This window comes from Microbacterium sp. 22215, assembly GCF_052045655.1.
Taxonomy (GTDB): domain Bacteria; phylum Actinomycetota; class Actinomycetes; order Actinomycetales; family Microbacteriaceae; genus Microbacterium; species Microbacterium phyllosphaerae.
In genome coordinates this window covers 166,709-277,269 of sequence record NZ_JBQEPC010000004.1, presented here as the reverse complement: position 1 = coordinate 277,269, position 110,561 = coordinate 166,709, and the positions used below count along the sequence as shown (strand labels likewise).

Below are 110,561 nucleotides of genomic sequence, written 5' to 3'. Positions count from 1 at the left end.
CGCACGGCGGTCTGCTCGGCACCGGCTGGGGTCAGGGTCGCCCCGAGGTCACTCCGCTCGCGCACAGCGACTACATCATCACCAGCCTCGGTGAGGAGATCGGCCTGATCGGGCTGTTCGCGATCCTCTGCCTGTACATGGTGTTCGTCAGTCGCGGTGTGCGCATCGGCCTCGCGGGGCAGGACGACTTCGGCAAGCTGCTCGCCACCGGCCTCTCGTTCACGATCGCACTGCAGGTGTTCATCATGGTCGGCGGTGTCACGCGGATCATCCCGCTCACCGGTCTGACCACCCCGTTCCTCGCCGCCGGCGGATCCTCGCTCGTCGCCAACTGGCTGATCGTCGCGATCCTGCTGCGCATCTCCGACGGCGTCCGCAGCCAACCCAGGGCGGTGATCGGCTGACATGACCAAAGAACTCCGTCGACTCAGCATCGTGATGCTGTTCATGTTCATCTCGCTGTTCGCGGCGACCAGCTGGATCCAGGTCGTCGAGGCGGATGCTCTCGGCCAGAACCCGAACAACCGACGCACCCTGCTCGACAGCTACGAGATCCAGCGCGGGTCGATCATCGTCGACGACGTCGCGATCGCCTCGTCCATCCCGTCGGACGACAAGTATCAGTTCCAGCGCGTCTACACGGATGCCGCGATGTGGGCGCCCGTGACCGGGTACTTCAACCCGGCTCTGCAGTCGGCGACCGGCATCGAGCAGGCGATGAACGCCGACCTCTCGGGCACGGGCTCGAACGCGTTCTTCGCCGAGATCGAACGCATCCTGTCGGGTAAGCCGCAGAGCGGATTCAGTGTCGAACTGTCGCTCGACACCGCAGCGCAGACCGCGGCGTACCAGGCGCTCGAGGGACTCAACGGCGCGGTCGTCGCGATCGAGCCGAAGACGGGGCGGATCCTGGCGATGGTCTCGACCCCGGGGTTCGACACGAACCAGCTCGCGACGCACGATGCGGATGCGGCGAACTCGGCGTACGACCAACTCGTCGCCGACGCGAACAAGCCGCTCTCGAACCGCGCGATCGCCGGCGACCTCAACCCTCCGGGGTCGACCTTCAAGCTCGTCGTCGCGGCGGCCGCGTACGCCTCCGGCGACTGGACTCCCGACTCCACGCTGCCCAACCCCGCGCGCTACACGCTGCCCGGCTCGAACAACACCGTGGCGAACGCCTGGGGTGGCAAGTGCGGCAACGCCGCGACCGTGACGATCTCCGAGGCGATCCGACTGAGCTGCAACATCCCCATGGCAGAGCTCGCCGTACAGCTCGGCGACGACGCGATCCGCGAGATGGCCGAGAAGTTCGGCTTCAACAAGAGCTTCTCGACGCCGCTGGAATCCACGCCGTCGAGCTACCCGAACGGGCTCGACGACGCGCAGACCGCACTCACCGGCTTCGGGCAGGGACAGGTCACCGCCACCCCGCTGCAGATCGCCATGGTCGCGGCCGGGATCGCCAACGACGGCGTCGTGATGAACCCGCGTCTGATCGACTCCGTGATCGGCGACGACCTCTCGGTGATCCGGGCTGACGGTGACACCGAGTTCGGCCGTGCGCTCGACGCCGATGTCGCCGATCAGGTGACGGCATCGATGGTCGCGAGCGTCTCAACCGGAGCTGCTCAGGGTGCAAGAATAGACGGGGTCGATGTCGCCGGGAAGACCGGTACGACCGAGAACGATAACAAGCCGTACACGTTGTGGTTCACCGGTTTCGCACCGGCGGACGACCCCGAGGTGGCAGTAGCGGTCCTCGTCGAAGACGGCGGTGGACAAGGGCAGTCAGGATCCGGCGACACCATCGCCGCTCCGATTGCGAAGAAGGTCATAGAGGCGGTGCTGGGCAGATGAGACCGACGCAGGGTGTGTCGTTCGGTGGTCGCTACGAGCTGCAGTCGCGTATTGCGATCGGCGGCATGGGCGAGGTGTGGGAGGCGACGGATCACGTCATCGGACGCACCGTGGCCATCAAGATCCTCAAGGACGAGTACATGGGGGACCCCGGGTTCCTCGAGCGGTTCCGCGCTGAAGCGCGCCATGCCGCACTCGTGAACCACGAGGGCATCGCGAGCGTCTTCGACTACGGCGAGGAGAACGGCAGCGCGTATCTCGTCATGGAGCTCGTGCCCGGCGAGGCTCTCTCGACCGTCCTCGAGCGCGACGGCGCGCTGAGTGCCGACAAGACCCTCGACATCGTCGCCCAGACGGCATCCGCTCTGCAGGCCGCCCACGCGGCCGGCCTCGTGCACCGCGACATCAAGCCGGGGAACCTGCTGATCACGCCTGACGGTCGCGTCAAGATCACCGACTTCGGCATCGCCCGCATCGCCGACCAGGTGCCGCTGACGGCCACCGGTCAGGTCATGGGCACGGTGCAGTACCTCTCCCCCGAGCAGGCCTCCGGTCACCCGGCATCCCCCGCGACCGACACCTACTCGCTGGGTATCGTCGCGTATGAGTGCCTCGCGGGCAAGCGCCCCTTCACCGGTGAGTCGCAGGTCGCGATCGCGATGGCTCAGATCAACGAGCAGCCTCCGCCGCTGCCGCCGACGGTGCCGATCCCGGTGCAGAACCTCGTCATGGCGATGATCGCCAAGAAGCCCGCCGATCGTCCGTCGTCGTCGGCCACGGTCGCTCGTGCAGCCCAGGCGCTGCGACGCGGAGACCTCAACTCCGCGGCGATCGCGGTGCCGGCGATCGCGACCGGTGGTGTCGCCTCCGATGACGCCACACGACTGCTCACGGCATCGGGCGACGACGGCGCGACCCGCATCCTCCCCACGACGGCTCAGCTCCCCACCGGAGAAGAGGTCGAGGAGGACGGCGAGAAGAAGAAGAAGCGCAGCCCGTGGACGTGGCCGCTCATCGCCCTCATCGCCCTGCTGGTGATCGTGCTCGGCGGAACCGTCTTCGCGCTGATGAACCAGGGCGACGGCGACCCGAAGCCGACCGAATCGACGACGACGAGCCAGTCGGCCAAGCCGACGCCGTCGGACACGCCGACCGAGGAGCCCGAGCAGGTCGACGTCGATGCCCTCGGCCTCGAGGGTATGCAGTGCGAGGCCGCGCGCGCCGCCGCGGTCAACGCGGGTCTGCAGGCCGAGTGCGTCGTCGGCAACACGGTCGCACCGAATGCGAATCAGGTCGGCACGGTCGAGTCCGTGCAGCCCGGTGGCAACGTGGAGCCGGGAACGCTCCTCACGCTCACGACGTTCAAGGAGCAGGTCCAGGTCGGCAAGCCGTCGGGAACCCCGACTCTCGCCGGCACGCCCACCGAGGGCGAGCCGGTCACGCTCAACTGGCCGAGCTTCGAATGCCCCTCGGGCACGCCCGCTCGCTCCGCCTTCGAGGTGACGCTCACCAACGCGACGTTCTCGGGCGGCAACGCCGGCGAATCGATCCGCAGCTTCGGGCCGAGCGTCCTGTCGACGCAGATCGTGCCCGGCACGGCGGGTCAGAGCATCACCGCGACGTTCCGCGTGTTCTGCGGGAGCGACATGCCGTCCGAGCAGTCGGATGCCATGCCTGGCGTGGTCATCCTTCCCGCCGCTCCCGTAGACGGAGGCGGCGGCGAGGACGGCACCGAAGGCTGATCCGCGGCTCGCATCGTAGGCTGGGACAATTCATCAGGTCGTATCAGGGGGTCAGTACGTGTCGACAGAGCAACGCGTTCTCGCGGGTCGCTACCGCGTCGACGAGCTCATCGGGCACGGCGGCATGGCGAAGGTGTACCGCGGGTACGATCTGACCCTCGGTCGCGCGGTCGCCATCAAGATCCTCGACCCCGATCTCGCTCGCGACAACGCCTTCCGCACCCGGTTCCGACTGGAGGCGCAGTCGGCCTCGCGCATGTCGCATCCCTCGATCGTCCGGGTCTACGACGCCGGGGATCCGTCGACCACCGACAGCAGCACGGATGAGCCTCCGTACATCGTGATGGAGCTCATCAGCGGAACACTGCTGAAGGACATCATCGCGAAGGGTCCGGTTCCCGTCGAGGACGCCGTGCGCTACGTCGACGGCATCCTCGAAGCCCTCGACTACTCGCACCGCGCAGGCGTCGTGCACCGCGACATCAAGCCGGGCAACGTCATGGTGACCGACAAGGGCCAGGTCAAGGTCATGGACTTCGGCATCGCCCGAGCCGTGTCGGACTCGTCGTCGACCGTCGCCGAGACCACCCAGATCATCGGCACCGCCGCCTACTTCTCGCCCGAGCAGGCCAAGGGCGAGCCCGTCGACCCCCGAGCCGACCTCTACTCGACCGGTGTCGTGCTCTACGAGCTGCTCACGGGACGCCAGCCGTTTCGGGGCGAGTCGCCGGTCGCCGTCGCCTACCAGCACGTGAGCGAGACGCCCGTGCCGCCGACCGAGGTGAACGAGGACTCCCCCGGAGCCCTCGACCCGATCGTGCTGCGTGCACTGGCGAAGGATCCGTACCAGCGGTATCCGGATGCTGCGCACTTCCGCGCCGCACTGGATTCGGCGGTCTCGGGTCACGCACCGAGCCGCAAGGAACTGGGCGCTCTCACGAGCGAGCTCTACGGACCGAGTCCTCGTGCCGCGCAGGAGACCGCCCGCTCGCTGCGACAGCTAAGCACCGACACGACGATGGCGCGCACCCAGTCGGGGCCGCCCGTGGCGTGGATCTGGGCCGGCGTCGCCCTTCTGGCGGTCCTGCTCGCCTCCGTGCTCTTCTGGGTGTGGACGATCAGCATGCGCCCCGACGACGTTCCGTCGAGCTCGCGGGTCGTACCGGACCTCGTCAACGTCTCATCGGAGCGCGCTCAATCCGACCTCGGCGAACTCGATCTCACGGCCAAGCTCGTACTCGAGTCCAGCAACGACATCGTTGAGGGCAATGTGATCCGCACAGACCCCGAGGGCGGCACAGCGGTCAGCGAAGGCGATTCCGTCACGGTCTACGTCTCGTCCGGCAAGGAGACCGTGGTGGTCCCCGTGCTGGAGGGCCTGTCACTGGATGCGGCGAAGGATGCGCTCAAGGCAGCAGGTCTCCAACTCGGCACGGTGATACAGCGCAACGACAAGGGCCTGGCCGCCGAGACCGTCATGGAGGCGAGCGAGACGGCCGAGAGCGAGGTCGCGCCGAAGACGGTCGTGAACCTCGTGGTCGCGAGCGGTCGGATGACCCTCACCGACGTCACCGGATGGACCATGGACGCCGCCACGGCCGAGCTCGAACGCATCGGCCTCACCGCGAGCCCGGTCGAGCTCAGCGACTGCCCGCCGACGGATCCGCCGACCGTGGTCTCGATGTCGGCCGCGCCCGGCGATGTCGCGATCGGCTCGACGGTCGAGCTGCGCTACTGCGTCGCTGCCGGCTGATCAGGACAGCGGCTGCAGATCGGCGGAGCGGGCCACGGCGTCTGCATCCCCGCACAGCTCGAGCCAGTTGGCGAGCAGACGGTAACCGCCCTCGGTGAGCACGCTCTCGGGGTGGAACTGCACGCCGAGGATCGGCAGCGTCGTGTGCGCCAGCGCCATCACCGTGCCGCTCTCGGTGCGGGCGGTGACCACCACGTCCTCCGGGAGCGCGGCCTCGTCGACGGCGAGCGAGTGATAGCGGCCCACGTCGAAGGGCGAAGGGATGCCGGCGAACAGTGCCGAACCGTCATGGGCGACGCGCGACACCATGCCGTGCATCAGCTCGGGCGCCTCGGTCACGGGTGACCCGAACGCCGCAGCGATCGCCTGGTGTCCGAGGCAGACCCCGAGCAGCGGTATCCGCAGACGTGCGGCGACGTGAACCACGTCGAGTGATGCGCCGGCATCCTCCGGTCGGCCGGGACCCGGAGAGAGCATGACGGCGTCGAATCCTGTGAGCAGCGCGTCGAGCTCGGCGGCGTCGCCCGCATCCGACTCGATCATCGACACCTCTGCGCCGAGCTCGCGCAGGTAGCCGACCAGGGTGTGCACGAAGCTGTCGTGGTTGTCCACCACGAGCACCCGGGTCATTCGAGGTCGACCTCGCCCGGTGTGATCAGCGGGCTCACCCAGGGGAACACGAACCAGAACAGCGCGTAGAGCACGGCGGCGATCAGGACGAGCAGGATGAAGAGCTTGAGAAACCACGGACCGGGCAGCAGGCGCCAGAGTGCGGCGTACATGTTCGTCTCGTTCCGTTCGGCTAGATCGACGGCGCAGCGGGCGGCGGGGGCGGGTCGGTGAGTGCGGGCGGCGGGCCCTCAGCCCTCGGCTGGAAGCTCTCGAAGATGCCGTAGGCGACGATGCGCTCGGCGAGCGAGTAGAGAGGCGAGCACGCGGTGAGCGTGATGTACTTCTCGCCGGTCTCGACTCCGGGCATCTGCGGCACGTCGAGCAGCACCTCGGTCTGAGTGGGCTTCACGTACTCGAGCGTGCGGAAGCGGTAGGTGAACCAGCCGTCGGGCGTCTCGACGACGATCGCATCGCCGACCTGCAGCTTGTCGAGCTGGTTGAACGGCTTGCCCCAGGTGGTGCGGTGACCCGCCATGGCGAAGTTTCCCACCTCACCCGGCATCTTCGAGTCGGTGTAGACGCCGATGCCGAGCTTGTCGAGCGTGCGGGCACGGCTGGTCCCGCCGTAGATCCCCACGTTGTAGTCGGCGCCGAAGCGCGGCACGTGCATCTGACCGAGCCGCTCCGTGTCGGCCGGCACGGCCGGGATCACCGGTTCGAACGTCGTGGTGCCGTCGTCGGCCTCGACGACCGGCGGCAGCTCCGGGGTGGGACCGCTCGCCCATTCCTGCGACACCGCCGCGCCCTCGTCGTTCTTCTGCGCACTGATGATGATGTCGCCGATCCACATCTGCCAGGCGACGAAGAGCAGCACGAGCACGCCGGCGGTGAGCAGAAGCTCACCCAGGACGCTCGTGAACGTGGCGCGAGATCGAGGGCGACGGGGCCGTGCACGTCGCTCCCCCGAGACGACGGATGCAGTCATGCCCCGACTTTATCGCTTCGACCTGAATCAGCGCCGGGAAGCCTGGATTTCCGCGCGATATGACACTCTTGGGTACACTGTGGGAATGGCACGCGACCGCAAGACCGAAGAACCCGAAGCTCCGCGCAGTGAAGGCGACGCCGCTCCCAATGCGGTGTGGTTCAAGCCGGTGATGGTCGGCTTCATGCTGCTGGGTCTGGCCTGGATCCTCGTGTTCTACATCTCGGGCATGCAGTTCCCGATTCCCGGACTCGACAACTGGAACCTCGCGATCGGCCTGGGCATCGCCCTGATCGGCTTCCTCATGACGACCCGCTGGCGCTGACGCCACCCTCTCCGCTTCACAGAAGGCCCCTCTCGTCTGACGAGAGGGGCCTTCTGCTTTGTCAGGGATCTGAAGACGAGTTATCCACAGGTTATCCCCAACATGGGGAGAATTACACAGATGTTATTCACACCCGTTAACAACCCTGTTAACAACCCTTGATCAGGAGTAAACCGTCGTGATCAGGAACGGCGGCAGGAAAGCGACGATCAGGACCAGTGCGACGGCGACCGCTGACAGCAGCACGATCTGAAGAGTCCGCTGCTCTCGGCGTCTCGTGCGGGTGAGGATGAACGCGACCAGCGCTCCGATCAGCACCCCTCCGAGGTGCGCCTGCCAGGCGATGTTCTGGCGGAACACGAATCCGACGACGAAGTTGATGCCCAGGATCACGAGGATCCCGGTGACGTTCGCACCGAGATGCCGACCGATGATGAGCAGGGCGGCCATCAGGCCGAAGATCGCACCCGAGGCGCCGACCGTGGCCGTCGTGGGGTCGATCACGGCGACGGCGACAGACCCGCCGAGTCCGCTGATCAGATACAGGGCGAGGAAACGCGCGCGGCCGAGCATGGGCTCGAGCGTCTGCCCCAGCATCCAGAGGGCCAGCATGTTGAGGGCGAGGTGGAGGAACCCGCCGTGCACGAAGACGGCGGTGAGCAGTCGCCACGGCTCGAACGGGTAGAGCGACAGCGAGGGGTACAGGTAGCCCGCGGCGAAGAGCAGCTGGCTCGTGATCGCATCACCCACACCGGGGATCAGCTGAAGCAGCCCGATGAAAGACGTCACAGCGAGGAGCGCGTAGGTGACGATCGGCTTGCCGCTTCGGACCATCGTGGTCGCGGTGTTGCGCCCGCCCCAGCGGCGTTCGGCCTTCTTCTGGGCAGGGGTGCGGTTCTTGCGCTCTGCGGCCATGCACTCGGGGCAGATGACCCCGACGGCTGCCTGGGTCTGGCACTCGGGGCAGATGGTGCGCAGGCACCGCTGGCAGAGCACGAAGCTCTGCCGATCCGGATGCCGGTAGCAGAAGTTGTCGCGGTTGTCCGCGAACTCAGGCGTCGTCATCCGGATCGGCCAGCGTCGGCGTCAGGCCGCGACGATGTCGATCGACTGCAGCACGACGGGCTCGATCGGGCGGTCGCCCGCTGCGGTCGGCACGGCGGCGATGGCGTCGACGACGGCCTTGGAGGCGTCATCGGCGACCTCGCCGAAGATCGTGTGCTTGCCCTGGAGCCAGGGGGTGGGGTCGGTCGTGATGAAGAACTGCGAGCCGTTGGTGCCCTCGGCCTTGCCGGTGATGGCGTTGCGACGGAGGCCGGCGTTGGCCATGGCGAGGATGTAGGGCTCGTTGAAGTTGAGCTCCATGTTGATCTCGTCGTCGAAGTTGTAGCCGGGGCCGCCGACGCCCTGTCCGAGCGGGTCGCCGCCCTGGATCATGAAGTTGGGGATGATGCGGTGGAAGATGACGTCCGAGTAGAGCGCGCCCTCGCCCGGCTTGCCTGTGGCGGGGTCGGTCCAGGACTGGGTGCCGTCGGCCAGGCCGACGAAGTTCTTGACCGTCTTCGGAGCGTGGTCGCCGAAGAGGTTGATGACGATGTCACCGTGGTTGGTGTGCAGGGTTGCGACATGAGAAGCGTGAGCCATGCTCTCATTCTCGCAGAGCTTCCCATGAGTTGGCCTGCCACTACCGCTGTTCCGCCCTCGGCGCAAGGGTTCGGCGATTCCCTCCCCCCATCCAGGGTCGCGTGGCAAGATGGGGTACTCGTACTCCAATCGACAGGAGAGCACCGTGAGCATCAGCCGCAAGCGTAAGAAGGAACTGCGTCGTCTTCAGGCAGACGCGAACCAGCTCTGGGAGAACCAGCAGGTCCTGGTCGGCCACGCCGCCGACGTCGCACGTGAAGCCGGACGCCAGCTCGGCCACTTCGGCCGCGAGCAGGTCGGTCCTGTCGTGCAGGACACGTACAACCGTCGCGTGGCACCGGTCGTCGACCGCGGGGTGCGCTTCGGCCACCACGTCGTCGATGACAAGGTCGTTCCGATCGTCGGCGGCGTCGTCGGCACCGCGCTCACCGCGTGGGACGTCGCGAACGCCAAGCGCGAGGGCGTCGTGAAGAAGGTCAAGAAGGCCACCCAGCCCGAGCCCAAGGGCCCGAGCGTGGGATCGGTCATCGCCCTGATCCTCGGAATCGCCGCAGCGGCGGGCGTTCTCTACGCCGCATGGCAGGCACTGCGCGCCGACGACGAGCTCTGGGTCGCCGACGACCCGCTCTCCGCTCCCGACGCGTGACCTCGACCTCGGATCACCCGGCCGCCGAGCCGGGTGATCTCCATGCCCGGGTGAAGGATGCCGCGGCTTCACGCGGCCTCGACATCGAGATCCGTGAGCGGCCCGCCGCTCGGAGTCTCTTCGAGGCCGCGGAGCTGCTCGGCATCCCTGCGTCCGGCATCGTGAAGACGCTCGTCGTCAAGCGATCGGACGACACCTACCTGTTCGCGCTCGTTCCCGGCGGCCGGTCGATCTCGTGGCCCAAGCTGCGTGCGGTCGTCGGCGTGAACAAGCTGCGTCTGCCCGAGCCCGATCTCGCCCTCGCGGCGACGGGCTACGAGCGCGGGACGATCGTCCCGATCGGCAGCACCACCGATTGGCCCGTCTTCGCCGATGAGACCATCGTCGGCCAACGCATCGCGATGGGTGCGGGTGCGCACGGCTACAGCCTGTTCGTCGACGCGGACGACCTGATCGCGGCCTACGGCGCGACCGTCGCCGACATCTCGGTGCCCGAAGAGCCCCGCGACTGAGCTCCGTCGCGCACTCGCGTCAGAGGATGCCGGCCATCCGCAGCGCGATGTCGACCAGCTTGACCCGCTGCAACTCCGACACCGACTTCAGAGTGAACCACTCGGCCATGTCTGTGGAGCCGTCCGTCTCGAACCTCAGCTTTCCGCCGCTGACCGTCGCGCGATAGACGATGCGAAGTGTGTGCAGCGGCTGATCGGACTTGTTGACCCGCTGGCTCGCCGGAATCACCCGGGAGTGGATGCCGAGCAGCTCGCCGACCTTGACGGTGTATCCCGTCTCCTCACGGAGCTCTCGACGGACTGCATCTTCGGGCGCTTCGCCCGGCTCCAGGCCGCCACCGGGCATGGTCCAGGCGACCCGACGCCCCTCGATCCAGCGCGCCAGGAGTATGCGCCCGTCGTCATCGGTGACGACCGCGTATGCCGCGACCCGCATGTCCATGCCCTCACCCTAACGTCAGCCGGATGCCGGAGCGTGCTCTGTGTCAGCAGCCCGCGATGGACATACCGATATCGATCAGGAATCGAGAAGCGCAGCGGTCCGCGGCGTCCGTAGTGTGAGATCCATCGCAGATCACCCCGTGAAAGGAGTCGGCCATGGCTGACAACGAGAAGAACTTCAGCGCCGAAGAACGGGAGGCCATGAAGGAGGCTGCCGCCGACAAGCGCAAGTCCCGCTCCCGTGCGAAGAAGACCCCCGAAGAGGTGCGCGCCGAGGGCGTCGCCGACCTCGAGGCGGCGATCGCCAAGCTACCCGACGACAAGGATCGCGAGCTGTCGCTGGCACTGCACGCGCTCGTGACCGAGGTCGCCCCCGAGCTCATGCCGCGCACCTACTACGGCATGCCGGCGTGGGGCAAGGACGGCAAGGTGCTCTGCTTCTTCCAGCCCGCCAGCAAGTTCAAGGTGCGCTACGGCACCTTCGGCTTCGAGCCGATCTCGAACCTCGACGACGGCACGATGTGGCCGACCGCATACGCGCTGCTCGACCTGACGGTGGCGAACCGCAAGGCGCTGACCGAGCGCATCCGCCTCGCGGTGAGCTGAGCAGCGGTTCCCGGGCGGCAACGCGCGCAGTAGCGTGGAGGCCGTGAGCACACTGCCGTTCCCCTCCTCCGTGTACGCCGCCCGACTCGAGCGCGCCGCAGCTCTCGCCGCCGCTGCCGGCCTGGACGCGATCATCGTGGGCCCTGGCCCCGACCTGCAGTATCTGGTCGGTGTCGAGGGCGACACGATCGAGCGGCTCACCGCCCTCGTTCTGGGCCCGGGACTCGCACCCACCGTCATCGTGCCGCGCATGGAGCTCGCCAAGGTGCGCAGCACCGCTGTGGGTGAGCTCGGCCTCGCGGTGTCCGATTGGGTCGACGGAGAGAACCCGTACGATCTCGTGGCCGCCGCCGTCGGCGCGGTCTCCCGCGTCGGCGTCTCCGACGCACTCCCCGCCCTGCACGTGATCCCGGTCGCCGAGCGGATCGGCGTGCGCATCGAGCTCGCGACTCCCGTGCTGCGCGAGGGACGCATGATCAAGGATGCGGACGAGATCGCCGAGCTGCGGCGCGCGGGCGCGGCCATCGACGCGGTGCACCGGCGTGTGCCTGAATGGCTGCGTGCGGGCCGCACGGAGCGCGAGGTGGCCGCCGACATCGCCGAGGCGATCGTCGCCGAGGGGCATCGCACGGTCGAGTTCGTGATCGTCGGCTCGGGTCCCAACGGCGCCGATCCGCACCATGAGGTCTCCGACCGCGTGATCGGCGACGGCGAGGTCGTGGTCGTCGACATCGGGGGAGCGGTGCCGAGCGGCTACAACTCCGACAGCACGCGGACGTATGTGGTGGGAACTCCGGCGCCCGACGCCGCCGACCGGATCGCGGTCCTGGTGCGCGCGCAACAGGCCGCGGTGGACGCCGCACGACCGGGTGCGACCGCAGAAGAGGTGGATGCCGCCGCGCGACGGGTTCTGACCGACGCCGGGCTCGGCGAGGCGTTCCTGCACCGCACCGGCCACGGCATCGGCGTCTCGGTGCACGAGGAGCCGTACATCGCCCCCGGCAACGACCTGGTGCTGCGGGAGGGCATGGCCTTCAGCATCGAGCCCGGCATCTACTTCGCCGGCGAGTGGGGAGCCCGTATCGAGGACATCGTCGTCGTGACGGCCGAGGGCTGCGAACGGCTGAATGTCGCGCCGCACCAGCTCACGGCAGTCGGCTGAGCCCTCACGGGTCGAGGAGGCATCCGCTCGGCCCGTCAAGACCCTGTGTCGGCCGGAGAGATCACGGCAGACTGCTCGCATGGCATCCGATAGCGACGCGCGATCCGGTGAGAAGGCCGGTGCCGTGCGCACAGCCGACGGTCACCACGTCGTCATCGACGGCCGGCGTTGGCGGGCCACCGACCCCTCGATCCCCGACGGATTCCGTCAGGAGCTGGTCGACGAGCTCATGGCGGCGCGACGAGCGGTGAAGTCGTCGGAGGTGGATGCGCGGCGTCGGGTGCACGACGCCAAGACCGCGCTCGGCGAGCGCGGCGCACCGTGGTGGGAGGAGCGCACGGGCGACGGGTTCGACGAGCGCATCGCGGCCGCCATCCGGGCGCTCGTCCGAAAGCGCGGCGAATCCTCGATCTGCCCGAGCGACGTCGCTCGGACGGTCGGCGGCGAGTCCTGGCGCGGTCTGATGCCCGACGTCCGTCGCGTGGCGGCCGACCTCGCCGACCGCGACGAGATCCGCGTCACCCAGAAGGGCGAGCCGGTGAGCATCCGCACTGTTCGCGGGCCCGTGCGGATCATCCGCGGCCCGGAGATCTGAAGGATCGCCGACGCGCGATCATCCGTCCGAACCGCTGTCAGTGCCGCACGACTGTCGCACGTCGATCGATCGACGACGGAACAGGACGCGTGACTTCCATCGGTCCGGCGGCGGCCATCGTCGTGGCAGGGTCCAGCGCCGCTCCCCGTCGGTGGACGATCCGCAGAAGCTCGGTGAACTGATCCGCGGCGACCGAGGGATGCTCGGGATGCCACTGGACACCGAGGAAGGGCAGCGACTCATGCTCGACCGCTTCGACCACTCCGTTGTGTGAACGGGCGATGGCACGAAGGCCGTGACCGAGCTCGTCGACGGCCTGATGATGGGTGCACAGGAGAGGGTGCCGCAGTCGCGGCGACACCGCATCGAGGTCCTTGAGATCGGTCGCGACGAAGGGATCGACCCCCGCGCCGCGGTGCCCGCCGACGTGCTGGTGGAGCGTCCCGCCCAGGGCGACGTTCAGCAGTTGCATGCCGCGGCAGACTCCGAGCAGCGGCCGCCTCGACCGCACCGCCTCCATGACGACCGCGATCTGCGTGCGGTCAGCACGACGCTGGTACGCGGTGCGCTGCGGACGCCGGTCGGACTGGCCGTAGAGCAGTGGCTCGATGTCGTCGCCGCCGAGGAGCACGATGACATCCGCCTCTCGAGAGGCGCGTTTCAGCTGCGGTTCGGGGGCCTCACCGGCGGCGTGCAGCGAGGTCGTCCACCCCACCCGTTCGATCGCTGCGACAGCGGAGGCGTTCAGGCCGTCCAGGAGCGTCTGGTATCCGACGGCGGCGGCCTGACGGCGGGTGCGCACGTGGAAGAGAGCGACGTGCACGCTCATTCTGCGACCCGGGGTGCGGTCATGGTGCTGGTCCCTCCATCACGTTCTGCTTCCAGATAAAGCCTCGTGACAACCCCAGGTCAAATACGTTTTCCCCTTCGCATTGATAGCGCTTTGCTCGCAATCCACGTGTAACGCGGCGGTAATACACGGCACGTATCGTTCCGAGATGGAACTCCGTCAACTGCGCTACTTCATGGCTGTCGCTGACGAGCTCCACTTCGGGCGTGCGGCACGGCGTCTGCACATGTCGCAACCCCCGCTGAGCGTGCAGGTCGGTCGACTCGAGCGAGAGGTCGGCGTGCCGCTGTTCGACCGCAGCACTCGGCGCGTGACGCTGACGCCCGCCGGCCTCCACCTGCAGGAGCGCGCGCGGAGGATCCTCGACGAGGTCGACGCCGTGCGCGGCGAGATGCGCGACTATGTCGACGGCCTGGCAGGTCAGCTCACCGCCGGGTTCGTGAGCTCGGCGAACTACACCGTGCTCCCCGAGGTGGTGCGCCTGTTCCGCTCCCGCCGTGACCGCGTCACGCTGTCCCTGGTGCCCCTGACATCGGGAGAGCAGATCGACCGCCTCCGTGACGGGACGCTCGACGTCGGGCTGGTGCGCGACGAGTCCGCGCTGTCGGATGCGAGAGCTCCCGAGCTGATCACCGAGGTCGTGTTCGAGGAGCGACTGGTGATGTGTGTACCGGTCGCACACGGCCTCGCGTCTCGCGCGGAGGTCACGGCGGCCGAGATCCTCGAGGTCCCGATGATCGCCTACCCTCGCTCACTCATGCCGGGGTATGTGGATCGGGTGCACGAAGTGCTCGGGATCGCCCCGGGCGCCATGCGCATCGCCGAGGAGGTCGTGCACCAGGAGACGGCGCTCGGGTTCGTCGCGGCCGGCGTCGGCGCGAGCATCCTGCCTGAGTCCGTGCGACAGCTGGTTCCGCCGTCGATCGCGGTGATCCCTCTCGCCGGGTCGCCGACGACGAGGCTCATGGCCGCCCGCCAGGCCCGCTCTGACGAGAGCGCGGTCTGCGCCGCATTCATCGAGTGCCTCCACGACGCGGCTGAGACACTCACCGCCGCTCGTCCCGCCTGACCCGCGAACGTCAGAGGACGTCGTAGTACCCGCTGTACGGGAAGTCGATATCGCCCGTGTCGCGCGGGTCATATGCCACCGTCGCCACGCTGATCGCGACTCGGCTCGTCGGCGTGATCAGCAGACTGACGGATCTGTTGCCGACCACGACGACATCGATGAAGGTCCCTCCGGTCTTCGCCGCAGCCTCGATGCGATGTCGGAGGTCTCCGACATCCTGATCCTGGGCGAGAAGGTAACTCGTCCCGTCGAAGACCACCTCTGTCTGAATCATCGTCTTCGCGTCGCTCATGCCCGGCACGCTACGCCGGGGGCCGCGACCTGAGAAGGGGGGTTGCGAACCGGCGGCCAGCATGGCAACGGGGTCGGCTCCTGACACTCGGAAAACGAGGAACCCCTCCGTTCTCTTCGGGCGTCCGAGTTGTTAACAGATCCATCCACACCTGTGGAATGGCGCTCCAGGGTTGTTAACAGGTTTGTTAACACCTGTGGACGAGATGCAGCGGATAGGCTCTGGACGCCGGAAGACGGAGGGGCGATGAAGCGAGACGTGCGTGTGGTTGTGGGGATCCTCCTCGCGGGTGCGATCGGCGCCCTGACCGGATGCTCGACGGGAGCCGGTACGCCGGCGCCTCCGCAGGCCGTCGGCGAGAACTACCCCGGAACCTGCATGCCGCCGGAGTTCACGTGGCCGACGGACTTCCTCGAGGGGCTGCCGTCGGAGTCGGCCGCTGTGGGCGGCAGCGTCGTCGGACTCCGACTCGAGTACCTGAACGAGCAGTGGGTGTGGCGCATCCGCAGCGTCTCCTCGAAGACCGACATGTGGGGCGAGCGCGTGGACGACCCGGGCTTCGGGATGGAGTCGATCGTCGACGTGCGGTCCTTCGAGGTCCTCTCGTCGGGCGATGTGGAACTCACCGAGGCGGAGCAGAGCCCCGGCAGCGGTGCGATCGTGGCGGCGATGGCATCAGGAGAGCAGTGGCCGAGTCCGCTGATCGTCGAGATGGCGCGAGAGATCGACGGCGGCTCCGCCGTGTGGCGCATCACGACCTGTGACACCGCCACCAACGAGCTCTCCGAGCAGACGATGCCGTGACACCCATACAAACGAGAAGGCCCCGCCGAAGCGGGGCCTTCTCGAACTGTCTCAACACAGTGTGGAGCCTAGGAGATTCGAACTCCTGACATCCTGCTTGCAAAGCAGGCGCTCTACCAACTGAGCTAAGGCCCCGTGAGGGAAATATTGAGTTGAGGAGTGGGCCCACCAGGACTTGAACCTGGGACCTCTTCATTATCAGTGAAGCGCTCTAACCGCCTGAGCTATGGGCCCGTCAACCTCCGAAACTTTACCGGAGATTTCCCGAATTACCCAATCGAGGGCGGGGACCCCCACGGATCCCCGCCCTCGAGGGGGATCAGCCGCCCGGACGGATCGTCACGCTGCCTGCGGAGAGCGAGACGTCGATCGTGCGCCGGGCGCCCGATGCCTGGTCGACTTTGGCGTCGAGCGAGCCCGCGCTGACGTCCTGGGTGATCGTGTACGACTCGTCGGGCACCGTGAGATCGAGGGATCCGGCGCTCACGTCGATCGTCGTCTGCGACGGTGCACGACCTGTGAGTTCGACGTTGAGATCGCCGGCGGAGACGCTGAGGTCGGCCGTGTCCACCCCGTCGAGCACGGCGTCGGCGCGACCGGCACTCATGTCGATGCTCAGCCCGGTCGCCGCGCCCTCCAGGTCGACCGCTCCCGCGTTGACCGTGATGTCGAGGGCGCCGAAGTCGCCGACCACGTCGAGGCTCCCGGCGTCGAGGGTCAGGTCGGCGTCCAGGGCACCGTCCCGCAGGCTCTCGGGGAGCGTGAGCACCGCCGACTGGTCGTCGCCGAACCAGCTGCCGAACCACCATCCGAATTCGAACTCGGGGCTGCGCACGACCAGGGAGTCGCCTTCTCGTTCGAGCGTCCACGCCGGACCACGGCTGTTGGTCACCGCGAGCTCCGCGTCGTCGACGTCACCGAACTCGATCCGCATGTTCCCTGCATCCACGTCGAGGTCGATCCGCTGGATGCCGGATGCATCCTCGGACAGCACCGAGTCCGTGCCCTCGGTCGACGCGGCGACCAGGCTGCCGGTCGCGGCGACCGCAGCGGTCGCTCCCGAGCCGATCAGAGCCATTCCGCCCACCACTGCGGTGAGGATCATGACCGCGGTCGCTCCCGAGGAGCGGCCCCCGTCTTCCGCGCGACTGGGTGCGGGCGTCGGTGCCGGGGCCTCCGGAGGGGCGGCCGCCGGGGGAGTGAGCGGGGTGTGCCCGCCCTGGAAGTCGTCGTTCGTGGTCATCGTCCCACTCCTGTCTGTCCGGTCGGCGTAGCGCCGCCCGTGTTCTCGATGTGTGCGAGGGCGGCGAGCACTCGTCGGTTGCCCGACTCTCCCTGCTCGAAGCCCAGCTTCTGGAAGATCGCGGTGATGTGCTTCTCGACGCTGGCCTCGGAGAGGAAGAGCAACCCGGCGATCGCCTGGTTCGACTTGCCCTCGGCGATGAGCGCCAGGACGGTGCGCTCGCGTTCGGTGAGCCGCTGCATCCGGTCGTCGCGGTTGCGCCGTGTCAGCAGCTGGGCCACGACCTCCGGGTCGAGCACGGTCGCGCCCTCGGAGATCCGCTGGACAGACCCGAGGAACTCCGAGACATCGGCCACGCGGTCCTTCAGAAGGTAGCCGAGCGGGCCACCCTGGGCCGCGATGAGGTCCGAGGCGTACCGCTCCTCGACGTACTGCGAGAGCACGAGCAGCGGAAGAGCCGGGTTCGTGGCGCGGAGGCCGAGTGCCGCACGGATGCCCTCGTCGGTGAACGTCGGAGGGAGGCGCACATCGAGGATGCAGAGCTCCGGGTCGGTCTCGGCCACCGCCTCGACCAGTCCCTCGGTGTCGGGGAGCGCCGCGACCACGGTGTGGCCGGCATCCTCGAGCAGGCGCACGAGTCCTTCGCGCAGCAGGACCGAGTCCTCGCAGATCAGGATGCGCATGGCACGTTCACCTCCAGGCTGGTCGGTCCGCCCACGGGGCTCTCGAGGCGGAAGGTTCCGCCGGCGGCGAGGATGCGGTTCGCGATGCCGTCGAGGCCACCACCGGGCTGCACCTGAGCGCCGCCCATACCGTTGTCCTCGACGCGGGCCCACAGCACCCCGCCCTCGCGCAGACGCACGGTGACCCTGGCCTCGCTGGCTCGGGAGTGCTTCGCGGCGTTCGTGAGCGATTCGGCGATCGAGAAGTACACGGCGGCCTCCGCTTCACGGCTGCAGCGTCCGTCCATCCGGACGTCGAGGCTCACCGGGATGTGCGACCGGCCGGCCAACGCAGACAGAGCCGCGTCGAGGCCACGATCGTCGAGCACCGAGGCATGGATGCCGCGGGCGAGCTGTCGCAGTTCGGTGATGGCCGCCTTGGTCGAGGTGTGCGCCTCGGCGATCAGCTCTTTCGCGGCATCCGGGTCGTCGTCGATCTTCTGCTGGGCGAGGCCCAGGGTCATGCCGACCGAGACGAGCCGCGGCTGGACGCCGTCGTGCAGGTCGCGTTCGATGCGAGTGCGCTCCACGTCGGCGGCGCGCACGGCGCCCTCCCGCTGGGCGGTGCTGGTGCGCACACGCTCCGTGAGTTCAGCCTCGCGGCTGCGGATCACGATCGACAGCGAGAGCACGCGGTGCAGCAGAGCGAGACCGATCATCCCGGCGAGCGAGGCGGCGAGACCGAGGATGCCGACGAGTGGCGCCCAGGAGGCGTCGATGCCGCCTCCGCCGAACGGCCCGATCACGGCATCCGTCCCCGTGAGCGGGGCGAAGCAGATCACGATCGACCACACGACGCCCCAGGCGAGGCGCAGCACGATCCAGCCGAGCACGGCCGTGATCGCGAAGTTCGCGAGCGCCCGCCACATGCGGCCGTCGATCGCCTGTCGTCCGAGCGAGCGCAGCCAGCCGGCGAAGCCGGGCCGATCACGCGGTCGCCAACGCAGCGGGGCGATCGGAGCCTTGTAGAGGGCACCGACGCGGGCGACCTCGAACCAGCCGACGCCGAACAGCGCGTAGACGAACCCGACGAGGAGCACGACGCCGATGCCGGCTGCGAAGAGCAGACCGAGGCCTGTGCCCAGGAGTCCGGAGAGGGTCGCGAAGATGAAGCCGCCGATGACCCCGATGCCCGCCAGATGGAGGATCGAGAGGAAGATGCGCAGCGGCGGCTTCGAGGCCGTCGCCGGTGGGGGCGTGGCAGTCTGTGTCGTCATGTCTCCAAGGTACGGCGGTGCGGATCGCCCCGACACCGAGGCAACCGGACTCCCGAGTTCGGGTTTTCCGTAGTGCTCGTCAGATCTGGCACGGCCCGAAGGGGGCGCGGTGCGTGCGACGATCTGCTTCACTGAGCCCATGAGCGCACACGAGGGCGAACCGCACGGAGCAGGGCTCGGACAGCGATTGAACTGGCTGCGCGCCGGCGTGCTCGGTGCGAACGACGGCATCGTCTCGGTCGCATCCCTCGTCGTCGGCGTCGCCGGCGCCACGACCGACAACGCGGCACTGCTCACCGCAGGCCTCGCGGGTCTGGTGGGCGGCGCGATCTCGATGGCCCTCGGCGAGTACGTGTCGGTCAGCAGCCAGCGCGACAGCGAGAGGGCACTGATCGCGAAGGAGCGTGAGGAGCTTCGGACCATGCCCGACGCCGAGCTCGCCGAACTCACCGCCCTGTACCGACACCGCGGACTCAGCGAGGAGACGGCACGCACCGTCGCCGAGGAGCTCACCGCGCACGACGCCCTCGCCGCGCACCTCGAGGTGGAACTGGGGATCGATCAGGACGACCTCGTGAACCCCTGGCACGCGGCGCTGTCGTCTGCGATCGCATTCACGCTCGGGGCCCTGCTCCCGCTTCTGGCCATCCTGCTGCCCCCACCCGAGTGGCGGGTTCCCGTCACCTTCATCGCCGTCCTCCTCGCCCTCGCCGTCACGGGGACGGTGTCTGCGAAGATCGGCGGGTCGCCACCCCTCCGAGCATCCGTCCGGCTCGTCGTCGGCGGGGCGCTCGCCCTGCTCATCACGTGGCTGATCGGCACGCTCCTCGGCACGACCGGGGTGGTCTAGACGCAAGAAGGGCGGATGCCGCAGCATCCGCCCTTCTTCGAATCCGTGGGATCAGTTCGACATGAACCCGACGAGCAGTCCGCCGGTCACCTTCACGGCGACGTTGTAGATGCCCGCGATCACCGCGCCGAGCACGGTGAACACGATGAGGTTCAGGATCGAGACGACGGCGGCGAAGGCCATCACCTGAGGAAGCCCGGCGACCTCGGAGATGCGCACCGAGTTGTCGGTGATCACGCCGACGAAGTCGTCGGCCTGCGTGAGGATGCCGGTCGCCTGAAGCACGAGGTAGATGAGGAAGAACGACACCATCGTGACGATGGCGAGCGCGACGGCTCCCAGGAACGAGAGCTTCACGGCCGACCAGAAATCGACGTAGACGAGGCGCAGGCGGACCTGCTTGCCTCCGGTCTTGCGCGTGGACTTCTTCGCCAGCTTGTCGGCTACTGTGCTCATGCGTCTGCTTCCTCAGGGTTCTCGTTCGTCTCGGGGGCGGTGGTCTCGGAGTCCACCTCCGCCTCTTCCGATTCGTCTTCCTCGGTGAGGCCCCGCTCACCGTTGCGGGCGATGGCGAGGATACGGTCGGCTTCCGTCGTCCGTGCGAACACCACTCCCATGGTGTCGCGGCCCTTGGCGGGCACCTCGGCCACGGCAGAGCGTACCACCTTGCCGCTGGACAGAACCACCAAGACCTCGTCGTCCTCAGCGACCATCAGACCACCCGCCAGGGTGCCCCGATCATCGTTGAGCTTGGCGACCTTGATGCCGAATCCGCCGCGTCCCTGGACGCGGTATTCCTCGATCGCGGTGCGCTTCGCGTAGCCGCCGTCGGTGACCACGAACACGTACTGGCCGAGTGCCGCGACGGACGCCGACAGCAGGCTGTCGCCCTCGCGGAACTTCATGCCCTTGACGCCGGCGGTCGCTCGACCCATCGGACGCAGCGCCTCGTCGGTGGCGCTGAACCGCACCGACATGCCACGGCGGCTGATGAGCAGGATGTCGTCCTCGGCGTTCACCATGAGAGCCGAGACCAGCTCGTCCTCGTCGTTCAGACGGATCGCGATGACGCCGCCCTGACGGTTGGTGTCGTAGGTCTCGAGTCGCGTCTTCTTGACGAGTCCGTCCCGCGTGGCGAGAACGAGGTAGTCAGCGACCGCGTAGTCGCGGATGTCGAGCACCTGCGCGATGTTCTCATCGGGCTGCAGAGCCAGGAGGTTCGCGACGTGCGTGCCCTTCGCATCGCGACCGGCTTCGGGAACCTCGTAGGTCTTCGAGCGGTAGACGCGACCCTTGTCGGTGAAGAACAGCAGCCAGTGGTGCGTGGTCGTCACGAAGAAGTGCTCGACGATGTCGTCGGCGCGCAGCTGCGCGCCCTTGATGCCCTTGCCACCGCGGTGCTGCGACCGGTAGTTGTCGCTGCGCGTGCGCTTGATGTATCCGGCACGGGTGATGGTGACGACCATCTCCTCTTCGGCGATGAGGTCTTCCATCGAGACGTCGCCGTCGAAGCCGTGCAGGATGTGGGTCCGACGGTCGTCGCCGAAGCGGTCGACGATGCCGGTCAGCTCGTCACGGATGATGTCGCGCTGCAGGGACTCGTCGGCGAGGATCGCCTGGTACTCGCCGATGAGGCGCTCGAGCTCCGAGGCTTCGTCGAGGATCTTCTGACGCTCGAGGGCCGCGAGTCGGCGCAGCTGCATGTCGAGGATCGCCTGCGCCTGGATGTCGTCGATGTCGAGGAGCTTCTGCAGGCCCTCGTTCGCATCCTGCGTGGTCTGCGATCGACGGATGAGAGCGATGACCTCGTCGAGCGCGTCCAGCGCCTTGAGGTAGGCACGCAGGATGTGCATGCGCGCCTCCGCCTTGGCGAGGCGGAAGCGCGTGCGACGGACGATGACCTCGAGCTGGTGCGTGATCCAGTTCGTCACGAAACCGTCGATCGCGAGCGTGCGCGGCACGCCGTCGACGATCGCGAGCATGTTGGCGCCGAAGTTCTCCTGCAGCTGCGTGTGCTTGTAGAGGTTGTTGAGCACGACCTTCGCGACCGCATCACGCTTGAGCACGACCACGAGACGCTGACCCGTGCGGTCGGACGACTCGTCGCGGATGTCCGCGATGCCCGTGATCTTGCCGTCACGCGCGAGGTCGCCGATCTTCACCGCGACGTTGTCGGGGTTCACCTGGTACGGCAGCTCGGTGATCACGAGGCACGTGCGGCCCTGGATCTCCTCGACGTTGACGACCGCGCGCATCGTGATCGATCCGCGTCCCGTGCGATAGGCCTCCTGCACACCCTTGGTGCCGAGGATCTGCGCGCCGGTCGGGAAGTCAGGACCGGGGATGCGCTGGATGAGTCCCTCGAGCAGCTCCTCGCGGGGGAGACCGGGGTTGTCGAGCGCCCAGAGCGCAGCGGCCGAGACCTCGCGCAGGTTGTGAGGGGGGATGTTGGTCGCCATGCCGACCGCGATGCCGACGGATCCGTTGACGAGCAGGTTCGGGAAGCGCGCCGGCAGGACCGTCGGCTCCTGGGTCTGACCGTCGTAGTTGTCGGTGAAGTCGACCGTGTCTTCCTCGATGTCGCGCACCATCTCGAGCGCGAGCGGGGCCATCTTGGTCTCGGTGTATCGGGGAGCAGCGGCGCCCATGTTGCCGGGCGAGCCGAAGTTGCCCTGGCCGAGAGCCAGCGGATACCGCAGCGACCACGGCTGCACGAGACGGACCAGGGCGTCGTAGATCGCCGAGTCACCGTGCGGGTGGTACTGACCCATGACCTCGCCGACGACACGGGCGCACTTCGAGAACGACTTGTCGGGGCGGAACCCGCCGTCGTACATGCCGTAGATCACGCGGCGGTGCACCGGCTTGAGCCCATCGCGGACGTCGGGCAGCGCGCGGCCGACGATGACCGCCATCGCGTAGTCGAGGTAGCTGCGCTGCATCTCCGACTGCAGGTCGACCTGGTCGATCTTGCCGTGGTCGTGTGCCGGCTCGGGGCGTACTTCGTCAGTCATGTGTGTTGTCGATTCCGGTCGTTGTCGAACGAATGCAGGCGCGGGGGACGCGTCAGATGTCGAGGAAGCGGACGTCCTTGGCGTTGCGCTGGATGAAGCTGCGTCGCGACTCGACGTCCTCACCCATCAGCACGCTGAAGATCTCGTCCGCTGCGGCGGCGTCCTCGATGGTCACCTGGCGCAGCGTTCGCGTCGTGTGATCCATCGTGGTCTCCCACAGCTCCTTGGCGTTCATCTCGCCGAGACCCTTGTAGCGCTGGATGCCGGCGTCCTTCGGGATCCGCTTGCCGTTGTCGAGCCCGAACTTGAGCAGCGCATCGCGCTCGGCGTCGCTGAACACATACTCGTGCGGCTGGTTCGACCACTTGAGACGGTAGAGCGGCGGCATCGCGAGGTAGACGAAGCCTGCCTCGATCAGCCCGCGCATGTAACGGAACAGCAGAGTGAGCAGCAACGTGGTGATGTGCTGGCCGTCGACGTCGGCATCCGCCATCAGCACGATCTTGTGATACCGCGCCTTCTCGATGTCGAACTCTTCGCCGATGCCCGTGCCGAAGGCCTGGATCATCGCCTGGACCTCTTTGTTGCCGAGGGCCTTGTCGAGGCGAGCGCGCTCGACGTTGAGGATCTTGCCTCGCAGCGCCAGGATCGCCTGCGTGTGCGGGTCGCGACCCTGCACCGCCGAGCCGCCGGCCGAGTCACCCTCGACGAGGAAGATCTCGCTGATCGAGGGGTCCTTGCTGGTGCAGTCCTTGAGCTTGTCGGGCATCGCCGCCGATTCGAAGACGCTCTTGCGACGAGCGGTCTCACGGGCCTTGCGAGCTGCGAGACGCGCGGTGGCCGCGTCGATCGCCTTGCGGATCACGTTCTTGGCCTGGTTCGGGTTTCGACCGAACCAGTCGCCGAGCTGATCGCCGACGACCTTCTGCACGAAGGCCTTCGCCTCGGTGTTGCCCAGCTTGGTCTTGGTCTGACCCTCGAACTGGGGCTCACCGAGCTTGATCGAGATGACCGCGGTGAGTCCTTCACGGACGTCGTCGCCCGACAGGTTGTCGTCCTTCTCCTTGAGAAGGTTGTTCGCCCTGGCGTACTTGTTCACCAGCGTCGTCAGCGCCGCACGGAAGCCCTCCTCGTGCGTGCCACCCTCGTGCGTGTTGATCGTGTTCGCATAGGTGAAGACGTTCTCGGTGTACGAGGTCGTCCACTGCATCGCGACCTCGAGCGAGATCTTGCGCTCTGTGTCCTCCGACTCGAACGCGATGATCTCGTCGTTGACGACCTCGGCGTGACGCACCTTGTTGAGGTACTCGACGTAGTCGACGAGGCCGCGCTCGTAGAAGAACACGTCGTTCGGCTGAGTGAGAGTCGCCTGACCGTCGACCTCGACCTCGTAGGCCGAGGCAGGACGCTCGTCGGACAGCTCGATGCGGAGTCCCTTGTTGAGGAACGCCATCTGCTGGAAGCGCGTGCGCAGAGTGTCGTAGTCGAAGTCCGTCGTCTCGGCGAAGATCTCGGCGTCCGGCCAGAACGTGATGCTGGTTCCGGTCTCGTCGGAGGCCTCGCCCTTCTCGAGCTTCTGCTGCGGGACTCCACCGTTGGCGAAGCTGTGCCGCCAGACGAAGCCCTTCTGCTTCACCTCGACGTCGAACCGGGTCGACAGGGCGTTCACCACGGAGGAGCCGACGCCGTGCAGTCCACCCGAGACGGCGTACGCACCGCCGCCGAACTTTCCACCGGCGTGCAGGATCGTCAGCACGACCTCGACGGTCGACTTCGTGGGGTCGGAGGAGTGCGGGTCGACGGGGATGCCGCGGCCGTTGTCGATCACGCGGACGCCGCCGTCTTCGAGAAGCGTCACGAAGATCGTGTCGGCGTACCCTGCGAGGGCTTCGTCGACGGAGTTGTCGACGATCTCGTAGACGAGGTGGTGCAGACCACGCGGTCCCGTGGATCCGATGTACATACCCGGGCGCTTGCGGACGGCTTCGAGACCCTCGAGGATCTGGATGGAGTCGGCACCGTACTCACCGGGCTGCTTCACCTTGGGTGAGATCTTGTTCTCGGTGGCGGGGGTCTCCCCGGTGGTGGATTCCGTCTCGTCAGCGGGGGATTCAGGCGTCATCAGAGGGCATTCTCCACATCGATATCACGAAGTCCCAGTCTAGCGGCTTTTCGTGTCGAGATGCGGCTGAGCGGCCACCTGTGGCCCTCTGAGCGTGTCGGACCCCATCCGTGGTGTCCTACCCGTAGGTGTCTCGCGGGCCCCGCCCTGGAACGACTCTGGGACCCCATTTCCACGAGGGTACGTCCGGTCCGATGAAGCGCAGATTCTCGACACCGGCATCCGGATACCGTCGGCCGATCTCGGTGAGGATCGTCCCGCGCATGTACTGGAGGTTCTTCGCCCAGGCCGTCGAATCGCACTTCACGGTGAGCACACCGCGTTCGAGCGAGACGGGCTCAGAGTGCTTCGCGGTGTCGCTGCCGGCCAGATCGGCCCACTGACGCACCAGGTCCTCGCGAGCCAGCGTCTTCTGCCACCCCGAATCCCGACTGAGCTTGTCGAGCACTGCGCCGAGCGCTCCCGGGTCGCGCCCCGGGGTGAACGGAGCGTTGTCGTCATCGGTGACGATGCGGCGCTTGCGCTTCCACGACTTCGAACTCGGCGCGAGGCCACGCAGACGCAGGTAGGTGGCGACGGTCTCGGGGGTCTCGGGTGCCGGAACGGCTGCGACGTCAGTCATCGGTCACCTCTCTCTCGTCACTGATGGTTCCCGCCGAGATCCGCACCACGTGCGCATGCAGGACCTCGGGGATATCCTCCTCCACCGCCGCGGTCACCACCACCTGCTCGTATCCGGCGGTCAGCGCCGCGAGGCGCTGCCGGCGGTCGGCATCGAGCTCGGCGAACACGTCGTCGAGGATCAGCACCGGGTCGCCGGCGGGGGATTCGCTGCGCAGCAGCTCCGCGGATGCGAGGCGGAGAGCGAGCGCCACCGACCAGGATTCGCCATGGGACGCATAGCCTTTGACCGGAAGACCGCGGACGCGCAGCACCAGATCGTCGCGATGAGGTCCGGTGAGCGTGAGGCCGCGGTCGAGTTCGTTGGACCTCTTCGCGAGAAGCGCTGCGTGGAACATCTCGGCGATGTCGCCGGAGGTCTCGGCAGGAGCATCCACCCCCTCTTCGGGGTCTGCGCCTCGCACCGAGAGCGCCCAGTCGAGCTGTGGACGGTGATCCTCACCGGCGATCGCGGCATACGCCTCGGCCACCGGCTGCTGCAGATCGGTCGCGAGCCGCTGGCGGGCGGTGATGATCTCGGCCCCGAGCGACACGAGCTTGTCGTCCCACACGTCGAGCGTGCTGAGACCCTCGCCCTTGATGCCGCGAGCACGCGCCGATTTGAGCAGGGCGTTGCGCTGCTTGAGCACGCGGTCGTAGTCGGCGAGCACCGACGACATCCGCGGCGTGCGCTGGATGAGCAGCTGGTCGACGAAGCGGCGTCGCGCCGAGGGGTCGCCCCGCACGATCTGAAGGTCTTCGGGAGCGAACAGGACGACGTGCGCGTAGCGGGGGAGTTCGTTGGTCTTCGACGGCGAGCCGTTGATGCGGGCCTTGTTCGACCCCTGCTTGTTGACCTGCACCTCGACGAGCACTCGACGCTCGCCGTGCGACAGACGCGCACGGATGATCGCGAAATCCTGACCTTCGCGGACCATGGGCGCATCGGATGAGACGCGGTGCGAACCCAGGGTCGCGAGGAAGACGACAGCCTCGGCGAGATTCGTCTTCCCCTGGCCGTTTCGACCGACGAGCACGTTGGGGCCCTTGTGCAGGGCGAGATCAGCGGTCGCGTAATTGCGGAAATCGACCAGGCTCAGGTGTTCCACAATCACGCTGTCAGCCTACCTTCGGCGTCTGACATCGGACTCTCGGTAGGGCACTCATGCCCTGGCGATACCGTGAAGTCGCGTAGCGGAATCAGCGCAGCAGGAGGTTGGGCTGCAGCAGGTACTTGAACGAATCGAGTCCGGCCTGATCGACCGACGTCTGACTCGTGATCAGCACGGGGCTGAGCTTGTTCGCGTTGTCGCTCGACGTGAACGTGACGCGGACGAACTCGCTCTTCACGGCGCCCAATGCCTCGATGAGGTACTGGGGGTTGAGGCCGAGAGTGACCTCGTCGCCGCCCGAGAGGATCGCATCGACGGACTCGGATGCCCGCGCGTGCTCGCTGCCCGACGCATCCATCGTGACGCCGTCGCTCGCGAACGTGAAACGCAGCGGAGCGGCACGGTCGAGCACGAGCGACACTCGGCGCACGGCCTCGACGAGGTCGGCGGTGTTGACGACCGCGTAGTGCTCGGTCTGCTCGGGGAACAGACGGCGCACGGGCGGGAAGTTCCCCTTGATCAGCAGCGAGGTCACGGTCTTGTTGCCCGCCGTGAACGCGATGATCTCGCGGTCGCCGGCTCCGGAGAAGGCGATCTGGATCGTGCCGGCGTGACCGAACGTCTTTCCGACCTCGAGGAGCGTTCGTGCGGGGACGAGTGCGGTGGCCTCGACGGCCTCCCCGTCCCAGGGCACATCGCGAAGCGACACGCGGTAACGGTCGGTGGCGACCAGGCTCAGCGTGTGACCGGAGACCTCGAGCTGCACACCGGTGAGCACCGGAGTGACATCGTCGCGGGATGCCGCGAAGCCGACCTGCGCGATCGCGGTACCGAAGTCATCGGCGGGAACGACGCCGGAGGAGCCGGAGACCTCGGGGATCGAGGGATATTCCTCGACCGGCATGGCGGCAAGTGTGAATCGAGCGGATCCGCAGCTGACGGTGATGCTGCCGTCGTCTTCGACGGCGATCTCGATCGGAGCGTTCGGGAGTCGGCTCGCGATGTCGGAGAGCAGGCGGCCGTGGACCAGGATCGTGCCCGGTGTCTCGACAGTGGCTTCGATGGTCGTCCGTGCCGAGGCTTCGTAGTCGAAGGCCGAGAGCGTGAGGCCGGAGCCGTCTGCTTCGATCAGGACTCCGGCGAGGATCGGCTGAGGATTGCGCTGCGGAAGCAGCTTGACGACGAACGAGACAGCCTCGCTGAAGACATCGCGGTTGACCTGAAACCTCACGGGTGCTCCCTTGTCGTCGTTCTGAGACGTGTCGTCATCGGTCCTGCCTGTGCAGGGCTTCCCATGCTAGCCCCACAGTCGGTCGGATCCCTACGGCCGGGTCGAACCTCGGGCCTGTCGGAGTTTCCCCACCGTCTGGTGATCGGATCGCCCCTGAATTGAATTAACTCCTTAACGGTGTTAACACCTGTGGATACTGTGGATAACTCGGTGGAAAGCAGACGCGAGTAGGGAACTACACGCTTGTCACTTGTGGAATCCCTGAGGAATCCGCGGGTGGAGGGGGTCTGCCGGTCGGAGTACTCTCCCGTAGTTATCCACAGGTTGGCCCGTTTCCCCCACATTCGTCCCGACCTGATCGCGATCCATCCACAAGTTATCCACATGTGCAAACTGGCATCCATCCGGACTCGCGCATGCCGCTCAGACGCACGAGAAGGGGGTCGCAGCGTCCTGGCGGACCCTGCGACCCCCTTTTCTCGAGGCAGCGTGCGCTCAGCGTCGACCGAGCTGCGTGGTGATCTCGGTCACCTGGTTGTAGATCGAACGGCGCTCCTTCATGAGCTCGCTGATCTTCTTGTAGGCGTACATGACGGTCGTGTGATCGCGGTTTCCGAACAGCTGACCGATCTTCGGCAGCGAGAGGCTCGTGCGCTCACGGCACAGGTACATCGCGATCTGGCGAGAGGTGGCGATCTGCTGCGATCGACTCGATCCGTACAGATCGTCGACCGTGAGCTTGAAGTACTGAGCGGTCGCCGTGATGATGTCGGTCGGCGAGATGATGTTGTCTTCCGCCGTGTCGATGATGTCGCGCAGCACGGTCTGGGCGAGGGAGATGTCGAGCGCGGAGCGGTTCAGGCTCGCGAACGCCGAGACGCGGATGAGGGCGCCCTCGAGTTCTCGGATGTTCGACGAGACCACGGTCGCGATGTACTCGAGTACTTCGTCGGGAATATGGAGCGCCTCGCTCTGCGCCTTCTTGCGGAGGATCGCGATACGCGTCTCGAGGTCGGGCGCCTGGACGTCGGTGATCAGGCCCCACTCGAAGCGGCTCCGCATACGGTCCTCGAAGCCGGTCAGATGCTTCGGTGCCACATCGCTGGTGATCACGACCTGCTTGTTGTGATCGTGGAGCGTGTTGAAGGTGTGGAAGAACGCCTCCTGGGTCTCCGCACGACCCTGCAGGAACTGGATGTCGTCGATGAGGAGGATGTCGACGTCGCGGTAACGAGCCTGGAAGGCGGCACCGCGGTTGTTGGCGATCGAGTTGATGAAGTCGTTCGTGAACTCCTCGCTCGACACGTACCTCACCTTCACCCCCGCGTAGAGAGACTGCGCGTAGTCGCCGATCGCGTGGAGGAGGTGGGTCTTACCCAGACCCGAATCTCCGTAGATGAAGAGCGGGTTATAGGCCTTGGCCGGCGCCTCGGCGACGGCGACGGCTGCGGCGTGCGCGAAGCGGTTGGACTGACCGATGACGAAGTTGTCGAAGGTGTACTTCGGATTGAGTCGCGATTCGTGGCGCAGCTGCGTGGGCTGCTCCATCGGGGACTCGACACGGATCTGCTCCTGGCGTCCGTAGTCGGCGACGGCGATCGGGGCGGTGGGCTGCTCGGCGAGCTCGTGATTCACGACCACGCGGTACGAGGTGACCTCCTGACCGATGTGCGAGAGCGCCTCCATGATCGGCAGCCGCAGACGCTTGTTGATCTGCGCGGCCGTCAGGTCGTTGGGGACCTCGAGGTACAGCGTCGCAGCCATGACTCCGGCGGGAACGGCGAGACTCAGGAATCCCTGCAGCTGCGGAGTCACCCGGTCGTCTGCCTCGAGCAGATCCTGCACCGTGGTCCAGATCGGAACGTCGGGCTGGGCAGGTGATGACATGACGCTCCGTGCTGGGGGATGCGGAGGGGCGTCGAGAAAAGGCGGCCCCCCTGTGGATAACTTCGGATGCCACGGTAGTCACCGTGGCTGGGAACGGCAACCTGCCTCCGGGATTCCGCGCGCGTGTTGCGCATACGTGCACGGCGGAGGTTGTGGATAATAGCTGTGCGGATCGTGCCGGAGGTCGAGGTCGAAGCGCGCAGATTTGCTCTGCGCGCCGTCAGGACGTACCCTTAATCGGTTGACTTATGCCTGAATGGCAGATCCCTATGTCTCCGGTCAAATCGATCCCGGTGGCAGCATTCCCGGAGTGATTTCATGAGCAAGCGCACCTTCCAGCCCAACAACCGTCGTCGCGCCAAGAAGCACGGCTTCCGCCTTCGCATGCGCACCCGCGCCGGCCGTGCCATCCTTTCGGCTCGTCGCGCGAAGGGCCGCACCGAGCTCTCCGCGTAAATCGCTGTGCTCGCCCGCCCGTTTCGTGTGACCCGCGGGAGCGACTATCGACTGGTCGTTCGACGCGGATCCCGTTGTGGCGGAGCCAAGGTCGTCACCTCCATGCTGACGACCGGCGAGAGCAGAGCCGCGAGGTTCGGATTCATCATCAGCAAGCAGGTGGGTACCGCTGTGGTGCGCAACACCGTCCGTCGGCGACTCAAAGCCGTCTGTGCGGAGGCGCTCCCGCGGGTTCCCGAGGGCACGGATGTCGTCATCCGTGCCCTTCCTGCGTCCGCCGACGCCAGCTACGCCGAGCTGAGCGCGGACGTGAACCGCTGCCTCGACCGACTCGCGCGGGCCCGGTCATGACCGCTCTTCCCGCCTCGTCGATCGGCACGGCACACGCGCGTTCAGGGGATCTGCTGCGCAGCATCCCGCTGCTTCCGCGAAACCTGGTGCTCGGCTTCCTCACGGGTTACCGCAAGGTGATCTCTCCGATGTACGGAGATGTCTGTGCCTACTACCCATCCTGTTCGGCTTACGCTGTAGGTGCGGTGCAACAGCACGGCGCCGTGCGGGGAACGATGCTCTCGGCATGGCGCATCCTCCGTTGCAATCCCTGGAGCCACGGCGGCGTCGATGACGTCCGTCCGCACGAACACTTCCGCTATGACCTGACCGCTCACGGTTTCGTCGTCCCTTCCCGAAAGGACTGATCGGTGGGTCTTGACCTTCTGCTCGCCAGCACCACCCCCTCGCCGGCGCCTGCGTCCGGCGGCTTCGACCTGATCGGAACCATCCTCTGGCCGCTCAAGTGGCTGGTCGAGATGGTGCTCGTCGCCTGGCACTGGCTGCTGACCGCGGTCGGCCTGCCTGCGGCGTCCGGCCTGACCTGGGTGCTGTCGATCGTCGGCCTGGTCATCGTCGTGCGCGCCGCTCTGATCCCGCTCTTCGTGAAGCAGATCAAGAGCCAGCGAAAGATGATGGAAATCGCTCCTGAGCTGCGAAAGGTTCAGGAGAAGTACCGGGGCAAGAAGGATCAGCTCTCTCGTGAGGCGATGAGCCGCGAGACGATGGGCCTATACAAGAAGCACGGCACGACGCCGATGTCGAGCTGCCTGCCTCTGCTCGTGCAGATGCCCATCTTCTTCTCGCTGTTCAGTGTTCTCAGCGACGTCTCGAAGCATCACAATCTCGGCGTCGGTGGCGTCGGTCTGCTGAACGCCGAGCTCACGGAGCAGTTCTACAACGCGGAGCTCTTCGGTGTCGCGTCTCTGCACGAGACGCTCGGCAACGCGGTGGATGCCGGAAACACCACGGCGATCGTCATCCTGGTCACGCTCGTCGTGCTCATGATCGCGTCGCAGTTCTTCACTCAGCTGCAGATCATCTCGAAGAACCTGTCGCCCGAGGCCAAGACCGGCCAGGCGTACCAGATGCAGAAGATCATGCTCTACATCCTCCCGCTGGGCTTCATCTTCTCGGGCATCTTCTTCCCGCTCGGCGTCGTCGTGTACTGGTTCATCTCCAACCTCTGGACCATGGGACAGCAGTTCCTCGTCATCCGCGAGATGCCGACACCCGGGTCGGAAGCAGCCAAGGCACGCGAGGAGCGCCTCGCTCGCAAGGGCAAGGCGATCGACTCGTCGGGCAAGGTCGTTCCGATGGCTGCCTACGAGGCAGAGCAGCAGCGGATGCTCGAAGAGGCGGAGCGTGCGAAGGCACAGACTCCCAAGCGTCAGCAGCCCGTGGGCAAGAAGCGTTCGAAGAAGAAGGGGAGCGGTTCGTGACCGACAACGTGACTGAGACCGTGGAGCCCACGGTCGCCGAGCTGGAGAACGAGGGCGACGTCGCAGCCGACTACCTCGAAGAGCTTCTCGACATCGCCGACATCGACGGCGATCTCAACCTCGACGTGCGCCAGGGGCGTGCCTATGTCTCGGTGGAGGCGGAGGGCGACGGACTCGCTCTGCTCTCGGCACCCGACACGGTGCAGGCTCTTCAGGAGCTCACGCGACTCGCTGTGCAGAGCAAGACCGGTTCGTTCTCGCGCCTGATCCTCGACATCGGTGGATCCCGCGACATCCGTCGTCGTCAGCTCGAGACGCTGGTCAACGCGGCGGCTGCGAAGCTCGATGAGGGTGCCAGCCAGGCGTCGCTGCCCGCCATGTCGAGCTACGAGCGCAAACTGGTGCACGATATTGCCGCTGACCAGGGACTTGTCTCTGAGTCGTACGGTGAGGGTGCAGACCGGCACACGGTCCTCCGTCGTCGTTGATGCTTCAGGTGGAGCGTCGGATCGGCGTGAGTTCGTGAGTGCTCTGGAGGTCGAGCCCGCAGTTGCGGTGGACCTGTTCGGTGATCGCATCGACCTCGCGCGGCAGTTCACCGCCGCTCTCGCTGACCAGGGGGAGGAGCGGGGGCTCATCGGTCCTCTGGAGCTTCCCCGTCTGTGGACGCGTCACATCTTGAACAGCGTGATCGCTGCTCCGCTGTTCCACGGTTCCGTCGCCGACATCGGGTCCGGAGCAGGGCTGCCTGGAATCGTCCTGGCGATCGCGCGCCCCGATGTGCACTGGACTCTCATCGAACCGATGGAACGTCGCGTGACCTGGTTGACCGAGCAGGTCGAAGAGCTCGGTCTGGACAACGTCGAGGTGCTGCGTGCCCGCGCAGAGGACGTTCGACGTCCGGTGGGATTCGACGTCGTCACCGCGCGTGCCGTGAGTGCGCTCAAGACGCTCATCCCGTTGACGGCACCGCTGGTCCGTGACGGCGGAGAGCTGACGGTTCTCAAGGGAATGAACGCCGCGAACGAGATCGACGCCGCACAGAAGCAGATCAAGAAGTTCCGGTTGTCGGATGTGCGGGTAGAGGTACTCGGAGAGGGCGTTCTTCCTGAGATCACCCGCGTCGTCCGGGCCGTCGTCCGCTGAGACTCTCTTCCTTCACGAGTGACCGGTCGCGTCTCGTGCGTGTGGATCAGCTGATACGGCGTTGCCGGTGCTCTCGTGGAGGGAATGCCTCCGTCGGTTTCGAGACCGGTCGCGTGGGCTGTCGCGTTGACTCGCGTCGGTAAGGGCAGTGCATAGGCATGGTCAGTCACCGACTTCGCTTTTCCGGTCTGTTCTGTCGGATGCGGTCGCACCGGTGTCTGTCGTGCATGTCGGCCTGATCTGCGCCCCTATCGGTGGTATCTGGGCTGAATGATCTGGGCTGCGGGTTGCGTTCAGCAGAAAGGGACCTGTCTGTTCCGGTGCCGCGTTGTTTCACGTGAAACATGGAACGAAAGCCGCGCTTCCAGTTCCCCCAGCACAGGCTTCGGGGAGGGGTCGGGCCAGAGTGTGTGGGCTGATTCCGCCGTTGGGGCCGTTGGCGGTGTGGTGGAGTAGCGGACGGCTTTAGGTCGTCGCGTCGCTGTTGTTGTGGGGTCTGGGAGTGCTGTCGACGACGGGGCGGGTGCAGCACCAGGGTTCTACCAGCCCGCGGCCAGCGGGCACTCGTCATACTGCGCTGAGTGCAGGCGTTCATGAAACGGTGAGTGCCGGACCGACGGCTCGTACTCGCGAATGCGGCATCGGTTCCCGCGTGCTGCTGCCAGAGACGGCAAAGGTCCGGGCGTTTCACGTGAAACCTGCGGTGTAGGTGACGGTGTAGGTGCAGTCAAGGCACGGACCTCTCGGATGTTGGTACGACCTGGCCACTGGGTTGCACATGAAGACAGGTGGTGTTTCACGTGAAACCAGCGGCGCACATGCCGGTCATGCGTCCACCGGTTGGTTTTTGGCACCGGCGGACGAGGGTCGGCGGACGCCATGTGTCATGTTTCACGTGAAACACGCAATCCAGCGGCGACTACGACTCATGTGCCAGGAAGTGCTGGCGAGAGATACAGGCAACCCATCAGCGACGACCTGCAGATGTTTCACGTGAAACGGTGCCTATGAACGACAAGCTTGCCTCTGCCTCTGCCTCTGCCTCTGCCTCTGTCCCTGTCCCTGCCCCTGCGTACGAGTCGTGTTCCGTGTGAATCTCGCGCTCGGGGAAAGTCCCGCGGACTGAGTGGTGCCCGCGGCGGTGCATCTACAGGCGGCGCCTTCAGTCAGACGGGGACGGCTGCGGCCTCACAAGGTGTCGCGCGGCCGGGATCGCCGACGTCAGTACAGCGCTCTGTGGTGTGCGACACGCATTCCCGCCCAGGGGTGGGCATGCTCTGGCTCTCGCTCGGATCCCCATTTCCTGTGAGAGGGGGACGGTCAGGCGCCGACACCTCGTCTGCACCGGGCGAGCTGCGCGGACACCGGATGTTGTTGTGGGTTGCGGGTTGCGGGTTGTGGGTTGTGGGGTGTGGGTTGTGGGGTGTGGGTAGGGGGTTGGAGGTTGTGGTGGAGTGGGGTCGTGGGGTCGTGGGGACGTGCGGTCCTGGGATTCGGGGCGAGGCATCACACTCTTTGGGGCTGCGTTTGTCTCGGCTTACGCGTGTTTCGGCTGGTGCGTGTTTCGGCTGGCGTGTGTCTGGTCTGGCGCGTGTCTGGTCTGGCGCGTGTCTGGACCGGCGTGCACCTCGGCCGACGCGTGTCTCGGCTTACGGGAGGGCGAATGGATGATCGCACCGCTCTTGATGTGCTGAGGAGCGAGGGGAGGGTGGCAGCGGGCGCCCGCGATTCAGTCGGCCCCTTCGCATGTTTCACGTGAAACGTCGGTGTTCTGTTCACTCAGTGTGATCGGTTTCGCAGACGCCCGGCTCAATCGCTACGCAGGGATACTCACCCGCGTGTTGCGGAATGCGGGGCGAAGGTTGGGACCTCACGACCACGGTCAGCCCCGATGTTCGCCGGCGCTGTGCGAAGAACGCGAGAGTGGCCTCTCGGTGGGAGCCGGGTGACGTATCGCTCGCATGAAGATGAAAAGGATGCAACGGGGGGACTCCAACGCGATGAGGGCCCGGCTGTCATCGAACTCACTGCCTCTGCACGGCCGGATCGCGCTCGCGTGCCCGCCGCCTCACGTGTGCGGCCTCGAGATGCCGCAATTCAGGCATGCAGGCATGACGCGCGGCACCTGAGACTGCCAGGTCGGGCTCGATCTCGCGTCAACGGCTCGCCGGGAATGGGTCCCGTGACTCGGAGTGAGCATCTGCAGCAGGTGAATACGTGGCCATGGCTGCGAGCCGACGCAGACTGACCGCGAGCGTCTCTACTCTGCGTGTTTCGGTGGCAGCAGCGCCGATGTGCCGCTCGCCGCCACTCAATCGACGGCGTCATGCCCGGCATCTACGAGCCACTCGAGACGCCCTGGCGACTTGTTTCACGTTAAACATGCTCACTGAGGGGTAAGCACGCGTGGGTGAATCGCTGATTGTGGAGCTCTTCGTCTGAGGGCTCTACGGAGCTCCACGCACCGAAGACCCTGTCCGATCCGCACTCTGAGAGAGAAGGAGAGCGGGAATCTGCGCTTCGGGTGTAAGAACGGTGTTCGAACATCAGCGGATCCGATGGCACAACGGCGCCAGCCTGCTGCATGGACGGCCACCATGACAAGATCCCGGCGCACGAGCGTCGAATGGGGCGCTGAAACGCGCCCGACCAGAAGTACCTGTCAGGACTCGTGTGGGCATGAGCGCGGCAACCCCGCTCCATCTCCAATGTTCACTTATAACGCGGTCGTGGAGCAGCTATTGTCGGTAGAGCGGGGAGTCTGTGATCTACGCTCGTTTCACGTGAAACGCAGATACCGTGGAGCCATGGTTCGGGTGCTCATCACAGGGATGTCGGGCGTGGGGAAGTCGAGCCTTCTCGAGATGCTGGGGGAGTGGGGCCAGTTCGTGATCGACACGGATTACGGAGACTGGAAGACCCCAGAGGGCATCTGGGACGCGCGGCTCATGGGCGAAGTCCTGGCGGGGAATGACAGCGTCGTCGTGTCGGGGACCGTCGAGAACCAGGGCGAGTTCTACGAGCGGTTCGATCATGTGGTGCTGCTCTCTGCACCGGAGGAAGTGATCCTCGAGCGGGTTCAGAACCGTTCGACGAATCCGTACGGATGGTCGGAAGAGGAACGCGCGGAGATCCGGGGCTATCTGCGAACGGTGGAGCCACTCTTGCGTAGTGGAGCGACGGTCGAGATCGATGCCACTCGACCCCTGATCGACATCGCGCGAGAGATCGTTCGGCTGACGAAAGACGAACGTTCCACGTGAAACATCGCTGTGCCCGGCCCGGCCCAACCGCGTCGTCACGTCGTCACACCCAGCGACCGCCGCTATCGCGGGTCCCCGAAAAGCCACAGGATCGATGGCGGCGGGTCGCCCATGCACCCGGATGGTCGACGTACGCGCCCAGCCATGGAGGCCACCCGAGCCACACCCCGAGAGCACGGGTCAGGCTCGGGTCTCCGGTGGATCGACGGCAACGCAGCGAATGAAGTGAAGCTGTCGGGACCTGCAATCCCAGTCCGCAGCAAGGAACGTCCGCCACAGCGATTAGAGTGGAACATGGCCCCGAAAGGAGTGGATGTTTCACGTGAAACAGCCCGAAAAGGCATCACCGAAGGACTCCTTCGGGATGGATACGCCGCTCGCGCGGGAACTCGCCGATCTCTCAGCTCGCCGCCGAGTGCTCGAGTCAGTCAGCATCGACTTCAGCGGAGACACTCGCATCCTGACGGTCTCCAACCAGAAGGGCGGCGTCGGCAAGACGACCAGTGCGGTCAACGTCGCTTCAGCTCTGGCTGGCCTCGGCGCAAAGGTCCTCGTGATCGACCTCGATCCGCAGGGAAACGCCTCCACGGCGCTGGGAGTCCCACACAACGCCGACACGCAGAGCATCTATGACGTCCTGATCGAGGAGCTTCCCCTCGCCGAGATCGTGCAGCAGAGCCCAGAGGATGAGAATCTCTTCTGCGCGCCGAGCACGATCCACCTCGCCGGAGCCGAGATCGAACTCGTCTCACAGGTCGCACGCGAGCACCGTCTGCGCAGTGCCCTGGGGGAGTACCTCGATGCCCACCCGATGGACTTCGTGATCATCGACTGCCCGCCGTCTTTGGGCCTCCTGACGATCAACGCGTTCACCGCGGCGAACGAGGTCTTCATCCCGATCCAGTGCGAGTACTACGCGCTCGAGGGACTGAGCCAGCTTCTCGGCAGCATCCAGATGATCCAGAAGCACCTGAATCCGGGGCTCCACCTATCCACGATCCTGCTGACCATGTTCGACGGACGCACGCGCTTGGCGCAGCAGGTCGCTGACGAGGTCCGCACCCACTTTCCCGACCAGGTGCTCGACACCGTCATTCCGCGCTCCGTGCGGGTGTCGGAGGCACCGAGTTTCGGTCAGACCGTGATCGCCTACGATGGGCAATCCGCCGGCGCTGTCGCCTATCGCGAAGCCGCCGTCGAGATCGCGTCGCGGACCGCGACGCAGAGCAAGGAGAAATGATGGCGAAGCGCACTGGACTGGGCCGGGGCATCGGTGCCCTCATCCCCACCGCTGATCAGTCAGAGCGTCCCGTGGATGTGTTCTTCCCCGGCGCGAACCTGCGCCCGGCGACGGAGCAGACCAGCGATCAGCACGCCGCCGAGGCGGACCTCGAGGTGGTGCCGGGCATCCACCTGATCCAGATCGATCCTCTGAAGATCGTTCCGAACCCTCGTCAGCCGCGCACGCACTTCAACCCCGAAGACCTCGCCGAGCTCGTGCACAGCGTCCGGGAGTTCGGCGTGCTGCAGCCCGTGGTCGTCCGCAAGAACACCGATGGTGAGTACGAGCTCATCATGGGAGAACGGCGTACGCGTGCTGCCCGTGAGGCCGGCCTGGCGGCCATCCCCGCCGTCGTCCGTGAGACCGCCGACGAGGATCTCCTGCGCGACGCGCTCCTCGAGAACCTCCATCGGTCTGAGCTGAATCCTCTGGAAGAGGCGTCCGCCTACCAGCAGCTCCTCGAGGACTTCGGCATCACGCAGGAAGAACTGGCCACCCGTATCGGCCGCTCGCGTCCGCAGATCAGCAACACGATCCGCCTTCTGAAGCTGCCGGTTCCCGTGCAGCAGCGTGTGGCCGCAGGTGTTCTGACGGCCGGCCACGCCCGCGCGATCCTCAGCCTCGAGACGCCCGAGGCCATGCAGCGTCTCGCCGACAAGGTCGTCAACGAAGACCTCTCGGTGCGGGCCACGGAGCTCGCCGCGAAGACCGAACCCGCCGCTCCCGGGCGCACCGCGAAGCCGACGCCCGGAGCCCGCCGTGCCTACCTCGACGAGGTCGCGACGAATCTCGGAGACAGACTGAACACGCGGGTCAAGGTCTCTCTCGGTGCTCGAAAAGGCCAGGTCACGATCGATTTCGCTTCCATTCAGGATCTGAATCGCATTCTCGAGGAGATCGGGCAATCCGGTTACGGCTCGGCGTGATTCCGCCTCTGAGCGACTGAGCGGTCGTAGACTCGCCAGGTCGCGACGATGAGAGGGATGCCATGTCAAAGCCGCTGAATCCAGAAGGTGTCCGACGCCGCGTCATAGCGGTCAGCATCGCCGCAGCGTTGGGCGGGTTCCTCTTCGGCTTCGACACGGCCGTGATCAACGGCGCCGTCGATGCTCTCGCAGGAAACGTCTCAGGATTCGATCTCGGGGTCGGACTCAAGGGCTTCGCCGTCTCGTCGGCTCTCATCGGCTGTGCGGTGGGCGCGTGGTTCGCAGGACCGATCGCGAACAAGCGCGGACGCATCCCCGTGATGGTCGTCGCCGCGGCCATGTTCTTCATCTCGGCGATCGGCTCCGGTCTCGCCTTCAGCGTCGTCGATCTCATCATCTGGCGGGTCATCGGCGGCCTCGGCGTGGGTGCGGCATCCGTCATCGCCCCCGCGTACATCGCGGAAGTCTCGCCGGCCGCGATCCGAGGGCGCCTGGGCTCGCTGCAGCAGCTCGCCATCGTCACGGGTATCTTCGCGGCCTTGCTGTCGGATGCTCTGCTCGCGAATCTCGCCGGTGCGGCCGATCAGCCGCTGTGGGGACTCACCGCCTGGCGCTGGATGTTCATGGTCGCCGCGATCCCCGCTCTCGTCTACGGGCTCGTGTCTCTGAGGCTTCCTGAGTCGCCGAGGTATCTCGTGAGAAAGGGCGATCTGAAACGCGCCTCAGAGGTGCTGGAGACCGTCACAGGTGCGGTCGATGTCGACGCGAAGATCAAGGAGATCACCAGCACGATCGACACGGAGCGCAAGGAGTCGCTGCGCGACCTGCGGGGGAGCCGCCTGGGCCTGAAGCCCATCGTGTGGGTCGGCATCCTGCTGTCGGTGTTCCAGCAGTTCGTCGGCATCAACGTGATCTTCTACTACTCCACGACGCTGTGGCAGTCGGTCGGATTCGACGAGTCCAGCGCATTGCTCACCTCGGTCATCACCTCGGTGACGAACATCGTCGTGACGATCGTGGCGATCCTGCTCGTCGACAAGGTGGGACGCCGCATCATGCTGCTCGTCGGCTCGGTGGGTATGACGGTGACTCTGGGCCTGATGGCCGTCGCCTTCTCGTTCGGCACGCTGAACGCCGAGGGGACGGCGACACTGCCCGACCCGTGGGCCACTGTGGCGCTCATCTGCGCGAACGGCTTCGTGGTGTTCTTCGGGGCCACCTGGGGGCCGCTCGTCTGGGTGCTTCTGGGAGAGATCTTCCCGAACTCCATCCGTGCAGGAGCCCTCGCGGTCGCTGCGGCAGCCCAGTGGGCGGCGAACTTCTTCATCTCGACGACGTTCCCGATCTTCGCCGACATCGGCCTCACGTTCGCCTACGGCTTCTACGCGTTCTTCGCTCTGCTGTCGTTCTTCTTCGTGTACTTCAAGGTTCCCGAGACCAAGGGCAAAGAGCTCGAAGAGATGACCGACGAGCTGAAGGTGGAGCGCCGGGGCACCCGCAAGGCCACGTAGGCTGGAAGCATGACCGAGCACGTTCCCCGTCGCGCCAGCCTGGAAGTGCTGCGAGCAGAGGCGTCGGACGAACTCGCGGTGCTCATTCAGGAGCGTCTTCTCAGCGGAGAGGATCCCTGGGAGTTCATGGAGGAGCTGCCGAGCGTCGACGAACTCGTGGTGTACCTGCTGCGCGCCGACAACATCAACGCGAACGACGGTGTGCGCCCGAATGAGGCACGCCACTATCGGGTGCTGCGTCAGATCGCCTTGGAGTATCCGGAGCTCACACCGGCCGTGTGGGGCCTGCTCGACGAGAAGCAGCGCCATCGCCGCTGGGACCCGACGGTCGCCGACGCGTCCTGAGGATCCTGTCGCGATGCCCAGGATGCTTCTCACCTACGACCCCGCCTGGGCGGATCAGTTTGCGAGCATCGCCTCTGATATCAGCAGTCTGACGGATGCCGACTGGGTGATCGAGCACATCGGATCGACGGCCATCCCGGGAATGCGTGCGAAGCCCGTCATCGACCTGGCGATCAGGATCCGTGATCTCGAGGAGTTCGAGACGCACCTGCCGGCGCTGGAGGCCGCAGGATGGCGACGGGGCAGCGCCGTGCGCACGCATCCCGTCCTGATTCGCGAAGCCGACGGCATCCGCAGTGCGATCGCGCACTTCTTCGTCGCGGGGGAGTGGGATGCCGCGAATCAGCGGATCCTCCGAGACTGGCTGCTCGCGCACCCGGATGACGTCGAGCGGTACTCGCATGCGAAGTGCGATGCGGTGGCGGCCGCTGCGCGAGGGCGTTCGACGTACAACGCGGCCAAGACCCCGGTGATCCAGGAGATCGTCGATCGCGCCCGAATCGCGCGCGGGCTGCCGTCTGTGCCGGTGTACGACAAGTAGGGTCGCGGGATGCAGAAAGGCCGCCACCCCGAGGGGTGACGGCCTTGAAGAAGCCTGATCAGCCGATGAAGGCTGCGAGATCCTGCTCGAGGGCCGGCTTCGGCTTGGCGCCGATGATGGTCGTCTTGACCTCACCGCCCTGGAACACCTTCATCGCAGGGATCGAGGTGATCTGGTACTTCATCGCCAGCTGCGGGTTCTCGTCCACGTTCAGCTTGAGGATGGTGATCTTGTCGGGGTTGTCCGCCTGGATCTGGTCCAGAACGGGGGCGACCATACGACACGGTCCGCACCACTCGGCCCAGAAGTCCACGAGGACGGGACCTTCGGCCTGCAGAACGTCCTGCTCCCAGGTCGCCTGGCTCGTAGCCTTTGCACTCATCAGAGTTCTCCTTGATTCGAGGTTCGCCTGCTACAACAGCGGGCGAGGTGAAACTGTTCCCGACCGCTCAGGCGGTGATGATCTCGGCGGCTTCCGCAGCCGGGAACTCGACAGACGCATCCTCGAGATCCGCGAGGAAGTGCTCGGCGTCGAGGGCCGCGACCGTGCCGGATCCGGCAGCGGTGATGGCCTGGCGGTAGGTGGGGTCGATGACGTCGCCGGCGGCGAAGACGCCGGGAACCGAGGTCTTCGACGAACGGCCGTCGACCCAGATGGTTCCCTCGGCCGTGAGCTCGAGCTTGTCGTGCACGAGGTGCGTCCGCGGGTCGTTGCCGATCGCGATGAACAGGCCGTCCAGGGCGAGGTCGCTGAGCGTGCCGTCGACCGTGTTGCGCAGCTGGACGCCCGAGACGGCGTCGCCACCGAGGATCTCGGCGACCTCGCTGTTCCACACGAACTCGATCTTCTCGTTCGCGAAGGCACGCTCCTGCATGATCTTCGAGGCACGCAGGGAGTCCTTGCGGTGGATGACGTAGACCTTCTCCGCGAAGCGGGTGAGGAACGTCGCCTCTTCCATCGCCGAGTCGCCGCCGCCGACGACCGCGATCGTCTTCTCACGGAAGAAGAAGCCGTCGCACGTGGCGCACCACGAGACGCCGTAGCCCGAGAGACGCTCTTCACCCTCGATGCCCAGCTTGCGGTAGGCAGAGCCGGTCGCGTAGATGAGCGACTGGGTCTCGTGGACGGTTCCGCTGCCGAGCGTGACCTTCTTGACGGGGCCGGCGAGGTCGAGCTCGGTGACATCGTCGTAGACGACCTCGGTGCCGAACTTCTCAGCCTGCTCCTGGAACTTCGCCATGAGCTCGGGCCCTTGGATCCCGTCGGGGAAGCCCGGGTAGTTCTCGACCTCGGTGGTGTTCATCAGCTCTCCGCCGACCTCGACCGTGCTCGCGATGAGCAGCGGCTTGAGGTTCGCGCGCGCCGCGTAGATGGCGGCGGTGAATCCGGCGGGGCCGGAACCGATGATGATGACCTGACGCATGTGCTCTCCGTCGTAGATGCTGAGACGCCGAAAGACGTTCGACTGCTTCAACCAATGGTAACCGCGCGACATTCCCGCGCGTGGATGCTCAGCGACCGGGCAGGAAGCGCCGCAGCATGGAGCCCGCGACCTTGAGCTCCGGCGCCCGGAGGAGGGCCAGGATGCCGATGTAGACGACCACCACGGCGGCGCCGATGATGCAGGTTCCGAGGGCGCCCTGGATCTTGTCCGCCGTGGTCCAGCCGGTGGGACCACCGAGCAGGAGGAAGACGCCCCATCCCGCGAAGCCGGCGGGGATCGCGGCGATCGCGAAGCGCAGGACGGCCGTCATCCACGTGCGGATCTGAAGCCCGCCGGTCTTGCGATGCAGAAGCCACACGGCCACGACGGTCTGGATGGTGCTGGCGATCGACTGGCCGAGTGCGATGGCGGCGGCCAGAGCCGTGATCGCGATGACGTCGGCGGCGAGCAGCCACTGCGCCACGAGCGCGCTGATGACCACGAGACCGCACTGGAACAGCGTGAACCAGAACGGCGTGCGGGTGTCGCCGTAGGCGTAGAAGGTCCGCTGGACGATGAAGAGGATCGTCAGCGGTACCAGGCACACGAGGAAGCACACCAGCACGAGCGCGGCTTCGGAGGCGTCGGATGACGCGTTCGTGAAGACCCGCGAGGCGGGGATCGCGGCCGCGGCCACCGCGGCGACGGCTGCGGCGATGAAGAAGAGCAGGGTGCGGATGCTCTGCGCGATGTCGGCGCGCACCTCGTCGTCGCGGCCGGCGGCGGCGTGCTCGCTGATCTGGGTGAAGTATGGGGTTCCGATCGACAGCACGATGATCGAGTACGGGAGCATGAAGATCAGCCACGCGTACTGGAAGGTGGCGACCGAAGCGCCCCTCCCCGCGGCATCGATGAGGATCTGCGTCTGCACGAGGCCGGCGACGAGGCTGGCGAGCGCCATGAGGAAGGTCCAGCCGGCGAGCTTGCCGACATTGCCGAGGCCCACTCCGCGCCAGCGGAAATCGGGCCGGAGGGCGAGTCCGGTGCGCCTCCAGAAGACCAGGAGGATCGCGGCCTGGATCACGATGCCGAGCGTCGCGGTTCCCCCGAGCGCGGCGATCATCTCAGGGGTCCAGTCGGTGACTCGGGTGAGGGGCCCGCCGAACAGAGCGCCCACGATGAGGAAGCCGATGATCGACACGATGTTGTTGATGACGGGCGCCCACGTGAACGGGCCGAAGATCCGGCGGGCGTTCAAGGCTTCGCCGAGCAGCGCGTACAGGCCGTAGAACAGGATCTGCGGCATGCACCAGTAGGCGAAGGCGGTGGCGAGGGCGAGGAACTCGGGAGAGCCCTTGGCACCCGCATACAGGCTCACGAGCCACGGGGAGGCGATGGTGGCAGCGCCCGTGATGGCGACGAGCACGACGGTGCCGAGCGTGAAGAGCTTGGAGATGAACGCGTTGCCGCCATCCGCATCGGCCGTGGCCTTGACGATCTGCGGGATGATCACGGCGGTCAGGACACCCACCGAGATCAGCGAGAAGACGGTGTTCGGCAGCTGATTCGCGATCGCGAACGCGTCGGCCGCACTGGCACCGACAGAGCCGATCACACCCACCAGAACGATGGTTCGCAACAGGCCGGTCACACGCGAGATGAGGGTTCCCGCACCGATCAGCGCGCTGGCACGGCCGAGACTACTCATTCGACTCCTCGACGGCGACGGCATCCGCGTCGGCATCCGGTTCAGGTGCGTCCTGCGCGAGGGCTTCGCGGCGTCGACGGCGGACGGTGCGGATGATGCCCAGACCGAGCAGCAGCACGATGAGGGCGCCGAGGACGCCGAGTCCGATGGCCTCCCACTCGGCGCGCACCGAGACGCGCACCGTCTCCGGCTGGCTGATGGGCACCCCGGTGGGGCTCGAGAGCTGCAGCGCCAGGGTGACCTCGCCGCTGCCGACGCGGGCAGACACGGGAACCTTGACCCGCGTGGTGGTCCCGGGCTGGATCGTCCAGGGGGTCACCGACTGCACATCGAGGCGCGGGTCGCTGGGCTTGACGCTGAGCTCGATGTTCACCGGCCACGGCAGATCGTTGCGCACCGAGAACGGCAGGTCGGCATTGGCGGAGAGCAGCTGGATGGTGCTCGCCGGGGGGATGTCGACAGAGGCGAGGGTGTCGGTGGTCGCGGTGTTCACCGCTGCGACCGCTTCATCGAATCGGTCCTCGCTCAGGCCCACCGCTGTCGCGCGCATGATCTGGATGCGCTTGGGACTCAGCAGGAGCTGGCGATCGTCGAGGATCGTCGCGAACTCTCCGAGCACGACCTCGCTGTCGAGCATCCGCTGGAGCGACGTCGCCCGCGTGACATCGGCCTCGGCGGTCAGAGTGACGGCGGCGGGAGCGGCGGCGAGTACGCTCGTGAGGCCGAAACCGAGCGAATCGACGGCGGCGATCGCGTCGTTCAGCGCCTCGGCGGTGCGCGTCTCGTCACGGTCGAGGCCGACGAGGCGAGGCGTCCCGGGGCTCGCCTGGCCGGACAGATAGAGGTGAGCGCTGGCCTCTGCGAGCGAGCGCTGGCGAAGGGCGGGGTCCTCTTCGTTCGCGGCATCGGACAGGGCATCGGAGGTGGTCGCATCCGACACGAGCACGTTCTGCGCGCCGACGGTCGCGCGGGCACCCACGGCACCGCTGACCGTCGTCGAGGACAGCACCGTGACGGCGCCGTCGGGCAGGTAGGCGGCGAAGGTGGAGAGGTCCGTGGCGGAGACGTCGCTGCGCGGCCACAGGATGCCAGGGGTGGCGCCTTCGACGGCGATGAGCTCGGCATCGTCCGGCAGCACCGGGCCGTCGGCCGGGTCGGGCTCCTCGCTCGGAGTCTCCGTCGGAGTGGGAGTCGGTGAGGGCGTCTCTTCGGGAGGCGAGGCGAAGTTCGCCGGGGTCAGGAAGGGAGTGAGCGTCGTCGGCTGCAGGAGCTGCGGAAGACCCGCCTGCGACTGGGTCGTGGCATCCGCATCGCCGAACTGGAGGGCGAAACGCTCGTTCGGCAGTGCGTCGAGCTGCTGCAGCCACTCCTGTGCGCTCTGGGGTGCTGCAGATCCGAGGACCTTGATCGACGCGACGATGGCCGGGTCGATCGCGAGGATCGCCGAGGTGCCGCGGACGCCTTCGAGGACGGCGGTGAGCGAACCGTCCTGCGCGGTGAGCGCGGTCAGCTCCTCCGCGGTGAGAAGAGCGCCGTCGACCGGTGTCGCCGTGATCGGCACCATGACGGCGACCGGCGGGTTCGCGGCGGCGGAGACCACGAGCACGGATGTCGAGGTCACGGCCTCGGAGGCATCCTGTCCGTCGGGCTGCGCACCCGTGAGGGTCGCTCGCAGCGCGTAGACGCCAGGGGCCAGAGTGCCGAGTGTCTCCTGGGGGATGAACAGACTCGAGGTCACGGACGATTCGGGCTCGACCGGGGCGGTGGTGTCGGCGCCGAGTTGATCGAATGCGCCGGTGGCCTCGGCATCCTCCAACCAGGTGGTCACGGCGGCTTCGTCGGCGAGAGGCGTGCGGTTCAGCTCGACGGTCACGCGTCCTGCTGACAGCTGCGACGTCGCATCGTTCTGCACCGTCAGGGATGCCGTCGTCGCGCTGCCGGGAGAGACGGTTCCGCGTACCCCGGCCGACACGAAGAGCTCGGCGGTGGGGGTCTCATCGGTGTCGGAGTCGCTCGCCGCCACGGCGTTCGTCGCACCGAGCCCGCACATGCCGAGAACGATCGCCGAGATGACGGTTCCGCGTGCCAGGCGCTGCAGGCGCGTGCGGGGGCCGTTCTCGGGGGTGGTCGCGGTCATGGGAGTCTTTCTCGAACGCCGGGATCCCAGGCTGTCCGTGAGTGCTGACCCTGTGATTCTAGGCGGCACGCCGAAGGAGAACCCTGAACACGCGTAGAGTGACGGCCGTGTCCGACACCCTCACGCCCGTGCCCGATCCGCGCCGCAGCACCGCACTCGCCGCGGATCTGGATGCCGCAGACTTCCGTTCGGAGCCGCTCCGTCGCCTGTGGGGCGAGGAGGAGGACGACGCCCTGGCGCGAGGGATGCGCGAGCCGATCCTGCGGGCGATCGCCGGTGACGACGGTGTGCTCGCGACGCTCGGACGACTCCTGGTGCTCGGGATGCCGCAGCTCGCCGGCCCCGTGGCTTCGGCCCTGCCTCACCTCGGTGTCGACGGCCTGGTGGCCCTGGGGCTGGCCCGGATCCACGGCGATCACGTCGTTCCCGCAGCACTGCTGCGTCCGCAGTCGTTCGTGGATGCCGACGGGATCGGCGAATGGTGGATCGCCAGCGACCTCGACGAGGTGGCGCTCGACGGGGCGCTTCCCGCAGACCACGTGCTCGGTGTGGGTGGTGCGTCGCGCACGCTCGCCGAGATCATCATGCCGATCGAGGTCGATCGTGCGCTCGACCTCGGCACCGGCTGCGGCATACAGGCCCTCCTCGTCGCGCGGCACGCGGGCGCGGTGGTCGCCACCGACATCTCCGCACGAGCCCTCGCCTACGCCGAGCTCAACGCCCAGCTGAACGGCGTCTCGAACATCGAGTTCCGGCTCGGCAGCATGTTCGAGCCCGTCGACGGCGAGGCGTTCGACCTGATCGTGTCGAACCCGCCGTTCGTGATCACCCCTCGCGCCGAGGGCGTGCCCGAGTACGAGTACCGCGACGGCGGCCTCGTGGGCGACGCGCTCGTCGAGCAGTTCCTGCGCGCCGTCCCCTCGTTCCTCACCCCCGGCGGGGTCGCCCAGCTGCTCGGCAACTGGGAGTCGCGCGGGGCCCAGCGCGAGCTGACCGGCCGGGTCGGTCTCGATCGGCTGTCATCGTGGGTGCCCGGAGACCTCGACCTCTGGGTCATCCAGCGCGAGGAGCTCTCACCGCTCGCCTATGCGGAGCTCTGGATCCGCGACGGAGGCACCACTCCCCGCGACTCCTCATTCACCCCGCTGCTCTCCGCCTGGCTCGACGACTTCGCCGCACGCGGTGTCACCGCGGTCGGCTTCGGCTACATCCTGGTGCGTCGGCCGGTGGCATCCGCGCAGGGTGCACCGCTGCGTCGTCTCGAGCGCCTCTCGCAGCACGTGTCGAACGTCGGCGGCGCGCTGCGCTCGGGGCTCCTCGCGCACGACCAGCTCGTCGACGGCCTGCCCTCCACTCTCTTCACCGCCCCCGACGTCACCGAGGCGCGGCATCTGCTGCCCGGCAATGACGACCCCAGCATCATCGAGCTCCGTCAGGGCGGCGGGTTCGCGCGGACGATCACCGTCGATCCCGCGCTCGCCGCGTTCGTCGGCGCGTGCGACGGCGACCTGACCGTCATGCAGATCGTCGCGGCCCTGGCCGACCTGTTCGAGGTCCCTCTCGTCGACCTCTGGGCCGACCTCGAGCCGCGCATCCGCCAGCTCGTTCTCGACGGACTGCTGGTGACGGGGGAGTGATGCAGGAATACCCGCCGGTATCTATGCGTTCGAATACACCATGAAGGCTTTCGGATTCCTCTCCTTCGGGCACTACGCAGACGTGCCCGGTTCGGCGACCCGCACCGCGGGAGACATGCTGAAGCAGACCATCGAGATCGCTGAGGGCGCCGACGAGATCGGCGTCAACGGCGCATCGGTGCGAGTGCACCACTGGGCGCGGCAGGCGGCATCGCCCATGCCCCTGCTGTCGGCCATGGCCGCGCGCACGAAGCGCATCGAGGTCGGCACCGGCGTGATCGACATGCGCTACGAGAACCCGTTCCAGTTCGCGGAGGAGGCTGCGGCCCTCGACCTGATCGCCGACGGGCGAATCGCGCTTGGCGTGAGCCGTGGTTCACCCGAGACGGCCCTACGCGGCTACGAGACGTTCGGATTCCACGATGAGGAAGACCCCGAGCGCGGCAGCGTGATCGCACGTGAGAAGTTCGACCTCTTCCTCCGTGCGATCGACGGCGAGGGGCTCGCCCCCGGTGACCCCCGGATGGTCGGGGCGGGTCGGTATCTCGCGATCGAACCGCAGTCGCCGACTCTGCGCGACCACATCTGGTGGGGTTCGGGTTCTCGTGCGACCGCGGAAGAGACCGGACGCAAGGGGCTCAACATGATGAGCTCGACGCTTCTCACCGAAGCGACCGGCGTGCCGTTCCACCAGCTGCAGCGTGAACAGATCGACCTCTTCCGCTTCGCCTACAAAGAGGCAGGGCACACCGGCACTCCGCGTGTCTCGGTGAGCCGCAGCGTCTTCCCGCTGGTGTCCGACATGGACAGGGCGTACTTCGGACTGCGCAGCGAGGAGAACGCCGACCAGATCGGCATCATCGACGGCTACCGTTCGACGTTCGGCAAGACCTACGCGGCCGAGCCCGACGTGCTCATCCAGCAGCTGCTCGCCGACGAGGCGGTCATGTCGGCCGACACCCTGCTGCTGACGATCCCGAACCAACTCGGGCCCGCGTACAACCTGCACGTGCTCGAATCCTTCGCGACGCACGTCGCGCCGGCGCTCGGGTGGAAGCCCAACACCGACGGCCCCGTTCAGGGCGAGCCGGTCTGAGAGCCCACCGGATCTGAGTGAGAGGAAGGGGCGGATGCGAGGTGCATCCGCCCCTTCCTCATGCCTCGCGAACCCTGGTCCCACCCTCGCCGCACGTGCGATATGCCGATACGCTGGCCGCATGCGCGCAGCCAGGGGTGGACTTCTTGCAGGGGCGATCGTGCTGGTCGCAGCGCTGGTCGGTGCCATTCCGGCGGCAGCGGCGACGACGACCGCCTGGGCGAGCTGGCAGCCTCTGAGCGGAACGGGCGGGGCCTACACGACCACCGTGCAGATCGCCGCACAGCCGACCGTCACCGCCACCATGACGAGCGACTCCCGCGCCGGCCAGGTCGGCGTCATCTCGGGCGCGACCAACTGGCTCTCCCAGGGCACCCCGGTCGGTGCCAAGTACGGATCGAGCATCAATCAGGCGTACGTGAATCTGCGCCCCAAGGCCGACAACGCCACCAGCCCGTCGACCACGACCTACTCGTTCGCGAACCCCACCCCCGCTTCGGGCTGGACCTTCGTGCTCGGAGACATCGACGCCGATGCGGTGCGCATCCAGGCGATCGGTGCGAACGGCCAGGCGCTCACCGCGGCTGAGCTCGGATTCCGGGGCGGCTTCAACTACTGCGCTCCGGGTGTCGCGGGCAAGCCGTCGTGCACGGGCGATGCGACCGACGTCCCGACCTGGGATGCCACGACCCAGACCCTCACCGGCAACGCCGCCGCCCTCGACACGAGCGGCGCCGCCGCCTGGTTCGAGCCGTCCGTGCCGATCACCTCGCTCACCTTCTTCTTCACCCGCCGTTCCGGGTTCCCGGTGTACCAGACCTGGTTCGCCTCGATCGCCCGCGACATCACCGGCACGGTCACCGATCAGGCCGATGGTGTGCTCGAGGGCGTGCCCCTCTCGCTGACGGATGCGAACGGTCTCGTCGTGGCGACGACGACCACCGCCGCGGGAGGGACCTACTCCTTCCCCGGATTCGTCGCCACGAGCGGATACACGGTGCGCGTCACACCACCCGACGGCAAGATCGCCGTCGGCGCGACGTCTCGGGCGGTGGATCTCACGACGAACGACGGTGTCGCCGACTTCGTCGTGCGCGACATCGTTCCCGTCGCGGTGTCGGGGCGAGTCGTCGACGGTGAGGGCAATCCCGTCGCCGGTGTGACGGTGACGGTCGACGGAACGACGACGACCACGACGGATGCCGACGGCACCTACCTCTTCGATGAGGTCCCGGTCGGTCCGCACACGGTCGTGGTGACCCCGCCGCCCGGATACAGCACGACGGATCCGACCGAACCGCTCGTGGTGCCCGAGGACAGCGAGGTTCCGATCGAGCTCGCCGACTTCGTCCTCGTCGAGAATCCCGACCTCAGCGGAACAGTGCGCTCGAACGGCACCGGCGTCGCGGGTGTCGTCATCACGGCGACCGCAGGAGACGACGTCGTCACGGCGGTGACCGACGCGAACGGTGACTACACGTTCCCGAGGCTTCCCGCGGGCGACTACGAGATCACCATGACGACGCCCGACGGCTACGCAGCCACGGGCCCGACGTCGCAGAACGAGACCGTCGCCGCAGCCGATGTCGAGAACGTCGACTTCGAACTGGCCAGGCTCGGAGCCTTCTCCGGTGTCGTGCGCACCGATGACGGCGCACCGGTTTCGGGCGTCAGGATCACCCTGACCACCGACGAGGGCACGCAGACGCTGACGACGGATGCCGACGGCGCCTACGGCCTCGGAAACCTGCCGCCGGGGACCTACACGCTGACGATCACCGCACCCGCCGGCAGCACGATCGTCGGACCGGCGACGCTCACGGTCGAGGTCACGTCAGCGGGCGAGACGTTCGTCGACCAGGACTTCACTCTTGCGGCGATCGTGGTCCCGCCGACGGACCCGCCCACGGATCCCGAGCCGCCGACGACGCCGCCGAACAACGGAGGCGGGACTCTTCCCGGCACCGGTCTGGGCCCGGAGACCTTCATGTGGGCCGGCATCGGCGGTGCCGTGCTCGTTCTCGGAGCCGTGCTGCTCGTCGTCTCGCGGCGCCGCTCGCGTCGCGACTGAGACGCCCGGCGGCACGGCTGGTTCTGTGACACGTCGCGCACGGCGCGCGTCAGCGCGGGTGTACGACGCGGAACCGTTCGCAGACGACCGGCATGTCAGGCTCGAAACCCCGAGGGTTCTCCGAGTGGGTTCGCCAGAAGCGCTCGTGCACCTCGCGCCAGTGTGCGAGCGTCCTGTCTCCCTCGCCTTCGGCGTGGGCGTGCGCCGCGGTCACCTCATCGAAAGGCACCGTGCGGACCTCCGTGGTCTCGATCACGACGCGCGGTCGGCCGAGTCCGTCGAGCACGATGCTGAACTCTCCGGCGGCGGGCACCGGGTCTCCGGCCTCCTCGTAGTCCCACAGCGATGACGCCGTCGCCGTCTTGATGCCGTCGAGCACCAGGGCGAGCAGATCGTCGGCCTGCGCGGGGGATGCGCCGAACGCCCACGCCTCAGCGGGGACCGTCGGCAGAGACGCGTCGGCGGCGCGGGCACGGTCCCAGAACGCGGTGAGAGCTGCAGTGTCGGTCACATGTCGAGCCTAGGGCGGATGCTCCCGAGCACCGTGCTCGGCTGGTCGTCGCGTGGCATGACGAAGGGCGCCGCCGGGACCGAAGACCCGACGACGCCCGAACAGCGGATGCGGCCGACTACTCCGCGGACTCCGTGCCGGCCGAGTGGCGGCGGCGCCGCATCGCGAACAGACCGAGGCCGAGGGCGAGCAGCACGACCGCTCCGACGATGTACGGCGTGCTGTCGGCACCCGTCGTCGCGAGCGATCCGTCGGTCGCTCCACCCGTCTCGCCCGGCGTGGTCACCCCGCCGCTCGCGGCAGCGGTCACGGTCACCGGCGAGGTCACCTCTGTGCCGTCGGCGAGGATCACCGCGAGGGTGTGCGTCCCTGCGGGGGTGTTCGCCGGGATCGTGAGCGTGCGGCTGAACGCGCCGTCCGCATCGGCGGTCGCGGTGCCCAGGTCGACCGGGTCGGAGCGCAGCTCGAAGCGCAGCGCGGCATCCGCCTCGAATCCGCTGCCGGAGACGGTGATCTTGCCACCGGCGACGACGGATGCGGCACCCAGCGTGACCTCGGGCGCGGCGGGCTCCTCGATCACGGGCGGGGTGACACCGGCCTCGGTGACCCACTTCTCACCGGCATCCGACTTCGTCACCGTGAAGGTGTCGTAGACCGAGCCGACGGGGAGGTCGGTCGTGGCATCCGGCTGCTTCTCCGCGAGGTAGGAGCGGTAGACGAGCTGGTTCTTCGACACGTCGATCACCTGGTAGGTGGTCACGCCCTGGCCGCGCAGCACCTGGGTGGCGCCGTTGTTGGTCCAGACGTTCTTCTCCGGCGTCTCGAGCTCGTAGTGCTTCGCGCCCGAGTTCGACACGACGTAGACGGGGCCCGAGGTCATACCGGGGGTGTCGGTCGCATCGGTGTTCACGTAGCCGCGGGCGTACGTGTGGTCGTGGCCCATGAGCACCAGGTCGATGTCGTTGCGCTGGAAGACGGGGAGCCACTCGGCGCGCAGCACCGGCTCGTCGCGACCCTCGGATGCCGAGAACACCGGCTGGTGGAACGTGACGACGTTCCACTTCGACGGGCTGTTCTGCAGCAGCAGGTCGAGCCATGCGGCCTGGAAGCGGGTCCACAGCACGCCGATCTGCGCCGAGGGGCACTCCGCACCCGTGCACGACGGAAGACCCGCCGGGGTGAGGAAGGTGGTGTCGCGCGTCGCGTTCAGGGTGATGAAGCGCACGCCCTGGTAGTCGGTGTAGTACGCGGTCTCGGCGGCGAACGACGACCAGTGGTCGAAGAACGCGCGGTACTGCTGCGCGACCTCGGAGTCGCCCTTCGCGAGGTCGGCCAGCTCGCCGATCGTGCTCGTCGACGGGTTGTTGTGGGGGTACTCGAACGCGGCCTTCCATGCGGTGAGCAGCTTGTCGCCCGAGTACTCGTGGTTGCCGGGGGCCGCCATGACGTTGGTGCGGACCGCGGAGTCCTCCATGCCCTTGAACCAGTTGAGCCACTCGTTCTCGTTGCTCGAGGTGTTGATGAGGTCACCGGCGTGCACGGAACCGATCGAACGGGGAGCCTGAGCTTCGGCCTGCTTCACCACGCTCGGCCAGGTCGTGTCGAGGCCGATCTGCGCGTCGCCGTAGTAGATGAACTGGAAGTCGGTGGCCTTGGGGTCGGCGGTGCGGAACTCGAACCAGTCGCTCCAGCTGCCGGGGAGACCGACACGGTAGCGGTAGGCCGTCGCCGGCTGAAGACCGGTGACCGTGGCGGAGAAGTGCTTGTTCGGGTTGCCGTTGACGACACCGGCGTCGTAGGCGTCGACTGTGCGCGCCTCGCCGCCGGCCGCCGGGGCGATCTCGACCTGGCCGATGGTGTGCGAGGCGTCGCCCGCGAGCCACGAGAACGACTGCGACACGGCGGGCTGCTCGGTCGGGGTCAGGATCACGCGGGTCGGCGGAGCCACGACGGGCGAGCCGGGGTCCGATGCCTCGACGAGCGTGAGCGACGACATGTCGAAGTAGATGTCCGAGCTGGTCTCACGGTCCTGGAACAGCGCGACGGCGATGTCGTTCGTGCCGTCGTGCAGCAGCTCGCCCTCGGCGCTGAACGTGCTGGTGAGAGGGTCGCCGTTCGAGTCGCCGGCGTACTCGACGTTGACCGTGTCGGTGATGCGGCCGTCGACGTAGCGCGCGACCTCTTCGCCGTTGATCCAGACGACGATCGCGTCGTCGTAGGTGATGGTGCTGCGCAGCGCCGCGACCTGCTCGGCGACGCCCGCCTCGAGCTCGAACGTGGTGCGGAAGAAGTAGGTGGGAACGGTCGGCGCCGCCGTCCCGTCGATGTAGTGGTTCAGCAGCGTCTTCGGGGTGACGGGGCCGACCGGGGCGAGCTTGCCGCTCTTCGCGCCGAACGAGCCGGGTGCCGACTTCCAGGCGCTGTCGTCGTAGTCGGGGAGGGTCCAGTCGCGGAGGGCCGCGGGTGCCGGCGACGGGTCGGAACCGTCGTCGAGGTAGCGCCAGCTGGTGTCGCCGGTGATCAGCGAGCCGGTCGGCACGTCGGGGTCGGGTGCGGCGGTCGCGATGGGGGCGACGACGGCGCCGCCGAGCAGGGCGAGGACGGCGGCGGACGCGAGTCCGTAACGCCGCCACCGCACCGCAGGGGTGGGGGAGGTCATGAGTGTCCTTCGTGAGGTGGGGGTTTCCGTGCTCAGCCGCACGGGGCCCGACCAGCCCATCGAAGGAGGATGACCTGGCGGTTGCCATCGCCCGACCGGTGGGTGAACGTCGCTACGGTGGGGGCATGAGTTACGCAGGCGAATCCTCGATCGAGGCACGCGTCCGGGCGGTCACTGCCGACTTCGGCAGGCGTCAGACGCGGCTGTTCATCACGTTCGCGCTGATCGAGGGACCGGTGCTGCTCCTGCTCGCCGTCGCGATCTACGGATTCGAGCTGATCGATCCCGAGGTCGGCATCTGGTTCATCGTCGCGGTCGCCGTGGTCGGCGGATTCCTGATGAGTGCTCTGCTCATGAGGCTCATGCAGGCCCGAGTTCGCGCCATCGCCCAGGCAAAGGGCGAGAACCCGCTGTTCTGACCCCCGGTACGCTGGAACCCATGCTCAATATGGCTGACGGCCTCGACCGTCTCGGCGCGCTCGCCGAGAATCCGGTCGTCCGCACCCTCGCCGACGCGTTCTCGGCGGCGGGCTTCGACCTCGCCGTGGTCGGCGGTCCGGTGCGCGATGCGCTGCTCGGCCGCCCGACGCACGACCTCGACTTCACCACGAACGCGCTGCCCGACGACATCCTGCGCATCGTCACGCCGATCTCGACCGCCCAGTGGGACATCGGCCGTGCGTTCGGCACGATCGGGGCACGGGTGCAGGGCGAGCAGGTCGAGGTCACGACGTACCGGGCCGACAGCTACGACGGGGTGACCCGCAAGCCGACGGTCGAGTTCGGCGACACGATCGACGCCGACCTGCACCGCCGCGACTTCACGGTCAACGCGATGGCGCTGCTGGTGCCGGCCGTCAAGCTCGTCGACCCGACCGGGGGTGTCGAAGACCTCCTCGGCGGAGTGCTCCGCACCCCGGCGGATCCGCAGGTCTCGTTCGGCGACGACCCACTGCGGATGCTCCGCGGGGCGCGCTTCAGCGCCCAGCTGGGGTTCCGCATCGATGACGCCACGTGGGATGCGATCACCGAGCTCAAGGCGACCCTCGAGATCGTGAGCCCGGAGCGGATCCAATCCGAGCTCGTGCGGCTGATGCAGACCGATGACCCCGTGCGCGGCATCCGCGTGCTGGTCGACACCGGTCTGATCGAGGAGTTCCTGCCCGAGGTCAGCGCGCTGCGACTCGAGGTCGACGAGCACCACCACCACAAGGACGTCTACGAGCACTCGCTCACGGTGCTCAGCCAGGCGATCTCGCTCGAGCAGTCGCGCAACCCCGGCGCCGAACCCGACGTCGCACTGCGCATCGCCGCGCTGCTGCACGACATCGGCAAGCCCCGCACCCGCAAGCTCGAAGACGGGGGAGTGGTCACGTTCCACCACCACGACGTCGTCGGCTCGCGCATGGCGCGCAAGCGTCTGCAGGCGCTGCGGTTCGACACCGACACGACCGATGCCGTGTCGAAGCTGATCGAGCTGCACCTGCGATTCTTCGGATATGCCGAGGGCGCCTGGACGGATGCCGCGGTGCGCCGCTACGTGCGCGACGCCGGCGACCAGCTCGAGCGCCTGCACATCCTCACCCGCGCCGACGTCACCACTCGCAACAAGCGCAAGGCCGGTCGCCTGGCCGGAGCCTACGATGACATCGAGTCGCGCATCGCCGCGCTGCGCGAGCAGGAGGAACTCGACTCGATCCGTCCCGAGCTCGACGGCAACCAGATCCAGAGCATCCTCGGCATCGCTCCCGGTCGCGAGGTCGGCGAGGCCTACAGGTTCCTGCTCGAACTGCGTCTCGACGAGGGTGTCATCGGACCGGATGCCTCCGAGCAGCGCCTCCGCGAGTGGTGGGCCGCCCGCGGCTGAGCTCTGCTGCCGGTCGGATGCATGCGCGTCATCCGGTTGACGGGATCGTCGTGCCTGTCTCAGGATCGAGGCGATCGACCTGCGCGCGCGGGTCAGCGGGCTGACCCAGTGCCGCTCGTACGAGATGCGTGATGTCGATCGAGATGATCCGCTCGCCCCTGTCGGTCACGGCGCCGGGGTCTCGGTCGGAGACGGCACGATCCCGTCGGCGGCTGAGGGGGTCGGCAACGGCGTGGCGTCCGCCGCATCGATGCCCGGCGCCTTCTGGAAGGGCGGCTGGGGGCGCTTGACCGTCTCGAGTTCCGGCATCAGCGAGCTCGGGTCGAGGTCGGCCTCGTCGAGCGGATACACGTTCCAGACCGGGCGTCCGCGGTAGTCGTCGCCGGGGATCGTCGCCCGCAGTCCGTCGTCCTGCATCCCGAACTGCTGGTCGCCGCCGTTCTCGGACTCGACGATCTGCCCGTCGGGTGTCAGCACCGTCTGCGCGCCGTTCTCCCCGTAGAGATCGATCGGTGTGCCCTTGCCGGTGAAGAGCTGCACCTGGTCGATCGGATTGCCCTCGGCGTCGAACGCGAAGATGTTGTTGATCTGCACACCGTCGAGGCGCAGGCCGCTCTGCAGCCCGTACTCGTCGCCGACGTACTCGACTCGCGGTGTGAACGCGGCGGGCAGCGCGACGACGAGAGCCAGGAGCGCCACGATGCTCGCCACCGTGCGGATGTGGCGCAGGGCGTTCTTGGGGAGCCACTGGCCGCGCCCCCACTGCACGCTCACGACCGCGAGCACCGCGACGGCTACCCATTCGAGCAGGGAGTCGGGAACCATCCAATGGTCGAGACGTCCTCCGTTGCCCACCCTCGTGATGACCACTGACAGCGCGACGACGTAAATGCCGTAGCCGCGCAGCACCCACCACACCGGACGCAGCACGAGCAGCAGATCGAGGAACCATGCCCCGATCGGGCTGCGCCGGATGCTTTGCGTCGTGCGGCCGCGCCAGCCTCGGATCCGTGTGCCGAGGGGCACTCGTCGCCGCGCCGCGGTGCGGGGCGGCAGTCCCGCAGCAGTCCGCAGCTCCTCGGCATACGCGGCCGGGTCGCCGAGTTCGAGAACCCCGTCATTGTCGGCGGCCTGATCTGCCAGGTCGGCGGTGAGCCCGCCCACGATCTCGTCGAGTTCGTCGGCCGGGAGGTCGTCGAGGTGCTCGCGCACGGCGAGAGCGAAGGAGCGGATCTGTTCGTCGATCGAGACGGCGGTGTCGTTCATCGGTTCTCTCCGATCGTGGGTGTGTCTGTGGTCTCAGCGGTGAGCAGCGTGGACATCGCCCCCGCGAAGTCCAGCCAGGTGACGGTCTGCGAGTCGAGAGCCGCACGGCCCTGCGGGTTGATCGCGTAGTACTTGCGGTGCGGGCCGCCGTCGGACGGGACGACGTAGCTCGACAGGCTGCCCGCGGCGTACAGACGACGGAGAGTTCCGTACACCGACGCGTCGCCGACATCGCCGAGGCCGGCATCCCTGAGTCTGCGCACGATGTCGTAGCCGTACCCGTCCTCAGTGCGCAGCACGGCGAGCACGGCGACGTCGAGCACTCCCTTGAGTAGCTGGGTGGTGTCCATCGGACCTCCTTCGATGCACTGCACACTACCACGCACTGCACAGTAGTGCGCGTGGCGCGTGTCCGGCGGGTCGCGTGATCGCGTCACCGTGCACACCTGCATGCTCAGATCACACCTGTATGCCCGGATCGCCGATCTGGACCTGCACCCGTGATCTGGGCATGCATCTGTGCACCACAACCGGAATATCGCGGGTTCCGCCCGTGGCATCCGGCTCCTACACTGAGGTAACGCTCCACCATCGACGATCGGAGACGCTGTGGTTGCGTCGTGGCAGGTGTCACGTGACGGCCCGCCTGAGGCCTCTCGTCTCCTGATCGAGCGCGCACACGAAGAGCTGATCGCCGGCAACCTCGACGACCACCGCCTGCAGCAGGTGCGACCGCTGGTGCGGGAGTCGTGGGTGCGATCGTGGCGCGGTCGGGTCGGGCCCGAGGAAGCCCCGCGGATCGAGCTCGTGACCGAAGAGCTCGAGGCGTATCGGCTCACGCATCCCCTGGCATCCGCGATGGACATGATCCGCGCGCTGCTGCTCCCGGGCACACCAGAGGAATCCGGGGTCGTCATCGCCGTCGGCGATCAGGCCGGCCGCCTGCTCTGGATCGAAGGCGATCGCCAGCTGCAGTCGCTCACCGAGGGCATGGGATTCGTCGCGGGCGCGAACTGGGCCGAGGATGCCGTCGGCACCACCGCGCCCGGAACTGCGCTGACCCTGGGTCAGTCCGTGCAGATCCGCGGCGCCGAGCACTACAACCGCCTCGTGCACCCGTGGTCGTGCACCGCTGCGCCCGTGCGCGACCCCGAGACGCAGCGGGTTCTCGGCGTCATCGACATCACCGGCGGAGACGAGGTCGTCTCGACCCAGGCCCGCCTTCTCGTGGACGCCACGGCACGCGCCGTGGAATCCGAGCTCATGGTCGCGCGCCTGCGGGAACGGAGCGAGTCGCATCGACCGACGACGATCTCCTCACGGGCCAAACCGACGACTCGCGCGACACTCCATGTGCTCGGTCGAGACCGGGCCCGGCTCGAGAGCGAGACCGAGCTCGAAGAGTCGGTCATCGAGCTCAGCGCCCGCCACGCCGCCATCCTGCTGATGCTCGCGATCAACCGCCAGGGTCTGTCGGCAGAGCGACTGAGCGAACTCGTCTACGGCCCCGACGCATCCGCCGACACGCTGCGGCCCGAGATGGTGCGCCTGCGTAAGGTGCTCGAGAAACACGCGCCCAGCCTCGTTCCCGAGTCCCGCCCCTACCGCCTGACCGTGCCCCTCGAGACGGATGCGCACGACGTGCTGTCGCTGCTCGATCGCGGCGCCCACCGCGTCGCGCTCACCGCCTATCGCGGGCCGGTGCTGCCCGAATCGACGTCGCCGGGTGTCGAGGAGTTCCGCGAGACCGTCAGAGCGGCGCTGCGAGAGGCGATGCTGTCGGAGGCGAGTCTCGATGTGCTGCTGGCCTACGCCGAGATCCCGGAAGGGCAGGGAGACGCCGCAGCCCTGCGTCTCGCGCTCGAGATGCTCCCCGCCCGTTCGCCGAAACGCGCGGGTCTCGTCGCCCGTATCGAGCGCCTCGAAGGTCGCTGACGCGGCGTTCGAATCGCGCGACTGGTCGCATTTCGACGTCGAATCGGGTCATTTACGCGATTCGAAACCCGCTGGGGCGAGCCGCAACCTTCTGCAACGTTGCGCATTCGGGCGCAACGTTCGCGGACGTACCGTCGGAGCACAGCCGCGCAGCACCGACGCCCGCGGCCCGTCGAAGGAGTCCCGATGACCATCGTCGAAGAAGACGTGTCCACCGCCTACGCCGCTCCCGGTCAGCCGGGCGCCCTTGCGAAATACCGCCCCCGGTACGGGCACTACATCGGCGGAGAGTTCGTCGACCCGGTCAAGGGCCAGTTCTTCGAGAACGTCAGCCCCGTCAACGGCAAGCCGTTCACCGAGGTGGGCCGCGGCACCGTCGAAGACATCGACCGCGCGGTCGACGTCGCCTGGAAGGCCTTCGCGAGCTGGGGCAAGACCAGCCCCGCCGAGCGCTCCGTGATCCTCAACAGGATCGCCGACCGCATCGAGCAGCACCTCGAGGAGATCGCGATCGCCGAGACCTGGGAGAACGGCAAGCCGGTGCGAGAGACGCTCGCCGCCGACATCCCCCTCGCGGTCGATCACTTCCGCTACTTCGCCGGAGTGCTGCGTGCGCAGGAGGGCGGCATCAGTCAGCTCGACGAGAACACCGTCGCGTACCACTTCCATGAGCCGCTCGGAGTGGTCGGCCAGATCATCCCCTGGAACTTCCCGATCCTCATGGCCGTGTGGAAGCTCGCGCCGGCGCTCGCCGCAGGCAACTGCGTCGTCATCAAGCCGGCGGAGCAGACCCCGGCATCCCTGCTCTTCCTCTTCGACATCATCGGCGACCTGCTGCCCGCCGGCGTCGTCAACATCGTCAACGGCTTCGGGATCGAGGCGGGGGCGCCGCTCGCTCAGCACAAGCGCATCCGCAAGGTCGCCTTCACGGGGGAGACCACGACGGGTCGCCTGATCATGCAGTACGCGTCGCAGAACCTGATCCCGGTCACACTGGAGCTCGGAGGCAAGAGCCCGAACGTGTTCTTCGAGGACGTCGCCCGCGACACCGCCGACCCGTTCTACGACAAGGCGCTCGAGGGCTTCACGATGTTCGCACTGAACCAGGGCGAGGTCTGCACCTGCCCGTCGCGTGCGCTCATCCAGCGGTCGATCTACGACGGCTTCCTCTCCGACGGACTCGCACGCGTCGGCAAGGTCGTGCAGGGCAACCCGCTCGATCCCGCCACGATGATCGGGGCGCAGGCATCGAACGATCAGCTGGAGAAGATCCTCAGCTACATCGACATCGGAAAGCAGGGTGGCGCTCGGCTGCTCACGGGTGGGGAGCGCGTCGACCTCGGAGGCGACCTCAGCGAGGGCTACTACGTCGCTCCGACCGTCTTCGAGGGCACGAACGACATGCGCATCTTCCAGGAGGAGATCTTCGGTCCGGTGCTGTCGGTCACCTCGTTCGACGACTTCGACGATGCGATCTCGATCGCGAACGACACGCTCTACGGTCTGGGTGCCGGTGTCTGGAGTCGCAGCGGAGACACCGCCTACCGTGCTGGGCGCGCGATCGAGGCCGGGCGTGTCTGGACCAACACCTATCACCAGTACCCGGCGCACGCCGCGTTCGGCGGGTACAAGCAGTCGGGTGTGGGTCGGGAGAACCACAAGATGATGCTCGACCACTACCAGCAGACGAAGAACCTCCTGGTCTCGTACGCGGAGGGCCCGATGGGCTTCTTCTGAGCTCGACCCCGGGCGGGCGCNCAGCGCCCGCCCGGCACCATCGCTCCCGGAGGCATCTGAAGGAAGGCACGAACCATGGTGAGCATCGGCACCTACCAACGCGTTGACGTGACGGATACCGCGGCATCCCTCGTACGCGATCTCACCGTGCAGCACGGACCCCTGATGTTCCATCAGTCGGGCGGATGCTGCGACGGCTCGTCGCCCATGTGCTACCCCGTGGGGATGTTCATCACCGGGCCGGGAGACGTTCTGCTGGGCGCCCTCGACGTGGGGCTGGATGCCCCGGTCGAGGTCTTCATGTCGGAGTCGCAGTTCGAGTACTGGAAGTACACGCACCTCACCATCGACGTGGTGCCGGGGCGCGGCGCCGGATTCTCGGTCGAGGGGCCGACGGGCATGCGGTTCCTGATCCGGTCGAGGATGCTGAACGACGCGGAGCTGGAGTACTTCGGATTGGCGCCTTCGGCGGGCTGAGGGGGCCGCCAGCGTCAGATCGGCTGGACGACGTCCGACTGGCGGGAGACACGCCGTCGGTCCGGCAGCCATCCGTGAAACGGCCAGCCATCCGTGACGAATGCGACGGGCGGCCGGTGCTCAGCGGGGGAGGCGGGGAACCGCGTCGACCAGGGCGCGGGTGTACGGGTCCTGCGGGGCGTGCAGCACGGATGCCGTGGCGCCCTGCTCGACGACACGACCGTTCTGCAGAACGACGGTGCGATCGCACGCCGAGGCGATCGCGGTGAGGTCGTGCGACACCATCACGAGCGACAGTCCGTTCTCGCGGCGCAGACGGTCGAGCAGCTCGAGCACCTGCACGCGCGTGGTGACGTCGAGCGCGCTGACGGGTTCGTCGGCGAGCAGCACCCTCGGGCGCGAGACGACGGCCCGTGCGATCGCGATGCGCTGGCGCTGTCCACCCGAGAACTCGTGCGGGTAGCGGCGGGCGGTGTCAGCGGGAAGCCCGACCGACTCGAGGGCCTCGGCGATGCGGCGCTGCGCGTCGGGGCCGGATGCCAGGCGCAGTGAGCGCAGGGGCTCGCCGATGATGCGGTCGATGCGCTGACGGGGGTCGAGCGACGAGTACGGGTCCTGGAACACCGGCTGCACGCTCGCCCGGAAGCGGCGCATCTGCGCACGGTCGCGCAGAGAGAGGGGCACGCCCTCGAACAGCATCTGCCCGTCGCGCGGTGCCGACAGCCCGAGCAGCAGCCGCAGGATCGTCGACTTTCCCGCACCCGATTCGCCGACGAGACCGAGCGAGTCGCCCTCGTCGAGACTCAACGAGACGTCGTCGAGCACCCGACGGGACCCGTATGAGAACCCGGCGGCGCGCAGTTCGAGAAGGCTCATGCGCCGGCCTCCTTCGCGTCGAGGAATGCGTCGAGCGCGCGAGCGCTGTCGACCAGCATCCGCGTGTACGGCTCCACCGGATGCTGCAGCACCTGAGCGACCGCGCCCTCCTCGACGATGAGCCCGTCGCGGAGAACGATGATGCGATCGACCATGCGCGACACGACGGCGAGGTCATGGCTGATGAACAGCAGCGCCATGCCGCGCTCGGCGACGAGCCGCTCGAGCAGGGCGAGCACGGCATCCTGCACCGTGACATCCAGCGCCGTCGTCGGCTCGTCGGCGATCAGCAGGTGCGGCTGGGCGGCGAGGGCGATCGCGATCGCCACGCGCTGGCGCTGTCCTCCCGAGAGCTCATGCGGGTAGGCGCGTGCGAACCGCGGCTCCGACAGCGCCACCTCGTCGAGTGCGGCTGCGACGGCGGAGCGCAGTTCGGCGCCGCGGAGTCCGAGATGGCGACGCAGTGGCTCGGCGATCTGTCGTTCGACGCGCATCAACGGATCGAGTGCGGTGAGCGGCTCCTGGAACACGATCTGGGCGACGGGTCCACGCAGCGGCCTCAGGTCGGCATCACGAGCACCGACCACCTGGTGCCCGTCGAGCAGCACCGACCCTGAGGCCGTGAGCGAATCCGGAAGCAAGCCGGTGACCGCGAGCGAGGTGAGCGACTTGCCCGAACCCGATTCACCGATCAGACCCAGGCGCTCGCCGGGTGCGAGTGAGAACGACACATCGCGCACGAGCGCGCCGGACGCCGAGCGCACCGTGAGACCCGAGACGTCGAGAATGCTCATCGGCTCCTCCTGCGGGTCGGATCGGCGAGGTCGCGCAGGCCGTCGGCGAGGAAGTTGACTCCGAGCACGAGCGCGATGATCGCGATGCCGGGGGCGATCGCCCCGACAGGTGCGGTGAGCACCGTGCCCTGGGCCTCCTGCAGCATCCGACCCCACGAGGCGTTGGGCGGGGGTGCGCCGAGTCCGAGGTACGACAGGCTCGCCTCGGCGAGCACGGCGGCACCGAACTGCAGTGCGAGGCTGACCGCGAGGGTCGGCGCGATGTTGGGCAGCACGTGCTGGAAGACGATTCCGAGAACAGATGTGCCGCTGGTGCGCGCCGCGGTGATGTACTGCTCCTGCAGCACGCGGCGCGACAGGATGCGGGTGAGGCGCGCGACGACCGCCGACATCGCGAGTCCGATCGCGAGCACGGCCGACCAGAGCGATGCGCCCTGGACCGCGACGACGAGCATCGCGAGCAGGAGCACGGGGAACGCGATCACGACGTCGAGTCCGGCCGAGAGCGTGTCGTCGACCCAGGGTCGCGAGAAGGCGGCGATGAGACCGATGATCGTGCCGAGCACGGCGGCGATCGCCACCGAGCAGAGACCGACGATCAGCGCGATCCGGGCCCCCCACATGAGCTGCGAGAGCATGTCGCGGCCGAGGCGATCGGTGCCGAGGAGGTGCAGGGCGCTCGGGCCCTCGAGGCGGCTGCCGCTGGTGTCGGCGAGCGGGTACGGGAGCCAGAACAGCGACACGAGGGCGATCAGCACGATCACGCCGGTGAGCACGAGACCGATCAGCAGGGTCGCCTTCGGCCGCCTCCGCACGGGAACGGAGTCGGTGATCAGCTGCTCGGCGACGCGGCTCATCGGTTGCCCGAGACGCTCGTGCGCAGACGCGGATCGATCAGGCGCTGCACGATGTCGGCGGCGAACCCGACGAGCAGCACGAAGAGCGTGCTGACGACGAGCACCGCCTGGATGACTTGGAAGTCGTGCTGCTCGATGGCCGACAGCAGCAGGCTGCCGAGACCGGGAAGAGTGAAGACGCTCTCGACCACGACCGCACCGAGCAGCGTCGTCGACAGCTCGATGCCGAGGATCGCGACGACCGGCACCGACCCGTTGCGCACGCCATGACGCAGCAGCGCCTCGGACATGCCCGATCCTCCCGCCCGCGCGGTGCGCAGGTAGTCGCTGCCGATCACGTCGAGCGTGGCGGAGCGCACGTAGCGGCTGAGGGACGCGCTCATGACGATCACGATGGTGGTCACCGGAAGGGCGAGCGAACGCAGTGCATCCGCGGGATCCTCCCAGTCATCGCGGGGGAATCCGCCCGACGGGAGCACCCCGAGACCGAGGGCGAAGATCCACACGAGCACGACGCCGACCCAGAACACGGGCACGGCGACGCCGAGCTGCGCGAAGCCCGAGAGCGCGATCCCGTACCAGCGGTCGGACTTCACGGCGGCAGTGATGCCGATGACGAGCGAGACGAGCAGGGCGACGGAGAAGGCGATCAGCGTGAGCGGGAGAGTGACGGCGAGGCGATCGGCGATATCGGGGCCGACCGGACGCGAGCTCAGGAACGACTCACCGAGATCGAAGCGCAGCAGCTGACCGGCCCAGGTCGTGAACTGCTGCAGGAGCGGCTGATCGGAGCCGACCTGCGCGCGGGCGGCGGCGATCTGCTCGGGGGTGGCGTTCACTGAGAGCAGCGCGTTCGCCGGGTCGCCGGGGAGCAGGCGCAGCAGCACGAAGATCGCGATCATCGCGACGACGAGCGACACCACGAGGAACGCGAGGCGGCGCAGCAGGTAGGCGAGCATGGCTTCTCAGGATGAAAGAGGGGGATGCCGACGCGCGGCATCCCCCTCGCGCGTCAGGACTTGACGATGTCGTAGGCGAAGAACTGAGAGTTCAGGCCGTTGACCGGGTACCCGCTGAGGTCGCTCGAGGCGACCACGATCTGCGGGTACAGGTACAACCATACGCTCGCGGCATCCTCGGCGATCTTCTCGTTGACCTTCTTCAGCAGTGCGGTCTGCTCGTCGGTCGTGGCCGCCTGCTCGGCGTCGGCGACCCACTGCTGCACGTCGGCGTCGTCGTAGCCCCAGTAGAAGTCGGGGTTGCCGTACCAGACCACGTCACGGTCGTTCACGTGCTCCTGCAGAGTCGCCTCGAAATCCTGCTCCTTGAACACCTTCGTGTACCACTCGTCGGCGCTGATCGTGTTGATCTCGACCGTGATGCCGACCTCGGCGAGCTGCGACTGCAGGAACTCCGCCACGGCGGGGTGCGGGTCGTAGCTGGGGGTGTCGAGCGTGAACGTGAAGCCGTCGGCGAGGCCTGCCTGTGCGAGCAGATCCTTCGACAGTTCGACGTCGTACGGGTTCACGTTCGTGAGGTCTTCGTACCAGGGGTCGGTCGGCGGCACCATCGAGCCGATGAGCGTGCCGTAGTCGCCCCAGATGGACTCGAGGAGCTTCTTCGTGTCGATCGCGGAGTAGATCGCCTTGCGCACGAGTGCGTTGTCGAAGGGCGCGACCCGGTCGTTGAACGCGAGCAGCTCCTTCGTGGTCGAGGTGCCCTCGCTGACGACGTAGTCGTCGGAGTCGAACTGCGTGAGCGAGTCAGGGCTCTGCACGCTGGTGATCACGTCGATCTCGCCGGTCAGCAGAGCGTTGTTCTCGGCGGTGGCGTCGGTGAAGTACGTGTAGACGACCTCTCCGTTCTTGGCGGGCTCACCCCAGTAGTCGTCCCAGCGCTCGAGGGTCAGGGTCGAGCCCTTCTTCCACTCGTCGAGCGTGTACGGGCCGGTGCCGTCTTCCTTGCCGGTGATGTCGCCGGCCTCGTCGTTGACGATCCAGACGTAGCTGAGGTTGTAGAGGAACGAGATCGACCGCTGCGACAGCGTGAACACGACCGTCTGGTCGTCGGGGGTCGCGATGTCGGCGATGGTCGCGAAGCTCGACTTGCGCGCAGACACCGAGTCCTCGGCGGTGACGGCCTCGATGCTCGACTTGACGTCGGCCGAGGTGAGCGGGTCGCCCGAGTGGAAGGTCACGTCGTCGCGCAGCGTGATCGTGTAGGTCAGGCCGTCGTCCGAGACCTGCGCGTCCTCGGCGAGAAGCGGCTCGACCTCGCCGTCGTCGGTCAGGCGGTAGAGGCCCTCGTAGACGTTGCCGGTCAGCGACTCGGTCACACCCTGGCCGCCGCCCTGCGTGTTGCTCAGGTTGGTCGGCTCGTACAGCGACCCGATGAAGATGGTGGCGTCTTCGCTCGCGGCGTCGTCTGTCGTGCCCGACGCGCAGCCGGCCACGAGGGCGAGCGTGGCGACGGCGCCGAGCGCGCCGAGGATGCGGGTTCTTCTCATGAGTACTCCAGGGTGAGAGTGTGCGGCATCACGCCGCGTAGATGTCGAAGCCGTCGCGGAAGACGACGTTCTTCTCGCCTGCTCGGATAGGCAGGGGGAAGCGGTTGGATGCCGGCGGAAGCGGGCAGTTGTACTGGGCGCTGAACCCGCACGGAGGTACGAAGGCCCGGTTGAAGTCGAGGGTGACGGTTCCCTCGTCGTCGCGCAGCTGCACGAACAGGAAGCGTCCGGATCCGTAGGTCTCGGAGCCGTTCGTCTCGTCGCCGAAGACGAGCAGCAGCGTGCCCCCGTCGTCGAAGGCGGCCAGGTCGTACTCGCGGCCGTCGAGCTCGAGTCGGATGTCGCCGGGAACCACGAGGTCGCGCGTGCCGCCGTTGTCGCGGATGTGCTCGAACGACACCCGACGATCGCCGGACACGGGCGTGAAGTGCCCCTCGAGAACCCATGCGGGGTCGTACTCGTACGTGTCGATGCGGTCGAAGGCGCGGATGGCGGGCGCGTCGGCATCCCACACCCGCAGTCCGTGCTCGGCGGCGCCGGTCTCGATGTTCGTGCGTTGAATGGGCGTGACGGTCACCGTGTCGGACGCCTCCTGCTGCTCGGCATCCAGATCGGGCCGATCGCCCGTCCAGCGGGTCTCGATCAGCGCGAGGTTGCCCGTCGCGGACGTGACGGAGGCACGGCGCTCGGCCTGCCAGTGGGTGTGATCTTCGCGTTCAGACATCACCTTCCATTCTCTTGCATGCAGAAGGAGGCGGGGCCGTGGCCGTCACTCGAGGTAATGCCCGAGGAGGGACGCTCGGGTGGATGCACGAATGCGGCCTTCCGAGAGGCGTTTGAGTCCGCATTTCGTGCATGGTTTCGGGGGATTCGACCGGTTCGGTGGACTATCTCCAACGCAATGGAATGCAACGTATGCCGGTATACCATTACTCATATACGCGCAGAGCCGTCAGTCCCCAGCTGACCCGCGCGTGTGGACGGTTCGACCGTCCTGCGGAGGGAGAGTCAGATCTTCTTCTGATCCCGAGGGGGGATGGGGTGGGAGCGCTGATCCCCAGTCAGCACCCACCCCCACAACCCACCCTCGGGGGTTCCGCTCAGAACGACCTGGACCAGAACCAGAACACCGCGAAGCCGATCACCACGACGAACGGCAGCCACGGGAAGCTCTTCTTCAGGCGTCGCCCCTCGCGCGCGACGCCCGGCGGCGGCGAGAGCAGGCCGGCCGGGGGTGCGAACGGCAGTCGCTCGCCCGCAGCCTGTGGCGAGACCCTCGATGACGCGGCCGCGGCCGCCGTCGGGTTCTCGATCAGCAGTCGCTCGTCGCGCCAGCGCTCCCACTGGTCGAGCTTGGTGATCACCGCGCCGACAGCCCCGAACAGCCACGCCCAGGTCGCCGGGTCGAGCGTCGAAGCCTTGCGCTGCGTGTAGAGGAACAGCCAGTCGTCGACGATCTCGACGTCGAGCTCGGCGGCGTTGTCGATGAACCGCGCCATGATGTCGGGTGTGAACAGATAGAGGGCATCGCGCTCGTAGCCCTCGGGGCAGTACAGCGTGAAGTACCGGTCGAAGTCGCCCTCGAGCGACAGTCGCTGCTCGCGCTGGAACGACGCCGGCAGGTTCGAGCCGAAGCCGTTGTTGCCCTTCGCGTCGAGCACGATGTTGGGCAGCGGCACGTCGAGCTTGACGGCGACGTACCCCCAGCGGTGTGTGGTCGAGTTCTTCCCCGACCCGGTCGTGTACTGGTAATTGCCGAACTCCACGAAGCGGGGCTGCGTGCCGCGCACGAGATCCGTGGCCTCGCGGGAGCGACCGAGGCCGAAGAGCATGCCCGGCAGGGCGGGGTTCGCGGCCCTGGCCTCGTACGACATCCCGTTCGCTCGGGCGAAGGCGTCGAGTCGATAACGCGCGACCCGTGAGCGACGCCAGCTCACGATCGCGATGGCGATCCCGACACCGGCAGCCGCGAGGATGCCGAGACCGGCGAACGACGATGCCCCGGGATCGGTGAACATCGAGACCATCGTCGCGCCGACGAGCGTCATGGCGACGACGAACACGAGGCCGAAGACCACGATCGCGATGATCGAGGCGGCCGAGACGCCCGACGTCCCGCGCGCACGGAGTTCGGTCTGGAAGGCGCTGACAGCCCGCGGGTCGACGGGATCGGTGAGAGGGCCGGCGTCGAACGACGGGGCCGGCTGCGGGGCGCTCATCGGTTCACCTCGTCGGCATCCCAGGTGAGCTCTGCGTTCTCGGGGATCGGGAACGCCTCGAGGCTCTCATCCGCACAGATCTCCGCGATCAACGCGGCGGACCCCGCGACGATCGTCGAGTCGTAGTCGATCTCGCTCACGAGAGCCCACGCATGGTCGTCCGGCCACAGGATGCTGGGGCTCTGCGCCGAGGGTGCGAAGCCGTGCTCCTCACGCGGGCGATCGCGCCACGGCACATCGAGCACCCAGTCCGCGCGGGCGAAGTCGCTGACCGCCCCGCGGAACAGCACGTGATCACGTCCGGGCAGGCGGAACCGCGGCCCCTCGGAGATCTCGCGCGACAGGATGCCCTCCTGCCACGTCGGCTTGCGGAAGGCGTTGTTGAGAGGGTCATGGATGCTGCGGTCGAGCATCGCCTGGTGATTCGGCTCGTCGTCGAACGTGAAGAACATCCGGGACGGTGAATGGCCGAGGTGTCCGACGAGACCGCCCCGACCTTCCCAGAGCGCCGCGAAGCCGGCATCCGGTGTCGCGGTGTGGTCGACGAGGTGCGAGGCGATGATCGACAGGGTCTCCGGGGCGATCTCGCCCTCCATCGGACCCGTGAACTCGCGACCGTCGGGGGAGAGCCGCAGGTTCCAGTCGCCGTCGGTCGGGGTGCGCACGATGCGCTGCCACTGAGCCAGCGGGTGCAGGGTCGTGCCGAAGGCGGATGCCGTCTCCGCCCATGTCGCGGGCTCATCGACGTACTGGTCGATCAGGCTCAGGTGCTCGGCCTGCGACATCCGCTCGTACTCGTCGGAGGAGGGCACGGGGCGGTCGGGCAGAGAGCGCACGGTCGCGGGATGCAGGATGCGGGCGTACGCGGGGAACCCGTGCGGCACGACGTCGTGCATCGTCGCGTTCCACGGATCGTCGAGGCGATCGCGCAGCCAGTCGCCCGCCGAGGTGTCAGAGATCCACTGCATGCGACCCACGGTACCTGCGAGACACCCGCTCACGTCACGCCGCTGCGTCTCGACCTCGAATGAGAGGTCAGACGAAACGGTGCCGCCGACGATCCGCGCGGCCGTTTCGTCTTGCATCGATCATCGGGTGAGTGGCCGCGCCAGACGGTTGACGGGCGGTTCTGAGCCCTGCCGGGGCGCCCTCCATAATCGGATCATGACGTCCCCCGCATCCATCCCCTCGCTCGACGGCCGCCGCTTCACGATGGTCTCGTCGACCACCTCGGTCGTCGATGCCGCCGCCCCCAGCGAGTTCGTCTACCGAGAGAAGGACGGCGCGATCTGGGGCGACTACTCGGGCGACACCGTGACGTTCGGTCGCTTCGTCGGCACGCGCACCGGCGACACCATCTGGGTCTCCTTCGTGCACGTCCTCGTCGCCGACGGCACCGTCGTGACCGGAGACGGCGAGAGCGAACTCGAGCTGACGGATGACGGACGCATCCGCCTCGTCGAGCACTACGAGATGCACGGACTCCCTCAGCTGAGCGTCTGCGAAGAGCCCGTCGCCGCCTGAGAGCACGAGCTTCTTCGTCTCGCTCCGCTCGCTCGACGACCGCGAAGGTCAGCGCGGGGGCAGCATGTCGCGACCCGGCGTCGCCGGCGTCCACCGCGTCATGCCCAGCGGTGTCGCCAGATCGCGCTCGGGAAGATCGGTCGGCAGCAGGTAGGCGCGACGGATCACCTCGTCGAGCACCACGACGCTGACGACCGTGCGCACCTCGGGGAGCTGCGCGATCACGCCCGTGGTGAACTCGTGCACTCCGCTCACGTCGACCGCGCGGATCAGCAGCATCGCGTCGTGTTCGCCGGTCGTGATGGCGCACCACTCGATGTCGGGCATCTCGAGCACGCTCTCGCGGAACGACGCCCACGCCTGCGGATGCACGGTCACGAAGACCAGGGCACCGATCGAGAGACCCGCTTTGGACTGGTCGACCCGGGCGCTGAAGCCCGTGATGACACCGTCCTGCATGAGCGACTCGACCCGCGTGTAGGCGTTCGCCCTCGAGATCCCGACGGTTTCGGCCAGAGCGGCGATCGAGATGCGACCGTTATCACGCAGCGTCTCGAGGATTCTGTATCCGATGTCGTCCAAAGGGGCGCCACTTCGTCCAGTTTGCTTCACTGCTTCGTCGGTCTTGGTGGACACAATGCTCCTCACGTGCGAGCTCTCTGACAGACCGTGATCGTGATCTGCAACATCGCTGGACACATCGTCCCATATGATGCGAATCTGATCACCGGTCGTCCACCCGGAGTCGACCGAAACCCGATGAACTCCTCGCCCTTGGAGGCCCATATGTCGTCACGTCGCAGCACGTCCGTCATCGCGATCGGAGCCGTCGCGCTCTTCGCACTCGCAGGTTGCTCCGGTGGCAACTCGGCGAACAACGGCGGAGAATCCTCCGGTTCCGACTCGCTCGTCATCGACACCGCGTTCTCGATCGAGACCGCCGACCCGGGTCACACCTACGACCCGACCGGCAACATGATCGCGAAGGCCCTGTACGAGACGCTGGTCGACTTCGAGGGCTCCGACGTCTCGACCCCCGTCCCCGGCCTCGCGTCGTGGGAGCAGAACGACGAGGCGACCGAGTTCACCTTCACTCTCGAGGGCGACCGCGTCTTCTCCGACGGCACGCCGATCGAGGCCAAGGATGTCGTCTTCACCCTGCAGCGCATCCAGGGCATGACCGATGCCAAGCCGAACTTCCTCCTCGGCGGCCTGACGATCACCGAGGTCGACGACAAGACGATCTCGATCACGTCCGAGACCCCGCTGCTGCAGCTGCCCGCGATCCTCGCCAACCCCGCTCTCGGCATCGTCAACTCCGACGTGGTCATCGAGAACGGCGGATCGATCGACGGATCCGACAGCGCACAGAAGTTCCTCGACGGCGCCTCCGCCGGCTCCGGCCCGTTCGTGCTCGACACCCTCGACCTCTCGTCGCAGGTCGTGCTGACCAAGAGCGACGAGTACAACGGCGACGAGAAGGCCGCCTACGACCGCGTGGTCGTCCGCAACGTCTCGGAGAGCGCGACCCAGCTCGCGAACCTCAAGGGCGGCGACTCGATGGTCGCGATGGACCTCAACGGCGACCAGGTCTCGGGTCTCGGCGACGGACTGAACGTCGAGTCGGTGCCGTCCGGCCAGACCATCTTCCTGCTGCTGAACCAGTCGGAGGCCGTCGCGGGTGACCTCGCGAACGTCAAGATCGCCGAGGCGATCCGCTACGCCCTCGACTACGACGCGCTGCTCGAGCTCGCAGGCTCCGGCGCCGTCCAGGCCACCGGCGTCATCCCGCCCGGATTCGAGGGAGCCCTCGACAGTGGCGTGGAGCAGGACCTCGACAAGTCGAAGGCCGCTCTCGAGGAGGCCGGCTACACGGGTCAGACCCTCAAGCTGCAGTTCCCGAACGACTACCCGGTCGGCGGCGTGGAGTTCACGCCTCTCGCCGAGCGCATCCAGGCACAGCTCGAGGATGCCGGCATCACGGTCGAACTCGCTCCGGCGCCGTTCGCGACCGAGCTCGACGCCTACGTCAACGGCACCGAGGGCTTCGGCCTCTGGTTCTGGGGTCCGGACTATGCGGACTCCGCGAACTTCCTCCCCTTCGCTCCCGGCCTGAAGGTCGGCCTGCGCGCCGGATGGGCGGCCGAGGCCAACCCCGAGATCGCGGGCATCGCGGCGGGTGCCGCAGCCGCGACCGACGAGGCCCAGCGCAGCGAGGCCTTCACCTCGTTCGCCGAGGCGATGCAGGCGGAGGGTCCCTTCGTGCCGCTGATCGTCCCCGGTCGAAACATCGCCACGGCTGACTCCGTCACCGGCGCCGTGTACAACTCGGTGTGGGAGATGGACATCGCCGAGATCACCCCGGCCGGCTGAGCGGAGCAGTCTGATGACGACGGTGGCCGTGCGACGGCAGGCGCAGCGTCGCAGGTCGCCGCTCGTCGGATACCTGCTGCGCCGGATCGGCACTTCGCTGCTCCTGCTCGTGGGGGTCACGATCGTGACCTTCGCGCTGACGAACCTCGTGCCCGGCGACCCCGTGTCGGCGGCGCTGGGTGAGGGCGCATCACAGAACCCCGCCACGCGCGAGGCGTTCATCAAGGAGCACGGACTCGATCAGCCGCTGTTCGTGCAGTACTTCATCTACATGGGGAACCTCCTTCGCGGAGACCTCGGCACGTCGCTGGTGANCCGGTCACCAGCGACCTGGCCACCGCGGTGCCTGCGACGATCGAGATCGCGATCGGCGCGATCATCCTCAGCCTCGCGGTGAGTGTGGTGCTCGGCACCCTCGCGGCGTACCGCCGCGGACTCGTCACGGATCAGGTGATCCGCATCGTGACGCTGATCGGCCTGAGCGTGCCGACCTTCTGGCTCGCACTCGTGAGCTTCTACGTGTTCTTCCTCGAGCTGCGGATCGCCCCCGGCTCGGGTCGCATCTCACCGTCGATCACCCCGCCGCCCCGCATCACCGGGCTCTACACGGTCGACTACCTCATCAACGGAGACGGCGTCGGATTCGCGGATGCTCTCGCGCACCTGGCACTCCCGGTGATGGTGCTGTCGCTCGTGACGATCGGCCTGCTGACCCGCTTCATCCGCACCTCGGTGCTCGAGGTGCTGGGCAGCGACTACGTTCGGGCGGCTCGGGCCAAGGGCCTTCCCGCGATGCGCGTGATCCTCGACTACGTGCTGCGAGGAGCATCCCTCCCGATCCTCACCGTCGTCGGCGTCGCCTTCGGATCCCTGCTGTCGGGTACCGTGCTCGTCGAGTCGGTGTTCGCGTGGCCGGGCCTGGGCACCTACGCCTACAACTCGGCGGCGAACCTCGACCTCCCCGGCATCATGGGCGTCGGTCTCGTCGTCGGGTTCATCTACCTCCTCATCAACTTCGTCGTCGATCTGCTCTACGGCGTCCTCGACCCGAGAGTGAGGATCGCATGAGCCGCATCGACTCGGCATCCGGCCCCTGGCGGTTCCGCTTCCGCTGGCCTCGCGCCTGGCGCACGCCCCTCGGCGTGATCGGCACCGTCATCGCGGGTGCCTGGATCATCGTCGCCTTCACCGCGCAGTGGTGGGTGCCGTTCGGCCCCAACGCCCAGGTGCTCCCGCGTCTGCAGTCCCCGGGCATCGACACGCTGCTCGGCACCGACGGCAACGGGCGTGACATCTTCTCGCGACTGATGACGGGTGCGACCGTGAGCCTTCCGCTCGCGCTGATGCTCGTGATCGCCGCGATGATCATCGGCACGGTCATCGGCGCGGTCGCCGGATACTTCGGCGGCTGGGTCGACGAGACGCTGATGCGCATCACCGACCTCTTCATGGCGTTCCCGACGGTCATCCTCGCGATGGTCGTGGCGGCCTCGCTCGGCCCGTCGCTGTTCAACGCGGTGATCGCGGCGATCGTGGTGTCCTGGCCGCAGTACTCGCGAGTGACCCGCAGCATCGTGCTCGGACTCCGTGGGCAGAACTACGTCATCGCAGGTCGTCTGCTCGGCCACTCTCCGCTGCGGACCCTGTTCGTCGACATCCTGCCGAACATCGCCGGTCCCGTCATGGTGCTCGCGACGCTCGACATCGGCGCGGCGATCCTGCTGCTGTCGGGGCTCTCGTTCCTCGGCCTCGGTGCGCAGCCGCCGACCGCCGAATGGGGGTCGATGATCTCGGCAGCCATGCAGAACTTCGACGCCTGGTGGCTCGGGGTCTTCCCCGGCCTCGCGATCCTCACCGTGGTGCTCGCCTTCAACTTCCTGGGTGACGCGATGCGCGACATCCTCGACCCGACGGCCGAGGTCACGCACGAGAAGCAGGCCGACCACGCCGCCTCGGCGAAGGGGGTGGCGGCATGACCGCGCCTGTCTCGACGGCTGCCCTGAGCATCCGGGACCTCACGATCACCATCGGCCGTCCGCTCGTGCACGGGATCTCGCTCGACCTCGAGGCGGGCCGCATCCACGGTCTCGCCGGCGAGTCCGGATCGGGCAAGACCCTCACCTCGCTCGCCGTGCTCGGGCTCCTGCCCCGTCAGGCGCGCACCGGCGGATCCATCACGCTCGCGGGGGAGGAGCTGGTCGGCATGCGCCGCCGGGCCCTCAACCGCATCCGGGGTAAGCGCATCGCGATGATCTTCCAGGACCCGTCGGCGTCGCTGCACCCGCAGCTGCCGATCGGCCGCCAGCTCACCGACCACATGCGCGTGCACCTCGGGCTGCGCGGCGCCGCGGCCACGGCGCGGGCCATCGAGCTGCTCGAGACCGTGCAGGTGCCGAATCCGGATGCTGCGCTGAAGCGCTACCCGCATCAGTTCTCGGGCGGACAGCGGCAGCGCATCGCGATCGCCTGCGCCCTCGCCTGCGACCCCGAGGTGCTGCTGGCCGATGAGCCGACCACCGCCCTCGACGTCACGGTGCAGGCCGGCATCCTGAAGCTGCTGCGCGACCTCGCGACCGAACGCAACCTCGCGGTGCTGCTCGTCACGCACGACCTGGGCGTCATGAGCGCGATCGCCGACGAGGTCGCGGTGATGAAGAGCGGGCAGATCGTCGAGCGGGCCGACCGTGCGACACTGTTCCGCGACCCGCAGCACGAGTACACGCGCACGCTGCTCGCGGCACTGCCGGGGTCGAAGATCGAGATCGCGGATGCGGACCCCGCACACGACCCGACGTTGCTCGACCCGGTGCTGCCGGATGCCGAGCTGCCGGATGCCGATGAGGAGGCCCGCAGATGAGTGAAGTCGCCGTCCTCGACGCGCACGACGTGGTCGTGCGGTACCCGGGGAACCCGCCCGTGGTCGCGGTCGACAAGGTCTCGCTGACGGTCGCACCCGGTGAGACGGTGGCGCTGGTCGGCGAGTCCGGCAGCGGCAAGTCGAGCCTGGCTCGCGCCGTCGTGGGCATCGAGAAGCTCGCCGGGGGAGAGGTGCGCTTCCGCGACGCACCCGTCACGCCGCTGGGCATCCGCCGTCGCAGCCTCGCGCTCACCGGCATCCAGATGGTGTTCCAGGACCCGTCGACATCGCTGAACCCGCGCCGCCGGGTGGGCGACCAGATCGCCGACGGCATCGCCACCGCGCGGGCTCGTGGCGCCGAGGGCTCGACCGTCGAGGAGTGGCTCGAGCGGGTCGGTCTTCCGACCGAGGTCGCCACGCGGTTCCCCCACCAGTTCTCCGGAGGACAGAAGCAGCGTCTCGCGATCGCCCGGGCGCTCGCCGCACGTCCGTCGCTGCTCGTCGCCGATGAGCCCATCTCGGCTCTGGATGCCTCGACGCAGACCAGCGTCGCCGGGCTCATGCGCGATCTCGTCGCAGAGTCGGGCGCGGGGATGCTGTTCATCTCGCACGACCTCGCTGTCGTCCGACGCATCGCCGACCGCACCTTCGTGATGTTCGCCGGACGTGTGCTCGAAGCGGGGGCCACGGACCGCGTGTGGTCTGCGCCGCAGCATCCGTACACCCAGGCGCTGCTCGCCGCGATCCCCGAGCCCGACGGCGCGGGCCGCATCCCCATCGCGCCGTCGACGAACGAGCGCACGGTCTGGTCGGAGATCGCCCCCGTCATCGACTGAGCTGCGCCCGCGTTGTCGTTCTCAACGCAGTGCGGGCCGAGGCGATCGCCCCGGCCCGCACCATCCGCTCGTGGATCAGAGCGGAGCGACGATGTCCTGCTCGGCGTCCCACTCGGTGATCTCGAGCGAGGTCTCGACGGTCTGGCCCGCAGCCTCGGTCGTGCCGGTGGTGGCGAGCACGACGTAATCGCTCGTGACCTCGAAGACCACGTCGACGGCCACGCCCTGCGCCTCGGACGTGCCGCTCAGGAGGTAGACGTCCTGGCCCAGGCGCGTGCCCGTGCCCGTGACGGTGAACTCGCCCGTGAGCGCGCCTGCCGCGGTCGCGGGGTCGGTGTCGGCGGCCGTCTGCGCACCGCTGCTGAGCGCGGCGATGATCGGGTCGCTGGAGTTCGGGTCTGCGACCTGCCACTCGCTCGTCGCCGACTTCACCCAGGCGTCGTCACCGATCACGATGAGCGATCCCATGGGCGTGATCGTCTCGACGGCATCCGTGCCCGGGTTGTAGCGGGCGGTCGTGTCCATGCCGAGGATCGACGTCTTCGCGGCGTAGCCGGCGGTGTCGGTCATGGCCTCGGTGATGCAGGTGCCGAGCTCGGCGCCGTCGACCGTGGCGCCCTCCGACAGTTCGGGGCAGTCGGACTCGGGTGCGGTCGTCTCTTCTGCACCGGCCGCGGGCTTCTCGTCTGCGGGCTTCTCAGAACCTGCGGAACAGCCGGTGAGCACTACGGCGGCGGCGAGCATGACGCCGACACCCCACTTGTTTACGCGCATTGCGCTTCCCCCTTCGGTCGTTGTCGTGCGGCGCCTGTCGGCACGCACGGATACCAGCATGCCAACTCTGAGGCGATTCGTGTGGGGGCAGTCCGAAGTTTTCTCCGCTACACTGTCAAGGTTGTCTGCCTTCAGGCGCCCATTCGGGGTGGCTCGGGCGGATGACGTGCACACACCCTCCTGCTTCCGGGAAAGTCCCGGAAGCCGTTCTAGTCCGAAGGAGGTGGGTAAGTGACGCACCAGTACGAACTCATGGTCATTCTGACCCCCGAGATCGACGAGCGCCAGGTCGCCCCTACGCTCGACAAGTTCCTGAAGGTCATCACCAACGATGGTGGCTCGATTGACAAGGTCGACATCTGGGGCAAGCGCCGTCTGGCTTACGAGATCCAGAAGAAGAACGAGGGCATCTACGCCGTCGTCAACTTCACCGCGACCAGCGAAGCCACGCAGGAGCTCGACCGTCAGCTGAAGCTGAACGAGCAGATCATGCGCACGAAGGTCCTCCGCTCTGAGGAAGCTCAGGCGATGGTCGCTTCGGAGGCGAAGCGCTCTGAAGAGAAGGCAGCCCGCAAGGCCGCCAAGGCTGCGAAGGCCTGAGTCCGATGGCCGGCGAAACAGTCATCACCGTGGTGGGCAACCTCACGGCCGACCCCGAGCTGCGTTACACGCAGAACGGACTGCCGGTGGCGAACTTCACCATCGCTTCGACGCCTCGGAACTTCGACCGCGCCGCCAACGAGTGGAAGGACGGCGAAGCGCTGTTCCTCCGTGCGTCGGTCTGGCGTGAGTTCGCCGAGCACGTGGCGGGTTCGCTGACCAAGGGCATGCGCGTCATGGCGCAGGGCCGTCTGCGTCAGCGCTCCTACCAGGACCGCGAGGGCAACCAGCGCACCGCGATCGAGCTGGAGGTCGACGAGATCGGCCCCTCGCTTCGGTACGCGACTGCACAGGTCACCCGTGCGGCCTCGAACGGTGGCGGCGGCGGTGGCGGCGGACAGTCGCGTCCCGCTCAGCAGCAGCAGGTGTCGGAGGAGCCGTGGTCCACGCCCGGCTCGTCGACCAGCGCCGATGCCTGGAGCACTCCGGGCAGCTTCGGCGACGACACCCCCTTCTGAAACAGGATCTCCGGATGCTTCGGCATCCGTCTCAAAACTAAGGAAAAACAATGGCTGGAAAGTCGAGCGGCGACCGCCGCAAGCCGCGGAAGGGTGGCAAGCCCACCGCTCCCGCGAAGTCGATCCGGGTCGGAGTCATCGATTACAAGGATGTCTCCACCCTCCGTAAGTTCGTCTCGGAGCGCGGCAAGATCCGCGCCCGTCGTATCACCGGTGTTTCGGTGCAGGAGCAGCGTCTGATCGCCACGGCGATCAAGAACGCACGCGAAATGGCACTCCTGCCCTACGCTGGCGCCGGCCGGTAAGGGGTAACGAGATGGCAAAGCTGATTCTCACGAACGAGGTCGCCGGGCTTGGTAGCGCCGGTGACGTGGTCGAGGTCAAGAACGGGTTCGCCCGTAACTACCTCATCCCCCAGGGCTTCGCTACGGCGTGGACCCGCGGTGGCGAAAAGCAGGTCGCTTCGATCCAGGCTGCTCGTCAGGCGCGTGCGATCCACGACCGCGACGAGGCCGTGGCACTGAAGAACTCCCTCGAGAGCACCAAGGTGCGCCTGGCCGTCAAGGCCGGCAACGAGGGTCGCCTCTTCGGTTCGGTCAAGACCGATCACATCGCGGATGCTGTCGCAGCCGCGGGTCTCGGCTCGATCGACAAGCGTAAGGTGCACATCCCGTCGGCGATCAAGTCGACCGGTGAGCACGAGGCCACGGTTCGTCTGCACGACGACGTGACCGCAGTCATCACGCTGCAGGTCGTCGCCGCCAAGTAAGGCGCGACGCTCTCGAACGCCCCCTGTCCTTCGGGACAGGGGGCGTTCTGCGTCCCCGGCCGGGTACGTGCCGGTTCACGGGGAACGTTGAGGGCGGGGGAGGGCACGACGGATGCCCCGCGCTGGGGACGCGGGGCATCCGTGAGCAGTGCGGCATCGCAGACCGCGGGCGGGGCTGGGGACCCACGCTCATCGCGTCACGGGATCCGCACACCGACGGTGCCGCATCTCCTCCCCCGAGGATGACGTCACCGCCGGGGTCTGGGCTACGCCGTCACGTGGCGACGGCGTAGCATCCCGGCTCCGAGGAGGAGCAGGAGAGCGGCCACCGCCGCGTATCCGAGCGACGAGGAGCCGCCGGTCATGGCGAGTCCCTGCGCGGATCCGGCCGCAGTCACCGCGCCGCCGGTGGTGGCGGCTGCAACGACGGTCGCTCCGGGGCCGGTCGCCGGTCCCGTTCCCGGGTCGGCGCCCGGGTCGGTTCCCGGGTCCGTTCCGGGATCAGTCCCCGGGTCGGTACCGGGGTCCGTGCCCGGGGTCGTACCGGGGCCCGTCACCGTGCTCTCGCCGCCCACGGCGATGGCGTTGCCACCGATCGTGATCGAAAGCGCGATCGGTGCGGTGACCTGGGTGCCGCCGAGGATGCCGTCGTCTCCGGTGGTGGTGCCGCCGGTCGATCCGCCCGTGGTGGGGGCGGTCGTGCCGGTGCCGCCGGTGACGGCGCTGTCTCCGAGGACGGAGATGGCGTTGCCGGTGGCGGTCACGGGCGCGGTGACGGGTGCGGTGACCTGGGTGCCGCCGAGGATGCCGTCGTCTCCGGTGGTGGTGCCGCCGGTCGATCCGCCCGTGGTGGGGGCGGTCGTGCCGGTGCCGCCGGTGACGGCGCTGTCTCCGAGGACGGAGATGGCGTTGCCGGTGGCGGTCACGGGTGCGGTGACGGGTGCGGTGACCTGAGTGCCGTTGCCGACACCATCATCGCCCGACGTCGTAGCCCCCGTCGCGGGAGTCGTCGGAGCGGCGGGGGCGGCCGGAGTCGCACCGCCGTTCGCCGAGCTCTCGCCGAGGACGGAGATGGCGTTGCCGCCGACGTTCACCGGTGCCGTGACGGGTGCGGTGACCTGCGAACCGCCGAGGATGCCGTCGTCACCGCTGGTGGTGCCGCCGGTGCTAGAGCCTCCTGTGGCGGGTGCTGCCGGGGCCGTCCCGCCCGTCGCCGAGCTCTCTCCGAGGACGGAGATCGCATTGCCCGAGACGTTGACGGGTGCGGCGACCGGGGCGGTGACCTGCGTCCCGCTGCCGATGCCGTCATCGCCCGACGTGCTCGGCGTGACCGAGCCGCTCGTCGGGGTGCTCGAGGAGGCCGGTGCTGCGGCATCCTGTCCGAGAGTCTCGCTCTCGCCGAGCAGTGCGACGGAGTTGCCCGACACGGTGACGGGGACGTCGACGTGCAGCAGGGCCTGGGTGCCCGACAGCAGTCCGTCGACGCCGTTCGTCGTGATCGCCGGAGCCGGCGCGGTGGGGGCCGGGGCCTGGGGAGCCTCGGACGGCGCAGCCGGAGCCGTATCGCTCGACGAGTCGCCGAGCGCCGTGATCGCGTTGCCGGTCACCGTGACGGGCAGGCTGACGTCCACGACGGCCTGGGTGCCGGATGCGGCGCCGGAATCGCCGCTCGTGGCGGGAGCGGGAGCCGGTGCCGGTGCGGGTGCCGGCGCGGGTGCGGGAGCCGGGGCAGGCGCTGGGGCGGGCTGCGCGGAGGAGCTCCCGAGGACGGAGATCGCGTTGTCGACGATCGTGACGGGCACCGAGATCGGTGCGACCGCCTGGGTCCCCGAGAGAAGTCCGTCGTCTCCCGAGGTGTCTGCCGCATTGGCGGCCGTTGCGCCGAGCAGGGTGATCCCGCCGGCGAGAAGCGTGCCCCACAGGGCCCGCTTGATGAAAGTGCGCATGATGACCTTCTCCTGACTGAAATGGGTGTGTCTGGATGGGTGCGTGCGAAAGAGCTTGTGCGCGCGCAGCACGGCATCTGTCGTTCACGAGGAACGACCGGACAACCCGTCAGTCAGGAGAGACGTCGGTGTCGGCGACCAGAGACGTCGGAAGGACGTCGTCGGGTGCACCGGGGGTGCGTTCCACAGCACGGAACGCGGGAACGCCCACGTCGCTGAGACGCGCGTGGGAGAGAGAGGATGCTCCGCCGGAACCGGCGGAGGAAGACGGCGCCACGGGTCCACCGACGGGCGGCGCGACGGGCGTGCCGCCCTCGGGTTCGGGCGCACTCGTGGCCGGAGCAGCGGGGGGAGCCACCGGCTGAGGAGTGGAAGCTGAAGACCCGCCGGCGGCCTGCGCGCCAGCGGGCGCAAGAGTGGCGGGCAGCGTNACGGAGCCGCTCAGGGCCGCGCCGGGAATCGACGGGCCGCTGTCGGGCCCCGTCGGGTCGAGGGATCCGAGTACCGGAGGAACGGTGTTCTCGACGACGTCGCCCACGATCTCCGTGGTGGTGTCGACGACGCCGACGACGTCATCCAGGAGTGTGTTGACGCCGAGTTCGTCGAGCAGGTGTCCGACGCCCGGGAGTGCTGCGAGAGCATCCTGCACCGGGGTGACGATCTGAGAGGCCGGGGCATCGGTGAGCAGATCCGTCACAGGAGCGACCACCGCCTCCGCGGTGTCGGTGACAGCCTCGACGACGGGAGCCGCGGCTGTCCCGACGACGGGGACGTGGACGACGGCTTCAGAGACGTGTTCGACGACCGGGGGAGCGGACTGCTGCACGGGGGCGACGACCTGCGTCACGACGGGGGCGACGACCTCGGTGACGACCGGCTTCACGACCTGTGTGACGACCGGCGAGGTCGCGGCGGTGACGGTGTCGCCGACCGACGGCACGGTCTGGCTCACGAGTGAGGTCACGCCGTCGAGCAGCGGAGCGTCCGACTTCTCGTCGGCGTGCGCGGAGGACCCTCCGGTGAGAACGGTGATCGCGGCCCACGCGATCGCGCCCAAGCCACCCCAGAGGGCGATGGCCGGTAGGCCGCGCCGGGTTGCCTGAGCGTTCACGTCGACTTCCCTCCCCCGAGAGACGTTCGTTCGTTCGTTCGACGCACGTCGCGCCGAGTGGGGGCGACGATACTCCCGGTATCCCGGCATGTCTAGAGTGATCTGCTCGAAAACGGCTACATCGCGCCACATTTCCGGGGGTTGCGCAGTGTGACGCGCCCGGTGAAGTTCCGGCTTGACTTTCCCCAGGTTCTACACATCCCGTACCGGATTCGATGAACCTTCAATGCGCAGTTGAAGCACCTTCTCATCCACAGGGTGGGGAAACTACAAAACCCAGTTCAGCCTAAAAAAGAAAAGTCTCTTTCGAGGTAGTCCACCGAGTTATCCACACCCGTTCTGCACAGACTCTCCGGACTTGTTCGCACGCTTTCCACAGAGTTATCCACAGGCCATGTTGCGACCGAAAACCCTCGCTCGTAGCGTGGTCGAGCGACCCGATGTCGGAGGCTGCTGGTTCGCTGTGCAAGACGGCTTCGAACCGCGTCGGTGGCGCAGCACGACACCACGGCAACGCCTCCGCCCCACCAGCTCGTCGCATCGAAGGGAACACTGTGTCGATCGCTGACATCTCCGAGGATCGCCTCGGCGGCAAGCGCCCGCCCGAGCGGACGCCGCCGCACGACCTCCTCGCAGAGCAGAGCGCGCTCGGCGGAATGCTCCTCTCGAAGGACGCGGTCGCCGATGTGATCGAGACGCTCAGGGGCGCCGACTTCTACATCCCGAAGCACGAGCTGATCTTCGAGGCGATCCTCTCGCTGTACTCGCACGGTGAGCCGACCGACGTCGTGGCCGTCACCGACGAGCTCATCAAGACGGGTGAGCTCAGCCGCGCCGGCGGTGCCGACTACCTGCACACCCTCACCTCGATCGTGCCCACCGCGGCCAACGCCGGCTACTACGCCGGCATCGTGTCGGAGCGTGCCATCCTGCGTCGTCTGGTCGACGCGGGAACACGCATCGTGCAGCTCGGCTACGACGGTCAGGGCGACGCCACCGACCTCGTCAACAACGCGCAGGCCGAGATCTACTCGATCACCGGTTCGGAGACCACCGAAGACTACGTCCCCCTGCAGATCGCCGTCGACGCCGCCCTCGAGGAGATCGAGGCCGCCAGCGGTCGCGACGGGTCGATGACGGGTGTCCCGACGGGCTTCAAGGAGCTCGACGAGCTCACCAACGGCCTGCACGGTGGCCAGATGATCGTCGTCGCCGCCCGACCCGCCATGGGTAAGTCGACGCTCGCGCTCGACTTCGCGCGCGCGGCATCCATCGGTCACAACCTGCCCTCCGTCTTCTTCTCGCTCGAGATGGGCAAGAGTGAGATCGCGATGCGTCTGCTCAGCGCCGAGGGCCAGATCCCGCTGCAGAACATGCGCAAGGGAAACCTCGACCCTCGCGACTGGACCACGGTCGCGGCGACCCGGGGCCGCATCAACGATGCTCCGCTCTACATCGACGACAGCCCGAACATGACCCTGGTCGAGATTCGCGCGAAGTGCCGTCGTCTCAAGCAGCGCGAGGGTCTGCGCATGGTCATCATCGACTACCTGCAGCTGATGACGTCGGGCAAGCGCGTCGAGTCGCGTCAGCAGGAGGTCTCGGAGTTCTCCCGTAGCCTCAAGCTCATCGCGAAGGAGCTCCAGGTTCCGGTCATCGCCCTGTCGCAACTGAACCGTGGCCCCGAACAGCGTCAGGACAAGAAGCCCGCGATCAGCGATCTGCGTGAGTCCGGCTCGATCGAGCAGGACGCCGACATGGTCATCCTGCTGCACCGCGACTCGGTCTACGACAAGGACGTGCGTCCGGGCGAGGCCGACCTGATCGTGGCCAAGCACCGTAACGGTCCGACCGCGACGATCACCGTGGCCTTCCAGGGCCACTACTCGCGCTTCCACGACATGGCGCCGGGCGGCGACTTCAACTGATCGCCGGCTGAAGCCGGGGGATGGACGGGACGCCCCCACCACGGGGGAGGCGGCAGAAAGGGCGCCCCATCCGATGCCGTCATATGGGCGGCACCCCAGCTGTCGCGTTACAGCGCGACAGAGCTGTGACGCAAGCGTGACACCAGCGCGCCGCGCGCGCAAGCCCTATTGTCGATCGGTATGCCGAGTCAACGGCAGTGCCGCGATGACCCGGCACGGCCGTGACTAGTTGCGGGGCGGGTTCAGCGGCAGCCACTCCTCGAGTGTGGTCTCGAAGATGTGGGCACCCTCGACCGGGATGAGCGTGCGCTCCTCGATCTGCGCACCGTAGTAGGGGGCGCTGTCATCGCGGACGACCGTGCGTGAATCGCCGCGGAAGGCGAGCGCGCGGCGCGCGAACTCATCCATGCCGAAGGTCTCGGGTCCGGCGATCTCGATGTCACCGGTCGGCTCGCCTGCGGCGGCGCGCGCGACGGCGGTGGCCACATCCTCTGCCGCGATCGGCTGGATGAGCGCCCCGGGCAGGGTCACGGTGTCGCCCTCGGTCGAGATGTCGGCGATGCTGCCGACGAACTCGAAGAACTGTGTGGCGTGCACGAGTGAGTAGGCGATGCCGGACTCGCGGATCAGCTTCTCCTGCGCGACCTTCGCGGCGAAGTACGCGATGTTCTGCGGGCGGTTCGTGCCGACGATCGTGAGGGCGACATGATGCGTGACGCCCGCCTCCGCCTCGGCGGCGAGCAGGTTGCGCGTGGACGTCGTGAAGAACTCGAGCACGTCATCCGGGGCGAACGAGGGCGAGTTCGACACATCGACGACGGCGTAAGCGCCGACGAGCACATCGGCGAGGCCTTCACCCGTGAGCGAGTTCACGCCTGTGTTCGGCGACGCGGCGACGGCCTCGTGGCCGTGCTCGGTGAGCTTCGCGACGACTTTCGAGCCGATGAGGCCGGTGCCTCCGATGACGACGATCTTTGCCATGACCAAACCTTTCGTGGGGAGACGCCGGTAGTGGCGTCTGTCAGGTATGACCGGACAGCGCCGGTGCGTGTGACGGGATCGCGGATCAGGCGCTCGCCTGCTTCTGCACGCGCCACTCGTGGTAACGCGTCGGCGCGATCGTCGCTGTGGCTTCCGGCAGCAGATCACGCGCGGCGAGGTGCGCGCCGAAATAGGTACCGAGCGGATCCGCCACGACCTCACGGTCGTCCTGGCGCGCGCGTAGATCGAGCGCGGCGATCTCCTTCAGGCTGAACACCTCCGGGCCGCCGTGCTCCACCATCCCGAAGCGCGGCTCCGCGAGCGCTGTGCCGGCGACGGCTCGTGCCACGTCGTCGGCGGCCATCGGCTGCACGAGCACGTCCGCGACGTGCGCCGCTCCCTCGCGCATGGCGTGATCGGTGATGTTTCGGACGAACTCGAAGAACTGCGTCGCGTGCACGAGCGAGTACGGACGACCGGATGAGGAGATCAGACGCTCCTGCTGCTCCTTGGCGATGAAGTACCCGCCCTGCGCGCGGGCGAGACGGTCAGTGCCGACGACGGAGAGTGCCACATGGTGGGCGACCCCCGCGGCCTCTCCGTAGGCGAGCAGATTCATGGTCGAGATCGAGAAGAACTCCTGCGCTCCGGCCTCGTCGGTGTACGACGAGTTCGATACGTCGACGACGACCTGCGCTCCCGAGAGGGCGTGTTCGAGTCCGTCCCCGGTGAACGAGTTCACTCCGGTGGCGCGCGATGCGATGACGGTGTCGTGTCCCGAGGCGCGCAGACTGCGCACGACCCTGGTGCCGATGAGTCCCGTGCCGCCGATGACCGTGATTCTCATGTCGCTCCTGTGCTCGATGCGGTTGCCGCGGGTTCCCGCGTCACCCTTTATGACCAGCCAGGGGCGCCGGATGTGACGGAATGAGCTTCGTTCGTCACAGATGCGTCAGCCAGCTGGTCATCACTGATGACGGGCGCCGAAGTCGCGTCGTCGTGCTGAGAGGGGATGCGGCGATGCGGCAAGTAAGGGAGAGTGAGGACGTGACCTCGATGAGTGAACCCCGCAGCACGCGCCACGGCGATCTCGACGACGCGGTGGAGGTCTTCGCCGCCCAGAGGCGGCGGCTGTTCGGCATCGCGTATCGGATGCTGGGAACGGTGGCCGATGCGGAGGACATCGTGCAGGACACCTGGGTCCGCTGGCAGAACACCGACCGGACCCAGGTGCAGGAACCCGCCGCCTTCCTCACCACCATCACGACACGTCTGTCGATCAACGTGCTGCAGTCCGCGCATGCCAAGCGAGAGACCTACATCGGCCCCTGGCTGCCCGAGCCGGTGAACACCGATGATGACCCCGCTCTGGGCGCCGAGCGTGCCGAGGCGTTGCAGTTCGCGATCTTGCTGACGCTCGAGAAGCTCACGCCGACCGAGCGTGCGGCGTACATTCTCCGTGAGGCGTTCGACTATCCCTATCCACGCATCGCCGAGGTCATCTCGTCGAGTGTGGTGAGCGCCCGACAGCTGGTGAGCCGTGCCCGTGGGCACCTGAGGTCCGCGCGACAGGTCGCCGTCGAGCCTGTCCACCAGCGCCGGCTGCTCGAGGCCTTCCTGACGGCTGCGCAGAACGGTGATGCCGAGGAACTCGAGAAACTTTTCGCCGACGACGTGATCAGCTACACCGACGGCAACGGGGTGAAGCTGGCTGCCCGGATCCCCGTGCACGGGCCCGCACGTGTGGCGAAGTTCGTCGCGGCGTTCGCGCGTCACTTCTGGGCGGGCAAATCGATCGGCTGGGTGGAGGTCAATGGCCAGCCTGCGGCGACCCTCACCGAGAACGGCACGGTCACCACCATCGTGACGGTCACGGCCTCCGAGAAGGGCATCGAACAGCTGCTCTGGGTGATGAGCCCGGAGAAACTCGGCCACGTCTCCGCGGTCGGCGCATGACCCTCAGGCGGTACCCGGCGTGGGTGCGCCGGAGGCGGGATGGCGCCCCAGCCCTGACCATCATGGACGACCTGGCGATCGCACTGACCGCGGGCGACCCGACCGGCGTCCACGCCGTGTTGCACCATGATGTGACGCTGATCGTCGATAGCGGCGGTCGGATGCCTCAGTCGTCGGCCCCCGTCGACGGCCGCGCGGCGGCATCCGCTGCTCTGGCGGCCTTGATGACGCCCGAGACCACCACCACGACTACCTCGATCAACGGCGTCCCCGGGTTCGTTCTCACGCGACAGGGCTCGGTGGTGGCTGCGGTGACGGCTGAGGCGCGGTCGAGTCTGTTGTCGCGCATCTGGATCGTCTGCAACCCCGAGAAGCTCAGACACTGGAATCGGCGGATCGACGGCTAGAGCGTGATGTCGGCCGGTGAGACGAGCGGCCGCCACTCGCTCGGTCGTGCGGATCGCCGCGGGAGCACATCGGCGGCGATGAGTGGCCCGACATCGACGCCCGCGATGCGCGCGATCTCGGCGATCGGCACCTGGAACGTGCGGAACGCACCCAGCGGCGGCACGGCGAAGAGGCCGTCCCGGGCATCGACGAGCTCGGTCTGGTCGAGCACGAAGCCGGCGGCGGCCAGCCCATCGGCGCCCTGCCAGGCTGCGATCTTCCAGAATCGAAGCGGGATGCGGATGCCGCGATACGCCGGGTCCTGATCGCCGAGCACCGGTGCCGTGAACACCGAGAGGCGCTGGTCGGTGCTCTCGGCGTACTCGATCACGTGGTCTTCGAGACCCAGCTACAGCTCCTTCGACTGGTTGAATCCGGCGGCCTGCGGAGCGGCGTTCGGGTAGAAGAACGTCGCCTCGGTGGCGGCCCGGGCATCGCCGACCTCACCCCACCCGGGGTCGCGCCGACGCACGAGATGCCCGCGGTCGAGATCGTTGCGCGCGTACACGTCAGCGCCGGTCTGCTGGTCGGCCTCCACCCGGGGGTCGAGCCGCCATTCGCCGGTGCGTGGCAGCTCGCGCAGCAGTGCCCCGTCGATGTTCACGCCCGTGACAGCGGCCAGCCGACGAGCGGGATCGAGCAGCACCGTGAAGCGCGGGTAGGTCAGCTCGGTGGAATCCTGCGCCGGAGCGGGCAGGGCAACGCGCGTCGGAAGGAAGTCGAGATCGTAGCCGTCTGCCATACCGACATATTGCCTCTCGCCGCCGACATCTCTCCAGGGGTTGCCGAACGCGAGAACGCCCCCGCCCGGTCGTCTCGGGAGGGGGCGTCCGTGGTCAGCGGCTCAGGGGGTGGGCATGCCGCCGTTGACGTTGAGAGTCTCACCCGCGACGTAGCTCGACTCGGCGGAGGCGAGGAACACGTAGGCGGGGGCGAGCTCGGCGGGCTGCCCCATGCGGCCGAGAGGGGTGTTCTCACCGAACTCCGCGAGCTTCTCCGGAGGCTGTCCGTCGGTGGGCTGCAGCGGCGTCCAGATCGGCCCGGGCGCCACGGCGTTCACGCGGATGCCCTTCGGTGCGAGCTGCTGGGCGAGGCCCTTCGTGAACGCGTTGATGGTCGCCTTGGTCGAGGCGTAGTCGACGAGGATGTCCGACGGCGAGTACGCCTGGATCGACGTGGTGTTGATGATCGCGGAGCCGGCCGGCAGGTGCGGGAGCGCCGCCTTCGTGATCCAGAACATCGCGTACACGTTGGTCTTGAAGGTGTCGTCGAACTGCTCGTCGGTGATGTCGGTGAGCGACTCCTGGTAGACCTGCTTGCCACCGTTGTTGACAAGGATGTCGAGGCCTCCCAGCGCGCCGACCGCCTCGGCGACGAGCGTGCGGCAGTACTCGGGGTCGCGCAGGTCGCCGGGGATCTGCGCCACGGTCGCGCCGGCCTCGCGGAGGACGCCGGCGATGCGCGCCGCATCCTCTTCCTCCTCGGGCAGGTACGAGAGTGCGACGTCGGCCCCTTCACGTGCGAAGGCGATGGCCGTGGCTGCCCCGATGCCCGAGTCGCCGCCGGTGATGAGCGCCTTGCGTCCGGTCAGACGACCGGTGCCGCGGTAGCTCTCCTCACCGAGGTCGGCCCGGGGAGCGAGGTCGGCATCGAGCCCTGGCTCGGGCATGTGCTGCTTCTGCGGCTCGATGTCGGCGTAGAGCTTCGCGGGATCTGTGAAGGTGTACTGGTCACGAGACATGAGGGTCCTCTCGGTCGTCCGTGCGGGGGAGGTCCCATCGTGCGCCCGTGGTCACCGGCCGGGCTACCGCCTTGCGCGTCCCGGTTCTGATCGCTATGCGGTGGCCACCCAGCCTGCGGTGAGGCCGGTGACGGCCGAGCCGTCGAGGTCCTTGAGCTTGATCGCCGTGAATCCGGTGGCGGCGGCCGACGTCTGCACGCGGAAGGCAGGGTCGTCAGCGGTCAGGGTCGCGAGGATGACCGCGGCGACGTCGTCGGGAGTCTGGGCGTTGCCCGGCGCGAAGGCCTGGCGGGTGCGTGCGAGGTAGCTGTCGATCGCGGGCAGGTAGACCTCGTCGGCGCCGGTCACCAGCGCTTCGCGGTCGGCATCGGAGTTGGCGACGAACTCCGTCATCACCGGGCCCGGCTCGACGACGGTGACCGCGACCCCGAGGTTCTTCATCACCGGATGCAGGCTCTCCATGAATCCCTCGACGGCGAACTTGGCCGCGCAGTAGACCTCGTTGAAGGGCTGCCCGACGACACCGCCGACGCTCGTGACCGTGACGACGCGACCTCGCGACGCACGCAGGTGGGGGAGAGCTGTCTTGGTCACATCGACGACGCCGAAGAAGTTGACCTCCATCGCGGCGCGCACCCGGTCGAGGCTCATGGCTTCGATGGTGCCGAGCGCGCCGGCGCCGGCGTTGTTGATCACGGCATCGAGATGCCCGTGTTCGGCGATCACGGCCCCGATGACGGAGGTCACATCATCGTGGTCGGTGACGTCGAGCGAGCGGATGTCGAGGGCGACGCCCGCCTCGCTCGCAGCCGAGCGGAGCGCATCCGCCTTGCCGAGATCGCGCATCGTCGCGATGGTCGTCCACCCGGCGTCGGCGAGTGCGACGGCGGTGCTGAGGCCGATGCCCGTGGAGGTTCCGGTGACGAGGACGACGGGCGTGCTGGTGTTGGTCATACGTGAAGTATGCGCGCCGTTCGATATAACCGGGCTGGGCGCGGTCGCCGATCGCTCAGGGGCGGACGCGCACCGTTCGTCCCTCGAAGGTGACGAGGTCGCCGTCGTGCAGCTGACGCCCGCGGCGGCGATCGACCTCGTCGTTGACCTTCACGAATCCGTCGATCACGACCTCCTTGGCGTCTCCGCCCGAGTCGAGCAGCCCCGAGTACTTCAGGAACTGACCGAGGCGGATCATCTCGCCGCCGATGGAGACGTCGTCGATCGGACCGGAATTCGTCATGTCTCCGATGGTATCCGGCTGACATGCGTCGAGCCGCCGACCCCGAAGGACCGGCGGCTCGGAGAACGACGGGATCGGCTCAGTCGTCGGTGTCGGTTCCGACGACGGCGAACTCGGTGCTGAAGTCGATGTCGATCGAGCGGTTGTCGCTCGTGAGCACCGATGCGTCGTACGGGCTGGCGCCGTCGCTGTCGACGTCGAGGTCGGTGATCATGCCGTCGGCCTCGGCGAGTGCGGCCTTCACGAGTGCGCGGATGGCGGTCTCGTCGAGCTTCTGCGTCGGGGCGGAGTGGTCGTCCTGCTCGGTCGAGGTGACGGTGGTCGCGAGGTCGGCATCCACCCGCACCTCGGTCTCGCTGCCGTTCGCGGCGGTCAGCTGCACCTCCCACGTTCCGTCGCGCTTCGCGTCGATCGAGGTGACGTCGCCCTCGGCGGCGCCGCGGGCGGCATCCGCGATCGCGACGAGCTCATCGGCAGAGTCGGTGCCGATTCCGGTGACGGGGCCGCCGCCCTGGGGCGCGTCGCCCTGGTCGTCGCCCCGGTCATCGCGGTCTCCACCGCGGTCATCGCCGGGCTGTCCGCCTCGGTCGTCGTCGCCGCGCGGGCCGTCCGAGATCGATCCGCGGTCGTCGTCGTCACCGAAGTCGTCGCCGACGGCCGCACCGATCGCCACACCGCCACCGAGGAGCACCACGGCCGCGGCGATCCCGCCACCGATCAGGAGGGCACGCTTGCGTCCGGGCTTCGCGGGTGCGGTGGCGGGGGCTGCCGGGGCGGATGCCGGGTCGGAGGCGAGAGGAGCGACAGGCACCGTCTCGGCCTCGGATGCCGGAGCGGGGGCTGGCGGTGCGGGGGGAGCCGGGGGAGTGGCGCCTGCGGGCAGGTTCTCGGGCGTCTGGTCGGGAGTCGAGTTCTTGTCGTTCATGATCCGATGCTCTCGCGCGGGTGCTGAAGCCACCCTGAAGCCTCCTGAAGAGGTCTTCAGGAACCGCGCGGCCGCGGCGAGAGGGCTCAGCCGCGGATCGCGCTGGTCACGTCGGGGAAGGATGCGGGCACGTACCCGCCATGCGCCTGCTCGCCGTGCACGAGCTCACCCGTTCCGGTCTCGGCGCTGCCGAGCACACTCCAGGGGTCGACGATGCGGACGTCGTGACCATCGAGATGCAGTCGACGGACGCCTTCGAGCAGCATCCGCTTGGCGATGTCGTTGGCGCGTTGCACGCGGTCGAGGTCGACGATCACGGGGTAGTCGCCCTCGGGCTCTTCCGCGAACCCGCGCAGCACTCGCTCGGCCTCCATGAAGTGCAGGTCGCCGGCGATCTCGTGCACGGTCGCGCCCTCGTGCTCCACCCGGCGCGACACGGAGCGGGCCACGTCCGTCGAGGTCATGAGGTGCAGGCCGAGATCATGGTTCATCCGCTCGAACATGCGCACGCCACGGCTGCTGTTGCCGTGCGCGTCGAGTCGCGGTGAGAACACGGCGATGCCGACCTGCCCCGGCAGCACACCCATGAGGCCACCCGCGATGCCGCTCTTCGCGGGGATGCCGACCGAGGTCAGCCAGTCGCCCGCAGCGTCGTACATGCCGCACGTGGTCATGACGCTCAGCACCTGCCGGTTGATGGCGGGGTCGATCACCTGTTCGCCGTCCGACGTCCGGCCCCCGGCGGCGAGCACCGAGCCCATGCGTGCGAGATCGCGCACCGTGACCGACACCGAGCATTGCCGGGTGTAGCCGCGCACCACATCGGCCGGTTCCGCGTCGAGGGTGCCGACCGTGCGCAGCATGTACGCGAGCGCCATGTTGCGGTCGGCGGACGACAGCTCGGACTCGAACACGTCCTCAGCGATGGAGAGTCGGCGACCCGCGAGCCGGCTGTAGAGGTCGAGGATGCGGTCGGTGCGAGCATCCGCATCGGCCCCCTGCACGAGCGCGTGGGCGGCGATCGCACCCGCGTTGATCATCGGGTTGCGGGGTCGACCGGTCTCGGGCTCGAGGGAGATCTCGTTGAACGCGTCTCCCGAGGGTTCGACGTCGATCCGCTCGAGCACGCCGTCGAGGCCCTGATCGGCGATCGCGAGCGCATACGTGAACGGCTTCGAGATCGACTGGATCGTGAACTCCACGTCGGCATCCCCGGCGACGTAGACCTCCCCGTCGAGGGTCGCCACCGCGATCGCGAGTCGATCGGGATCCGCCTGAGCGAGCTCCGGGATGTACGACGCGACCTCTCCGGCGTCCTCCCCGCACGACTCCATCAGCACGTTCAGATAGTCGATCATGGGGGTCTGCATGTGCTCCATGCTCCCACGCGAGGTGCGACAGGCTGTCGTGTGCGCCGACTGCTCAGTCCGAGAGCGGCAGCGTCACCACGAACCGGGCGCCGCCCCAGCGCGAGGCATCCACAGACACGGTTCCACCGCTCGCCGTGGCGATGCCCTGGACGATCGCGAGACCGAGCCCGCTGCCTCCGGCATCCCTGCTGCGGGCCTCGTCGAGCCTCACGAAGCGCTCGAAGATGCGCTCACGCTCGTCGGCCGGCACTCCCGCGCCGTCGTCCTCGACGGTCACGAACACCCAGGCATCCTGCGGGATCACGCTGATCGCGACGCGCCCGGCGCTGTGCCGCGCCGCGTTGTCGGCGAGGTTGCGCAGCAACTGGCCGAGAAGGCGCGGGTCGCCCGCGACTCGGGCCGCATGGATGCCGGAGCCGTCGACATCGACTCCTCGCGTCCTCAGCCGGCGTACCTCGCCGAGGGCCAGATCGTCGAGGTCGATCGACTCGTCGTGCGTGCCGCCGCCCTCGTCGAGGCGTGCGAGCAGCAGCAGAGACTCCACGATGCCCTGCAGTCGGAGACCCTCGTCGGAGACGACCTCGGCGAGCTCGTCGATGCTCGTCGTGGCGGGGTGCGTCTGCGCCAGCTCGGCATGCTGCCGGATCGTCGCGAGGGGCGATCGCAGCTCGTGCGAGGCATCCGAGACGAAGCGTCGCTGAGCCGTCGCCGAGGCGTCGAGCCGATCGAGCATCCTGTTCATCGTGGTCGCGAGGGCAGCGATCTCGTCGGATGACGGCGGCACCTCGACCCGGTTGTGCAGGCGTTCGGCGGTGATGCCGTCGACCTCCTCGCGGATGCGCGTGACCGGCTTCAGCGCACGGCCCACCACGAGCCAGGTCGTGACGGCGACGAGCACGAGCAGCAGGGGCAGCGCGATCGCGAGCAGCAGAGCGACGGTCGACAGCGTCTCGTCGTCGTCCTCGATCGGCACGGCGAGCACGAGGGTCTGGTCGTCGCCGATGTCGTCCGAGACGACCAGCATCGGCTTGCCGTCGATCCTCACCGTCCGCGGATCATCCGTGATGGGCAGCGCGCTCGAACCCAGGTCGTCGCGGGCGTCCTCGCTCGCCGAGCGGATCGACCCGTCGGATCCGATGATCTGCACGAGTTCATCGTCGAGGGTGTCGATGCCCCGACTGCCACCGGGGCCGCTACCGGGTCCGTCGAGACGCTCGGTCAGCTCCTCGAGTCGCTGCTCGGCGGCGCGCTCGGCGCTCGCATGGATGCTGGAACTCAGGATGCCGTAGAACGAGAACGCCCCGATCAGCAGCGCGACAGCCACGACGAGGGTCGCGCCGAGCGTCGTCCTGGCCCGCACGGACTTCCACGGACGGCTAGCCACCGTCGGCCGCCAATCGGTAGCCGGCGCCGCGGATCGTCTCGATGGCCTCGCGTCCGAAGGGCTTGTCGAGCTTGCGGCGCAGGTGCCCGACGTACACCTCGACGATGTTCGGGTCTCCGTCGAAGTCGTCGTCCCACACGCCTTCGATCAGCGAGCGCTTCGACAGCACCTGACCGCGGTGGCGCATCAGATGCTCGAGCACGGCGAACTCGCGGGCGGTCAGGGTGACCTGCGTCTCGCCACGCCAGACATGGTGAGAAGAGGGGTCGAGCCGCAGATCGCCGGCTTCGAGCACGGCGGGTCGTGCGACGGCACCGCGCCGGACGAGGGCGCGGATGCGCGCGACGAGGATCGCGAACGAGAACGGCTTGGTGACGTAGTCGTCGGCACCCGTCTCGAGGGCCTCGACCTGGTCCCATTCGCCGTCTTTCGCGGTGAGCATGAGCACCGGCGTCCAGTTCTCCTCGGCGCGCAGCGCCTCGCACACCTTCCAGCCGCTCATGCCCGGCATCATGAGGTCGAGCACGATCGCGTCGTATCGGGTCTCGCGCGATCGCCACAGCCCGTCGACACCGTTGTTCGCGACGTCGACCGCGAAGCCCTCGGCCTCGAGCCCCCGGCGCACGGCGTCGGCCAACCGCACCTCGTCGTCAACCACCAGGATCCGCATTCACCCAGTCTGGCGGGCGCACGCTGAATCCGCGCTGAAGCGGGGTCGGACCCGCAGGAGAGGAGGGTTGGTCCGCATGCCCGCCTGTGGTTGCATGAGGGGATGACCGGAATCCGGGGGGACAGGTCGAGAGGCGCGCGTCTGCTTCTCGTCATCACCATGACGACTCTGCTCGCAGGGTGCGCGATCGCGGGCCCGACTCCACTCGGGGCGTCGCCGTCCGCGAGCCCGAGTCCGACTCCCACGGCGGCCTGCCCGCAGGGCGAAGGCATCGATCTGCCGCCGGACTGCGCGCCGTACGACCCCGACAACGCGATGGCGCAGAACGAGCGCTACCGCGACCGTATGGACCTCTCGGCCGAGAGCCGAGACGCCGCCGAGAAGCCGGCGAATGACATCCGCACCGGGCTCGAGACGCTCCGCACGTCAGGAGACCTCTCGGTCGAGGCGGTGCAGGCGGTGTTCGCGGATGCCGGTCTCGCCGACGTCCAGACGCTGGGCGACGAGCGCGCCGTCGCGTTCGGTGCAGCGGCTCCGGAGGGCGGCTGCATCTTCGGCGAGGTCTCCGCCGAGCTTCTCACGGTCGAGATCGGCGGAGTCATCATGGACGGCGGATGCCTGCCCGCAGTCGGACACTGATCTCGCTACCGGCCGAGCGACGACCCGAAGATCAGGCGTCGGTGCGGAACCCCGACGCCTTGTGTGTGCCGTCGCAGAACGGCTTGATGGTCGAGAGCCCGCAGCGGCACAGCGCCACGGTGCGCCGCGTCACCTCGATCGGCTCGCCGTCGGAGGTCTCGAGCACGGCGGCACCGCGCACGAGCAGCGGCCCGTCCGGGTAGGCGGTGATCGTCACGGCATCCTGGTGCGCGCTCATCGTGCGTCCCGCTGACGCAGTGACGATTCGCCGCGCATCCACGAGTCGAGCATGTGGCCCGCGGCCCAGCCGTCGACCGTGAGGCAGGCGGATGCTCCGAACATGATGTCGGCCAGCAGCTCCGGGCGGTCCTCGGCCAGCCCACCCGCGAGGTCGCGCGCCGCGATCTGCTCATGCACGGCATCGGCCTCGACGTGCTCGTCGAAGTAGTCGGTGACATCCTCCGTGAATCCGAGGCGCCGGAGGCCGTCGGCGTAGAGGCGGTTGGGGATCGACGAGGTCATCTCGAACGCGGCGAGGTGCCCGACGATCGCCCCGACGAGGCGCCGGTTGAGGCCGAACATCGACATCGAGTTGAGCGAGGCGAGGGTGATCGCCGGCACGTCGTCGACGTACCCGCCGTAGGTGTCATCCAGCCCGGCGCCGCGCATCGCACGGGCGAAGATCGTCGCGTGCACCCGGTCGGGGCGCCCGGCGCCGTACTCGTCGGACTGGATCTCGACGAGCGCCGCCTTCGCGCGGCCGCTGAGGCGGGGGATCGCCCAGGAATGCGGATCGGCCTCGCGCAGCGTGTAGATCGAGCGCTGCATGAAGAACTCGTGCATCTGCTCGTCGGTCGCCTTCTTCGCGACGTACCGCGACAGGCTCGGACCGGTGTCGGCGTCGGCGAGGGCGAAGAGGGCTCGGCCGACGGCATCCACGGTCGGTTCGGGCAGATCGGGCATCGGAACGGTCGCCCGCAGTGCCCGCTCGAACGCCTGCTCGAGAAGGCCCCGCGCGGCGATCAGCGCTACGTCGAACTCGAGGGTCGGGTCGAGGTCGGGAAGAGAGCCGTACGACGAGGCGTAGAGCACGAAGAGGGCGAGCTGGATGTCGTCGTCGCGCACGACGTCGGCGCTCGCCGCGAGCGCGGACTCGGCGCGAGAGCCGAGATCATCGACGTCGCCACCGGTCAGTCGGCGGATGACGGCATCGCTGAGCGGACCGCGCGCGGAGATGCCGTGGAGGGCGTATGGAGTGACTGCTGGCGCGGACATGGAGAGGCTCCCAAAGATCGGATGCTCGCAGTCTCGCCCCGGCCACGCCCACCCGTGAAGGGTCTTGACGGGAGTGCACCGGATGCGGAAGGGCGGACGCCTCGGCATCCGCCCTCGTGTCCTTCAGAGTTCAGCCGTGCACCGGGTAGTGGCTGCTGATCGCGATGCGGTTCCAGCTGTTGATGACGACCGCGAGCCACGTCACCGCGGCGATCTGCTTCTCGGTCAGGACGCCGTCGATCTCGACCCCGCGAGTCTGCAGGCGTCCGTGGTCGCCGATCAGCGTCACGTTCTCGGCGATCTGCAGTGCGGCCTGCTCCTCGGGGCTGAAGTACTGTGACTCCCACCACCCGGCGAGCACGGCCAGTCGGTCGGCCGTCTCGCCTGCCTTGACCGCGTCGGCGCAGTGCATCCTGAGGCAGAAGGCGCAGCCGTTCAGCTGCGACGCCCGCACCTTCACCAGTTCGACGAGCAGCGGTGAGAGCCCGGCATCCGCCCCTGCTTCTGCGGCCTTGCCGGCGAACTCCAGCATCGCCTGATACGGGGCTGCGTAGACCTTGCCGATGTTGACGTGCGTCACGTCGTCTCCTTCACTCATGAGCGCGCCGATCGCGCCCTCATGAGTACTGACGCCGCAGCATCCGGATCTGTGACGTCCGCACCGCCGCCTAGGCTGGAACCATGAACAAGAACTCGCTCTGGACCATCGTCGGCGTCGTCCTCGCCGTGGTGATCGCCTGGTGGATCGTGAGCGCGCTGTTCTCGATCCTGTGGTTCATCGCCAAGCTCGCGATCGTGCTCGTCGTCGCGGTCGTGGTGTTCCTGGTGCTGCGAGGACTCTTCAGCTCGAAGGCCGAGTGACGGCGCCCGACCTCACGTTTCGCGGTCGGGCTTCGTCGTAGGGGTATGAGACGACTCCACTCCTTCGCCCTCGCGTTCTCGGCCCTGCTCGGACTGTTCGTCGGCGGATGGGCCTACATCGCGCCACAGAGCTTCTACGACTCGTTCCCCGGGGTGCTCGGCTCATGGGTCTCGGTCGACGGGCCGTACAACGAGCATCTGATCCGCGACGTCGGGGCCATGTACCTCGCGCTCGCCGCAGCCAGCGTCGGCGGGCTGATCTGGCGAAGCGCGGTCGTCTTCCGCGTACTGGGCCTGGCCTGGAGCCTGTTCGGCGGACTGCACTTCGCGTATCACGCGGGGCATCTCGAGCACATGTCTCCCGCATCGGCGGTCGGCGAGATGGTCGCGCTCGGGATCAGCCTGGCGCTCGGGATCGTGCTCCTGATCCCCGAGCGGTCGTCGACGCGCGAGCGATCGGCGCCCGCGCACGACCGCTGAGGCTCAGGCGACGGGAGCCTTCGCCCCCACGCGGTAGCGCGCGGCACGATGCGTGTCCTGCACGCGGTCGCCCTTGCCCTGCAGCTTGTTGCGGAGCGTGCCCGGCGCGTACTCCGCGGGGTAGACGCCGCGCTCACGCAGCACCGGGATGACGTGCTCGATGACGTCCTGCCACGTGCCGGGGGTCACCGCGTAGGCGAGGTTGAAGCCGTCGATGTCGGTCTCCTCGATCCACGACTGCAGCTCGTCGGCGATCTCGACTCCCGATCCGACGATGGTCGGACCGAGGCCGCCGATCGCGTTGTGGCGGCCGAAGTCGCCGACGGTCCACTCGCGTCCGAGGTCGGCCTCCTCCTTCAGGTGCTGCAGCACCGACTGGATCGCGTTCGACTCGACGTTGCCCACGGGCTCGTCCTCCGCGTACTGCGACAGGTCGACGCCCATCCATCCCGACATGAACGTCAGCGCGCCCTCGGGGCTCGCGTACGACAGGTACTCGGCGTGCTTCGCCGCGGCATCCTCGCTCGTCGCCCCGGTGATCACGGTCAGCAGCGTGTAGATCTTCGCGTCGTAGCGGTCGCGACCGGCATCCTCCAGCGCGTCGCGGATGCGCTTCACGGTGCCGGCGAGCACCTCCTTCGACGGGGCGGCGACAAAGATCGCCTCGGCGTTCTCCGAGGCGAAGCGCACGCCGCGAGGGCTTGCTCCCGCCTGGTAGATGACCGGGGTGCGCTGTGGCGACGGCTCGGAGATGTGGATGCCGGGAACGCTGAAGTGCTTGCCCTCATGGCCGATCGGGTGCACCTTTGCCGGGTCGGTGAAGATGCCGCGCTCGCGGTCTTCGACGACCGCGTCGTCTTCCCACGAGCCCTCCCACAGCTTGTAGAGCACCTCGACGTACTCGTCGGCGTGGTCGTAGCGGTCGTCGTGAGCGAGCTGGTCGTGCTGACCCATGTTGCGGGCGGCGCTGGGGAGGTATCCGGTCACGACGTTCCATCCGACGCGTCCGTTGGTCAGGTGGTCGAGCGTGCTCAGTCGGCGGGCGAACGGATACGGATGCTCGAACGCGGTGCCCGCCGTGATGCCGAAGCCGAGATGTTCGGTGACCGCGGCCATGGCGCTCACGAGCAGGATCGGGTCGTTCACCGGCACCTGCGCGCCGTTGCGGATCGCTGCCTCGTTCGTGCCGCCGTACACGTCGTAGGTGCCGAGGACGTCGGCGATGAAGATGCCGTCGAAGGTCGCGCTCTCGAGAAGCTTCGCGAGGTCGGTCCAGTACGAGATGGTGTTGTACTGGCGCGAGCGGTCGTCAGGATGCCGCCACAGACCGGACGACTGGTGGGCGACGCAGTTCATGTCGAAGGCGTTGAAGCGGATCTGGCGGCTCATGCGGTCAAGCAAACCCGCCGATCGGCCGCGCGGCCACCCTCCGCGACATGCGCCGACACAATCGTCGGTGGCCTCCCTGTCGTTCGAATCGCTCACTTTGCAGTGTCGACCCGGTCTGAACTGCAAAGTGCGCTACTCGAAAGGGTCAGTGGTGATCGCCGTCGACGGTCTTCACCGTGGAGGTGATCGGCCGAGGATCGGGCATGATCGTCTCGACCTGGGGTTTCGCGTTCGCCTGCGCGCGGCACCAGACGACGAAGCCGACTGCGGTGAAGACGCCGTAGAACACGTACATGAGCCCGGTGGCGTAGAAGCCCGAGCTGAACAGCAGCGGCACGCCGACCACATCGACCGCGATCCAGATGAGCCAGAACTCCGTCCAGCCCTTGGCCATGCCGTAGGTGGCGAGCAGCGATCCGACGAAGGTCCACGCATCCGCCCAGACGGGCTCCCACGAGCCGAGCGCACGGAAGAGGGGAGTGAGGGCGATCGTGCCGATCACCATGACCAGCACCAGGCCGATGCGGGCGCTGTTCGGTGCCCATCGCGGCGTCACACGGCCGCCGTTCGACGAGGCCTGCCGCCAGCGCACCCAGCCGTAGATCGCCACGACGATGAACATGACCTGGCGGCCGGCCTGGCCGAGCAGATGCGGCAGCTCGTGGTCGGGGTTCAGGATGGAGCCGAGGAAGACCGTGAGCAACAGCAGGTTGCCGACGATGCCGACCGGCCACGCCCAGATCTTGCGCTGCATGCCGCCGAGTGCGCTGGCGAGGCCGAAGACGTTGCCGACCACCTCACGCACCAGCAGCACCTGACCGCCCGGAAGCACCCACTGCGAGTTGAAGGCGTCGGCCAGCCAGAGCAGGGCGTTCATCGGATCTCGTCGGGGAAGGGACGCTCGTCGAGCACCAGCTGCAGGAACGTGAGGTCGAGCCAGCGGTCGAACTTGGCGCCGACCTGCGGCATGCGTCCGACCTGCATGAAGTCGAGGCGCTTGTGCATGATGATCGAGCCGGTGTTGCTGCTCTCGATCGCCGCGACCATGACGTGCTTGCCGAGTGCGCGGGCCCGGTGGATGAGCTCGATCATGAGCGCCTTGCCGATGCCTCGGCCGCGCTGACCGTCGCGCACGTAGACCGAGTGCTCGACCGTGTGGCGGTAGCCGCTGTGCGGGCGCCAGTCGCCGAACGTCGCGTATCCGAGCACTCCGGATGCGTCGACGGCGACGAGCACCGGGTATCCGCGGGCGGTGCGCTCCGCGAGCCAGGCGGTGCGGTCCTCGACCGTGACCGCCTCTTCGTTCCAGATCGCGGTGGTGTTCAGCACCGCATCGTTGTGGATGGCCGTGATGGCCTCGACATCGGCGGTGTCGGCATCCCTGATCTGGTGATCGCTCATCGGGTCTCCTGCATCTGCGCTCGGGTGCGCACGGGACGACGGTAGCAGGACGCAGGGGTGGGGGATGCGGGAGACTGGCGACATGTCTCTCGCTGAAACCGTCCGCGACCGCATCGTCCGCGCGATCGACGAGGAGCAGTTGGGCGCCTACGGGCTTCATGTGCTCATCGGGCAGGAGTCAGCCCAGCATCGATGGCGCAGCGACGATCGGGTGAACCTGTACTCGGTGTCGAAAGGGGTGAGCGCGCTCGCCGCAGGCATCGCCATCGACGAGGGCATCCTGGCACTCGACAGCAGAGCCTGCGACGTGCTGTACGTGCCCGCGCCCGGTGCAGGCGGCGAAGCGGTGACGCTGGAGCATCTCCTCTCGATGACGAGCGGAATCGACTTCGAGTGGTTCGGAGACCAGGAGGTGCCCTGGCCCGACCTCGCCCACGAGATGCTCGCTCGTCCGAGCCGAGGTCCTGGCGAGCACTTCCAGTACTCGGATGCCAGCACCTACGTCGCCATGAGGATGCTCGGCGCAGTCGTCGGCGATGTGCGGGACTGGTTGATGCCCCGGCTCTTCCAGCCGCTCGGCATCCACAACCCGCAGTGGTCGAGATGTCCGCTCGGATGGATCGTGGGCGGAAGCGGGCTCGAACTGCGCACGGAGGAGCTGGCTCGGATCGGCCGCGTGCTGCGGGATCGAGGGCGCTTCGGGGATGAACGCATCGTGAGCGAGCGGTGGGTCGACCGGATGCATTCCGACTGGGTCGCCTCGGGGGCACGGGGCCTCTACTCCTCCTACGGACTCGCCGCGTGGCGCGGGCCGCGCGAGGGCTGGCGGCTTGACGGGCGATACGGGCAGTACGTCTTCATCGACGATGCGGCGGATGCGGTCGTCACGATCACGGCGCACGAGGAGAAGAGCGATCAGCGACTCGTCGAGATCGCCGCGGACGCCGTCGCCGCTGGATCCGTCGTCGCGGGATCCGTCTCGGTGGACGCCCCCGCGAGGCCGTGACGCGAACGTCTTCGAGTGGGTTCAGTCGCGCAGCCAGTACGAGAGCTTGGCGGGGTTGAGAACGATCCACATCTGCGTGATCGCGCCGGAGTCGACGTGCACGTTCATGACCGAGACGACCTCGCCGTCTTCCCGGAACACGAAGCCGAGGCCGTCGCCGAACTGCTGCTGCTCCATCACCATGGTGGGGCGCTTGGCGGCGATGCCCAGCAGGAAGCGCGCGACATTGTCGGCGCCGCTCACGACGTTGCGGGCGGCGCTGACCACGCCGCCGCCATCGCTGCGCAGTTCGACATCGGGGGCCAGATAGCGCAGCAGTGGTGCGATCTCACCCGAGTTCGCCGCCTCCTGGAACGCGCGCACCACGCGATCGTGCTCGGCGCGCGGCACGGCGGTGGCGCGACTCTCGCGGACGTGTCGACGAGCGGATGCCGCGAGCTGGCGCACTGCGGCGGAGGAGCGGCCCACGGCCTCGGCGATCTCGTCGAACGGCACGGCGAAGACGTCATGCAGCACGAAGGCGACGCGCTCGGCGGGTGTCATCGCCTCGAGCACGACGAGCAGCGCGGTGGAGACGTCGTCGTCGAGGGTGATTCGATCGAGGGGATCCTCCGACCTCGATGCCGTGCGCGACCCGATCGCTCCGGCGAACAGCTCGGCCGGAACAGGCTCAGGCAGCCACGGGCCGACGTACTGCTCGCGCCGGCGCCGGGCCGAGCCGAGAAGGTCGAGGGCGACGCGTCCTGCGACGGTCGTGAGCCAGCCCGCAGGATTCGCGATTGCATCGCGCTCGGCCTCGGTGAGCCTGTACCAGCGCAGGTACGTCTCCTGCACGACATCCTCGGCATCCGCCAGCGTTCCCGTCATCCGGTAGCCGAGCGCGAGCAGGCGCCGTCGTTCGCGGAAGACGTCGTCGAGCTCGTCGTCCATGGGTTCTCCTTCGGGGTGTCGCGCGTGCGCGGGTGCCTTCGCAGGATATGACGATGCAGAACGTCCGGGTGTGAGCCTCACACTTGCTGTCGGTGTCTCGTCATCATTTGCAGACGGAGTGCAGCGGGAGCACGCTGGGTGCGCACGCGCGCTGTCGGAGCAGAGAGGGAGCGGGATGAGGGTCGCTGTTGCAGGAGGAACGGGTGTGGTCGGCAGGCACACTGTCGAGGCCGCGCGGGCCGCGGGCCACGACGTCGTCGCGCTCTCGCGTGCGACCGGCGCCGACGTGGTGACCGGTGTCGGTCTCGATGAGGCGCTGCAGGGTGTGGATGCCGTCATCGACGTGACGAACACGACCACGCTGTCGGCGGCGAAGGCGGTCACGTTCTTCGAGACGGCCACCCGCAATCTGCTCGCCGCAGGGGAGAGGTCGGGAGTCGGGCATCATGTCGCGCTGTCGATCGTGGGGATCGACGGGATCGACGCCTCCTACTACGCGGGCAAGCTCGCGCAGGAGCGGGCGGTGGCTGCCGGGGCGGTGCCGTTCACGATCGCGAGGGCCGCGCAGTTCCACGAGTTCGCGGGGCAACTGCTCTCGGGGATGTCGGGGCCGGTCGCGGTCATGCCGAAGCTGCTCATGCGCCCGGTGGCGGCGCGCGAAGTGGGGGCGCACCTGGTGCGGGTGGCCGAGGCCGGTGCGATCGGGCGGGCGCGCGATCTCGTCGGGCCGCGCGACGAGGTTCTGGTGGACGTCGCCCGACGACAGTTGGCGTTCGACGGGGTGCGCCGGCGGTTGCTCGGGGTGCGGTTGCCCGGTGCGTACGGGAGGGGTCTCGCGTCGGGATCGTTGCGGGGCGGGATCGATGCTCTGCAGGGGGAGATCACGTTCGATGAATGGCTGCGTAGCGAGGACCATGTACGCGGGGTGAGAAACCGCCGTTGATCGCATGTCGGCATACCGACAGAGATTCGAACATATCTTCTAAACTGGGCATATGTCGAACCCGCGCCTGTCACCGCTGCTCGAGGCCATCGAGCGCCTCAGCGATGCGTGGGCGGATGCGGAGAGGGGCGTCGATCTTTCTCGGGGCGAACTGCTCGGTGCGCATCGTGCGGTCGGCGAGATGCAACGGTGTCTCGACGGGCTCCACGCCGAACTCGCCGCCGCGATCGCTCACGAATCACGACCGGAGCTCGGACCCGAGGGGCTGGCGAAGCAGCAGGGGTACCGGAGCGCGGCGGTGATGATCGCCGCGACGACCGGCGGGGCGCACGGAGACGCGAAGCGACTGATAACGGTCGGTCAGGCGGTAGCGCCGCGCACCAACCTGCTGGGCGAGGCGCTGCCGGCGAAGTACCCCGCGCTGGCGACGGCGCTCGCTGCGGGGGAGATATCCGTAGCCGCCGCTGCGGTCATCGTCGCGCTGCTCGAACGCGTGCGCCTGAAGGTCGGAACAGTGCGGGTCGAAGAGGCCGAGCGCCTGCTCGTCGAGCGCGCCGTCGGGATGACGCTCGACGACGTCCGCACTCTCGTCGCCCGCACCGAGTCCTGGCTCGACCCCGACGGGGTGGCCCCGAAAGAGCGAGAGGCGCGCGATCGTCGGTCGCTCGTCATGTTCGAGCGCGATGGGTCCTTCCACCTGAACCTGCAGACCGACATCGCCGCGAGCGCCCCCATCAAGGCGGCGATACAGGCCTACGTGTCGGCGACCTTCCAGGCGCGGATCACGGCACCCGACCCGGGTGCGCCCGACGCAGACCATCGTACGGTCGCGATGATCCAGGCCGACGCGCTCGCGGCCATCTGCGAGCACGCGATCGCCTGCGACAACGGTGGTATGCCTGCGACCGGAGCGACGGTGGTGGTGCGCGTGAACCTCGACGACCTCACCGCAGGGCTGGGCGCGGCGGCGATCGACGGCAGCGACCAGCCCGTCAGCATCACCACCTGCCGCCGAATGGCTGCGGGTGGCGGGATCATCCCGGTGGTACTCGGGGCTGAGGGAGAGATCCTCGATTGGGGCCGCGAGAAGCGTCTGTTCACGCGAGCGCAGCGACTGGCGCTCGTCGAGCGGGATGGCGGATGCGCGATGTGCAGCCTCCCGCCGCAGATGACGAAGGCGCATCACCTGAGATGGTGGCAGCGCGATACCGGGCCGACCGACCTGAACAACGGAGTTCTGCTGTGCGAGTCCTGTCACCACCGCATCCATGACAACGGGTGGGACATCCGCATCGAAGGGATCGGTGTCGCGGCGCGAGTGTGGCTCATCCCACCGCCGCACGTGGATCCGGCAAGGACTCCCCGCCTCGGCGGGAGGGCCCGGTATGACATCGCTGCCTGAGGGCGGTGATCCGACGTGGGATCTTTAGAGTGGAGGATCAGACGCGCACGTCCGCGGGGGATTCCTCGCCCTCGTGGAAGTTCGGCTTCTTGCCGAGCAGGCGACCGATTCCGAGGATGACGCCGACGATGATCAAGCCGGCGATCAGTCCGGCGATGGCCGAGAACAGGGTGTCGCCGATCCAGACGATGACGCCACCGGCCGGCTCGAGGAAGTGCTCGATCCCGTGCAGGATGTCCGCTCCGAAATGCACACCGACCTCACCGAGGTTCACGAGCAGCAGGTGTCCACCGACCCACAGCATCGCGACGGTGCCGAGGATGCTGATGAAGCGGAAGACGGCGGGCATCGAGCGCACGATCCGGGTGCCGGTGTGGCGCACGCGCTGCGAGGGGTTCTTCGCCATCTTCAGCCCGATGTCGTCGATCTTCACGAGCAGGGCCACCGCGCCATAGACGACGCCGGTCATGATCAGGGCGATCACCGCGAGGATCGCGAGGGTGGTCCAGATGTCGAGGCCGGCCTCGAGGTTGGCGAGCGAGATCAGCATGATCTCCGTCGACAGGATCAGGTCGGTGCGCACCGCACCCCAGACGAGCTTGTTCTCGTTCCGATCGCTCTCGTCGGCGTGGCCGTGCTGCACACCGAACCACTCGAGCACCTTCTCGGCACCCTCGAAGCACAGGTACGCGCCACCGAGGATGAGGAGGTACGGAAGCACCCAGGGCGCGAAGGCGGTGAGCAGCAGGGCGATCGGGATGATGATGACGAACTTGTTCGCCAGAGAACCGACGGCGATCTTCGCCACCACCGGCAGCTCGCGTGCAGGAGTGATGCCCTGCACATACTGCGGGGTCACGGCGGCGTCATCGATCACGACGCCCGCAGCCTTGGCAGACGCCTTCATCGCGGCGCTGAGAATGTCATCGACGACCGCGAGCAGTCCAACAGACATATGCGTCTCCCCTGTGTGTATATCGGGGAGCAACTCTATCGGCTCGGCGAAAACTCACAGCCCGCTCACAGTCCCGTGGGACCAAATCCGGGCTGCCGCTGGTTCTTCTCTATGACGCTGCAGCCAGCCGCGTCGGACAAGGAGTCAGATCATGTCGAACGAGTACAGCAAGACCCCCGAGGCCGTCAGCGACCTCACGCATCTGCAGTACGAGGTCACGCAGGAGGATGCCACCGAGCCGCCCTTCCGCAACGCGTACTGGAACAACCACGACGACGGCATCTACGTCGACGTCGTCTCGGGACAGCCGTTGTTCGCGTCGACCGACAAGTTCGACAGCGGAACCGGATGGCCCAGCTTCACGAAGCCGATCGAGGCCGACGCGGTGACCACCCGCACCGACCGTACGCTGTGGATGAAGCGCACCGAGGCGCGATCCAGCGGAGCCGACAGCCACCTCGGGCACGTCTTCGACGACGGACCCCGCAACGCCGGCGGGCTCCGCTACTGCATGAACTCCGCCGCCCTCCGCTTCATCCCGGCTGACAGCCTGGAAGATGAGGGGTACGGTCGCTACCGTCACCTCTTCGCCGGCCAGGACGCCGACACCGCCACCCCGAACTCTGAGGAGAACTCATGACCGACACCGGAACCATCACCCGCACCCCCGGGACCGAGACCGCCGTTCTCGCCGGCGGCTGCTTCTGGGGCATGGAAGACCTCATCCGCCGCCAGCCCGGCGTGCTCGACACCCGTGTCGGCTACACCGGCGGCAGCAACGACCACGCGACCTACCGCAACCACCCGGGTCACGCCGAGGCTGTGGAGATCGTCTTCGATCCCACGAAGACGACGTATCGCGACATCCTGGCGTTCTTCTTCCAGATCCACGACCCGTCGACCAAGGACCGTCAGGGCAACGACATCGGCTCGAGCTACCGCTCGGCGATCTTCCCGCTCACGCCCGAGCAGGAGACCGTCGCACGCGACACGATCGCCGACGTCGACGCCTCGGGGCTGTGGCCGGCCAAGGCCGTCACGACGATCGAGCCCGTCGGCCCGTTCTGGCAGGCCGAAGAGGAGCACCAGGACTACCTGATCAAGTACCCGAACGGCTACACCTGCCACTTCCCGCGCGCGGGATGGGTGCTGCCGAAGCGCGAAGAGAACGCGACGGTCTGACCGTGACCGTTCCTCGTCGGGTCTCAGGGCTCGGCGAGGAACGTCAGCGCGGCTTCTTTGAAGGCACGGGATCCCGGCGCGTTGAAGTGATTGCGATCGGGGATCTCGAAGAACTGCCCCTGAGGTGCAGCCGACGCCAGGGCACGGGAGCCCTCGATGATCGCATCCTTCGACCCCGTGGCGAACAGGATCGGGCTCGCGGGCGCGTTCGACGGATCGGGATCGATCGTCCGTGACGACCGCATCCCCTCGGCCAGCGCGACGAGCGCGCCGAGGTCGTTGCCGGGCACGCGCTCGGTCAGGGTGATGTAGTTCTGCGTCGTCGCATCCGACACGGGTGTGCCGTCTGCCAGATACGCGCGCACCTGATCGAGATCGAGGCGGGCGAGCGGGATGCCGTCGGGAACCCCTCCGAGCACGGCGCGTCCGATGCGGTGCGGCAGATCGCGCACGACCTCCCAGCCGACCCGGGCACCCAGCGAATACCCGACATAGAGGGCTTCGTCGACGAGGTACGTGTCCATGACCGTCTCGACATCGGTGGCCAGGGTGCGGATGCCGTAGGCGTCGGGCTGATGCGGCTTCTCACTGCGTCCATGGCCCCGCTGGTCGAGGGCGAGCACCCGGTAGCCGGCCTTCGTGAGTTCGCGCACCCACCCGGTGAGCACCCAGGTGTCGCGGGCGCTGGACGCGAATCCGTGCACGATCACGACCACCGGGGCGTCGAACTCGCCCCACGTGTACGTCGCGAGGCGAGTGCCGTCTGCGGCATGCACCTGCTGGGGTTCGGGCATCTGGGTCAGGTCGGAGAGAGGAACAGCCACGGCATCCATTGTCCTCCTGCGCTGAGCGTGCATTGCTCGCGGCGGCCCGCATCCCGAAACAGGAAGAACGCCCGACATCAGGAGAATCCGGAAGGATTCGTCCTGATCTCGAGCGTTCGTCCTGTTTTCAGCCGGGCTCAGAGCCACCGCGAAGCGGAATGCCCACGCAGATCAGCGGATGCGACTCAGAAGCGAGCGCGCAGGGCGTCGCCGAGCGAGGCGTCCACGTTCGTCCAGTACTGGAAGAAGCGCTCGCGGATCGCGTCGATCGTGATCCCCTGGCCCTGACCGGTCAGCGTCTCGAGGAAGCGGGCGCGCTGCTCGTCGTCGAAGACCGTGCGGTACAGCGTGCCTGCCTGGCCGAAATCGTCGTCATCGAGGTGCAGCGTCGCGGCGGAGCGCATCAGCTCGCCGTCCGACTCCCAGCTCGCCTCGACACCCGCCGCCGGGTCGGCGGTCGGGCCGCCGGCCGCGCCGTACGAGTTCGGCGTGTATACGCGGTGCTCGGCCGGGTTGAACTTGTACTGCATCTGGCCCTCGTGCATGTAGTTGCGGGTCTCCGCGGCATGCGGCTGGTTGACCGGCAGCTGGTTGTAGTTCGCGCCGATGCGGTAGCGCTGAGCATCCGCGTAGGCGAACGCACGAGCCATCAGCATCTTGTCGGGCGAGATGCCGGTGCCGGGCACCTGGTTGCCGGGCGAGAAGGCGGCCTGCTCGATCTCGGCGAAGAAGTTCTGCGGGTTGCGGTCGAGCGTGAACGTGCCGACCTTGATGCGCGGGTAGTCCTTCTTCGACCAGGTCTTCGTCAGGTCGAACGGGTTGAAGCGGTACGTCTTGCCCTCGTCGTACGGCATGATCTGCACGTAGACGTCCCATGAGGGGGCGTCACCGCTCGCGATCGCATCGAACAGGTCGCGACGGTAGTAGTCGGCATCCGATCCTGCGAGCTTCTCGGCCTCTTCGGCGCTCATCGCCTCGACACCCTGCTTCGACAGGAAGTGGTACTGCACCCAGAAGCGCTCTCCGGCGGCGTTGATCCACTGGTAGGTGTGCGATCCGTAGCCGTTCATGTGGCGCCAGCTGCGCGGCAGGCCGCGGTCGCCCATGAGGTAGGTGACCTGGTGGGCGGACTCGGGGGAGAGGGTCCAGAAGTCCCACTGCATGTCGGCGTCGCGCAGACCCGAGTCGCCGAGACGCTTCTGCGAGTGGATGAAGTCGGGGAACTTCATGGCGTCGCGAAGGAAGAAGGTCGGAGTGTTGTTGCCGACGATGTCGAGGTTGCCCTCGGGCGTGTAGAAGCGCAGCGCGAAGCCGCGCACGTCGCGCCAGGTGTCGGGGGATCCCTGCTCGCCGGCGACCGACGAGAAGCGCAGCAGTGTCTCGCTGACCGCTCCGGGCTGGAAGGCCGCCGCGCGCGTGTAGGCCGAGACGTCCTCGGTCACGGTGAACGTTCCGAATGCTCCGCCGCCCTTGGCGTGAGGGTTCCGCTCCGGCACGCGCTCGCGGTTGAACGATGCGAGTTTCTCGACCAGGTAGCGGTCGTGGAGAACGGTGGGACCGTCGGCTCCGACGGTGAGCGAGTGCGCGTCGCTGGCGACGGGGGTTCCCGTCTGGGTCGTGGTGGCGGGCGTGATCGATGGGTCGGTCATGGTGTTCTCCTTCTGCGCGCAGGTACGCCGAATACCCCGGTGGACCGGGAGCGGACGACGGATGCTACTGCGCGGCGTTCTGGCAGCTGGGGCACAGGCCCCAGAAGGTGACTTCGGCTGTTCGGACGGTGAATCCCCCCGCCGAAGACGGGGTGAGACACGGCGCTTCGCCGACGACGCAGTCCACATCGCCGATCGCACCGCACTGGGTGCAGACGACGTGGTGGTGGTTGTCGCCGATGCGCCGTTCGTAGAGCGCCGCGGAGCCTGCCGGTTCGATCCGGCGGAGTAGGCCCGCCGTCGTCAGGTCCGCGAGGATGTTGTGCACCGACTGGATCGACGTGGTCGGAAGCACGGCGGACACGGCACGGTAGACCCGCTCCGCATCCGTATGGGCCATGGATTCCATCACCTCGAGCACAGCGACACGGCCCGCGGTCGCCCGCAGTCCCGCATCGCGAAGCGCGGAGTCGAGGTCGGTGTCCATGCCTCGACTGTACCTGCTGTTTTTAGTTATTCAAAAGATCGGCGTGTCGGCGGAGGCGGTGGCATGGTCCGTGCAGACACGTAGCGTGGAGGGATGGCTACGAGACGAGCGACGACGATCGGACTGATCCTGGTGGCGGGCGCGGCGCTCGCCGGATGCACGGCGGAGCCCTCGGGTTCAGCTACCGGATCGCCGTCTCCATCGGCCTCGACACCC

The 110,561-nt window shown here is 67.6% G+C and carries 114 protein-coding genes, 2 tRNA genes and 1 pseudogene (2 of these 117 running past the window's edge); 56 read left to right on the top strand and 61 right to left on the bottom strand.

Annotated features, from left to right (window positions below; all coding sequences use genetic code 11):
* The 4 genes in view from ACTJKH_RS09255 to pknB are tightly spaced (at most 58 nt apart) and all read left to right on the top strand, a layout consistent with a single transcriptional unit that may run on beyond the window.
* Positions 1 to 404 carry the end of an FtsW/RodA/SpoVE family cell cycle protein gene (locus ACTJKH_RS09255; protein ID WP_440736643.1) on the top strand. 982 nt of this gene lie to the left of the window's left edge, so 404 of the gene's 1,386 nt are visible here — the last part of the coding sequence; its start codon lies beyond the left edge, outside the window; the stop codon is at positions 402 to 404.
* 1 nt (position 405) lies between these two features.
* The gene (locus tag ACTJKH_RS09250; RefSeq protein WP_259161209.1) at positions 406 to 1,860 is read left to right on the top strand and encodes a peptidoglycan D,D-transpeptidase FtsI family protein; all 1,455 of its coding nucleotides are present in this window, start codon (positions 406 to 408) and stop codon (positions 1,858 to 1,860) included.
* Positions 1,857 to 3,602 carry a protein kinase domain-containing protein gene (locus ACTJKH_RS09245; RefSeq protein WP_440736642.1) on the top strand — a complete coding sequence of 582 codons (1,746 nt, stop codon included), beginning with the start codon at positions 1,857 to 1,859 and terminating at the stop codon, positions 3,600 to 3,602. The genes ACTJKH_RS09250 and ACTJKH_RS09245 overlap by 4 nt, the downstream gene beginning before the upstream one ends.
* Positions 3,603 to 3,660: 58 nt before the next feature.
* Positions 3,661 to 5,355: a Stk1 family PASTA domain-containing Ser/Thr kinase gene (gene pknB / locus ACTJKH_RS09240; RefSeq protein WP_440736641.1), complete on the top strand. Its 1,695-nt coding sequence runs from the start codon at positions 3,661 to 3,663 to the stop codon at positions 5,353 to 5,355.
* Here the strand turns inward: pknB and ACTJKH_RS09235 are convergent, their stop codons facing one another.
* The 3 genes from ACTJKH_RS09235 to ACTJKH_RS09225 are packed head-to-tail and all read right to left on the bottom strand — an operon-like array spanning position 5,356 to position 6,952.
* Positions 5,356 to 5,985, bottom strand: coding sequence for an anthranilate synthase component II (locus ACTJKH_RS09235; RefSeq protein ID WP_440736640.1), 630 nt, complete (start codon positions 5,983 to 5,985; stop codon positions 5,356 to 5,358).
* Positions 5,982 to 6,137 (bottom strand): hypothetical protein, encoded by a 156-nt coding sequence (locus ACTJKH_RS09230; RefSeq protein WP_210096468.1) that lies wholly within the window; start codon positions 6,135 to 6,137, stop codon positions 5,982 to 5,984. Before ACTJKH_RS09230 ends, ACTJKH_RS09235 begins: the two co-directional genes overlap by 4 nt.
* Before the next feature lie 20 nt (positions 6,138 to 6,157).
* Positions 6,158 to 6,952 (bottom strand): class E sortase, encoded by a 795-nt coding sequence (locus ACTJKH_RS09225; RefSeq protein WP_440736639.1) that lies wholly within the window; start codon positions 6,950 to 6,952, stop codon positions 6,158 to 6,160.
* Between the two features lie 85 nt (positions 6,953 to 7,037).
* Here ACTJKH_RS09225 and ACTJKH_RS09220 point away from each other — a divergent pair, with 85 nt between their 5' ends.
* Positions 7,038 to 7,277, top strand: a complete 240-nt coding sequence (locus ACTJKH_RS09220) for a cell division protein CrgA (protein ID WP_210096466.1) — start codon at positions 7,038 to 7,040, stop codon at positions 7,275 to 7,277.
* A 162-nt stretch (positions 7,278 to 7,439) separates the two neighbouring features.
* Here the strand turns inward: ACTJKH_RS09220 and ACTJKH_RS09215 are convergent, their stop codons facing one another.
* Positions 7,440 to 8,342 (bottom strand): rhomboid family intramembrane serine protease, encoded by a 903-nt coding sequence (locus ACTJKH_RS09215; protein WP_440736638.1) that lies wholly within the window; start codon positions 8,340 to 8,342, stop codon positions 7,440 to 7,442.
* 21 nt (positions 8,343 to 8,363) lie between these two features.
* Positions 8,364 to 8,921, bottom strand: coding sequence for a peptidylprolyl isomerase (locus ACTJKH_RS09210; RefSeq protein ID WP_056511528.1), 558 nt, complete (start codon positions 8,919 to 8,921; stop codon positions 8,364 to 8,366).
* Positions 8,922 to 9,066: 145 nt separating this feature from the next.
* Between ACTJKH_RS09210 and ACTJKH_RS09205 the strand changes: the two genes are divergently transcribed.
* Positions 9,067 to 9,567, top strand: coding sequence for a DNA helicase (locus tag ACTJKH_RS09205; protein ID WP_210096463.1), 501 nt, complete (start codon positions 9,067 to 9,069; stop codon positions 9,565 to 9,567).
* Positions 9,568 to 9,650: 83 nt separating this feature from the next.
* Positions 9,651 to 10,079: an aminoacyl-tRNA deacylase gene (locus ACTJKH_RS09200; protein WP_440736714.1), complete on the top strand. Its 429-nt coding sequence runs from the start codon at positions 9,651 to 9,653 to the stop codon at positions 10,077 to 10,079.
* Positions 10,080 to 10,098: 19 nt separating this feature from the next.
* Here the strand turns inward: ACTJKH_RS09200 and ACTJKH_RS09195 are convergent, their stop codons facing one another.
* Positions 10,099 to 10,521 (bottom strand): NUDIX hydrolase, encoded by a 423-nt coding sequence (locus tag ACTJKH_RS09195; RefSeq protein ID WP_440736637.1) that lies wholly within the window; start codon positions 10,519 to 10,521, stop codon positions 10,099 to 10,101.
* A gap of 155 nt (positions 10,522 to 10,676) precedes the next feature.
* Here ACTJKH_RS09195 and ACTJKH_RS09190 point away from each other — a divergent pair, with 155 nt between their 5' ends.
* The 3 genes from ACTJKH_RS09190 (at position 10,677) to ACTJKH_RS09180 (ending at position 12,883) form a co-directional block, all read left to right on the top strand.
* Entirely contained in the window at positions 10,677 to 11,126 is a 450-nt protein-coding gene (locus ACTJKH_RS09190) for a hypothetical protein (protein ID WP_440736636.1), read from the top strand.
* A 43-nt stretch (positions 11,127 to 11,169) separates the two neighbouring features.
* Entirely contained in the window at positions 11,170 to 12,288 is a 1,119-nt protein-coding gene (locus tag ACTJKH_RS09185) for a M24 family metallopeptidase (protein ID WP_440736635.1), read from the top strand.
* Between the two features lie 79 nt (positions 12,289 to 12,367).
* Complete coding sequence (locus ACTJKH_RS09180; protein WP_440736634.1) at positions 12,368 to 12,883, top strand: DUF3253 domain-containing protein; 516 nt, start codon at positions 12,368 to 12,370, stop codon at positions 12,881 to 12,883.
* Between the two features lie 37 nt (positions 12,884 to 12,920).
* On the opposite strand, the gene ACTJKH_RS09175 is transcribed toward ACTJKH_RS09180, so the two are convergent.
* Positions 12,921 to 13,712, bottom strand: coding sequence for a gamma-glutamyl-gamma-aminobutyrate hydrolase family protein (locus tag ACTJKH_RS09175; RefSeq protein ID WP_440736633.1), 792 nt, complete (start codon positions 13,710 to 13,712; stop codon positions 12,921 to 12,923).
* Positions 13,713 to 13,881: 169 nt separating this feature from the next.
* On the opposite strand from ACTJKH_RS09175, the gene ACTJKH_RS09170 reads away from it, so the two are divergent.
* Positions 13,882 to 14,802 carry a LysR family transcriptional regulator gene (locus ACTJKH_RS09170; RefSeq protein WP_440736632.1) on the top strand — a complete coding sequence of 307 codons (921 nt, stop codon included), beginning with the start codon at positions 13,882 to 13,884 and terminating at the stop codon, positions 14,800 to 14,802.
* 10 nt (positions 14,803 to 14,812) lie between these two features.
* On the opposite strand, the gene ACTJKH_RS09165 is transcribed toward ACTJKH_RS09170, so the two are convergent.
* The gene (locus ACTJKH_RS09165) at positions 14,813 to 15,094 is read right to left on the bottom strand and encodes a hypothetical protein (protein ID WP_210096456.1); all 282 of its coding nucleotides are present in this window, start codon (positions 15,092 to 15,094) and stop codon (positions 14,813 to 14,815) included.
* A 246-nt stretch (positions 15,095 to 15,340) separates the two neighbouring features.
* Here ACTJKH_RS09165 and ACTJKH_RS09160 point away from each other — a divergent pair, with 246 nt between their 5' ends.
* On the top strand, positions 15,341 to 15,898 hold the full coding sequence (locus ACTJKH_RS09160; RefSeq protein WP_440736631.1) for a hypothetical protein: 558 nt from the start codon (positions 15,341 to 15,343) through the stop codon (positions 15,896 to 15,898).
* Between the two features lie 62 nt (positions 15,899 to 15,960).
* Here ACTJKH_RS09160 and ACTJKH_RS09155 read toward each other — a convergent pair.
* The 5 genes from ACTJKH_RS09155 to ACTJKH_RS09135 form a co-directional block, all read right to left on the bottom strand.
* Positions 15,961 to 16,033 (bottom strand) — tRNA-Ala (locus ACTJKH_RS09155).
* A 25-nt stretch (positions 16,034 to 16,058) separates the two neighbouring features.
* Positions 16,059 to 16,132: transfer RNA gene (locus tag ACTJKH_RS09150), tRNA-Ile, on the bottom strand.
* Between the two features lie 85 nt (positions 16,133 to 16,217).
* Complete coding sequence (locus ACTJKH_RS09145; RefSeq protein WP_440736630.1) at positions 16,218 to 17,141, bottom strand: DUF4097 family beta strand repeat-containing protein; 924 nt, start codon at positions 17,139 to 17,141, stop codon at positions 16,218 to 16,220.
* Positions 17,138 to 17,824, bottom strand: a complete 687-nt coding sequence (locus tag ACTJKH_RS09140) for a LuxR C-terminal-related transcriptional regulator (protein WP_440736629.1) — start codon at positions 17,822 to 17,824, stop codon at positions 17,138 to 17,140. Before ACTJKH_RS09140 ends, ACTJKH_RS09145 begins: the two co-directional genes overlap by 4 nt.
* Positions 17,812 to 19,080, bottom strand: coding sequence for a sensor histidine kinase (locus tag ACTJKH_RS09135; RefSeq protein WP_259161232.1), 1,269 nt, complete (start codon positions 19,078 to 19,080; stop codon positions 17,812 to 17,814). The genes ACTJKH_RS09140 and ACTJKH_RS09135 overlap by 13 nt, the downstream gene beginning before the upstream one ends.
* Positions 19,081 to 19,219: 139 nt before the next feature.
* Here ACTJKH_RS09135 and ACTJKH_RS09130 point away from each other — a divergent pair, with 139 nt between their 5' ends.
* Entirely contained in the window at positions 19,220 to 19,930 is a 711-nt protein-coding gene (locus ACTJKH_RS09130; protein WP_440736628.1) for a VIT1/CCC1 transporter family protein, read from the top strand.
* A 51-nt stretch (positions 19,931 to 19,981) separates the two neighbouring features.
* Here the strand turns inward: ACTJKH_RS09130 and ACTJKH_RS09125 are convergent, their stop codons facing one another.
* The 7 genes from ACTJKH_RS09125 to dnaA form a co-directional block, all read right to left on the bottom strand.
* A complete protein-coding gene (locus tag ACTJKH_RS09125) occupies positions 19,982 to 20,386 on the bottom strand; it encodes a DUF3566 domain-containing protein (RefSeq protein WP_210096451.1) in 405 nt (134 codons plus the stop codon).
* A complete protein-coding gene (gyrA, locus tag ACTJKH_RS09120) occupies positions 20,383 to 22,944 on the bottom strand; it encodes a DNA gyrase subunit A (RefSeq protein ID WP_440736627.1) in 2,562 nt (853 codons plus the stop codon). The genes ACTJKH_RS09125 and gyrA overlap by 4 nt, the downstream gene beginning before the upstream one ends.
* A 52-nt stretch (positions 22,945 to 22,996) precedes the next feature.
* The gene (gyrB, locus tag ACTJKH_RS09115; RefSeq protein WP_440736626.1) at positions 22,997 to 25,066 is read right to left on the bottom strand and encodes a DNA topoisomerase (ATP-hydrolyzing) subunit B; all 2,070 of its coding nucleotides are present in this window, start codon (positions 25,064 to 25,066) and stop codon (positions 22,997 to 22,999) included.
* A gap of 118 nt (positions 25,067 to 25,184) precedes the next feature.
* On the bottom strand, positions 25,185 to 25,688 hold the full coding sequence (locus ACTJKH_RS09110; protein ID WP_056310963.1) for a DUF721 domain-containing protein: 504 nt from the start codon (positions 25,686 to 25,688) through the stop codon (positions 25,185 to 25,187).
* A complete protein-coding gene (gene recF / locus ACTJKH_RS09105; protein WP_210096448.1) occupies positions 25,681 to 26,841 on the bottom strand; it encodes a DNA replication/repair protein RecF in 1,161 nt (386 codons plus the stop codon). Before recF ends, ACTJKH_RS09110 begins: the two co-directional genes overlap by 8 nt.
* Before the next feature lie 85 nt (positions 26,842 to 26,926).
* A complete protein-coding gene (gene dnaN, locus ACTJKH_RS09100) occupies positions 26,927 to 28,069 on the bottom strand; it encodes a DNA polymerase III subunit beta (RefSeq protein WP_210096446.1) in 1,143 nt (380 codons plus the stop codon).
* Between the two features lie 495 nt (positions 28,070 to 28,564).
* Positions 28,565 to 29,833 (bottom strand): chromosomal replication initiator protein DnaA, encoded by a 1,269-nt coding sequence (gene dnaA, locus ACTJKH_RS09095; protein WP_372443573.1) that lies wholly within the window; start codon positions 29,831 to 29,833, stop codon positions 28,565 to 28,567.
* A gap of 441 nt (positions 29,834 to 30,274) precedes the next feature.
* Between dnaA and rpmH the strand changes: the two genes are divergently transcribed.
* From rpmH to ACTJKH_RS09035, 12 genes are all read left to right on the top strand, one after another.
* Positions 30,275 to 30,412: a 50S ribosomal protein L34 gene (rpmH, locus tag ACTJKH_RS09090; protein WP_022889115.1), complete on the top strand. Its 138-nt coding sequence runs from the start codon at positions 30,275 to 30,277 to the stop codon at positions 30,410 to 30,412.
* Positions 30,413 to 30,418: 6 nt separating this feature from the next.
* Positions 30,419 to 30,763 (top strand): ribonuclease P protein component, encoded by a 345-nt coding sequence (gene rnpA, locus ACTJKH_RS09085; protein WP_259161257.1) that lies wholly within the window; start codon positions 30,419 to 30,421, stop codon positions 30,761 to 30,763.
* Positions 30,760 to 31,110 (top strand): membrane protein insertion efficiency factor YidD, encoded by a 351-nt coding sequence (gene yidD / locus ACTJKH_RS09080; RefSeq protein WP_440736625.1) that lies wholly within the window; start codon positions 30,760 to 30,762, stop codon positions 31,108 to 31,110. Before rnpA ends, yidD begins: the two co-directional genes overlap by 4 nt.
* Positions 31,111 to 31,113: 3 nt before the next feature.
* Positions 31,114 to 32,184: a membrane protein insertase YidC gene (gene yidC, locus ACTJKH_RS09075; protein ID WP_210096442.1), complete on the top strand. Its 1,071-nt coding sequence runs from the start codon at positions 31,114 to 31,116 to the stop codon at positions 32,182 to 32,184.
* The gene (locus ACTJKH_RS09070) at positions 32,181 to 32,672 is read left to right on the top strand and encodes a Jag family protein (protein WP_440736624.1); all 492 of its coding nucleotides are present in this window, start codon (positions 32,181 to 32,183) and stop codon (positions 32,670 to 32,672) included. Before yidC ends, ACTJKH_RS09070 begins: the two co-directional genes overlap by 4 nt.
* A gap of 34 nt (positions 32,673 to 32,706) precedes the next feature.
* Positions 32,707 to 33,330, top strand: coding sequence for a 16S rRNA (guanine(527)-N(7))-methyltransferase RsmG (rsmG, locus tag ACTJKH_RS09065; RefSeq protein ID WP_440736623.1), 624 nt, complete (start codon positions 32,707 to 32,709; stop codon positions 33,328 to 33,330).
* 2,729 nt (positions 33,331 to 36,059) lie between these two features.
* Complete coding sequence (locus ACTJKH_RS09060; RefSeq protein ID WP_440736622.1) at positions 36,060 to 36,593, top strand: AAA family ATPase; 534 nt, start codon at positions 36,060 to 36,062, stop codon at positions 36,591 to 36,593.
* A 313-nt stretch (positions 36,594 to 36,906) separates the two neighbouring features.
* A complete protein-coding gene (locus tag ACTJKH_RS09055; protein WP_210096438.1) occupies positions 36,907 to 37,833 on the top strand; it encodes a ParA family protein in 927 nt (308 codons plus the stop codon).
* Entirely contained in the window at positions 37,833 to 38,801 is a 969-nt protein-coding gene (locus tag ACTJKH_RS09050; protein ID WP_440736621.1) for a ParB/RepB/Spo0J family partition protein, read from the top strand. The genes ACTJKH_RS09055 and ACTJKH_RS09050 overlap by 1 nt, the downstream gene beginning before the upstream one ends.
* Positions 38,802 to 38,863: 62 nt before the next feature.
* Complete coding sequence (locus ACTJKH_RS09045) at positions 38,864 to 40,312, top strand: sugar porter family MFS transporter (RefSeq protein ID WP_440736620.1); 1,449 nt, start codon at positions 38,864 to 38,866, stop codon at positions 40,310 to 40,312.
* 9 nt (positions 40,313 to 40,321) lie between these two features.
* Entirely contained in the window at positions 40,322 to 40,657 is a 336-nt protein-coding gene (locus tag ACTJKH_RS09040) for a tryptophan synthase subunit alpha (RefSeq protein WP_210096435.1), read from the top strand.
* Between the two features lie 13 nt (positions 40,658 to 40,670).
* A complete protein-coding gene (locus tag ACTJKH_RS09035) occupies positions 40,671 to 41,198 on the top strand; it encodes a GrpB family protein (RefSeq protein ID WP_440736619.1) in 528 nt (175 codons plus the stop codon).
* Positions 41,199 to 41,256: 58 nt separating this feature from the next.
* Here ACTJKH_RS09035 and trxA read toward each other — a convergent pair whose 3' ends face one another.
* From trxA to ACTJKH_RS09015, 4 genes are all read right to left on the bottom strand, one after another.
* Positions 41,257 to 41,580, bottom strand: coding sequence for a thioredoxin (gene trxA, locus ACTJKH_RS09030; RefSeq protein WP_042541543.1), 324 nt, complete (start codon positions 41,578 to 41,580; stop codon positions 41,257 to 41,259).
* 67 nt (positions 41,581 to 41,647) lie between these two features.
* Positions 41,648 to 42,622 (bottom strand): thioredoxin-disulfide reductase, encoded by a 975-nt coding sequence (gene trxB, locus ACTJKH_RS09025; protein WP_259161270.1) that lies wholly within the window; start codon positions 42,620 to 42,622, stop codon positions 41,648 to 41,650.
* A gap of 88 nt (positions 42,623 to 42,710) precedes the next feature.
* Entirely contained in the window at positions 42,711 to 44,330 is a 1,620-nt protein-coding gene (murJ, locus tag ACTJKH_RS09020) for a murein biosynthesis integral membrane protein MurJ (RefSeq protein ID WP_440736618.1), read from the bottom strand.
* On the bottom strand, positions 44,323 to 46,467 hold the full coding sequence (locus ACTJKH_RS09015) for a DUF6049 family protein (RefSeq protein ID WP_440736617.1): 2,145 nt from the start codon (positions 46,465 to 46,467) through the stop codon (positions 44,323 to 44,325). Before ACTJKH_RS09015 ends, murJ begins: the two co-directional genes overlap by 8 nt.
* A 98-nt stretch (positions 46,468 to 46,565) precedes the next feature.
* Between ACTJKH_RS09015 and ACTJKH_RS09010 the strand changes: the two genes are divergently transcribed.
* From ACTJKH_RS09010 to ACTJKH_RS09000, 3 genes are all read left to right on the top strand, one after another.
* Positions 46,566 to 48,104, top strand: a complete 1,539-nt coding sequence (locus ACTJKH_RS09010) for a DUF7059 domain-containing protein (RefSeq protein ID WP_440736616.1) — start codon at positions 46,566 to 46,568, stop codon at positions 48,102 to 48,104.
* Between the two features lie 40 nt (positions 48,105 to 48,144).
* A complete protein-coding gene (locus ACTJKH_RS09005) occupies positions 48,145 to 49,200 on the top strand; it encodes an LLM class flavin-dependent oxidoreductase (RefSeq protein WP_440736615.1) in 1,056 nt (351 codons plus the stop codon).
* Between the two features lie 121 nt (positions 49,201 to 49,321).
* Positions 49,322 to 51,271: an MSCRAMM family protein gene (locus tag ACTJKH_RS09000; protein WP_440736614.1), complete on the top strand. Its 1,950-nt coding sequence runs from the start codon at positions 49,322 to 49,324 to the stop codon at positions 51,269 to 51,271.
* 49 nt (positions 51,272 to 51,320) lie between these two features.
* Here ACTJKH_RS09000 and ACTJKH_RS08995 read toward each other — a convergent pair whose 3' ends face one another.
* Both ACTJKH_RS08995 and ACTJKH_RS08990 read right to left on the bottom strand, forming a co-directional pair.
* On the bottom strand, positions 51,321 to 51,782 hold the full coding sequence (locus ACTJKH_RS08995) for an ASCH domain-containing protein (RefSeq protein WP_440736613.1): 462 nt from the start codon (positions 51,780 to 51,782) through the stop codon (positions 51,321 to 51,323).
* A 118-nt stretch (positions 51,783 to 51,900) separates the two neighbouring features.
* A complete protein-coding gene (locus ACTJKH_RS08990) occupies positions 51,901 to 54,441 on the bottom strand; it encodes a fibronectin type III domain-containing protein (protein ID WP_440736612.1) in 2,541 nt (846 codons plus the stop codon).
* Positions 54,442 to 54,566: 125 nt separating this feature from the next.
* Here ACTJKH_RS08990 and ACTJKH_RS08985 point away from each other — a divergent pair, with 125 nt between their 5' ends.
* A complete protein-coding gene (locus tag ACTJKH_RS08985; RefSeq protein ID WP_060926201.1) occupies positions 54,567 to 54,860 on the top strand; it encodes a hypothetical protein in 294 nt (97 codons plus the stop codon).
* Positions 54,861 to 54,880: 20 nt separating this feature from the next.
* Positions 54,881 to 56,308 (top strand): CCA tRNA nucleotidyltransferase, encoded by a 1,428-nt coding sequence (locus ACTJKH_RS08980; RefSeq protein ID WP_440736611.1) that lies wholly within the window; start codon positions 54,881 to 54,883, stop codon positions 56,306 to 56,308.
* 28 nt (positions 56,309 to 56,336) lie between these two features.
* On the opposite strand, the gene ACTJKH_RS08975 is transcribed toward ACTJKH_RS08980, so the two are convergent.
* Genes ACTJKH_RS08975 through ACTJKH_RS08965 form a run of 3 tightly spaced genes read right to left on the bottom strand, consistent with a single transcriptional unit; the run spans position 56,337 to position 57,924 of the window.
* A complete protein-coding gene (locus tag ACTJKH_RS08975; RefSeq protein ID WP_259161281.1) occupies positions 56,337 to 56,477 on the bottom strand; it encodes a hypothetical protein in 141 nt (46 codons plus the stop codon).
* On the bottom strand, positions 56,474 to 57,574 hold the full coding sequence (locus tag ACTJKH_RS08970) for a hypothetical protein (RefSeq protein WP_440736610.1): 1,101 nt from the start codon (positions 57,572 to 57,574) through the stop codon (positions 56,474 to 56,476). Before ACTJKH_RS08970 ends, ACTJKH_RS08975 begins: the two co-directional genes overlap by 4 nt.
* Positions 57,571 to 57,924: a PadR family transcriptional regulator gene (locus ACTJKH_RS08965; RefSeq protein ID WP_440736609.1), complete on the bottom strand. Its 354-nt coding sequence runs from the start codon at positions 57,922 to 57,924 to the stop codon at positions 57,571 to 57,573. The genes ACTJKH_RS08970 and ACTJKH_RS08965 overlap by 4 nt, the downstream gene beginning before the upstream one ends.
* 259 nt (positions 57,925 to 58,183) lie before the next feature.
* On the opposite strand from ACTJKH_RS08965, the gene ACTJKH_RS08960 reads away from it, so the two are divergent.
* The 3 genes from ACTJKH_RS08960 to ACTJKH_RS08950 all read left to right on the top strand — a co-directional run bounded on the left by ACTJKH_RS08960 (position 58,184) and on the right by ACTJKH_RS08950 (position 61,723).
* Positions 58,184 to 59,509, top strand: a complete 1,326-nt coding sequence (locus tag ACTJKH_RS08960; protein ID WP_440736608.1) for a GAF domain-containing protein — start codon at positions 58,184 to 58,186, stop codon at positions 59,507 to 59,509.
* Positions 59,510 to 59,695: 186 nt separating this feature from the next.
* Positions 59,696 to 61,246, top strand: coding sequence for an acetaldehyde dehydrogenase ExaC (gene exaC, locus ACTJKH_RS08955; protein ID WP_210096415.1), 1,551 nt, complete (start codon positions 59,696 to 59,698; stop codon positions 61,244 to 61,246).
* A gap of 75 nt (positions 61,247 to 61,321) precedes the next feature.
* Complete coding sequence (locus ACTJKH_RS08950; protein ID WP_440736607.1) at positions 61,322 to 61,723, top strand: DUF779 domain-containing protein; 402 nt, start codon at positions 61,322 to 61,324, stop codon at positions 61,721 to 61,723.
* A gap of 120 nt (positions 61,724 to 61,843) precedes the next feature.
* On the opposite strand, the gene ACTJKH_RS08945 is transcribed toward ACTJKH_RS08950, so the two are convergent.
* From ACTJKH_RS08945 to ACTJKH_RS08910, 8 genes are all read right to left on the bottom strand, one after another.
* Positions 61,844 to 62,599: an ABC transporter ATP-binding protein gene (locus ACTJKH_RS08945; protein WP_440736606.1), complete on the bottom strand. Its 756-nt coding sequence runs from the start codon at positions 62,597 to 62,599 to the stop codon at positions 61,844 to 61,846.
* Positions 62,596 to 63,393: an ATP-binding cassette domain-containing protein gene (locus ACTJKH_RS08940; RefSeq protein ID WP_440736605.1), complete on the bottom strand. Its 798-nt coding sequence runs from the start codon at positions 63,391 to 63,393 to the stop codon at positions 62,596 to 62,598. Before ACTJKH_RS08940 ends, ACTJKH_RS08945 begins: the two co-directional genes overlap by 4 nt.
* The gene (locus ACTJKH_RS08935) at positions 63,390 to 64,250 is read right to left on the bottom strand and encodes an ABC transporter permease (protein ID WP_440736604.1); all 861 of its coding nucleotides are present in this window, start codon (positions 64,248 to 64,250) and stop codon (positions 63,390 to 63,392) included. Before ACTJKH_RS08935 ends, ACTJKH_RS08940 begins: the two co-directional genes overlap by 4 nt.
* Complete coding sequence (locus tag ACTJKH_RS08930; RefSeq protein ID WP_440736603.1) at positions 64,247 to 65,209, bottom strand: ABC transporter permease; 963 nt, start codon at positions 65,207 to 65,209, stop codon at positions 64,247 to 64,249. Before ACTJKH_RS08930 ends, ACTJKH_RS08935 begins: the two co-directional genes overlap by 4 nt.
* 53 nt (positions 65,210 to 65,262) lie before the next feature.
* Positions 65,263 to 66,756: an ABC transporter substrate-binding protein gene (locus tag ACTJKH_RS08925; RefSeq protein WP_440736602.1), complete on the bottom strand. Its 1,494-nt coding sequence runs from the start codon at positions 66,754 to 66,756 to the stop codon at positions 65,263 to 65,265.
* Positions 66,757 to 66,784: 28 nt separating this feature from the next.
* Complete coding sequence (locus ACTJKH_RS08920; protein WP_440736601.1) at positions 66,785 to 67,480, bottom strand: DUF1684 domain-containing protein; 696 nt, start codon at positions 67,478 to 67,480, stop codon at positions 66,785 to 66,787.
* A 376-nt stretch (positions 67,481 to 67,856) separates the two neighbouring features.
* Positions 67,857 to 68,975, bottom strand: coding sequence for a hypothetical protein (locus ACTJKH_RS08915; RefSeq protein ID WP_440736600.1), 1,119 nt, complete (start codon positions 68,973 to 68,975; stop codon positions 67,857 to 67,859).
* Positions 68,972 to 69,943 carry a hypothetical protein gene (locus ACTJKH_RS08910; RefSeq protein ID WP_440736599.1) on the bottom strand — a complete coding sequence of 324 codons (972 nt, stop codon included), beginning with the start codon at positions 69,941 to 69,943 and terminating at the stop codon, positions 68,972 to 68,974. Before ACTJKH_RS08910 ends, ACTJKH_RS08915 begins: the two co-directional genes overlap by 4 nt.
* Before the next feature lie 196 nt (positions 69,944 to 70,139).
* Between ACTJKH_RS08910 and ACTJKH_RS08905 the strand changes: the two genes are divergently transcribed.
* Entirely contained in the window at positions 70,140 to 70,499 is a 360-nt protein-coding gene (locus ACTJKH_RS08905; protein WP_440736598.1) for a hypothetical protein, read from the top strand.
* A gap of 48 nt (positions 70,500 to 70,547) precedes the next feature.
* Here the strand turns inward: ACTJKH_RS08905 and ACTJKH_RS08900 are convergent, their stop codons facing one another.
* A complete protein-coding gene (locus ACTJKH_RS08900) occupies positions 70,548 to 71,081 on the bottom strand; it encodes an Lrp/AsnC family transcriptional regulator (RefSeq protein WP_210099053.1) in 534 nt (177 codons plus the stop codon).
* Between the two features lie 204 nt (positions 71,082 to 71,285).
* Between ACTJKH_RS08900 and ACTJKH_RS08895 the strand changes: the two genes are divergently transcribed.
* The 6 genes from ACTJKH_RS08895 (at position 71,286) to ACTJKH_RS08870 (ending at position 76,565) form a co-directional block, all read left to right on the top strand.
* Positions 71,286 to 72,872: an ABC transporter substrate-binding protein gene (locus ACTJKH_RS08895; protein WP_259161300.1), complete on the top strand. Its 1,587-nt coding sequence runs from the start codon at positions 71,286 to 71,288 to the stop codon at positions 72,870 to 72,872.
* 13 nt (positions 72,873 to 72,885) lie between these two features.
* On the top strand, positions 72,886 to 73,269 hold the full coding sequence (locus ACTJKH_RS08890; protein WP_440736597.1) for a hypothetical protein: 384 nt from the start codon (positions 72,886 to 72,888) through the stop codon (positions 73,267 to 73,269).
* Positions 73,215 to 73,940 carry an ABC transporter permease gene (locus ACTJKH_RS08885; RefSeq protein WP_440736596.1) on the top strand — a complete coding sequence of 242 codons (726 nt, stop codon included), beginning with the start codon at positions 73,215 to 73,217 and terminating at the stop codon, positions 73,938 to 73,940. Before ACTJKH_RS08890 ends, ACTJKH_RS08885 begins: the two co-directional genes overlap by 55 nt.
* Positions 73,937 to 74,848, top strand: coding sequence for an ABC transporter permease (locus ACTJKH_RS08880; protein ID WP_440736595.1), 912 nt, complete (start codon positions 73,937 to 73,939; stop codon positions 74,846 to 74,848). The genes ACTJKH_RS08885 and ACTJKH_RS08880 overlap by 4 nt, the downstream gene beginning before the upstream one ends.
* Complete coding sequence (locus ACTJKH_RS08875; RefSeq protein WP_440736594.1) at positions 74,845 to 75,729, top strand: ABC transporter ATP-binding protein; 885 nt, start codon at positions 74,845 to 74,847, stop codon at positions 75,727 to 75,729. The genes ACTJKH_RS08880 and ACTJKH_RS08875 overlap by 4 nt, the downstream gene beginning before the upstream one ends.
* Entirely contained in the window at positions 75,726 to 76,565 is an 840-nt protein-coding gene (locus ACTJKH_RS08870; RefSeq protein WP_210096399.1) for an ABC transporter ATP-binding protein, read from the top strand. The genes ACTJKH_RS08875 and ACTJKH_RS08870 overlap by 4 nt, the downstream gene beginning before the upstream one ends.
* Before the next feature lie 75 nt (positions 76,566 to 76,640).
* Here the strand turns inward: ACTJKH_RS08870 and ACTJKH_RS08865 are convergent, their stop codons facing one another.
* Positions 76,641 to 77,339: a hypothetical protein gene (locus ACTJKH_RS08865; RefSeq protein WP_440736593.1), complete on the bottom strand. Its 699-nt coding sequence runs from the start codon at positions 77,337 to 77,339 to the stop codon at positions 76,641 to 76,643.
* Positions 77,340 to 77,570: 231 nt separating this feature from the next.
* On the opposite strand from ACTJKH_RS08865, the gene rpsF reads away from it, so the two are divergent.
* Genes rpsF through rplI form a run of 4 tightly spaced genes read left to right on the top strand, consistent with a single transcriptional unit; the run spans position 77,571 to position 79,226 of the window.
* On the top strand, positions 77,571 to 77,939 hold the full coding sequence (rpsF, locus tag ACTJKH_RS08860) for a 30S ribosomal protein S6 (RefSeq protein WP_029264265.1): 369 nt from the start codon (positions 77,571 to 77,573) through the stop codon (positions 77,937 to 77,939).
* A 5-nt stretch (positions 77,940 to 77,944) separates the two neighbouring features.
* Complete coding sequence (locus ACTJKH_RS08855) at positions 77,945 to 78,457, top strand: single-stranded DNA-binding protein (RefSeq protein WP_045253957.1); 513 nt, start codon at positions 77,945 to 77,947, stop codon at positions 78,455 to 78,457.
* 50 nt (positions 78,458 to 78,507) lie between these two features.
* Positions 78,508 to 78,762, top strand: coding sequence for a 30S ribosomal protein S18 (gene rpsR / locus ACTJKH_RS08850; protein ID WP_042541518.1), 255 nt, complete (start codon positions 78,508 to 78,510; stop codon positions 78,760 to 78,762).
* 11 nt (positions 78,763 to 78,773) lie between these two features.
* Positions 78,774 to 79,226, top strand: coding sequence for a 50S ribosomal protein L9 (gene rplI, locus ACTJKH_RS08845; RefSeq protein WP_210096397.1), 453 nt, complete (start codon positions 78,774 to 78,776; stop codon positions 79,224 to 79,226).
* Positions 79,227 to 79,492: 266 nt separating this feature from the next.
* Here the strand turns inward: rplI and ACTJKH_RS08840 are convergent, their stop codons facing one another.
* The gene (locus ACTJKH_RS08840) at positions 79,493 to 81,172 is read right to left on the bottom strand and encodes a chaplin family protein (RefSeq protein WP_440736592.1); all 1,680 of its coding nucleotides are present in this window, start codon (positions 81,170 to 81,172) and stop codon (positions 79,493 to 79,495) included.
* Between the two features lie 1,665 nt (positions 81,173 to 82,837).
* On the opposite strand from ACTJKH_RS08840, the gene dnaB reads away from it, so the two are divergent.
* The gene (dnaB, locus tag ACTJKH_RS08835) at positions 82,838 to 84,211 is read left to right on the top strand and encodes a replicative DNA helicase (RefSeq protein WP_056311057.1); all 1,374 of its coding nucleotides are present in this window, start codon (positions 82,838 to 82,840) and stop codon (positions 84,209 to 84,211) included.
* A 225-nt stretch (positions 84,212 to 84,436) separates the two neighbouring features.
* Here the strand turns inward: dnaB and ACTJKH_RS08830 are convergent, their stop codons facing one another.
* Together ACTJKH_RS08830 and ACTJKH_RS08825 are read right to left on the bottom strand one after the other, a co-directional pair.
* On the bottom strand, positions 84,437 to 85,192 hold the full coding sequence (locus ACTJKH_RS08830) for an SDR family oxidoreductase (RefSeq protein ID WP_440736591.1): 756 nt from the start codon (positions 85,190 to 85,192) through the stop codon (positions 84,437 to 84,439).
* An 85-nt stretch (positions 85,193 to 85,277) separates the two neighbouring features.
* Positions 85,278 to 86,039 carry an SDR family oxidoreductase gene (locus tag ACTJKH_RS08825; RefSeq protein WP_440736590.1) on the bottom strand — a complete coding sequence of 254 codons (762 nt, stop codon included), beginning with the start codon at positions 86,037 to 86,039 and terminating at the stop codon, positions 85,278 to 85,280.
* Between the two features lie 209 nt (positions 86,040 to 86,248).
* On the opposite strand from ACTJKH_RS08825, the gene ACTJKH_RS08820 reads away from it, so the two are divergent.
* Positions 86,249 to 87,148 (top strand): RNA polymerase sigma-70 factor, encoded by a 900-nt coding sequence (locus tag ACTJKH_RS08820; protein WP_440736713.1) that lies wholly within the window; start codon positions 86,249 to 86,251, stop codon positions 87,146 to 87,148.
* 62 nt (positions 87,149 to 87,210) lie between these two features.
* Positions 87,211 to 87,555 carry a hypothetical protein gene (locus ACTJKH_RS08815; protein ID WP_440736589.1) on the top strand — a complete coding sequence of 115 codons (345 nt, stop codon included), beginning with the start codon at positions 87,211 to 87,213 and terminating at the stop codon, positions 87,553 to 87,555.
* Here ACTJKH_RS08815 and ACTJKH_RS08810 read toward each other — a convergent pair.
* The 8 genes and pseudogenes from ACTJKH_RS08810 to ACTJKH_RS08775 form a co-directional block, all read right to left on the bottom strand.
* Positions 87,552 to 88,337, bottom strand: a pseudogene (locus tag ACTJKH_RS08810) (DNA/RNA non-specific endonuclease). The gene ACTJKH_RS08815 and the pseudogene ACTJKH_RS08810 sit on opposite strands and share 4 nt — an antisense overlap.
* 102 nt (positions 88,338 to 88,439) lie before the next feature.
* The gene (locus ACTJKH_RS08805; RefSeq protein WP_440736588.1) at positions 88,440 to 89,336 is read right to left on the bottom strand and encodes an SDR family oxidoreductase; all 897 of its coding nucleotides are present in this window, start codon (positions 89,334 to 89,336) and stop codon (positions 88,440 to 88,442) included.
* Between the two features lie 93 nt (positions 89,337 to 89,429).
* Positions 89,430 to 90,290: an SDR family NAD(P)-dependent oxidoreductase gene (locus ACTJKH_RS08800; protein ID WP_440736587.1), complete on the bottom strand. Its 861-nt coding sequence runs from the start codon at positions 90,288 to 90,290 to the stop codon at positions 89,430 to 89,432.
* A gap of 55 nt (positions 90,291 to 90,345) precedes the next feature.
* The gene (locus tag ACTJKH_RS08795) at positions 90,346 to 90,573 is read right to left on the bottom strand and encodes an RNA-binding S4 domain-containing protein (RefSeq protein WP_210096385.1); all 228 of its coding nucleotides are present in this window, start codon (positions 90,571 to 90,573) and stop codon (positions 90,346 to 90,348) included.
* Positions 90,574 to 90,652: 79 nt separating this feature from the next.
* Positions 90,653 to 91,498 (bottom strand): hypothetical protein, encoded by an 846-nt coding sequence (locus ACTJKH_RS08790; protein ID WP_440736586.1) that lies wholly within the window; start codon positions 91,496 to 91,498, stop codon positions 90,653 to 90,655.
* An 86-nt stretch (positions 91,499 to 91,584) separates the two neighbouring features.
* Positions 91,585 to 92,868, bottom strand: coding sequence for a glutaminase (locus ACTJKH_RS08785; protein WP_440736585.1), 1,284 nt, complete (start codon positions 92,866 to 92,868; stop codon positions 91,585 to 91,587).
* Between the two features lie 52 nt (positions 92,869 to 92,920).
* Positions 92,921 to 94,252 carry an ATP-binding protein gene (locus ACTJKH_RS08780; RefSeq protein WP_440736584.1) on the bottom strand — a complete coding sequence of 444 codons (1,332 nt, stop codon included), beginning with the start codon at positions 94,250 to 94,252 and terminating at the stop codon, positions 92,921 to 92,923.
* Complete coding sequence (locus ACTJKH_RS08775) at positions 94,245 to 94,922, bottom strand: response regulator transcription factor (protein ID WP_440736583.1); 678 nt, start codon at positions 94,920 to 94,922, stop codon at positions 94,245 to 94,247. Before ACTJKH_RS08775 ends, ACTJKH_RS08780 begins: the two co-directional genes overlap by 8 nt.
* A 159-nt stretch (positions 94,923 to 95,081) precedes the next feature.
* On the opposite strand from ACTJKH_RS08775, the gene ACTJKH_RS08770 reads away from it, so the two are divergent.
* Positions 95,082 to 95,561, top strand: a complete 480-nt coding sequence (locus ACTJKH_RS08770) for a hypothetical protein (RefSeq protein ID WP_440736582.1) — start codon at positions 95,082 to 95,084, stop codon at positions 95,559 to 95,561.
* A gap of 31 nt (positions 95,562 to 95,592) precedes the next feature.
* Here ACTJKH_RS08770 and ACTJKH_RS08765 read toward each other — a convergent pair whose 3' ends face one another.
* The 3 genes from ACTJKH_RS08765 to ACTJKH_RS08755 all read right to left on the bottom strand — a co-directional run bounded on the left by ACTJKH_RS08765 (position 95,593) and on the right by ACTJKH_RS08755 (position 97,416).
* Positions 95,593 to 95,799 (bottom strand): CDGSH iron-sulfur domain-containing protein, encoded by a 207-nt coding sequence (locus tag ACTJKH_RS08765; protein ID WP_210096382.1) that lies wholly within the window; start codon positions 95,797 to 95,799, stop codon positions 95,593 to 95,595.
* Positions 95,796 to 96,836: an iron-containing redox enzyme family protein gene (locus ACTJKH_RS08760; RefSeq protein WP_440736581.1), complete on the bottom strand. Its 1,041-nt coding sequence runs from the start codon at positions 96,834 to 96,836 to the stop codon at positions 95,796 to 95,798. Before ACTJKH_RS08760 ends, ACTJKH_RS08765 begins: the two co-directional genes overlap by 4 nt.
* 130 nt (positions 96,837 to 96,966) lie before the next feature.
* The gene (locus ACTJKH_RS08755; protein WP_440736580.1) at positions 96,967 to 97,416 is read right to left on the bottom strand and encodes a carboxymuconolactone decarboxylase family protein; all 450 of its coding nucleotides are present in this window, start codon (positions 97,414 to 97,416) and stop codon (positions 96,967 to 96,969) included.
* 101 nt (positions 97,417 to 97,517) lie between these two features.
* On the opposite strand from ACTJKH_RS08755, the gene ACTJKH_RS08750 reads away from it, so the two are divergent.
* The gene (locus ACTJKH_RS08750) at positions 97,518 to 97,697 is read left to right on the top strand and encodes a hypothetical protein (RefSeq protein WP_201470617.1); all 180 of its coding nucleotides are present in this window, start codon (positions 97,518 to 97,520) and stop codon (positions 97,695 to 97,697) included.
* A 45-nt stretch (positions 97,698 to 97,742) separates the two neighbouring features.
* A complete protein-coding gene (locus tag ACTJKH_RS08745; protein WP_440736579.1) occupies positions 97,743 to 98,177 on the top strand; it encodes a hypothetical protein in 435 nt (144 codons plus the stop codon).
* Between the two features lie 3 nt (positions 98,178 to 98,180).
* Here the strand turns inward: ACTJKH_RS08745 and ACTJKH_RS08740 are convergent, their stop codons facing one another.
* The 3 genes from ACTJKH_RS08740 to ACTJKH_RS08730 form a co-directional block, all read right to left on the bottom strand.
* On the bottom strand, positions 98,181 to 99,566 hold the full coding sequence (locus ACTJKH_RS08740) for an LLM class flavin-dependent oxidoreductase (RefSeq protein ID WP_440736578.1): 1,386 nt from the start codon (positions 99,564 to 99,566) through the stop codon (positions 98,181 to 98,183).
* Between the two features lie 145 nt (positions 99,567 to 99,711).
* The gene (pnuC, locus tag ACTJKH_RS08735; RefSeq protein ID WP_210096378.1) at positions 99,712 to 100,443 is read right to left on the bottom strand and encodes a nicotinamide riboside transporter PnuC; all 732 of its coding nucleotides are present in this window, start codon (positions 100,441 to 100,443) and stop codon (positions 99,712 to 99,714) included.
* Positions 100,440 to 100,967 (bottom strand): N-acetyltransferase family protein, encoded by a 528-nt coding sequence (locus ACTJKH_RS08730; protein WP_440736577.1) that lies wholly within the window; start codon positions 100,965 to 100,967, stop codon positions 100,440 to 100,442. The genes pnuC and ACTJKH_RS08730 overlap by 4 nt, the downstream gene beginning before the upstream one ends.
* An 82-nt stretch (positions 100,968 to 101,049) precedes the next feature.
* On the opposite strand from ACTJKH_RS08730, the gene ACTJKH_RS08725 reads away from it, so the two are divergent.
* Entirely contained in the window at positions 101,050 to 101,973 is a 924-nt protein-coding gene (locus ACTJKH_RS08725; protein WP_440736576.1) for a serine hydrolase domain-containing protein, read from the top strand.
* A 21-nt stretch (positions 101,974 to 101,994) separates the two neighbouring features.
* Here ACTJKH_RS08725 and sigJ read toward each other — a convergent pair whose 3' ends face one another.
* Positions 101,995 to 102,903 carry an RNA polymerase sigma factor SigJ gene (sigJ, locus tag ACTJKH_RS08720; protein ID WP_440736575.1) on the bottom strand — a complete coding sequence of 303 codons (909 nt, stop codon included), beginning with the start codon at positions 102,901 to 102,903 and terminating at the stop codon, positions 101,995 to 101,997.
* Between the two features lie 175 nt (positions 102,904 to 103,078).
* Here sigJ and ACTJKH_RS08715 point away from each other — a divergent pair, with 175 nt between their 5' ends.
* Both ACTJKH_RS08715 and ACTJKH_RS08710 read left to right on the top strand, forming a co-directional pair.
* Complete coding sequence (locus ACTJKH_RS08715) at positions 103,079 to 103,846, top strand: SDR family oxidoreductase (protein ID WP_440736574.1); 768 nt, start codon at positions 103,079 to 103,081, stop codon at positions 103,844 to 103,846.
* 52 nt (positions 103,847 to 103,898) lie between these two features.
* Positions 103,899 to 105,248, top strand: coding sequence for a DUF222 domain-containing protein (locus tag ACTJKH_RS08710; protein WP_440736573.1), 1,350 nt, complete (start codon positions 103,899 to 103,901; stop codon positions 105,246 to 105,248).
* A 37-nt stretch (positions 105,249 to 105,285) separates the two neighbouring features.
* On the opposite strand, the gene ACTJKH_RS08705 is transcribed toward ACTJKH_RS08710, so the two are convergent.
* Complete coding sequence (locus ACTJKH_RS08705; protein ID WP_440736572.1) at positions 105,286 to 106,203, bottom strand: DUF808 domain-containing protein; 918 nt, start codon at positions 106,201 to 106,203, stop codon at positions 105,286 to 105,288.
* A 151-nt stretch (positions 106,204 to 106,354) separates the two neighbouring features.
* Between ACTJKH_RS08705 and msrB the strand changes: the two genes are divergently transcribed.
* Positions 106,355 to 106,843 (top strand): peptide-methionine (R)-S-oxide reductase MsrB, encoded by a 489-nt coding sequence (msrB, locus tag ACTJKH_RS08700; protein ID WP_440736571.1) that lies wholly within the window; start codon positions 106,355 to 106,357, stop codon positions 106,841 to 106,843.
* Positions 106,840 to 107,385 (top strand): peptide-methionine (S)-S-oxide reductase MsrA, encoded by a 546-nt coding sequence (gene msrA / locus ACTJKH_RS08695; RefSeq protein WP_259161341.1) that lies wholly within the window; start codon positions 106,840 to 106,842, stop codon positions 107,383 to 107,385. The genes msrB and msrA overlap by 4 nt, the downstream gene beginning before the upstream one ends.
* Before the next feature lie 23 nt (positions 107,386 to 107,408).
* Here msrA and ACTJKH_RS08690 read toward each other — a convergent pair whose 3' ends face one another.
* From ACTJKH_RS08690 to ACTJKH_RS08680, 3 genes are all read right to left on the bottom strand, one after another.
* Positions 107,409 to 108,218, bottom strand: coding sequence for an alpha/beta fold hydrolase (locus tag ACTJKH_RS08690; protein WP_440736570.1), 810 nt, complete (start codon positions 108,216 to 108,218; stop codon positions 107,409 to 107,411).
* 176 nt (positions 108,219 to 108,394) lie between these two features.
* Complete coding sequence (locus ACTJKH_RS08685) at positions 108,395 to 109,858, bottom strand: catalase (RefSeq protein ID WP_440736569.1); 1,464 nt, start codon at positions 109,856 to 109,858, stop codon at positions 108,395 to 108,397.
* Between the two features lie 64 nt (positions 109,859 to 109,922).
* Positions 109,923 to 110,345 (bottom strand): Fur family transcriptional regulator, encoded by a 423-nt coding sequence (locus ACTJKH_RS08680; RefSeq protein WP_440736568.1) that lies wholly within the window; start codon positions 110,343 to 110,345, stop codon positions 109,923 to 109,925.
* Between the two features lie 93 nt (positions 110,346 to 110,438).
* Here ACTJKH_RS08680 and ACTJKH_RS08675 point away from each other — a divergent pair, with 93 nt between their 5' ends.
* A protein-coding gene (locus ACTJKH_RS08675; protein ID WP_440736567.1) for a hypothetical protein crosses the window boundary here: on the top strand, positions 110,439 to 110,561 show its beginning. The gene runs 405 nt beyond the window's last position; only the first 123 of its 528 coding nucleotides appear in the window; its start codon is at positions 110,439 to 110,441; its stop codon lies beyond the right edge, outside the window.

Coding starts and splice junctions, on each gene's coding strand:
- ACTJKH_RS08910 (WP_440736599.1), bottom strand. CDS start 69,943: ATGCAGTGGATCTCTGACACCTCGGCGGGCGACTGGCTGCGCGATCGC.
- ACTJKH_RS08945 (WP_440736606.1), bottom strand. CDS start 62,599: ATGAGCCTTCTCGAACTGCGCGCCGCCGGGTTCTCATACGGGTCCCGT.
- pnuC (WP_210096378.1), bottom strand. CDS start 100,443: ATGAACGCCCTGCTCTGGCTGGCCGACGCCTTCAACTCGCAGTGGGTG.
- ACTJKH_RS08985 (WP_060926201.1), top strand. CDS start 54,567: ATGAGTTACGCAGGCGAATCCTCGATCGAGGCACGCGTCCGGGCGGTC.
- ACTJKH_RS08750 (WP_201470617.1), top strand. CDS start 97,518: ATGAACAAGAACTCGCTCTGGACCATCGTCGGCGTCGTCCTCGCCGTG.
- murJ (WP_440736618.1), bottom strand. CDS start 44,330: ATGAGTAGTCTCGGCCGTGCCAGCGCGCTGATCGGTGCGGGAACCCTC.
- ACTJKH_RS09170 (WP_440736632.1), top strand. CDS start 13,882: ATGGAACTCCGTCAACTGCGCTACTTCATGGCTGTCGCTGACGAGCTC.
- trxB (WP_259161270.1), bottom strand. CDS start 42,622: ATGCGTCAGGTCATCATCATCGGTTCCGGCCCCGCCGGATTCACCGCC.
- ACTJKH_RS08770 (WP_440736582.1), top strand. CDS start 95,082: ATGACGACTCTGCTCGCAGGGTGCGCGATCGCGGGCCCGACTCCACTC.
- ACTJKH_RS08690 (WP_440736570.1), bottom strand. CDS start 108,218: ATGGATGCCGTGGCTGTTCCTCTCTCCGACCTGACCCAGATGCCCGAA.
- ACTJKH_RS08940 (WP_440736605.1), bottom strand. CDS start 63,393: ATGAGCATTCTCGACGTCTCGGGTCTCACGGTGCGCTCGGCGTCCGGC.
- ACTJKH_RS09250 (WP_259161209.1), top strand. CDS start 406: ATGACCAAAGAACTCCGTCGACTCAGCATCGTGATGCTGTTCATGTTC.
- ACTJKH_RS08990 (WP_440736612.1), bottom strand. CDS start 54,441: ATGACCTCCCCCACCCCTGCGGTGCGGTGGCGGCGTTACGGACTCGCG.
- ACTJKH_RS08840 (WP_440736592.1), bottom strand. CDS start 81,172: ATGCGCACTTTCATCAAGCGGGCCCTGTGGGGCACGCTTCTCGCCGGC.
- ACTJKH_RS08715 (WP_440736574.1), top strand. CDS start 103,079: ATGAGGGTCGCTGTTGCAGGAGGAACGGGTGTGGTCGGCAGGCACACT.
- ACTJKH_RS08800 (WP_440736587.1), bottom strand. CDS start 90,290: ATGACCAACACCAGCACGCCCGTCGTCCTCGTCACCGGAACCTCCACG.
- ACTJKH_RS08760 (WP_440736581.1), bottom strand. CDS start 96,836: ATGTCCGCGCCAGCAGTCACTCCATACGCCCTCCACGGCATCTCCGCG.
- ACTJKH_RS09195 (WP_440736637.1), bottom strand. CDS start 10,521: ATGGACATGCGGGTCGCGGCATACGCGGTCGTCACCGATGACGACGGG.
- sigJ (WP_440736575.1), bottom strand. CDS start 102,903: ATGGACGACGAGCTCGACGACGTCTTCCGCGAACGACGGCGCCTGCTC.
- ACTJKH_RS09145 (WP_440736630.1), bottom strand. CDS start 17,141: ATGACCACGAACGACGACTTCCAGGGCGGGCACACCCCGCTCACTCCC.
- ACTJKH_RS08925 (WP_440736602.1), bottom strand. CDS start 66,756: ATGAGAAGAACCCGCATCCTCGGCGCGCTCGGCGCCGTCGCCACGCTC.
- ACTJKH_RS08970 (WP_440736610.1), bottom strand. CDS start 57,574: ATGAACGACACCGCCGTCTCGATCGACGAACAGATCCGCTCCTTCGCT.
- ACTJKH_RS08730 (WP_440736577.1), bottom strand. CDS start 100,967: ATGAGCGATCACCAGATCAGGGATGCCGACACCGCCGATGTCGAGGCC.
- gyrA (WP_440736627.1), bottom strand. CDS start 22,944: ATGACTGACGAAGTACGCCCCGAGCCGGCACACGACCACGGCAAGATC.
- ACTJKH_RS08965 (WP_440736609.1), bottom strand. CDS start 57,924: ATGGACACCACCCAGCTACTCAAGGGAGTGCTCGACGTCGCCGTGCTC.
- ACTJKH_RS08740 (WP_440736578.1), bottom strand. CDS start 99,566: ATGAGCCGCCAGATCCGCTTCAACGCCTTCGACATGAACTGCGTCGCC.
- ACTJKH_RS08710 (WP_440736573.1), top strand. CDS start 103,899: ATGTCGAACCCGCGCCTGTCACCGCTGCTCGAGGCCATCGAGCGCCTC.
- ACTJKH_RS08895 (WP_259161300.1), top strand. CDS start 71,286: ATGTCGTCACGTCGCAGCACGTCCGTCATCGCGATCGGAGCCGTCGCG.
- ACTJKH_RS09000 (WP_440736614.1), top strand. CDS start 49,322: ATGCGCGCAGCCAGGGGTGGACTTCTTGCAGGGGCGATCGTGCTGGTC.
- ACTJKH_RS09050 (WP_440736621.1), top strand. CDS start 37,833: ATGGCGAAGCGCACTGGACTGGGCCGGGGCATCGGTGCCCTCATCCCC.
- yidD (WP_440736625.1), top strand. CDS start 30,760: ATGACCGCTCTTCCCGCCTCGTCGATCGGCACGGCACACGCGCGTTCA.
- ACTJKH_RS08930 (WP_440736603.1), bottom strand. CDS start 65,209: ATGCTCGCCTACCTGCTGCGCCGCCTCGCGTTCCTCGTGGTGTCGCTC.
- ACTJKH_RS08875 (WP_440736594.1), top strand. CDS start 74,845: ATGACCGCGCCTGTCTCGACGGCTGCCCTGAGCATCCGGGACCTCACG.
- ACTJKH_RS09125 (WP_210096451.1), bottom strand. CDS start 20,386: ATGAGCACAGTAGCCGACAAGCTGGCGAAGAAGTCCACGCGCAAGACC.
- ACTJKH_RS09140 (WP_440736629.1), bottom strand. CDS start 17,824: ATGCGCATCCTGATCTGCGAGGACTCGGTCCTGCTGCGCGAAGGACTC.
- ACTJKH_RS09220 (WP_210096466.1), top strand. CDS start 7,038: ATGGCACGCGACCGCAAGACCGAAGAACCCGAAGCTCCGCGCAGTGAA.
- ACTJKH_RS09135 (WP_259161232.1), bottom strand. CDS start 19,080: ATGACGACACAGACTGCCACGCCCCCACCGGCGACGGCCTCGAAGCCG.
- msrA (WP_259161341.1), top strand. CDS start 106,840: ATGACCGACACCGGAACCATCACCCGCACCCCCGGGACCGAGACCGCC.
- ACTJKH_RS09040 (WP_210096435.1), top strand. CDS start 40,322: ATGACCGAGCACGTTCCCCGTCGCGCCAGCCTGGAAGTGCTGCGAGCA.
- ACTJKH_RS09160 (WP_440736631.1), top strand. CDS start 15,341: ATGAAGCGAGACGTGCGTGTGGTTGTGGGGATCCTCCTCGCGGGTGCG.
- ACTJKH_RS08935 (WP_440736604.1), bottom strand. CDS start 64,250: ATGAGCCGCGTCGCCGAGCAGCTGATCACCGACTCCGTTCCCGTGCGG.
- ACTJKH_RS08705 (WP_440736572.1), bottom strand. CDS start 106,203: ATGTCTGTTGGACTGCTCGCGGTCGTCGATGACATTCTCAGCGCCGCG.
- ACTJKH_RS08950 (WP_440736607.1), top strand. CDS start 61,322: ATGGTGAGCATCGGCACCTACCAACGCGTTGACGTGACGGATACCGCG.
- ACTJKH_RS09225 (WP_440736639.1), bottom strand. CDS start 6,952: ATGACTGCATCCGTCGTCTCGGGGGAGCGACGTGCACGGCCCCGTCGC.
- ACTJKH_RS08725 (WP_440736576.1), top strand. CDS start 101,050: ATGTCTCTCGCTGAAACCGTCCGCGACCGCATCGTCCGCGCGATCGAC.
- ACTJKH_RS08870 (WP_210096399.1), top strand. CDS start 75,726: ATGAGTGAAGTCGCCGTCCTCGACGCGCACGACGTGGTCGTGCGGTAC.
- ACTJKH_RS09045 (WP_440736620.1), top strand. CDS start 38,864: ATGTCAAAGCCGCTGAATCCAGAAGGTGTCCGACGCCGCGTCATAGCG.
- rplI (WP_210096397.1), top strand. CDS start 78,774: ATGGCAAAGCTGATTCTCACGAACGAGGTCGCCGGGCTTGGTAGCGCC.
- ACTJKH_RS08815 (WP_440736589.1), top strand. CDS start 87,211: ATGGACGACCTGGCGATCGCACTGACCGCGGGCGACCCGACCGGCGTC.
- ACTJKH_RS08820 (WP_440736713.1), top strand. CDS start 86,249: ATGAGTGAACCCCGCAGCACGCGCCACGGCGATCTCGACGACGCGGTG.
- msrB (WP_440736571.1), top strand. CDS start 106,355: ATGTCGAACGAGTACAGCAAGACCCCCGAGGCCGTCAGCGACCTCACG.
- ACTJKH_RS08865 (WP_440736593.1), bottom strand. CDS start 77,339: ATGCGCGTAAACAAGTGGGGTGTCGGCGTCATGCTCGCCGCCGCCGTA.
- trxA (WP_042541543.1), bottom strand. CDS start 41,580: ATGAGTGCAAAGGCTACGAGCCAGGCGACCTGGGAGCAGGACGTTCTG.
- ACTJKH_RS08745 (WP_440736579.1), top strand. CDS start 97,743: ATGAGACGACTCCACTCCTTCGCCCTCGCGTTCTCGGCCCTGCTCGGA.
- ACTJKH_RS08685 (WP_440736569.1), bottom strand. CDS start 109,858: ATGACCGACCCATCGATCACGCCCGCCACCACGACCCAGACGGGAACC.
- ACTJKH_RS08785 (WP_440736585.1), bottom strand. CDS start 92,868: ATGCAGACCCCCATGATCGACTATCTGAACGTGCTGATGGAGTCGTGC.
- ACTJKH_RS09055 (WP_210096438.1), top strand. CDS start 36,907: ATGTTTCACGTGAAACAGCCCGAAAAGGCATCACCGAAGGACTCCTTC.
- ACTJKH_RS09130 (WP_440736628.1), top strand. CDS start 19,220: ATGAGCGCACACGAGGGCGAACCGCACGGAGCAGGGCTCGGACAGCGA.
- ACTJKH_RS08795 (WP_210096385.1), bottom strand. CDS start 90,573: ATGACGAATTCCGGTCCGATCGACGACGTCTCCATCGGCGGCGAGATG.
- ACTJKH_RS09165 (WP_210096456.1), bottom strand. CDS start 15,094: ATGAGCGACGCGAAGACGATGATTCAGACAGAGGTGGTCTTCGACGGG.
- gyrB (WP_440736626.1), bottom strand. CDS start 25,066: ATGACGCCTGAATCCCCCGCTGACGAGACGGAATCCACCACCGGGGAG.
- ACTJKH_RS08790 (WP_440736586.1), bottom strand. CDS start 91,498: ATGAACGACAAGAACTCGACTCCCGACCAGACGCCCGAGAACCTGCCC.
- ACTJKH_RS09180 (WP_440736634.1), top strand. CDS start 12,368: ATGGCATCCGATAGCGACGCGCGATCCGGTGAGAAGGCCGGTGCCGTG.
- ACTJKH_RS08905 (WP_440736598.1), top strand. CDS start 70,140: ATGACGTCCCCCGCATCCATCCCCTCGCTCGACGGCCGCCGCTTCACG.
- ACTJKH_RS08680 (WP_440736568.1), bottom strand. CDS start 110,345: ATGGACACCGACCTCGACTCCGCGCTTCGCGATGCGGGACTGCGGGCG.
- ACTJKH_RS08775 (WP_440736583.1), bottom strand. CDS start 94,922: ATGCGGATCCTGGTGGTTGACGACGAGGTGCGGTTGGCCGACGCCGTG.
- ACTJKH_RS09235 (WP_440736640.1), bottom strand. CDS start 5,985: ATGACCCGGGTGCTCGTGGTGGACAACCACGACAGCTTCGTGCACACC.
- ACTJKH_RS09245 (WP_440736642.1), top strand. CDS start 1,857: ATGAGACCGACGCAGGGTGTGTCGTTCGGTGGTCGCTACGAGCTGCAG.
- ACTJKH_RS08805 (WP_440736588.1), bottom strand. CDS start 89,336: ATGTCTCGTGACCAGTACACCTTCACAGATCCCGCGAAGCTCTACGCC.
- dnaA (WP_372443573.1), bottom strand. CDS start 29,833: ATGGCTGCGACGCTGTACCTCGAGGTCCCCAACGACCTGACGGCCGCG.
- ACTJKH_RS09005 (WP_440736615.1), top strand. CDS start 48,145: ATGAAGGCTTTCGGATTCCTCTCCTTCGGGCACTACGCAGACGTGCCC.
- ACTJKH_RS09190 (WP_440736636.1), top strand. CDS start 10,677: ATGGCTGACAACGAGAAGAACTTCAGCGCCGAAGAACGGGAGGCCATG.
- ACTJKH_RS08980 (WP_440736611.1), top strand. CDS start 54,881: ATGCTCAATATGGCTGACGGCCTCGACCGTCTCGGCGCGCTCGCCGAG.
- ACTJKH_RS08825 (WP_440736590.1), bottom strand. CDS start 86,039: ATGAGAATCACGGTCATCGGCGGCACGGGACTCATCGGCACCAGGGTC.
- ACTJKH_RS09215 (WP_440736638.1), bottom strand. CDS start 8,342: ATGACGACGCCTGAGTTCGCGGACAACCGCGACAACTTCTGCTACCGG.
- ACTJKH_RS09015 (WP_440736617.1), bottom strand. CDS start 46,467: ATGACCGCGACCACCCCCGAGAACGGCCCCCGCACGCGCCTGCAGCGC.
- ACTJKH_RS09175 (WP_440736633.1), bottom strand. CDS start 13,712: ATGAGCGTGCACGTCGCTCTCTTCCACGTGCGCACCCGCCGTCAGGCC.
- ACTJKH_RS09035 (WP_440736619.1), top strand. CDS start 40,671: ATGCCCAGGATGCTTCTCACCTACGACCCCGCCTGGGCGGATCAGTTT.
- ACTJKH_RS08830 (WP_440736591.1), bottom strand. CDS start 85,192: ATGGCAAAGATCGTCGTCATCGGAGGCACCGGCCTCATCGGCTCGAAA.
- ACTJKH_RS08880 (WP_440736595.1), top strand. CDS start 73,937: ATGAGCCGCATCGACTCGGCATCCGGCCCCTGGCGGTTCCGCTTCCGC.
- ACTJKH_RS09230 (WP_210096468.1), bottom strand. CDS start 6,137: ATGTACGCCGCACTCTGGCGCCTGCTGCCCGGTCCGTGGTTTCTCAAG.
- ACTJKH_RS08765 (WP_210096382.1), bottom strand. CDS start 95,799: ATGAGCGCGCACCAGGATGCCGTGACGATCACCGCCTACCCGGACGGG.
- exaC (WP_210096415.1), top strand. CDS start 59,696: ATGACCATCGTCGAAGAAGACGTGTCCACCGCCTACGCCGCTCCCGGT.
- ACTJKH_RS09110 (WP_056310963.1), bottom strand. CDS start 25,688: ATGACTGACGTCGCAGCCGTTCCGGCACCCGAGACCCCCGAGACCGTC.
- ACTJKH_RS08915 (WP_440736600.1), bottom strand. CDS start 68,975: ATGAGCGCCCCGCAGCCGGCCCCGTCGTTCGACGCCGGCCCTCTCACC.
- ACTJKH_RS08855 (WP_045253957.1), top strand. CDS start 77,945: ATGGCCGGCGAAACAGTCATCACCGTGGTGGGCAACCTCACGGCCGAC.
- rpsR (WP_042541518.1), top strand. CDS start 78,508: ATGGCTGGAAAGTCGAGCGGCGACCGCCGCAAGCCGCGGAAGGGTGGC.
- ACTJKH_RS09210 (WP_056511528.1), bottom strand. CDS start 8,921: ATGGCTCACGCTTCTCATGTCGCAACCCTGCACACCAACCACGGTGAC.
- rpmH (WP_022889115.1), top strand. CDS start 30,275: ATGAGCAAGCGCACCTTCCAGCCCAACAACCGTCGTCGCGCCAAGAAG.
- ACTJKH_RS08920 (WP_440736601.1), bottom strand. CDS start 67,480: ATGTCTGAACGCGAAGATCACACCCACTGGCAGGCCGAGCGCCGTGCC.